Source organism: Massilia sp. DJPM01, assembly GCF_030348125.1.
In the GTDB taxonomy this organism is placed as follows: Bacteria; Pseudomonadota; Gammaproteobacteria; order Burkholderiales; family Burkholderiaceae_D; genus Telluria_A; species Telluria_A frigida.
On sequence record NZ_JAQOZV010000015.1, the window covers coordinates 1 to 115,343 of the forward strand.

At 63.9% G+C, this 115,343-nt stretch carries 103 protein-coding genes and 3 tRNA genes (1 of these 106 running past the window's edge); 66 read left to right on the forward strand and 40 right to left on the reverse strand.

Annotated features, from left to right (window positions below):
• Positions 1-145 precede the first annotated feature (145 nt).
• The 16 genes from PO883_RS11865 (at position 146) to PO883_RS11940 (ending at position 17,684) form a co-directional block, all read left to right on the forward strand.
• A complete protein-coding gene (locus PO883_RS11865) occupies positions 146-2,281 on the forward strand; it encodes a M3 family metallopeptidase (RefSeq protein ID WP_289309949.1) in 2,136 nt (711 codons plus the stop codon).
• Between the two features lie 117 nt (positions 2,282-2,398).
• Positions 2,399-4,528, forward strand: coding sequence for a M3 family metallopeptidase (locus tag PO883_RS11870; protein WP_289309950.1), 2,130 nt, complete (start codon positions 2,399-2,401; stop codon positions 4,526-4,528).
• A gap of 124 nt (positions 4,529-4,652) precedes the next feature.
• Positions 4,653-5,888, forward strand: coding sequence for a hypothetical protein (locus PO883_RS11875; protein ID WP_289309951.1), 1,236 nt, complete (start codon positions 4,653-4,655; stop codon positions 5,886-5,888).
• Between the two features lie 33 nt (positions 5,889-5,921).
• Positions 5,922-7,196, forward strand: a complete 1,275-nt coding sequence (locus PO883_RS11880) for a tetratricopeptide repeat protein (protein ID WP_289309952.1) — start codon at positions 5,922-5,924, stop codon at positions 7,194-7,196.
• 10 nt (positions 7,197-7,206) lie between these two features.
• Positions 7,207-7,785, forward strand: a complete 579-nt coding sequence (locus PO883_RS11885; protein ID WP_289309953.1) for a 2OG-Fe(II) oxygenase — start codon at positions 7,207-7,209, stop codon at positions 7,783-7,785.
• Positions 7,769-8,272 carry a hypothetical protein gene (locus PO883_RS11890; protein ID WP_289309954.1) on the forward strand — a complete coding sequence of 168 codons (504 nt, stop codon included), beginning with the start codon at positions 7,769-7,771 and terminating at the stop codon, positions 8,270-8,272. Before PO883_RS11885 ends, PO883_RS11890 begins: the two co-directional genes overlap by 17 nt.
• Positions 8,269-8,907, forward strand: a complete 639-nt coding sequence (locus PO883_RS11895) for a hypothetical protein (protein ID WP_289309955.1) — start codon at positions 8,269-8,271, stop codon at positions 8,905-8,907. The genes PO883_RS11890 and PO883_RS11895 overlap by 4 nt, the downstream gene beginning before the upstream one ends.
• A 127-nt stretch (positions 8,908-9,034) precedes the next feature.
• Positions 9,035-9,676 (forward strand): hypothetical protein, encoded by a 642-nt coding sequence (locus PO883_RS11900; RefSeq protein ID WP_289309956.1) that lies wholly within the window; start codon positions 9,035-9,037, stop codon positions 9,674-9,676.
• Between the two features lie 12 nt (positions 9,677-9,688).
• Positions 9,689-9,964, forward strand: a complete 276-nt coding sequence (locus PO883_RS11905) for a hypothetical protein (protein WP_289309957.1) — start codon at positions 9,689-9,691, stop codon at positions 9,962-9,964.
• A 108-nt stretch (positions 9,965-10,072) separates the two neighbouring features.
• A complete protein-coding gene (locus PO883_RS11910) occupies positions 10,073-10,540 on the forward strand; it encodes a hypothetical protein (RefSeq protein ID WP_289309958.1) in 468 nt (155 codons plus the stop codon).
• A 24-nt stretch (positions 10,541-10,564) separates the two neighbouring features.
• Positions 10,565-10,945 (forward strand): DUF4279 domain-containing protein, encoded by a 381-nt coding sequence (locus PO883_RS11915; RefSeq protein ID WP_289309959.1) that lies wholly within the window; start codon positions 10,565-10,567, stop codon positions 10,943-10,945.
• 103 nt (positions 10,946-11,048) lie between these two features.
• Positions 11,049-11,432, forward strand: coding sequence for an SLOG family protein (locus PO883_RS11920; RefSeq protein WP_289309960.1), 384 nt, complete (start codon positions 11,049-11,051; stop codon positions 11,430-11,432).
• A 127-nt stretch (positions 11,433-11,559) separates the two neighbouring features.
• A complete protein-coding gene (locus PO883_RS11925) occupies positions 11,560-11,772 on the forward strand; it encodes a VF530 family DNA-binding protein (RefSeq protein ID WP_167086083.1) in 213 nt (70 codons plus the stop codon).
• A 10-nt stretch (positions 11,773-11,782) separates the two neighbouring features.
• Positions 11,783-12,157, forward strand: coding sequence for a DUF4404 family protein (locus tag PO883_RS11930; protein ID WP_167086084.1), 375 nt, complete (start codon positions 11,783-11,785; stop codon positions 12,155-12,157).
• Between the two features lie 245 nt (positions 12,158-12,402).
• Entirely contained in the window at positions 12,403-14,607 is a 2,205-nt protein-coding gene (locus PO883_RS11935; RefSeq protein ID WP_289309961.1) for a YgiQ family radical SAM protein, read from the forward strand.
• A gap of 218 nt (positions 14,608-14,825) precedes the next feature.
• Entirely contained in the window at positions 14,826-17,684 is a 2,859-nt protein-coding gene (locus PO883_RS11940) for an EAL domain-containing protein (RefSeq protein WP_289309962.1), read from the forward strand.
• Here the strand turns inward: PO883_RS11940 and PO883_RS11945 are convergent.
• Together PO883_RS11945 and PO883_RS11950 are read right to left on the reverse strand one after the other, a co-directional pair.
• Positions 17,653-18,771 (reverse strand): AI-2E family transporter, encoded by a 1,119-nt coding sequence (locus tag PO883_RS11945; protein ID WP_289309963.1) that lies wholly within the window; start codon positions 18,769-18,771, stop codon positions 17,653-17,655. The genes PO883_RS11940 and PO883_RS11945 overlap by 32 nt on opposite strands.
• Positions 18,768-19,250 carry a cyclic nucleotide-binding domain-containing protein gene (locus PO883_RS11950; protein WP_054265216.1) on the reverse strand — a complete coding sequence of 161 codons (483 nt, stop codon included), beginning with the start codon at positions 19,248-19,250 and terminating at the stop codon, positions 18,768-18,770. Before PO883_RS11950 ends, PO883_RS11945 begins: the two co-directional genes overlap by 4 nt.
• 258 nt (positions 19,251-19,508) lie before the next feature.
• On the opposite strand from PO883_RS11950, the gene PO883_RS11955 reads away from it, so the two are divergent.
• Positions 19,509-20,669 carry a GGDEF domain-containing protein gene (locus PO883_RS11955; protein ID WP_289309964.1) on the forward strand — a complete coding sequence of 387 codons (1,161 nt, stop codon included), beginning with the start codon at positions 19,509-19,511 and terminating at the stop codon, positions 20,667-20,669.
• A gap of 9 nt (positions 20,670-20,678) precedes the next feature.
• Here PO883_RS11955 and PO883_RS11960 read toward each other — a convergent pair whose 3' ends face one another.
• The 5 genes from PO883_RS11960 to PO883_RS11980 form a co-directional block, all read right to left on the reverse strand.
• Entirely contained in the window at positions 20,679-21,308 is a 630-nt protein-coding gene (locus PO883_RS11960; RefSeq protein WP_289309965.1) for an ATP-binding cassette domain-containing protein, read from the reverse strand.
• The gene (locus tag PO883_RS11965; RefSeq protein ID WP_289309966.1) at positions 21,299-22,384 is read right to left on the reverse strand and encodes a hypothetical protein; all 1,086 of its coding nucleotides are present in this window, start codon (positions 22,382-22,384) and stop codon (positions 21,299-21,301) included. The genes PO883_RS11960 and PO883_RS11965 overlap by 10 nt, the downstream gene beginning before the upstream one ends.
• A 70-nt stretch (positions 22,385-22,454) precedes the next feature.
• Positions 22,455-22,531 (reverse strand) — tRNA-Asp (locus PO883_RS11970).
• A gap of 48 nt (positions 22,532-22,579) precedes the next feature.
• Positions 22,580-22,655 (reverse strand) — tRNA-Val (locus PO883_RS11975).
• A 159-nt stretch (positions 22,656-22,814) separates the two neighbouring features.
• Positions 22,815-24,947, reverse strand: a complete 2,133-nt coding sequence (locus tag PO883_RS11980; RefSeq protein WP_289309967.1) for a S9 family peptidase — start codon at positions 24,945-24,947, stop codon at positions 22,815-22,817.
• Positions 24,948-25,050: 103 nt separating this feature from the next.
• Between PO883_RS11980 and PO883_RS11985 the strand changes: the two genes are divergently transcribed.
• The 6 genes from PO883_RS11985 to PO883_RS12010 all read left to right on the forward strand — a co-directional run bounded on the left by PO883_RS11985 (position 25,051) and on the right by PO883_RS12010 (position 33,357).
• A complete protein-coding gene (locus PO883_RS11985) occupies positions 25,051-26,331 on the forward strand; it encodes a glycerate kinase (RefSeq protein ID WP_289309968.1) in 1,281 nt (426 codons plus the stop codon).
• Between the two features lie 84 nt (positions 26,332-26,415).
• On the forward strand, positions 26,416-27,252 hold the full coding sequence (locus tag PO883_RS11990; protein WP_289309969.1) for an alpha/beta fold hydrolase: 837 nt from the start codon (positions 26,416-26,418) through the stop codon (positions 27,250-27,252).
• A 185-nt stretch (positions 27,253-27,437) separates the two neighbouring features.
• On the forward strand, positions 27,438-28,313 hold the full coding sequence (locus PO883_RS11995) for a helix-turn-helix domain-containing protein (RefSeq protein WP_289309970.1): 876 nt from the start codon (positions 27,438-27,440) through the stop codon (positions 28,311-28,313).
• A gap of 208 nt (positions 28,314-28,521) precedes the next feature.
• On the forward strand, positions 28,522-30,729 hold the full coding sequence (locus PO883_RS12000) for a TonB-dependent receptor (RefSeq protein ID WP_289309971.1): 2,208 nt from the start codon (positions 28,522-28,524) through the stop codon (positions 30,727-30,729).
• A gap of 277 nt (positions 30,730-31,006) precedes the next feature.
• Positions 31,007-31,174: a hypothetical protein gene (locus PO883_RS12005; RefSeq protein WP_289309972.1), complete on the forward strand. Its 168-nt coding sequence runs from the start codon at positions 31,007-31,009 to the stop codon at positions 31,172-31,174.
• A gap of 362 nt (positions 31,175-31,536) precedes the next feature.
• Positions 31,537-33,357: a S8 family peptidase gene (locus PO883_RS12010; protein ID WP_289309973.1), complete on the forward strand. Its 1,821-nt coding sequence runs from the start codon at positions 31,537-31,539 to the stop codon at positions 33,355-33,357.
• A gap of 121 nt (positions 33,358-33,478) precedes the next feature.
• On the opposite strand, the gene PO883_RS12015 is transcribed toward PO883_RS12010, so the two are convergent.
• Together PO883_RS12015 and PO883_RS12020 are read right to left on the reverse strand one after the other, a co-directional pair.
• A complete protein-coding gene (locus tag PO883_RS12015; RefSeq protein WP_289309974.1) occupies positions 33,479-34,396 on the reverse strand; it encodes a lipase secretion chaperone in 918 nt (305 codons plus the stop codon).
• 10 nt (positions 34,397-34,406) lie between these two features.
• Positions 34,407-35,318, reverse strand: a complete 912-nt coding sequence (locus PO883_RS12020) for a triacylglycerol lipase (protein WP_289309975.1) — start codon at positions 35,316-35,318, stop codon at positions 34,407-34,409.
• Between the two features lie 408 nt (positions 35,319-35,726).
• On the opposite strand from PO883_RS12020, the gene PO883_RS12025 reads away from it, so the two are divergent.
• From PO883_RS12025 to PO883_RS12035, 3 genes are all read left to right on the forward strand, one after another.
• Complete coding sequence (locus PO883_RS12025) at positions 35,727-36,416, forward strand: TetR/AcrR family transcriptional regulator (protein WP_289309976.1); 690 nt, start codon at positions 35,727-35,729, stop codon at positions 36,414-36,416.
• Between the two features lie 125 nt (positions 36,417-36,541).
• On the forward strand, positions 36,542-37,594 hold the full coding sequence (gene dinB / locus PO883_RS12030) for a DNA polymerase IV (protein WP_289310047.1): 1,053 nt from the start codon (positions 36,542-36,544) through the stop codon (positions 37,592-37,594).
• 147 nt (positions 37,595-37,741) lie between these two features.
• Positions 37,742-38,638, forward strand: coding sequence for a recombination-associated protein RdgC (locus tag PO883_RS12035; protein WP_167086098.1), 897 nt, complete (start codon positions 37,742-37,744; stop codon positions 38,636-38,638).
• A 45-nt stretch (positions 38,639-38,683) separates the two neighbouring features.
• On the opposite strand, the gene PO883_RS12040 is transcribed toward PO883_RS12035, so the two are convergent.
• Complete coding sequence (locus PO883_RS12040; RefSeq protein WP_126074765.1) at positions 38,684-39,169, reverse strand: asparaginase domain-containing protein; 486 nt, start codon at positions 39,167-39,169, stop codon at positions 38,684-38,686.
• A gap of 151 nt (positions 39,170-39,320) precedes the next feature.
• On the opposite strand from PO883_RS12040, the gene PO883_RS12045 reads away from it, so the two are divergent.
• Positions 39,321-40,085 carry an L-asparaginase gene (locus PO883_RS12045; protein ID WP_289309977.1) on the forward strand — a complete coding sequence of 255 codons (765 nt, stop codon included), beginning with the start codon at positions 39,321-39,323 and terminating at the stop codon, positions 40,083-40,085.
• Positions 40,086-40,191: 106 nt separating this feature from the next.
• On the opposite strand, the gene PO883_RS12050 is transcribed toward PO883_RS12045, so the two are convergent.
• A complete protein-coding gene (locus PO883_RS12050; RefSeq protein WP_289309978.1) occupies positions 40,192-41,184 on the reverse strand; it encodes a D-2-hydroxyacid dehydrogenase family protein in 993 nt (330 codons plus the stop codon).
• A gap of 377 nt (positions 41,185-41,561) precedes the next feature.
• Here PO883_RS12050 and PO883_RS12055 point away from each other — a divergent pair, with 377 nt between their 5' ends.
• From PO883_RS12055 to PO883_RS12080, 7 genes are all read left to right on the forward strand, one after another.
• Positions 41,562-43,427, forward strand: coding sequence for a phosphoenolpyruvate carboxykinase (GTP) (locus tag PO883_RS12055; RefSeq protein WP_167086101.1), 1,866 nt, complete (start codon positions 41,562-41,564; stop codon positions 43,425-43,427).
• A gap of 239 nt (positions 43,428-43,666) precedes the next feature.
• On the forward strand, positions 43,667-44,896 hold the full coding sequence (locus PO883_RS12060) for a two-component regulator propeller domain-containing protein (protein WP_289309979.1): 1,230 nt from the start codon (positions 43,667-43,669) through the stop codon (positions 44,894-44,896).
• Entirely contained in the window at positions 44,832-45,194 is a 363-nt protein-coding gene (locus PO883_RS35100) for a hypothetical protein (protein ID WP_373890057.1), read from the forward strand. The genes PO883_RS12060 and PO883_RS35100 overlap by 65 nt, the downstream gene beginning before the upstream one ends.
• Positions 45,166-45,792 (forward strand): GGDEF domain-containing protein, encoded by a 627-nt coding sequence (locus PO883_RS12065; RefSeq protein ID WP_373890058.1) that lies wholly within the window; start codon positions 45,166-45,168, stop codon positions 45,790-45,792. Before PO883_RS35100 ends, PO883_RS12065 begins: the two co-directional genes overlap by 29 nt.
• Positions 45,793-45,933: 141 nt before the next feature.
• Complete coding sequence (locus PO883_RS12070; protein ID WP_289309981.1) at positions 45,934-47,610, forward strand: MFS transporter; 1,677 nt, start codon at positions 45,934-45,936, stop codon at positions 47,608-47,610.
• Between the two features lie 3 nt (positions 47,611-47,613).
• Positions 47,614-48,816, forward strand: a complete 1,203-nt coding sequence (locus PO883_RS12075) for an HlyD family secretion protein (protein WP_289309982.1) — start codon at positions 47,614-47,616, stop codon at positions 48,814-48,816.
• The gene (locus tag PO883_RS12080; protein WP_289309983.1) at positions 48,813-50,189 is read left to right on the forward strand and encodes an efflux transporter outer membrane subunit; all 1,377 of its coding nucleotides are present in this window, start codon (positions 48,813-48,815) and stop codon (positions 50,187-50,189) included. Before PO883_RS12075 ends, PO883_RS12080 begins: the two co-directional genes overlap by 4 nt.
• A 6-nt stretch (positions 50,190-50,195) precedes the next feature.
• Here the strand turns inward: PO883_RS12080 and PO883_RS12085 are convergent, their stop codons facing one another.
• Both PO883_RS12085 and uvrA read right to left on the reverse strand, forming a co-directional pair.
• Complete coding sequence (locus tag PO883_RS12085) at positions 50,196-50,681, reverse strand: hypothetical protein (protein ID WP_289309984.1); 486 nt, start codon at positions 50,679-50,681, stop codon at positions 50,196-50,198.
• Between the two features lie 9 nt (positions 50,682-50,690).
• On the reverse strand, positions 50,691-53,552 hold the full coding sequence (uvrA, locus tag PO883_RS12090) for an excinuclease ABC subunit UvrA (RefSeq protein ID WP_289309985.1): 2,862 nt from the start codon (positions 53,550-53,552) through the stop codon (positions 50,691-50,693).
• A gap of 321 nt (positions 53,553-53,873) precedes the next feature.
• On the opposite strand from uvrA, the gene ssb reads away from it, so the two are divergent.
• Positions 53,874-54,380, forward strand: a complete 507-nt coding sequence (gene ssb, locus PO883_RS12095) for a single-stranded DNA-binding protein (RefSeq protein ID WP_054265190.1) — start codon at positions 53,874-53,876, stop codon at positions 54,378-54,380.
• A 142-nt stretch (positions 54,381-54,522) separates the two neighbouring features.
• Here ssb and PO883_RS12100 read toward each other — a convergent pair whose 3' ends face one another.
• From PO883_RS12100 to PO883_RS12110, 3 genes are all read right to left on the reverse strand, one after another.
• Complete coding sequence (locus PO883_RS12100; protein ID WP_289309986.1) at positions 54,523-55,344, reverse strand: M48 family metallopeptidase; 822 nt, start codon at positions 55,342-55,344, stop codon at positions 54,523-54,525.
• A 70-nt stretch (positions 55,345-55,414) separates the two neighbouring features.
• The gene (locus PO883_RS12105) at positions 55,415-57,550 is read right to left on the reverse strand and encodes a DNRLRE domain-containing protein (protein ID WP_289309987.1); all 2,136 of its coding nucleotides are present in this window, start codon (positions 57,548-57,550) and stop codon (positions 55,415-55,417) included.
• A 141-nt stretch (positions 57,551-57,691) separates the two neighbouring features.
• Complete coding sequence (locus PO883_RS12110; RefSeq protein WP_289309988.1) at positions 57,692-58,585, reverse strand: c-type cytochrome; 894 nt, start codon at positions 58,583-58,585, stop codon at positions 57,692-57,694.
• A gap of 427 nt (positions 58,586-59,012) precedes the next feature.
• Between PO883_RS12110 and PO883_RS12115 the strand changes: the two genes are divergently transcribed.
• Together PO883_RS12115 and PO883_RS12120 are read left to right on the forward strand one after the other, a co-directional pair.
• Entirely contained in the window at positions 59,013-59,543 is a 531-nt protein-coding gene (locus PO883_RS12115; RefSeq protein ID WP_289309989.1) for a DUF6622 family protein, read from the forward strand.
• A 104-nt stretch (positions 59,544-59,647) separates the two neighbouring features.
• Positions 59,648-60,337 carry a glutathione S-transferase family protein gene (locus PO883_RS12120; RefSeq protein WP_289309990.1) on the forward strand — a complete coding sequence of 230 codons (690 nt, stop codon included), beginning with the start codon at positions 59,648-59,650 and terminating at the stop codon, positions 60,335-60,337.
• A 51-nt stretch (positions 60,338-60,388) separates the two neighbouring features.
• On the opposite strand, the gene PO883_RS12125 is transcribed toward PO883_RS12120, so the two are convergent.
• Positions 60,389-61,375, reverse strand: a complete 987-nt coding sequence (locus tag PO883_RS12125; protein ID WP_289309991.1) for a hypothetical protein — start codon at positions 61,373-61,375, stop codon at positions 60,389-60,391.
• A gap of 243 nt (positions 61,376-61,618) precedes the next feature.
• Here PO883_RS12125 and PO883_RS12130 point away from each other — a divergent pair, with 243 nt between their 5' ends.
• Positions 61,619-62,074, forward strand: a complete 456-nt coding sequence (locus PO883_RS12130; RefSeq protein WP_289309992.1) for a hypothetical protein — start codon at positions 61,619-61,621, stop codon at positions 62,072-62,074.
• A 135-nt stretch (positions 62,075-62,209) separates the two neighbouring features.
• Here the strand turns inward: PO883_RS12130 and PO883_RS12135 are convergent, their stop codons facing one another.
• Positions 62,210-63,076, reverse strand: coding sequence for a LysR family transcriptional regulator (locus tag PO883_RS12135; RefSeq protein ID WP_289309993.1), 867 nt, complete (start codon positions 63,074-63,076; stop codon positions 62,210-62,212).
• A gap of 96 nt (positions 63,077-63,172) precedes the next feature.
• Between PO883_RS12135 and PO883_RS12140 the strand changes: the two genes are divergently transcribed.
• The 3 genes from PO883_RS12140 to PO883_RS12150 are packed head-to-tail and all read left to right on the forward strand — an operon-like array spanning position 63,173 to position 65,782.
• Positions 63,173-64,048 carry a DMT family transporter gene (locus tag PO883_RS12140; RefSeq protein WP_289309994.1) on the forward strand — a complete coding sequence of 292 codons (876 nt, stop codon included), beginning with the start codon at positions 63,173-63,175 and terminating at the stop codon, positions 64,046-64,048.
• Positions 64,048-65,364 (forward strand): aminopeptidase P N-terminal domain-containing protein, encoded by a 1,317-nt coding sequence (locus tag PO883_RS12145; RefSeq protein WP_289310048.1) that lies wholly within the window; start codon positions 64,048-64,050, stop codon positions 65,362-65,364. The genes PO883_RS12140 and PO883_RS12145 overlap by 1 nt, the downstream gene beginning before the upstream one ends.
• A gap of 55 nt (positions 65,365-65,419) precedes the next feature.
• Positions 65,420-65,782, forward strand: a complete 363-nt coding sequence (locus PO883_RS12150) for a glyoxalase superfamily protein (protein WP_289309995.1) — start codon at positions 65,420-65,422, stop codon at positions 65,780-65,782.
• An 18-nt stretch (positions 65,783-65,800) separates the two neighbouring features.
• On the opposite strand, the gene PO883_RS12155 is transcribed toward PO883_RS12150, so the two are convergent.
• Together PO883_RS12155 and PO883_RS12160 are read right to left on the reverse strand one after the other, a co-directional pair.
• The gene (locus PO883_RS12155; RefSeq protein WP_289309996.1) at positions 65,801-66,571 is read right to left on the reverse strand and encodes a LytTR family DNA-binding domain-containing protein; all 771 of its coding nucleotides are present in this window, start codon (positions 66,569-66,571) and stop codon (positions 65,801-65,803) included.
• On the reverse strand, positions 66,568-67,623 hold the full coding sequence (locus PO883_RS12160) for a sensor histidine kinase (protein ID WP_289309997.1): 1,056 nt from the start codon (positions 67,621-67,623) through the stop codon (positions 66,568-66,570). The genes PO883_RS12155 and PO883_RS12160 overlap by 4 nt, the downstream gene beginning before the upstream one ends.
• A gap of 142 nt (positions 67,624-67,765) precedes the next feature.
• Here PO883_RS12160 and PO883_RS12165 point away from each other — a divergent pair, with 142 nt between their 5' ends.
• Positions 67,766-68,623 carry a DUF2306 domain-containing protein gene (locus PO883_RS12165; RefSeq protein WP_289309998.1) on the forward strand — a complete coding sequence of 286 codons (858 nt, stop codon included), beginning with the start codon at positions 67,766-67,768 and terminating at the stop codon, positions 68,621-68,623.
• 8 nt (positions 68,624-68,631) lie between these two features.
• Here PO883_RS12165 and PO883_RS12170 read toward each other — a convergent pair whose 3' ends face one another.
• Positions 68,632-69,165 (reverse strand): isochorismatase family protein, encoded by a 534-nt coding sequence (locus tag PO883_RS12170; protein WP_289309999.1) that lies wholly within the window; start codon positions 69,163-69,165, stop codon positions 68,632-68,634.
• 275 nt (positions 69,166-69,440) lie between these two features.
• Positions 69,441-72,770, reverse strand: coding sequence for a DEAD/DEAH box helicase (locus PO883_RS12175; RefSeq protein ID WP_289310000.1), 3,330 nt, complete (start codon positions 72,768-72,770; stop codon positions 69,441-69,443).
• 196 nt (positions 72,771-72,966) lie between these two features.
• Here PO883_RS12175 and PO883_RS35105 point away from each other — a divergent pair, with 196 nt between their 5' ends.
• On the forward strand, positions 72,967-73,104 hold the full coding sequence (locus PO883_RS35105; RefSeq protein ID WP_373890055.1) for a pentapeptide repeat-containing protein: 138 nt from the start codon (positions 72,967-72,969) through the stop codon (positions 73,102-73,104).
• On the opposite strand, the gene PO883_RS12180 is transcribed toward PO883_RS35105, so the two are convergent.
• Positions 73,092-74,450, reverse strand: a complete 1,359-nt coding sequence (locus PO883_RS12180) for an NAD(P)/FAD-dependent oxidoreductase (protein WP_289310001.1) — start codon at positions 74,448-74,450, stop codon at positions 73,092-73,094. The two genes, PO883_RS35105 and PO883_RS12180, sit on opposite strands and share 13 nt — an antisense overlap.
• Positions 74,451-75,232: 782 nt before the next feature.
• Here PO883_RS12180 and PO883_RS12185 point away from each other — a divergent pair.
• The 4 genes from PO883_RS12185 to PO883_RS12200 all read left to right on the forward strand — a co-directional run bounded on the left by PO883_RS12185 (position 75,233) and on the right by PO883_RS12200 (position 79,239).
• Complete coding sequence (locus PO883_RS12185; RefSeq protein WP_289310002.1) at positions 75,233-76,453, forward strand: alanine--glyoxylate aminotransferase family protein; 1,221 nt, start codon at positions 75,233-75,235, stop codon at positions 76,451-76,453.
• A gap of 211 nt (positions 76,454-76,664) precedes the next feature.
• Positions 76,665-77,294: a DUF4254 domain-containing protein gene (locus PO883_RS12190; protein ID WP_289310003.1), complete on the forward strand. Its 630-nt coding sequence runs from the start codon at positions 76,665-76,667 to the stop codon at positions 77,292-77,294.
• On the forward strand, positions 77,291-78,097 hold the full coding sequence (locus PO883_RS12195; protein WP_167086126.1) for a glycosyltransferase family 2 protein: 807 nt from the start codon (positions 77,291-77,293) through the stop codon (positions 78,095-78,097). Before PO883_RS12190 ends, PO883_RS12195 begins: the two co-directional genes overlap by 4 nt.
• A complete protein-coding gene (locus tag PO883_RS12200) occupies positions 78,094-79,239 on the forward strand; it encodes a glycosyltransferase family 9 protein (protein WP_289310004.1) in 1,146 nt (381 codons plus the stop codon). Before PO883_RS12195 ends, PO883_RS12200 begins: the two co-directional genes overlap by 4 nt.
• A 408-nt stretch (positions 79,240-79,647) precedes the next feature.
• Here PO883_RS12200 and PO883_RS12205 read toward each other — a convergent pair whose 3' ends face one another.
• A complete protein-coding gene (locus PO883_RS12205; RefSeq protein WP_289310005.1) occupies positions 79,648-80,652 on the reverse strand; it encodes a glycosyltransferase family 9 protein in 1,005 nt (334 codons plus the stop codon).
• Between the two features lie 224 nt (positions 80,653-80,876).
• On the opposite strand from PO883_RS12205, the gene nudC reads away from it, so the two are divergent.
• The gene (gene nudC / locus PO883_RS12210) at positions 80,877-81,698 is read left to right on the forward strand and encodes an NAD(+) diphosphatase (RefSeq protein ID WP_289310006.1); all 822 of its coding nucleotides are present in this window, start codon (positions 80,877-80,879) and stop codon (positions 81,696-81,698) included.
• A gap of 15 nt (positions 81,699-81,713) precedes the next feature.
• Here nudC and PO883_RS12215 read toward each other — a convergent pair whose 3' ends face one another.
• Together PO883_RS12215 and PO883_RS12220 are read right to left on the reverse strand one after the other, a co-directional pair.
• Positions 81,714-82,532: a hypothetical protein gene (locus PO883_RS12215; protein ID WP_289310007.1), complete on the reverse strand. Its 819-nt coding sequence runs from the start codon at positions 82,530-82,532 to the stop codon at positions 81,714-81,716.
• A 121-nt stretch (positions 82,533-82,653) separates the two neighbouring features.
• Positions 82,654-84,501, reverse strand: coding sequence for an AsmA family protein (locus tag PO883_RS12220; RefSeq protein WP_289310008.1), 1,848 nt, complete (start codon positions 84,499-84,501; stop codon positions 82,654-82,656).
• Positions 84,502-84,611: 110 nt separating this feature from the next.
• Between PO883_RS12220 and PO883_RS12225 the strand changes: the two genes are divergently transcribed.
• Positions 84,612-85,997, forward strand: coding sequence for a thioredoxin family protein (locus tag PO883_RS12225; protein WP_289310009.1), 1,386 nt, complete (start codon positions 84,612-84,614; stop codon positions 85,995-85,997).
• 49 nt (positions 85,998-86,046) lie between these two features.
• Positions 86,047-86,370 carry a transposase gene (locus PO883_RS12230; protein ID WP_289310010.1) on the forward strand — a complete coding sequence of 108 codons (324 nt, stop codon included), beginning with the start codon at positions 86,047-86,049 and terminating at the stop codon, positions 86,368-86,370.
• A gap of 25 nt (positions 86,371-86,395) precedes the next feature.
• Here the strand turns inward: PO883_RS12230 and PO883_RS12235 are convergent, their stop codons facing one another.
• From PO883_RS12235 to PO883_RS12265, 7 genes are all read right to left on the reverse strand, one after another.
• Positions 86,396-86,845, reverse strand: coding sequence for a hypothetical protein (locus tag PO883_RS12235; RefSeq protein ID WP_289310011.1), 450 nt, complete (start codon positions 86,843-86,845; stop codon positions 86,396-86,398).
• Positions 86,846-86,882: 37 nt separating this feature from the next.
• Complete coding sequence (locus tag PO883_RS12240; RefSeq protein WP_289310012.1) at positions 86,883-87,551, reverse strand: hypothetical protein; 669 nt, start codon at positions 87,549-87,551, stop codon at positions 86,883-86,885.
• A gap of 102 nt (positions 87,552-87,653) precedes the next feature.
• Positions 87,654-88,958, reverse strand: coding sequence for a sodium:proton antiporter (locus PO883_RS12245; RefSeq protein ID WP_289310013.1), 1,305 nt, complete (start codon positions 88,956-88,958; stop codon positions 87,654-87,656).
• A gap of 248 nt (positions 88,959-89,206) precedes the next feature.
• Positions 89,207-91,099, reverse strand: a complete 1,893-nt coding sequence (locus PO883_RS12250) for a carbohydrate-binding module family 20 domain-containing protein (RefSeq protein ID WP_289310014.1) — start codon at positions 91,097-91,099, stop codon at positions 89,207-89,209.
• A gap of 374 nt (positions 91,100-91,473) precedes the next feature.
• A complete protein-coding gene (locus PO883_RS12255; RefSeq protein ID WP_289310015.1) occupies positions 91,474-92,610 on the reverse strand; it encodes a right-handed parallel beta-helix repeat-containing protein in 1,137 nt (378 codons plus the stop codon).
• A gap of 39 nt (positions 92,611-92,649) precedes the next feature.
• Positions 92,650-92,720 (reverse strand) — tRNA-Cys (locus tag PO883_RS12260).
• 123 nt (positions 92,721-92,843) lie between these two features.
• Positions 92,844-93,431, reverse strand: coding sequence for a hypothetical protein (locus tag PO883_RS12265; RefSeq protein WP_289310016.1), 588 nt, complete (start codon positions 93,429-93,431; stop codon positions 92,844-92,846).
• A 305-nt stretch (positions 93,432-93,736) separates the two neighbouring features.
• Here PO883_RS12265 and PO883_RS12270 point away from each other — a divergent pair, with 305 nt between their 5' ends.
• The 11 genes from PO883_RS12270 (at position 93,737) to PO883_RS12320 (ending at position 104,378) form a co-directional block, all read left to right on the forward strand.
• A complete protein-coding gene (locus PO883_RS12270) occupies positions 93,737-95,755 on the forward strand; it encodes a PAS domain S-box protein (RefSeq protein WP_289310017.1) in 2,019 nt (672 codons plus the stop codon).
• A 27-nt stretch (positions 95,756-95,782) separates the two neighbouring features.
• Complete coding sequence (locus PO883_RS12275) at positions 95,783-96,169, forward strand: response regulator (protein WP_289310018.1); 387 nt, start codon at positions 95,783-95,785, stop codon at positions 96,167-96,169.
• Complete coding sequence (locus PO883_RS12280) at positions 96,166-96,507, forward strand: Hpt domain-containing protein (RefSeq protein WP_289310019.1); 342 nt, start codon at positions 96,166-96,168, stop codon at positions 96,505-96,507. Before PO883_RS12275 ends, PO883_RS12280 begins: the two co-directional genes overlap by 4 nt.
• Before the next feature lie 32 nt (positions 96,508-96,539).
• Positions 96,540-97,349, forward strand: coding sequence for a response regulator (locus PO883_RS12285; RefSeq protein WP_289310020.1), 810 nt, complete (start codon positions 96,540-96,542; stop codon positions 97,347-97,349).
• Between the two features lie 297 nt (positions 97,350-97,646).
• Complete coding sequence (locus PO883_RS12290) at positions 97,647-98,231, forward strand: DUF4142 domain-containing protein (protein WP_289310021.1); 585 nt, start codon at positions 97,647-97,649, stop codon at positions 98,229-98,231.
• A gap of 499 nt (positions 98,232-98,730) precedes the next feature.
• Entirely contained in the window at positions 98,731-101,406 is a 2,676-nt protein-coding gene (locus tag PO883_RS12295) for a type VI secretion system Vgr family protein (protein ID WP_289310022.1), read from the forward strand.
• 28 nt (positions 101,407-101,434) lie between these two features.
• Positions 101,435-101,770 (forward strand): PAAR domain-containing protein, encoded by a 336-nt coding sequence (locus PO883_RS12300; protein ID WP_167086145.1) that lies wholly within the window; start codon positions 101,435-101,437, stop codon positions 101,768-101,770.
• Positions 101,770-102,342, forward strand: coding sequence for a DUF4123 domain-containing protein (locus PO883_RS12305; RefSeq protein WP_289310023.1), 573 nt, complete (start codon positions 101,770-101,772; stop codon positions 102,340-102,342). Before PO883_RS12300 ends, PO883_RS12305 begins: the two co-directional genes overlap by 1 nt.
• Before the next feature lie 14 nt (positions 102,343-102,356).
• Positions 102,357-102,710, forward strand: coding sequence for a hypothetical protein (locus PO883_RS12310; protein WP_289310024.1), 354 nt, complete (start codon positions 102,357-102,359; stop codon positions 102,708-102,710).
• Position 102,711: 1 nt separating this feature from the next.
• A complete protein-coding gene (locus PO883_RS12315) occupies positions 102,712-103,740 on the forward strand; it encodes a pesticin C-terminus-like muramidase (RefSeq protein ID WP_289310025.1) in 1,029 nt (342 codons plus the stop codon).
• A 5-nt stretch (positions 103,741-103,745) separates the two neighbouring features.
• On the forward strand, positions 103,746-104,378 hold the full coding sequence (locus tag PO883_RS12320) for a hypothetical protein (protein WP_289310026.1): 633 nt from the start codon (positions 103,746-103,748) through the stop codon (positions 104,376-104,378).
• Positions 104,379-104,425: 47 nt separating this feature from the next.
• On the opposite strand, the gene PO883_RS12325 is transcribed toward PO883_RS12320, so the two are convergent.
• On the reverse strand, positions 104,426-105,427 hold the full coding sequence (locus PO883_RS12325) for a 2-hydroxyacid dehydrogenase (RefSeq protein WP_289310027.1): 1,002 nt from the start codon (positions 105,425-105,427) through the stop codon (positions 104,426-104,428).
• A gap of 116 nt (positions 105,428-105,543) precedes the next feature.
• Between PO883_RS12325 and PO883_RS12330 the strand changes: the two genes are divergently transcribed.
• Positions 105,544-106,785 carry a diguanylate cyclase gene (locus tag PO883_RS12330; protein ID WP_167092437.1) on the forward strand — a complete coding sequence of 414 codons (1,242 nt, stop codon included), beginning with the start codon at positions 105,544-105,546 and terminating at the stop codon, positions 106,783-106,785.
• A 119-nt stretch (positions 106,786-106,904) separates the two neighbouring features.
• On the forward strand, positions 106,905-107,321 hold the full coding sequence (locus tag PO883_RS12335; RefSeq protein ID WP_289310028.1) for a hypothetical protein: 417 nt from the start codon (positions 106,905-106,907) through the stop codon (positions 107,319-107,321).
• A gap of 37 nt (positions 107,322-107,358) precedes the next feature.
• Here the strand turns inward: PO883_RS12335 and PO883_RS12340 are convergent, their stop codons facing one another.
• Complete coding sequence (locus tag PO883_RS12340; RefSeq protein WP_289310029.1) at positions 107,359-107,844, reverse strand: phage regulatory CII family protein; 486 nt, start codon at positions 107,842-107,844, stop codon at positions 107,359-107,361.
• A 95-nt stretch (positions 107,845-107,939) separates the two neighbouring features.
• Positions 107,940-108,284 (reverse strand): hypothetical protein, encoded by a 345-nt coding sequence (locus tag PO883_RS12345; RefSeq protein WP_289310030.1) that lies wholly within the window; start codon positions 108,282-108,284, stop codon positions 107,940-107,942.
• Here PO883_RS12345 and PO883_RS12350 point away from each other — a divergent pair.
• The 3 genes from PO883_RS12350 to PO883_RS12360 are packed head-to-tail and all read left to right on the forward strand — an operon-like array spanning position 108,241 to position 110,539.
• Positions 108,241-108,939, forward strand: a complete 699-nt coding sequence (locus tag PO883_RS12350) for a hypothetical protein (RefSeq protein ID WP_289310031.1) — start codon at positions 108,241-108,243, stop codon at positions 108,937-108,939. The genes PO883_RS12345 and PO883_RS12350 overlap by 44 nt on opposite strands.
• Before the next feature lies 1 nt (position 108,940).
• Positions 108,941-109,729: a DUF2491 family protein gene (locus tag PO883_RS12355; RefSeq protein WP_167092422.1), complete on the forward strand. Its 789-nt coding sequence runs from the start codon at positions 108,941-108,943 to the stop codon at positions 109,727-109,729.
• A gap of 45 nt (positions 109,730-109,774) precedes the next feature.
• Positions 109,775-110,539 (forward strand): hypothetical protein, encoded by a 765-nt coding sequence (locus PO883_RS12360; protein ID WP_289310032.1) that lies wholly within the window; start codon positions 109,775-109,777, stop codon positions 110,537-110,539.
• A 99-nt stretch (positions 110,540-110,638) separates the two neighbouring features.
• Here the strand turns inward: PO883_RS12360 and PO883_RS12365 are convergent, their stop codons facing one another.
• The 4 genes from PO883_RS12365 to PO883_RS12380 all read right to left on the reverse strand — a co-directional run.
• Positions 110,639-111,712, reverse strand: a complete 1,074-nt coding sequence (locus PO883_RS12365; RefSeq protein WP_289310033.1) for a phospholipase A — start codon at positions 111,710-111,712, stop codon at positions 110,639-110,641.
• 91 nt (positions 111,713-111,803) lie between these two features.
• A complete protein-coding gene (locus tag PO883_RS12370) occupies positions 111,804-112,595 on the reverse strand; it encodes an HNH endonuclease (RefSeq protein ID WP_289310034.1) in 792 nt (263 codons plus the stop codon).
• Positions 112,596-112,693: 98 nt separating this feature from the next.
• Positions 112,694-114,478 carry a hypothetical protein gene (locus PO883_RS12375; protein WP_289310035.1) on the reverse strand — a complete coding sequence of 595 codons (1,785 nt, stop codon included), beginning with the start codon at positions 114,476-114,478 and terminating at the stop codon, positions 112,694-112,696.
• Between the two features lie 69 nt (positions 114,479-114,547).
• On the reverse strand, positions 114,548-115,343 hold the final stretch of the coding sequence (locus PO883_RS12380; protein WP_289310036.1) for an Hsp70 family protein. 2,042 nt of this gene lie beyond the right edge of the window; only the last 796 of its 2,838 coding nucleotides appear in the window; its start codon lies off the right edge, out of view — the gene reads right to left on this strand; it ends in the stop codon at positions 114,548-114,550.

Consider the following 115,343-nt stretch of genomic DNA (forward strand, 5'->3'; position numbering starts at 1 on the left):
GCTTGGCGCGTCCATACCTGCGCCCATACCGGCATATGCATACATCTTCACGGATGACAGGCCTGTGAGCATGCTGCTATGATCGTGCGCTCATGCGCTGCCGGCTATCCGTCGGCAGCTTCCATTAGCGCTCGTGAAAGATGCCATGACCCGTCCCCACATGCTTATCGTCGCCGCCAGCCTGGCGCTGGCCACCACCGCCTTTGCCGCCCCAGCCGCTCCCGCTGGCGCACTGGCCGCATCGAATCCGTTTGCCGAGCCCAGCACCTTGCCGTTCCAATACCCGGCCTTCGACAAGATCAAGGATCATCATTTCCGCCCCGCCTACGAGGCCGGCATGCGCGCGCAGTTGCGCGAGATCGATGCCATCGCCAACCATGCCGAGGCAGCGAGCTTCGAGAACACCGTGGTGGCGATGGAGCGTTCGGGCCAGTTGCTCACGCGCGTGGCCACCGTCTTCGCCGCCCTGCAGGGCGCCAACACCAATCCGGCGCTGGACGCCATCGACAGCGCCATGTCGCCGAAAATGGCCGCGCATAACGACGCGATCTTCCTCAACGCCAAGCTGTACCAGCGCGTCAAGGCGCTGTACGACAAGCGCGCCGAGCTGGGCCTCGATGCGGAATCGGCCTACCTGCTGGAGCGCTATCACAAGGATTTCGTGCGCGCCGGCGCCCAGTTGTCGACGGCCGAGAAGAACAAGCTGAAAAAATTCAACGGCGAAATCGCCAGCCTGCAGACCAAATTCACCCAGAACCTGCTGGCGGAAATCAACGCCTCGGCGCTGATCGTCGATACCCGTGAGGAACTGGCCGGCATGAGCGATGCGCACATCAATGGGGCGGCCGAGGCGGCCAAGAAGCGCGGCCTGAAAGGCAAGTTCCTGGTCGCGCTGGTCAACACCAGCGGCCAGCCGCCGCTGGCGGTGCTGACCAACCGCGCGGTGCGCGAGCGCCTGATGGCCGCGTCGCTGGCGCGTGGCAGCCATGGCGGCAAATTCGACAACCGCCAGGTGGTGGTCAAGCTGGCCCGCCTGCGCGCCGAACGCGCCGCCCTGCTCGGCTACCCGACCTACGCCGACTATTCGCTGGAAGACCAGACCGCCAAGACCACCGGCGTGGTCAACACCTTGCTGGCCGAACTGGCCAAGCCTGCCGTGAACAATGCGCGCAAGGAAGCCGACGATATCCAGAAAGTCATCGATGCTGAAAAAGGCGGTTTCAAGGTCGGCGCGGCCGACTGGGCCATGTACAGCGACAAGGTGCGGGCCCAGCGCTTCAACTTCGACGAGAACCAGCTCAAGCCGTATTTCGAGCTCGACAACGTGCTGGTCAACGGCGTGTTCTTCGCCGCCGGCAAGCTGTACGGCCTGACCTTCAAGGAACGCAAGGACTTGCCGGTGTATAACCCGGACGTGCGCGTGTTCGACGTGTTCGATGCCGACGGCAAGCAGCTGGCCATCTTCCTGGCCGATATGTACGCGCGCAGCAACAAGCAGGGTGGCGCATGGATGAATGCCTATGTGCCGCAGTCGGGCCTGTTGGGCACGCATCCGGTGATTGCCAACCACCTCAATATTCCCAAGCCGCCGGCCGGCGAGCCGACCTTGCTGACGGTCGATGAAGTCAAGACCGCCTTCCACGAATTCGGCCACGCGCTGCACGGCATGTTCTCGAACGTGAAATATCCGCGTTTCTCCGGTACCAACGTGCCGAGCGACTTCGTCGAGTATCCTTCGCAAGTGAACGAGATGTGGATGATCGATCCGGAAGTGCTGGCCAACTACGCCAAGCACTACAAGACCGGCGAAGCGATGCCCAAGGAATTGCTGGGCAAGTTCATCGAAGCGAAGAAATTCAACCAGGGTTTCCTGACCACCGAATACCTGGCGGCCTCGCTGGTGGACCAGCGCTGGCACCAGTTGAGCGCGGCGCAGGTTCCGACCGACGTGCTCGGCTTTGAAGCGGCCGCGCTGAAAGACGCCGGTGTCGATTTCGGGCCGGTGCCGCCGCGCTACCGCACCACCTACTTCTCGCATAGTTTCTCGGGCGGTTACTCGGCCGGTTACTACTCCTACCTGTGGAGCGAAAAGCTGGACGCCGACACGGTTGAATGGTTCAAGGAAAATGGCGGCTTGCTGCGCAAGAATGGCGACCATTTCCGCAACACCTTGCTCTCGCGCGGCGGCACGGTCGACGCACTCGACCTGTTCCGTCATTTCCGCGGCCGCGCTCCGAAGATCGAGCCCTTGCTGAACCGCCGCGGCCTGACCGTCAACTAAGACCAGGCCGCGCTGGCCAAGCCAGTGCCGTCACCGTCACACCGTCGTTCCGCGCCGTCCTGGCGCCGGAACGACGGCGCCGCACCATCCCTTCCCCTCCTCGATTCGCACACCACCATGACCCGTCCCCAACTGATGATCATCGCGGCCAGCCTGGCCGTGTCCAGCTTCGCCTTCAGCGCGCCGGCCAGCGCCGCGCTGGCCGCGTCCAACCCGCTTGCCAAAGCCAGCACCTTGCCCTTCAACTACCCGGTCTTCGACAAGATCCGGATCGAGCATTTCGCCCCGGCCTTTGCCGAAGGCATGCGCCGCGAGGCCGCCGAGGTCAACGCCATCGCCAATCACCGCAAGCCGGCCACGTTCGAGAACACCATCGTGGCCATGGAACGTTCCGGCACGCTGCTCGACCGCGTCAGCGGGGCCTTCTCCATTTTAGGGGCCGGCAACAGCAACGACGCGATCAAGGCCCTTGAGCTCACCCTGGCGCCGAAGGCGGCGGCGCACCGCGACGCCATCAGCCTGAACCAGAAACTGTTCGAGCGCATCGAAACGCTGTACGCCAAGCGCGACAAGCTCGGGCTCGACGCCGAAGCGGCGTTCCTGCTGGAGCGCTATCACAAGGATTTCATCCGTGCCGGCGCCAGGCTGAACGCGGCCGACAAGCGCAAGCTCAAGGCCTACAACGCCGAACTGGCGACCTTGCAAGCCACCTTCAGCCAGAACGTGCAGGGCGAGGCCAAGGCGGCCGCGCTGGTGGTCGACAGCCGCGCGGAACTCGATGGCATGCCGGAAGCGGCCATCGATGCGGCGGCCGCAAATGCCAGCCAGAATGGCCTGGAAGGCAAGTTCATGCTCGCGGTGACCAACACCACGGGCCAGGCCGCCATGGCGGTGCTGACCAATCGCGCCGTGCGCCAGCGCCTGCAGGAAGCGTCCATGGGGCGCGGCAGCCACGGCGGCAAGTTCGACAATACCGGCGTGGTGCTGCGCCTGGCCACACTGCGCGCCGAGCGCGCCGCCCTGCTCGGCTATCCGAACCATGCCGCCTACGTGCTGGACGACCAGACCGCCAAAGATACCGGCAGCGTCAACAAGCTGCTGGCCGAGCTGGTCAAGCCGGCGGTGGCCAATGCGCGCAAGGAAGCGGCCGACATCCAGGCCATGATCGACGCCGGCAAGGGCGGCTTCCAGCTGGCCGCCCACGACTGGGCCTTCTACAGCGACAAGGTACGCGCGCAGCGCTTCAATTTCGACCAGAGCCAGCTGCGTCCGTATTTTGAACTGAATAATGTGCTGACCAAGGGCGTGTTCTATGCCGCAGGTCAGCTGTATGGGCTCACCTTCAAGGAGCGCAAGGACTTGCCGGTGTACGACCCCGACATGCGTGTGTTCGACGTGATCGATGCCGACGGCAAGCCGCTGGCGATCTTCGTGGCCGATCTGTACGCGCGTGCGAACAAGCGCGGCGGCGCCTGGGCCAATGCCTACGTGCCGCAGTCGCACCTGATGGGTACGCGCCCGGTCATCGGCAACCACCTGAACATCCCCAAGCCGGCCGCTGGCGAACCGACCTTGCTGACCTACGACGAACTGCGCACCCTGTTCCACGAATTCGGTCATGCGCTGCACAGCATGTTTTCGGACGTGAGCTATCCGCGCTTTGCCGGCACCGCCGTGCCGCGCGACTATGTCGAATTCCCTTCGCAGGTCAACGAAATGTGGTCGCTCTGGCCCGAAGTGCTCGGCAACTACGCCAAACACTACAAGACCGGCGAGCCGATGCCAAAGGAATTGCTCGACAAGGTGATCGGGTCGAAGCAGTTCAACGAAGGCTACCGCACCACCGAGAACCTGGCTTCGTCCATTCTCGACCAGCGCTGGCACCAGCTGGATGCGGTCCACATCCCGACCGACGTGCTGGCCTTTGAAGCGGCCGCGATGAAGGACGCCGGCGTCGATTTCGCGCCGGTGCCCCCACGCTACCGCTCCACCTACTTCTCGCACGTGTTCTCGGGCGGCTATTCGGCCGGCTACTATGGTTACCTGTGGAGTGAAAAGCTGGATGCCGATACCGTCGAATGGTTCAAGGAAAACGGCGGCTTGTCGCGCAAGAATGGCGATCACTTCCGCAAGACGCTGCTGTCGAAAGGCGGCACGCTCGATGCCATGCAGATGTACCGCAACTTCCGCGGCCGCGATGCGACCATCGAACCGCTGCTGGAACGGCGCGGGCTGAACGCCAGGTAAGCCGGCCTGGACTTCTCAAAAATGCCGTTCGCCCAGGACGGCATTTTTTTCGTCCCCGGCACTTTGGCGGCCGCATGCGGCGATGCGCGATAATGGCGGCACCGATTTCCTTCATGGAGCCAGATTGACCGATATCGCGGTACTGTCAAAACACCTGCAACAGCGCCTGCAAGCGGCCTTGACACCGGACGAGCGCCTGGTCTGGGTCGGCCAGCCGATCGCCCGGCACTATATGAAGCGGGAGGCATACCAGGTCCGTGTGGTGTTTGCAGCGATGGTGGTCTGCGGGCTGCTGTGGATTGTCGGCGGCCTCGCCCGTACGCTCATCATCTACGGCCTCGACTTCGATTTCCTGCCGCTGATCGGCGTGCCGTTTCTGCTGATTGGCGTGCGTGGATTGCGCTCGCCCTCCGATCTCAAGGAACAGGCGCGCTTCGTGGTGTACGCCATCACCAGCGAGCGCGTCATCCTGTTGGGCGGCGACGATCCCGAAACGATCAGGACGTATCGTCCCGTGCAGTTGCAGCAAATCGAACGCACCGAGCATGCCGGCGGCTGGGGCGACCTGATACTGGAAACCGAACACGAATACGACGGTGACAGCTATACGACGAACCGCCACGGCATGCTCGGCATTGGCGGGGTGCGGCGCGTGCATGGACTCATCGCGGCGCTGGCGAAGACGCTGCCGCTCGCGCCCAACACACCGCATGCCAGCTTCCAGCAGTGCCTCATCACGCCCGATATCGGGCCTTTGCCGGACAAGCTGCGCCAGGCGCTGCGCGCGGAAATGGCGCCGGACGAACGGCTGGTCTGGGCCGCGCAGCCCATCCCTGGCAGTTATCTGAAAAGAGGTCTGGCGGAGCAATCCTTTTTTATCGTGTGGACGCTCTTTAGCCTGGTTCTCACCGGGTTTCTGGCCCCGGCAATGTGGGCAAGCAATCGGCCGGGAGACATCGCCCCATTGATGATGCTGTGCGTGCCGTTGATGTTTCTATCGATTGGTATTTACCACCTGTATCAGCCGTTCAAGATGCGCAAGGCTGCGCTCAGCGTGGTGCATGCCATTACCAGCGGACGGGCCCTGACGATCGACGCCAGCGGTCCGCTCGTCACGCGTACCTACGCACCGGCCGGCCTGGTGCATGCCGACTGCATCGGCGGGCGCGCCGACAGCGGCGACCTGCTGCTCGAACCCGCATCGGAGGTGATGTCCAGGAGCGGGAACTGTTTGCAGCGTTATGGTTTTTTGGGCATCGACGAGGTGCGCCATGTCGAGCGCCTCATCGGCCACCTGAAGCAAGCGCCGGTACGTCCCAGCTTCCTTGATAAAAATTGGTATAGCGACAATGCTCTATAATCAGGCACGTCCCTCTTTCCGAACGTTGCCTCTATGCTCACACCTCGCTTTCTCCCGCTCGCGTCCGTCCTGTTGTGCGCCCTTGGATTGGCTGCCTGTACCACCGCACCGGTGCGCCCACCCGAAGTACAACTGACCGAAGAGCCGGGCGAGGGCGGCCCGCGCTGTAGCGGCGCCGATTGCTGTACCGATGCCGACGCGCTCGAATTCGGGCCGCAGCGCCTGTATTGCAATGCGCTGGCGCTGGATAACGAAGGCAAGGCCCCCGCCTCGACGGCGGCCCTGCAACAAGCCATCGCCGGTGCCCGCGCCGAGAAAACCCGCACGCACGATGCTTCCGCAGTGCTGTGCCACGCGTACGGGCTCGACGCCCAGCGCGCCAGCGACAGCGGCGACCCGGTGGCCAGCCGCACCGGCTATGCCGCCGCCGTGCAAGCCTGCCGGGCCGGCTACGGCAAGGAATCGAACCAGGCCGCCCAGGCCATGCTCGACAGCGCCGAGCAGCGCATGCAGATGAAGGAATTCGGCAGCGTCCAGGCCGAGATGGCCGAGGTGCTGGCGCAGGCACGCAAGAACGCCAACCCCCAGCTCGAAGCCGATGCGGCGGACGCGCTCGGACGCATGCTGGGCCTGAAGGGCGACGTGGCCGGCGAGCGCCGCCTGTTGACCGAGGCGCTGGAGCTGCGCCGCAAGGTCCATGGCGAGGACAGCTACCAGGTCGGCATGAGCTATGTGAACCTGGGCGGCAGTTACATGCGCGAGAATGACAACCGGACCGGGCGCGAATGGTACGAGCGCGCCATCGCGGTGTACGGCACCACGCTCGGCATGGCCGACCCGGTGACGCTGGAAGTGCGCGCCGCGCATGCGATGAGCTACAGCGCGGAGCGCGGCCACAAGCGCGCCCAGGAACTGTTCGAGGCGATGCTGCCGCAGGCCGTGCAAACCTTCGGTGCGCAATCCGAGGAAACGGTCGCCATCATCAACGATATCGGCAGCATGCACGAGCATCAGGACCAGAACCCGGCGGCCTTGCTGCGCTACGAGGAGGTGCTGGCCATCCGGCGCGTCAGCATGCCCAATTCGGTCAAGCACGGCCGCTCGGCCATGCTGGCCGCCACCATCAAGCGCCGGGTTGCCGGCTGCGGCGGCGCCAGCGCGCTGGATGCGGAAGTGAGTTCCATCGCCGCATCCTTGCGCACGTCCATGCCCAAGGATGCGGATGCGCGCGATTTTCTGGTCGAGGCCTCGGTCTTCGACGACAAGTGCGCGCGTCCGGCGCCACGCGCTGCGCGCAAGAAGAGGTAAGCCGAGCCCCATGCAGGCCGTCACCCATGCGCCGGCGGTGTGGTCCATCGATGGTTTTCTCGATGTGCGCGAGTGCGGCGCGCTGATCGCGCTGGCCGAAGCGCGCGGCTTCGCGGCGGCCGCGGTCCGCACCGCGCAAGGCGCCAGGCCGATGCCGATGATCCGCAACAACGAGCGCGCCCAGTTCGACGCGCCCGACTGGATCGCCCTGCTGTGGCAGCGCCTGGCGGCGGCCGGCCTGCCCGAACTCGACGGCCAGGCGGCGCTCGGGCTGCCGCGCGAACTGCGCTTCTACAAGTATGCGGCGGGCCAGCGCTTCAAGATGCACAAGGATGGCCCGTGGAGCGAGGATGGATTGAGCAGCAAGCTGACCTTCCTCGTGTACCTGAACCAGGGCTACGAGGGCGGCGACACGGTCTTCAAGGAATTTCGCGTCACGCCGAGGACCGGGTCGGCCCTGCTGTTCGTGCACGACACCTGGCACGAGGGCGCCGCGCTGGCCGGCGGCGTCAAGTATGTGCTGCGCTCGGACGTCATGTACCGCCCGGCCAACCCGCCACAGGATAAGGAACATGCTGGAAACACCTGAATTTGCAGAACAATACACGCGCGCCGAGCGGCTGCGCCTCGCGCTGATCATCCTGCCCCCGGCGCTCGCGCTGCTGCTGGCGGCCAAGCTGTGGTTCTCTCCCTGGCTGGCGGCGTTTGCCGCGACGGCGGGGTGCCGCGACATCGGCGGCGTCAATGGCATCGTGGTGCTGAACTACGGCCTCTTCGTCGGCTTGCCGCTGCTGTTTGCGGCGCTGGCGGGCCTGGTGTTGGGCGTGCCCGGTTACCGCAGCCTGCGCAGCGGACAGTTTCCCGCCCCCGGCACCAAGGTGTTTTCGCCCAGGCGCATCGTGCGTGGATGGCGCGCCACCCTGTACGGCACGGTGCACCTGCTGCCGGCGGGGTACTTGCTGGGCGTGATGATATGGGGCTGTTTTGCAGCGGGCGAGGCGGTGGCCAAGGCGCAGGCCAGCCCCGTCGGCTGCGCTGTCCGCCTTCCTGAAACACCTCACCTGGAAGCACCATGAAAAAACCGATCGCGCACGCCGCGTGCTTGCTGGCCATGTCCGCAAGCGCGTTCGCCTGCGGCCGCGACGGCAGCACCCCGGTGCCGCTTACGCAGCTGGCGGTGCAGAAGGCGACGTTCAGCTTGTCCGAGGATGGGCGTACCGCCACCACGCTCGGTACGCTGAAGAATGCGTCCGCCGGCCGGGTCAGGGAAGTGATGTTCGAGGTGAAATACTTCGACGCCAAGCATGCGCTGGTCGATACCTTCACGCGCTGTGTCGACAACGTGATTGCGCCAGCGGCTGGCGAGGTGGCGTTCCGCATGCGCGAGCGTCTCGACAAACCGGCGGCGTCGTACGTGTCGCAGGAAGTGCGCGTGGTCTCCGCCGAGGCGATCAGTCCGCCCCTGGAAAAATCCGCGCTCAGCCCGTTCATGCAGGCATTCCTGGTCACCTGGCTACCCTTGCTGGCCTTGCTTGGCTTCTTGATCTATTTCATGAAACGCCTGATCGGCAAGCAGTCGGCGACCACCACCGCCCTGGCGCTGATGCAAACGCAGACGGCCCACCTCGGCACGCATGCACGCATGCTTGAGCGGCTGGCGCTGGTTGCCGAAGCGCAGGCACGCGGCACTGCGCAGCCGGCTGACGACTGAACCCATCCGCAAGCCTGGGAACAATGCGGCACGCTTTGTCCGCCGCTGGAGATAGCGCGGCCAAGGCGCAGGCCAGGGCCGTCAACTGCACTGTTCATCCCCTAGACACATCTCACCTCAAAGTACCATGAAAAAATTGATCGTAGGGTCGGCCTGCATGTTGGTCTTCTCGTCTTCGGCGCTTGCCTGTAGTTACCACAACGATTCCCCGGCCAGGGTCGACCAACTGGCGATCAGCAATACCTCGCTCAGCGTGTCGGATGAGCCGCGCATGGTGACGTCCCTGGCAACGCTGAAGAATGCGTCCGTCGACGGCGCCAGCGACGTCATGCTGGAAGTGAAATACTTCGACGCCAACCACGTCCTCGTCGATACCGTGACGAGGCCTGTCGATGGCCTTGTCGTGCCGGCGTCGGGTGAAATTGCGTTCCGTATTCGCGAGCTGGCCGCGCGCGCCAAAGAGGCATACGTGTCGCAGGAAATTCGGGTCGTCTCGGCCGTGGCGATCAAGGCGCACCCCGAGCCGTCAACGATGTCGGTCCTGCTTGACTATCTGTACAGCTGGGGGCCGATTCTGCTGCTGGTTGGCGTGTTCCTTTTCTTTATCAAGCGGGTGAGTGGCAAGGGTTCGCTACAAAACAGAACGATCACACTGCTGGAGTCGCAGAGCGCCCACCTCGACGCGCAGTTGCGTTTGTTGGAACGGCTGGCCGTTGCCGCCGAAGCGCAAGCAAGCCGCTCGGGCCCGCGCCCGGTTGAGCCATCCTGACGAGTGAACATCATGCAACGGCGTACTGTGCTGTTCGTCGGCCTGGCGACCGCCCATGCCTTGATCGCCTGGATCTGGGCCGGTACCAGCATTGTGGGAGCGGCCATCGCCGCCACCATCTACGGCCCCTTGTTCGTCCTTGATGCGCTCAGGCTGCCGGTGTTCGGCAATGGCGCATCCGGCGGCTGGGGCGCGCCATCCGTGCCGGGATGGGTCTGCGTGGTGCTGTTCTGGGCCGCCATCTGGTGGGGTGTGGCGGCTTTGCTGGCGCGCCTGGGTCGTCGCTGATCGCTGCGCATCCATGGTTGACCCAGCCATTCTCTCGATTTGATTAATGTTAAGATAATGCAATCAAAACATCATTGCGACAAAGGTATTATGCGCCGCCATACCAACATGCTCCTTCTTCCCCTGCTGCTGTGCGCAGCCGCGACGTCGCTGGCAAAAGGACCGCAGCTGGCGTCGATCACCGATGCCCAAGCGGCCAAGATCGATGCGGAACTGCAAGTAAAAACCACCAACAAGGCGCTGCAGCAGGCCGTCGCGGAAGCGGCACCGATCATTGCACCGTTCCTGAAGGCGAATTCCTGCCTCGGTGGTTACGACGCCAGCGCGCTCAACGTGTACGCGGCGCCGGGCAAGACCTATCCGAACAACAATTACATCGGTGGCCCGCTGCCAACCATGCGCCGCCACACCAAGGGCGAGTGCGCCACGGTGGTGCGCATCCATGGCTGGGACATGCCGGCCAAGAACGCCCTGCGCTTTGAAGTGGTGTACGTCTCCGACAGCAGCGGCGAGTCGGGCAAGTCGCGCCACGAAGTACAGCGCCAGGCCAGCGGCGAATGGCTGTTCCGTAAATAAGCTTGCCTTTGCGAGGAAACATCGATGGCCCATGTGCGCGCGTCGCTTAAGCGAAAACTGAGCCGTATCCACAAGCGCCAGGAGCGCGGCGCCATGGAGAAATGGGAGCGCCATACCTCGCGCTACTTCCGATATGACGCGGCGCTGCGCATCTTTGGGGCGGGCAAGTTGCATGACGAGATCAATGCGGTCACCGGCCTTGTGCCGACAATGCTGCGTCTGGCTGGCCAGCCGCGCTATCCTCGTTCAGAGCGCCTTAACAAGCACGATCTGTGGTTGCTCTCCTCGCCCCTGGATAGGAGCCTGCCGCTCGACGACCATGTCGACTGGCTGCTGGAAACCCTGACTCCCCACGCCGATTTCCTGCGCGGGGTGATCGCACAAGCCGACTCGGCCGATTTGTGACTGGGATGCCTTTCGGAAGTACCATACCCGATGATTGCCACCGGGAAGTCGACAACCGAGCTGATCAAGCGCTTCGATTTGAAGCTCATGTTTAACTTTACCTGTGTCTGAGCGGCCCTTCCTGCGCGTGCTGGTCACGGGTTCGACCACCTGGGACAACCCCGACACGATACGGCGCGCATTGTCGCCACTGCCGCCGCACAGCGTGATCGTCACCGGCGACACCCCGGGCGCCGATGCCTGCGCGATGGCTGTCGCCACGGAACTGGGCCTGACCGTGCAGCGTATGCAAAAGAACCGCGCCGACCAGCTGGCCTTTCCCGGCGAAGCCTGGCGTGGCCTGAACCAACGCATGCTCGACACCGGCATTGACCTGGTGCTGGCTTTCCACGCGGACTACGGCAAGCCCGGCTGCGCGCGCGGCACCGTCCACATGGTGGAGCTCGCGCAGCGGCGCTCTGCCGAGGTGCGCATTTTCCGCGAGTAATGCGCACGCGCCACGGTCCCCAGCACGCTCAAGCTGGCCGCGCTGCGCGATGGATTACGCCGCCATTTGGGTGTATAAGGACGGTATGGCCTTTCCCCCCCCCACCCCCATAGGATCAAGCGCAGCAATGAGTGTTCACGACTTACACGGTATTACCTTAGAATCACTGTTGACCCGGCTGGTCGCGCATTACGGCTGGGATGAGCTTGGCAAGCGGATCGACATCAATTGTTTCATCAGCGATCCGAGCATCAAGTCGAGCCTGAAATTCCTGCGCAAGACGCCATGGGCGCGGACCAGGGTGGAAGAACTGTATCTGGCGACCACTTTTGACAACTAACGAGGATGACATGTTGAACGACGACACAGCGAACCTGAAGTCGCACCTGAAAACCCTGCATGCCAGCCTGGCGCAGACGGATCAGGTCGATGAAGAACTGCAAGGCTTGCTGATGCAGCTCGACGGCGACATCCAGGCCCTGCTGGACAAGCGTGCTTCCGCTGCCCTGGCCGCCATCAGCGAGGATGCGCTTGCCGAGCAAGCCGAAGCGTCCGCTACGGCGCACGACCCGGCGGCTTACCTGCCAGCCGAACCGGCCGACACCACCACCTACGGGCTGGCCGAGCGCACCCAGGAAATCACTGCCAAATTCGCCGCCGAACACCCGCGCCTGGAGCCCGCCCTGCGCGAGCTGGGCCGGATGCTGTCAAACATGGGTATCTAAGTAGCCAGGCCGCGCTGCTTGCGGGCCTTGCTCCAGCCCCGGCAGCTGCCTGTAAATGTGGCACAAACGTCACAAGTTGTTGAAACATAAGACGTTTTTTCGTTGCAATCGCCCTTGAAAAAGGGCGGAGGCAAGTTGCTCCGGAAGGTTTTCCGGTACAATACCGCCCAATGAACTCCCCAACAAACCTGTTTGCGACCGTCCCGAAACGGTCTAGCCGCGCTCCCGCCGCGCCTTTTCTTCCCATGTCCCGCGCCGAAATGGACGCCCTGGGCTGGGATTCGTGCGATGTCATCCTCGTCACGGGCGACGCCTACATCGACCATCCGAGTTTCGGCATGGCCCTGGTCGGCCGCCTGCTCGAAGCGCAAGGCTTCCGGGTCGGCATCATCGCCCAGCCGGACTGGCTCTCGGCCGAAGCTTTCCGCGTGCTCGGTAAACCCAATCTGTATTTCGGCGTCACCGCCGGCAATATGGACTCGATGGTCAACCGCTACACGGCCGACCGCAAGATCCGCTCCGACGACGCCTACACGCCCAACGGCGAGCCGAACAAGCGCCCGGACCGCACCGTCACCGTGTACGCCCAGCGCGCGCGCGAAGCCTTCCCCGATGTGCCGGTCATCATCGGCTCGATCGAAGCCTCGCTGCGCCGCATCGCCCACTACGATTACTGGTCCGACAAGGTGCGGCGCTCGGTGCTGCCCGATTCCAAGGCCGACATGCTGCTGTTCGGTAACGCCGAACGCGCCCTGGTCGACCTGACCCACCGTCTGGCGGCCGGCGAACACATCAAGGATATCCGCAACCTGCGCGGCACCGCCTTCATGGTGCCGCCAGGCTGGCTGCCCGGCGACGACTGGGGCGTGCACAATTCGACCCGGGTCGACGTGCCCGGCAAGGTCGACGCCCACCACGATCCTTACGCGATGGCCCAGGAAGACAAGTCCGCCTGCGCCACCGACAATGCCCAGCCCAAGGAAGTGGTCAAGCCGATCCGCATCATGTCGCGCGAAGAACGCCTGGCCATGGCCAAGGAAAAGCACGACAAGACCGTGGTGCGCCTGCCATCCTACGACGTGGTCAAGGAAGACCCGGTGATGTACGCGCACACCTCGCGCGTGTTCCACCTCGAATCGAACCCCGGCAATGCGCGCGCGATGGTGCAGGCGCACGGCGAACGCGACGTCTGGCTCAACCCGCCGCCGCTGCCGCTGGCCATGGACGAGATGGATGGCGTGTACGACATGAATTATGCGCGCGCCCCGCACCCGAGCTACGGCAAGGCCAAGATTCCGGCCTGGGACATGATCCGCTTTTCAGTCAACATCATGCGCGGCTGCTTCGGCGGCTGCACCTTCTGCTCGATCACCGAGCACGAGGGCCGGATCATCCAGAGCCGTTCCGAGCCGTCGATCCTGCGCGAAATCGAGCATATCCGCGACAAGACCAAGGGTTTCACCGGCACCATTTCCGACATGGGTGGCCCGACCGCCAATATGTACCGGCTGGCCTGCAAGGACAAGGAAATCGAAGTGTCGTGCCGCCGCCTGTCGTGCGTGTATCCGACCATCTGCGTCAACCTCGGTACCGACCACAGCAAGCTGATTTCCCTGTACCGCAAGGCGCGTGCCATTCCTGGCATCAAGAAAGTGCTGATCAGCTCGGGCCTGCGCTACGACCTGGCCGTGCGTTCGCCGGAATACGTCAAGGAACTGGTGACCCACCACGTGGGCGGCTTGCTCAAGATTGCACCTGAGCACACCGAAGAAGGTACTTTGTCGAAAATGATGAAGCCCGGCATCGGCGCTTACGACGAATTCAAGGAAATGTTCGACCGTTTCTCGCTGGAAGCTGGCAAGAAGCAGTATCTGATTCCTTATTTCATCGCGGCTCACCCGGGCACGACGGACGAAGACATGCTCAACCTGGCGCTGTGGCTGAAGAAAAACAACTTCAAGCTCGACCAGGTGCAGACCTTCATGCCGACCCCGATGGCGATGGCCACCACCATGTACCACTCGCGCAAGAATCCGCTGAAAAAGGTGACGGCCGATTCCGAGATCGTGGAAACGGCCAAGAGCGGCAAGGTGCGCCGTGCGCACAAGGCCTTCCTGCGCTACCAGGACCCGGCCAACTGGCCGATCCTGCGCGAAACGCTGGTCAAGATGGGCCGTGGCGATTTGATCGGCAATGGCGACCGCCACCTGGTGCCGAGCTGGCAGGCGTCGGAAGACGGCGGCCTGGCGGCGGGCGAGCGCAAGCGGCAGACCTCGGGCGCCGGCACGCTCGACAAGTTTGCGGCCGCGCCCAAGCGCAAGACCGAGCGCGCGCTGGCGCCGACGCCCTTCATCGCCCCGGAATCGAAGGTGCGTCCATCGATCCTGGCGACGATCAAGACCAAGCCGAAGGCTGCGCCTGTGGCCAAGGCCGGGGCGCGCCGCAAATAACCCCCGCCGGCACCGGCAATTAACCCCCGTCGCCCCCCCTGGCGCGGGGGGCGACGGCTCTTAAGTCAAGAGCATTCGGCTTACGCAGGCCGTCGCGTTTGCAACACGGATTGTTGTGCCACGCACACAGTGCGCATTTTCCGCTGCCGCGACCGGGAAGGTCAGTACAATCGTATTCATACGTTGCTTTAGTGCACACCTAGCGGTGTGACCGACTGATGATCCGACTCCCCCTGGCCCGCCGCGCGTCGACGGCTTTCGCGTCCGCGCCGAAAGCCGTTGCGTTCGCCGTGGCGCTCGCCATGTGCATCAGCCTGCCCGCGCGGGCACTCGACAAAATCACGCTCCAGCTCAAACACACCCATCAGTTCCAGTTCGCCGGCTATTACGCCGCCCTCGAAAAAGGCTATTACCGCGACGCCGGCCTCGACGTGCACATCGCCGAAGGCAGCGATGGCAACGAGCCGGAGCGCAGTGTCAGCGCCGGCAAGGCCGAATTCGGGGTCGGCAACAGCAGCCTGCTGCTGGCGCGCCTGGCCGGCAAGCCCCTGGTGGTGCTGGGCGTGATCTTCCAGCATTCGCCCTACGTCCTGCTGGTAGGCAAGCGCAGCGGCACGCCCGATGTGCGCGATCTCAAGGGCAAGCGCGTGATGATCGGCTCGCTCATCGACGAACTCACCCAGGCTGACGAATTGATCGCTTACCTGAACAAGGAAGGCGTGCCCGTCAGCAGCCTGGTGCGTGTCGACCACAGTTTCAATCCGGACGACCTGGCCAAGGGCAAGGTCGAGGCTTACTCGGCCTACCTGACCAATGAACCCGATTACCTGGACCGCATCGGCTTTGCCTACGACGTGCACAGCCCGCGCGCGGCCGGCATCGATTTTTACGGCGACAACCTGTTCACCAATGAGCGCCAGATCGCCGCCCACCCCGGGCGCGTGCGCGCCTTCCGCGCCGCCAGCATGAAGGGCTGGGCCTATGCCATGGCCAACCAGGAAGAGATCGCGGACCTGATCCTGTCGAAGTACACGCGCCGCCACGACCGCCAGCACCTGCTGTTCGAGGCGCGCCAGATGGAACCGCTGGTGCAGCCGGTGCTGGTTGAAATCGGCTACATGAATCCGGACCGCTGGCGCCACATCGCCGATATCTACGCCGACCTGGGCATGCTGCCGCGCGGCGCCTCCTTCGACGGCTTCATGTACAGCACCGACCCCGCCGCCAGCTACCTGACCTGGCTGTACCGCGCGCTGCTGGCGGCCGGCCTGCTGCTGGTCGGCGGCGCCGCCGTGCACGTGTCGCTGCTGACGCGCGAACGGCGCCGCGCCGAGGAAGGCATCCGCCAGGGCGAACTGCGCTTTCGCACCATGTTCGAGGAAGCGCCGATGGGCATCGCCCTGATCGATTCGGCCAGCGGCCAGTTCAAGGACATCAACCCGCGCTTCGCCGAGATCACCGGGCGCTCCTCGGAAGAGCTCAAGCGCGGCCGCTGCGACGACATCACCCATCCCGACGACGTGGCCGCCGAAGCGGCGCGCATGGTGCTGCTGGGCGCCGGCAGCATCGCCGGCTTCAAGAGCGCGCGCCGCCTGCTGCGCCCCGACGGCAGCGTGGTCTGGGTCGACATGTCGATCGCCGCCATCGACACCAATGCCAGCGCCAGCGCGCACCACCTGTGCATGATCGAGGACGTGACCGAGAAGAAGACCTCGGAAGCGCTGATCTGGCAGCAGGCCAATTTCGATCCGCTCACGCGCCTGCCCAACCGGCGCATGTTCCACGACCGCCTCGAACACGACATCCTGCGCTGCCGGCGCGAGGGCACCCGCATCGCGATCCTGTTCATCGACCTCGATCAGTTCAAGGAAGTCAACGACACGCTCGGCCACCAGCAGGGCGACGTGCTGCTGGTCGAGGCCGCGCGCCGCATCAGCGCCTGCGTGCGCGATTCGGACACGGTGGCGCGCCTGGGCGGCGACGAATTCACCGTGATCCTGCCGCAACTGGGCGAAACCGGCAGCGTGGGCGTGATCGCGCAAAAGATCCTCGATGTGCTGCAGGCGCCGTTCACGCTCGGCCAGGAGCAGGCGTATATCTCGGCCAGCGTCGGCATCACCCTGTATCCGGACGACGCGCGCGATATCGACGACCTGCTCAAGCACGCCGACCAGGCCATGTACGCGGCCAAGAACGCGGGCCGCAACCGCTTCAGCTACTTCACCCCGGCCCTGCAGGTGGCGGCCATCAACCGCATGCGCATGACCAACGACTTGCGCAGTGCCCTCAAGGGCGGCCAGTTCCGCGTGTACTTCCAGCCTATCGTGCACCTGCGCACTGGCAAGATCCACAAGGCCGAGGCCCTGATCCGCTGGGAGCATCCGCAGCGCGGGCTGGTGAGCCCCCTGGAGTTCATTCCGCTGGCCGAGTCGAGTGGCCTGATTATCGAGATCGGCGAGTGGGTGTTCATGGAGTCGGCGCGCTGGGCCAGCCGCTGGCGGCGCGATCACCATCCCGAGTTCCAGGTCAGCGTGAACCAGTCGCCGCTCGAATTCCAGCGCGAAGGCAAGGGTTACGAAGGCTGGCTGGCGCACCTGCGCGAACTGGGCCTGTCCGGCCAGGCGGTGGTGGTCGAGATCACCGAAGGCTTGCTGCTCGACGCCAGCAGCGGCGTGACCGACAAGCTGCTGCAGCTGCGCGACGCCGGCATCCAGGTGGCGCTGGACGATTTCGGCACCGGCTATTCCTCGCTGTCGTACCTGAAAAAATTCGACATCGACTATCTTAAAATCGACCGCTCCTTCACCCGCAACCTGGCGCCCGAGTCGAGCGACATGGCGCTGTCGGAAGCGATCATCGTCATGGCCCACAAGCTCGGCCTGCGGGTGATCGCCGAAGGCGTCGAGACCCACGAGCAGCGCGACCTGCTGCTGGCGGCCGGTTGCGACTACGGCCAGGGCTACCTGTTCGCGCGCCCGCTCCCGGCCGCGCAATTCGACGCCATGCTCATGGCGCAAACGCGCGCCCTGGCCGCCGGCGCCGATCTTACTTCGACAGCCCCACGCTGGCCTGCCTGACGCGCAGCGCCATGGCGTTGCGGTGGCGCGCGCGCAGGCGCGCATTGGTCACCAGGCAGCCCAGCGTTTCACCGACCACCATCACCACGCCGAGCAGCGGCAGCACCAGCATCAGCCCGGCCACCCCGGCCAGCGAGCCGCCCACGAAGATCATCAGCACCGTCATCAAAGGATGGATTTGCAGGCTGCGGCCCAGGGTGAGCGGCATGAAGATGAAGTCGTCCAGCAGGCGCACCGCCACGAACACGCCGATCGCGCCGTAGCCGATCACCGCATTCGAGGGCGCGTCGGTGGCGGCCACCACCACCACCATGATGCAGCCGGCCACCGAGCCGACGAAGGGCACCCAGGCCAGCACCGCCGAAATGAGCGCCAGCGCCAGCGGCGAGGACACCCCGATCATCCACAGCCCGAGCGCCAGCATGATGGTGTCGATCACGGTCAGCTTGATCAGGCCCTGGAAGTAGCGGCGCGCGGTCTGGTCGACTTCGTGCAGCAGGAACAGGGTCTTCTCGAAAAACGCATTCGGCACCGCGCGCGCCAGGAAGCGCTTGAAGCTGGCGCCGTCGCGCAGGAAGAAAAAGGTCAGGAAGGGCGCCAGCAGCAGCGACGGCAGCCAGCCGGCGATCACCACCAGCAGCCCGGCCAGGTGCTGCTGGGCGAAATTGTCGGTGAAGGACTTGAAGCGCCGGTTCACCAGGCGCGTCAGGTGCATCTGTTCGAGCAGCGGGAATTCTTTTTCGAGCAGCTGCATCGTGTTGCGGACAAACGTCACCCCGCCTTCGAGGTAGTGCCCGAGCAGCGCCTGCCACGATTCCTCCGGCACCGCCACGTACGAGAACAGCAGCACCAGCACCAGCGAGAGCACCGCCACGAAGCCGCCGCCCACGGTCAGCGCGGCCAGGTCCTGGCCGACGCCGGCGCGGATCAGGCGCTGCATGGGCGCGAGCAGGATGTAGTACAGGACCGTGCCGAAGATGAAGGGAATGGCCAGCCACAGCGTGTGTTCGAGCAGGATCAGGAGCAGGCAGGTGACCGCGATGATCCCGCACCAGACCACGGGGCCGGCGCGGTCGCGCGAGTTCATAAGGCTTCCACCTGCGGGCTGCCGCCCATCCAGTCGCGCAGGCGCTGGCCGACCAGGCGCGCCAGGGTCAGCGAAATCTTGTAGCCGATCACGGCGTCGGTTTCCATCAGGCCCAGGAAATCGGCGCGGAAGAAGACCGCCAGCTCGCAGTTTTCCATGGCGCGCGCCTGCGCCGTGCGCGGCGAATCGTCCAGCAGCGCCATGTCGCCGAACACGCTGCCCGGCCCGAGTTCGGACACCACCATGAAGGCGCTGCCCTTGGCGCGGCTGATGGCCACCTTGCCCGACGTGACCAGGTACAGGGCCTGTCCTTCCTCGCCCTGGTCGAACACGATTTCGTCGGTCAGGTAGCGCCGCTCATGCATCAGGCCATCGACGATCTTCAGTTCGAGCGGGGTCAGGGAATTGAACAGGACCGAACTCTTGAGGCGGTGCAGGCGGGGCGACAGCGGCGGCGATTTCAGAAAACCAAAGATCAAATTAACTCCAGAGGGGGATAACACGCACGAGCTCGATTATGCGCCATGCAACTGGCGTGTGCAGCAGATTTGCCGCCGGGACTGCTGTCGTCCGTGTTTACCATAATTTTGCCACAGCAAGAACCGCAGCGATAACTAGTGTAATATGATTCCTTGCAGTAATACAACTTAACATTTCAATACGTACTCTCTGTCGTGCGGGCCTGCCGATGCGTCGCCTGCGGCGGCGGCCGTGTTTTATCCACGAGGAAAAGCGCTGTGATCGATATCAAAACCTTCACCTTGGTCATGGCCGTGGGCAATATTGCCTTCGCCATGCTGATGGCAGGTTACCTGCGTTCCGGCACGGCCCATCCAGCCATGCGCAAGTGGAAGTGGGCCAAGCTGGTGCAGGGCGTGGCCAACCTGCTGGCCTACCTGCAGACCGACGGTGCGCCGCTGTGGATGGGCATGGGCGTGTCCACGGTGCTGATGCTGGGCATAGCGGTCGAAGCGGCCGCCTATTGCGATTTCCTGGGCTACCAGCGCTGGCGGCGCCTGCTGTATCCGCTCACGATCGTCGTGCTGCTGCTGTACCACCTGGCGCCGCTGGGCGGCGCCGGCGCGCGCGAGCTGGGTGTGATGCTGTCGCTGATGATCGCCCTGTTCAGCGGGGCGATGGCGGCCGCGCTGCTGCGTCCGGGCCGCGCGGCGTCGGACCTGCAGCGCATCATCGGCGCCAACAACCTGGTGTTCTCGGTGGCGATGGCGCTGCGCGCCTGCTGCAGTTCCGCCGGCATGGTGCTCGGCGGCGGCACGCCGGGCGTGCTGCAGAGTGTCGCGTATATCGCCGGCTACCTGCTGATGATCGTGAACGGTTTCGGCTTCCTGCTGCTGTGCAAGGAGAAGGACGACCGCGCGATGACGCTGCTGGCCACCATCGACAGCCTCACGGGCCTGGTCAACCGGCGCGCGTTTTTCGAGCGGACCGAGAGCGCGCGCCTGCTCGCCGCACGCCTTCGCAGCCCGGTCGCGCTGATGATGCTCGACCTGGACCACTTCAAGAACCTGAACGACCGCTTCGGGCATGCCGCCGGCGACGACGCGCTGTGCGTGTTCAGCGCCACCGCGCAGTCGACCTTGCGCGAGCATGACATCATGGGCCGGCTCGGTGGCGAAGAGTTCGCGCTGGTGATGCCGGGGACCTGCCTGACGGGCGCCTTGCAGGCGGCCGAGCGGCTGCGCCTCGCGGTGCTCGCGGCGCGCTTGCCGGCCCTGGAAGACGCGTATGCGATGACGGTCAGTATCGGCGTGGTGGCGATCGAACAGGGCGAGCATATCAACGCGGCGCTGGCGCGCGCCGATCATGCGCTGTACGTGGCCAAGAGCGCGGGACGCAACCGGGTCGAGGCGGGGCAGCCGGTGCGGCGGTGCGCTTAGGCGCGCGGTTCAGCGATCCAGGTCCAGCATCCGCTTCACCTCCACCAGCGGCTCCAGGTGACTGGTCAGCAGCACGCACGCATCCTGCCTTGCCCCGCGTTCGCCCAGCTGCCCGCGCAAATACTCCACGGCCGCCGCATCGAGCCCGTTGAACGGCTCGTCGAGCAGCAGCAAGCGCACCGGCAAGGCCAGCGCCAGCGACAGCTGCACCTTCTTGTGCTGCCCCAGGGACAAGGTCGACAGCGCCTGTCCCAGCGTGCCCGTGACCCCGAACGCATCCAGCTGGCGCTCGACCTGGCGCGCGTCGGCATCCGGATACAGCGCCAGATGCAGGTCGAGGAATTCCTGCACGGTCAGCCACGGCAAGTCCGGCAAGTCGCCGCCGCAGTAAAACGTCGCCAGCCGGTAGGCCAGCGGCTGCGCCGCGCAATCGATGCCGCCCAGCCCGATGCTGCCGCGGTTGGGCGTGAGCGTGCCGGCCACCAGCTTGAGCAAGGTGGTCTTGCCCATGCCGTTGGCGCCGCGCAGCCAGGTGATGCCCGGCCCGATCGCCGCCGAAAAATCGCTGAACACCGGGCGCGTATCGAAATGAAAATGCAACCCCTCGATGCGCAGCACCGGCTGCTGTTCTACTCCCATAATTCGCTCCCTACCGCAGTCAATACCAGAATCTGGACCAGCACCAGGCCGACCCTCCCGCGCGCTGTAAAACGCGGGATCGCCACCAGCAGCAGCTGGGCCACGCAGCCGAGGATCAGGTAGGCGCGGCCGGCCGTCCGTCCCCACAGGCCATGCGGCGCGCCGGCGGCGAACACGATCACCAGCACCAGCAGCGCGGGCAGCAGCGCAAACGCGCGCGCCGCCAGCGCCAGCGAACGCTCTCGCAGCGGCCAGGCCGCCATGAGCGGGCGCAGCGCGGCGAGCTGCTCGCGCACGGCCTTGTCGCCACGGTCGGTGAGCAGCACCATCAGCGCGCTGGTGGCCAGCGCCAGCAGCGCGCGCACGATGCCGGGCGGCGCCTGCATCCACGGCAGCGCCGCGCCCACGGCCGCCGCCAGCAACAGGGTTTGCTGGCGCCCGACCATGTTCTCGTTGCGCCAGAAGGGCAGCCAGAACAAGCGATGCCACAGCATGAGCACGCGCGGATGCCAGTGGCGCGCTTCGTAGCGCACCGGCGGCGCTGCCAGGCGGCGCTGCCAGCGCGCGCTCGATGGGGCACGGCGCGCGCGCAGCGACAGCACCGCCACCGCGCAGGCATAGGTCAGCATCAGCGAGAACAGGGTACCGAGTACGCCGCGCACCGGCAGCAGCCAGGCGGGCCGCTGCCACAGCCAGACCGTCGCCGACACCGCGTACAGCAGCGCCAGCGGCCCGACCATCATGCCGGCCACCAGCGCGTCCGCCGCCAGTTGCGTGGCCGGCGGCACCGGCAGGCGGCGCACCCAGTACACCACGTCGAGCGGCAGCACGCGCTTGCGCAGCAGGACCGCCGGCAGGGCCATCGCCAGGCCGTGCGCAACGAGCAGGCCAAGCGCTTGCGGGGCGCTCTGGGAGGCGGCATACATGGGGGGCAGGGCGACCAGTGCCAACAGGCCGATGAGAACCTGGGCGAACACCAGCAGCATGATCTCGGCCGAGCTTTTCAGGCTGGCGGCAAAACGCTGGAACGCGTGGATGGCGAGGCGACGGCGAAACGTGACGTAGGCGTGGGCCAAGGCGGTTCCGAAGGTGACGAAGAAAGGAGAAAAGAAAAAGGGCCCGACGAATCGGGCCCTTCTTTGATGCTGGCGGAGCGGACGGGACTCGAACCCGCGACCCCCGACGTGACAGGCCGGTATTCTAACCAACTGAACTACCACTCCGTGTTACTCTGATCGGTACTGCTGATCATGATGCACCGTCTCTGATGGTGGTGGGTGCTGAGAGGCTCGAACTCCCGACCCGCGCCTTGTAAGGGCGCTGCTCTACCAACTGAGCTAAGCACCCAAAAACTCGCTTACCTCAGAGACTGCATCCGACGTTTGTCACCACGTCTGAAGAGGCACGAATCATAGCTAGAGTTCGGAAAGTGCGCAAGGGGTTTTGCGAAAAAAGTAAAAAATCCCGCAAGATCCCCGGCGCCTCGTACCCTGGTTTACGGGCCGATTACTCCTTGATGCCCCACTGCGACAGCATCCACGCCATGTTGAAGGCGCCTTCCTTGACCGCGTTGTAACGCCCGGACGCGCCACCGTGGCCGGCGCCCATGTTGGTCTTGAGCAGCAGCGCATTGGTGTCGGTCTTGTAGGCGCGCAGCTTGGCGACGTACTTGGCCGGCTCCCAGTACATCACCTGGCTGTCGTTCAGGCCCGTGGTCACCAGCATGGCCGGATAGGCCTTGCGCTCGATGTTATCGTACGGCGAATAGCTGCGCATGTAGGCGTAGGCGGCTTTCTCGGTCGGGTTGCCCCATTCGAGGTACTCGCCGGTGGTCAGGGGCAGGGTGGCGTCCATCATGGTATTCATCACGTCGACGAAGGGCACGGCCGCGTGCACGCCGTGGAACAGCTCCGGGCGCATGTTGACCACGGCGCCCATCAGCAGGCCGCCGGCGCTGCCGCCCTGGATGATCAGGTGGTTCGGGCTGGTCCATTTTTCCTTGACCAGGTAATCGGCGGCGTCGATGAAGTCGTAGAAGGTGTTCTTCTTTTTCATCAGCATGCCGTCGTCGTGCCAGGTTTCGCCCATGTCGGTGCCGCCGCGGATGTGCGCCTGCACGTAGATCACGCCGCGATCGAGCAGGCTGAGACGGTTGATCGAAAAATTCGCTTCCGTCGGAATGCCGTACGAACCGTAGGACCCCAGCAGCAGCGGTGCGCTGCCGTCGAACTTGACGCCCTTCTTGTAGACGGCCGACAGCGGCACCTTGACGCCGTCGCGCGCGGTCACCCACAGGCGTTTGCTTTCATAGAGGGTCGGATCGTAGCCGCCCACCACCTCGACGCGTTTGAGGACGGTGCGCGCGCCGCTGGCCATGTCCACATCGAGCACGGTCGGCGGCGTCACCGGCGACTGGTACGCCATGCGGTAGCTGGTGGCATCCCAGGCAGCGGTACGCGTGCGCGTGGCCATGTAGACCGGATCGTCGAACTGCACCGTCTTCCACGATTTGGTCTTGAAGCTGTAGATGCGCGCGCGGTTGAGCGCATTCGATTTTTCCATCACCACAAGGAAGTCGCGGAAAGCGTCGACTTCGCGCACCATGACCGCCTGGTCGTGCTTGACCAGCTCTTTCCAGAACCTGGGGCCAGGCGTGGCCAATGGCGCGCGCACCACGCGAAAGTTTTTGGCATCCTTGTTGGTCGAGATGAACAATTCGCCGTTGCGGTGTTCGACGCCGTAGCGATGGCCTTTTTCGCGTCCCAGCACCGAGCGCAATTCGCCTTTTGGCTGGCCGGCCGGCAGCAGGCGCACCTCGCTGGTATCGGTCGCGCCGATATCGAGCACGATGAACTTGCGGTCGCGCGAGGCTTCCACCTGCATGCTGAACTGCTCGACCGGCTCGTGGTACACCTCGACCGGCTTGCTGCCGAGCGTCATGCGGAACAGGCGGTCGGAGCGCTTGGTGGTGGCGTCTTCCTGGGTGAAAAAGATGGTCTTGTTGTCAAGCGCCCACGCGACCGAGGTCACGCGCGGCACGCTGTCGGCCAGCAGCTTGCCGGTCTTGAGGTCCTTGACATGCAGCTCGAACTGGCGGTAGCCGGTGGTGTCGGTGGTGTACACCAGCAGCGAAGCGTCCGGGCTGACAAAGCTGCCGGCAACGGCGAAGAACTTCTGGCCTTCGGCCATCTCGTTCTGGTTGAGCAGGATTTCTTCGGGCGCCTTGTCGTCGTAGGCCAGGTTGGCGCCGGCCAGGCGGCGGCAGTTGATCGGATACTGCTTGCCCGCTTCGAAGCGGTTGTAATAGTAGTATTTGCCGACGCGCGCAGGGACCGACAGGTCCACTTCCTGCATGCGGCCCTTGATCTCGGCGAACAGCTTGTCCGACAGCGGGGCGATATCGGCCGTCATCGCTTCGGTGTAGGCATTTTCGGCGTTCAGGTGGGCGATGACCTTCGGGTCTTCCTTCTTTTGCAGCCAGCGGTAGTCGTCGGTGACGACCTCGCCGTGGCGCGTTTCCTGCCACGCGGCGGTGGCTGCCACGGGTGGCGCCGGGCTGTCGGCGGCAAAGGCCGGGAGAGTACTGGTCATGGCGATCATCAGTGCGGTGAGGATGGCGGGGATTTTTTGGGAAGGCATGAACACTCCTGAAAGATATGTTTGTGTCAATATCATAGGCCGGCGGCCGCAAAAAACACAGCGATTTCGATGCGGCGTTGCGACCGGCCCACCGAGGACCTTCATGAACGATATCAAAGCCCAGCGTGGCTTGCTCCTGCACCTGTTTCATAGCGCACTGGCGGCGGTCGATCCGCTGGCCGTGCTGGCACCCCACCTGCCGCCAGCGCCCAAGGGACGCACCATCGTCATCGGCGCCGGCAAGGCTGCCGCGCGCATGGCGCAGGCGGTCGAGCAGCACTGGCAGGGCGAGATCGCCGGCCTGGTCGTCACGCGCTACGGCCACGGGGCGCCGACCAGGCATATCGAGGTGATCGAAGCGGGCCATCCGGTGCCCGACGAGGCCAGCACCACGGCCGCCCGGCGCATGCTGGCGCTGGTGCGCGGCCTGGGCCAGGACGACCTGGTGCTGTGCCTCATGTCCGGCGGCGGCTCGGCGCTGCTGTCGCTGCCGGCGCCCGGCATCACGCTCGATGACAAGCGCGAACTGACGCGCCGTTTGCTGGCCAGCGGCGCGCCGATCGGCGAGATCAATTGCGTGCGGCGCCACCTGTCCGCGATCAAGGGTGGGCGCCTGGCGCTGGCCTGCCATCCAGCGCGCGTGGTGACGCTGGTGGTGTCCGACGTGCCGGGCGACGATCCGGCGGTGGTGGCGTCCGGGCCCACCATCCCCGATGGCAGCAGCGCCGCCAATGCGCTGGCGGTGCTGGATAAATACGGCATCGCCATCCCGCCCGCGGTGCGCGCGGTGCTGGACGATGCCGCGCTGGCCGCGCCGGCAATCGACGATGCGCGCCTGCGCGGCAACCGGGCGCTCGTCATCGCCGGCGCCCAGCATGCGCTCGATGCGGCGGCCAGCGCGGCGCGCGCGGCCGGCTACACGCCGCTGATCCTGAGCGGGTGCATGGAGGGCGAGGCGCGCGAGGTGGCCATCGTCCATGCCGGCATTGCGCGCCAGGTGGCCGCGTATGGGCAGCCGCTGCCCGCGCCGTGCGTGATCCTGTCGGGCGGCGAGACCACGGTCACGCTGCGCGGCGGCGGGCGGGGAGGGCGCAATGCGGAGTTCTTGCTGGCGCTTGCAGTCGCGCTCAAAGGCATGGCGGGCGTGCATGCGATTGCGTGCGATACCGATGGCATCGACGGCACCGAAGACAACGCCGGGGCGCTGCTCGATCCGCAGTCGCTGGCGCGCGCTGCGGCGGCCGGGGTGGATGCGGGTGCGCGGCTGCTCGACAACGATGGCTATGGCTTTTTTGCGGCGCTGGGCGACCTGGTGGTGACGGGGCCGACGCGCACCAACGTGAACGATTTCCGCGCGATTCTGGTCGAGGCGCCGGCGGATTGATTACCTGGGAGGTAATCGCCAGGCCGGCGCGGGTGGCCCACAATAGTTTCAACGTATCCCGTTGCCCACCCAAGGAGACCCGCCATGACCCATTCCACCGCCCCCGGCTTTATCCGCACCACTGACGGCGTCGATCTGTTTTACCGCGACTGGGGCGTTGGCGCGCCGGTGCTGTTCGTGGGCGGCTGGTCGCTGCCGTCCGATGCATGGAACTACCAGATGATCGCGCTGTCACGGCAAGGACTGCGCTGCATTGCGTTCGACCGGCGCGGACATGGCCGTTCCAGCGATCCGGGCAAGGGCTACGACTTCGATACCCTGGCCGGCGACCTGGCCGCCGTGATCGACACGCTCGACCTGCGCGGCGTGACGCTGGTCGCGCATTCAATGGGCTGCAATGAGGTGGTGCGCTATCTGAGCCGGTTTGGCAGCGCAAGGGTGGCGCGGATTGTGTTGATGGGACCCATGACGCCGATGATCATGCGCGCTGACGATAATCCCGGGGGCCTCGATGGCGCGCTGTTCGAGCTCTTTCGCGAGCAGCAGGTGAACCGCGATTTCCCGCGCTGGATCGACGAGAACGCGGTGCCGTTCCTGACGCCGGATGCCTCGCAGGGAATGATCGGATGGCTGCGCCAGATGGCGCTGGCATGCTCGCACAAGGCGCTGCACGATTGCCACGTGGCGGTTCAGCATGCGGACATGCGCGCGGAGCTGGCGCGGGTGGAGGTACCGGCCTTGATTATCGCGGGGGCGCTTGATGTCAGTGCGCCGCTGGCGCTGACCGCGCAGCCCACTGCGGCCTTGATAAAGGGGGCGCGCCTGGCGGTGTACGATGACGCGGCGCATGGGATGTTCGTGACGCATGCGGAGCGGGTGAATGCGGATTTGATGGGGTTTATCGGTGCTGCGGGGCGCTGATTTGCTGTCCCGTAGTTCCCGCCCCCGCGCCCGCCCCCGTCGTCTCTGGCATTGCCAGAACCGACGGGGGCGGGAGGCGGGAACGACGGAGCGGGGCGGAAACGACGGAGCGGGGCGGAACGACGGAGCGGGGGGAGCGACGGTTTTTAGCGAGATATATCAATGCGGCTGAACAGGAAAGCGCCATGACAACACCAAGCCAATCGACCCCCTCGCGCGCTCAGTACTTCGGCGATTTTTCAGCAGCGCTGCGCTACTGGCGCGCCAAGCGTGGCTACAGCCAGCTGCATCTGTCCACCGTCAGCGACGTCTCGCAGCGCCACATCAGCTTCCTCGAAAGCGGGCGCGCGCATCCCAGCAAGGAACTGATCCTCAAGCTCGGCGTCGCGCTCGAGGTGCCGCTCAGGCAGCGCAACATCATGCTGCTGGCCGCCGGCTTCGCTCCCGCCTACCAGGAGCGTACGCTGTCCGACCCCGAACTGGCCCCGGTGCGGCAAGCGCTCGACTTCATGCTGGCGCAGCAGGCGCCGTATCCGGCGCTGGTGGTCGACCGCCTGTGGCATCTCCAGCTCCACAACCAACCCGCCGCCGACCTCTTCGGCTGGCTGCTCGGCCTGCCCCCCGGCCAGGCCATCCCCGGCCACGGCGCCGTCAACGTGCTCAAGCTGATGCTCGACCCGGCCGGGCTGCGCCAGTATCTGGTCAACTGGGAAGCCGTGTGCGCCGACGCGCTGCACTGGATCCAGCGCGAAGCCATGGGCGACGGCCCCGCCAGCGAAGCGGCCGCCCTGCTGGCCGAACTGGCCGCCTTGCCGGGTATCGATACCATCGGCACGGCCGCCCACGCGCCCAACCTCGACCGGCGCGCACTGCCCTTCTTGCCGCTGACAATCCGCAAGGATGACGTGCAACTGAACCTGTTTACCACCATTACCACCATGGGCACGCCGCACGATGTCACGGTGCATGAACTGCGGATCGAATCCTTCTTTCCCGCCGATGAAGCCAGCAAAGCGTGGTTTCTTGCAAAAAATGTTGCGTTAAGGTCACTCGGAACCTGAACTTCCTTGCCATTCACAGCGGTGATGACAGAAAATACCGGCTTCAGACTTACCCGGTCGGCAACATATAGACATCGACAAGATGCGGTGCCGACGGCGTCCATCGCCGCGCGCGTTTGCTGCATGCGAGAACGTCCAGAAAAAGAGTAGAGCAGGAGACAAGAATACCTTCGTCGTACGCTTCATCAACTTTTTCCAGGGAACTCGAATGATCAAGATGTCCAAGATGCACAAGCGCGTTATCGGCGCACACGGCGCCGTGCTGGCCCTGACCGCACTGCTGCCGATCGCGTCGGCCATGGCCCAGGCCCAGGCGGCTCCGGAGCTGCAAACCGTCACCGTGACCGCCCAGCGCCGTACCGAGAACATCAAGGAAGTGCCGGTCTCCGTCAGCCTGCTCAAGGATGAGAAGCTGGACGTGATCGTCTCCGGCGGACAGGACATTCGCGTGCTGGCCGGCAAAGTGCCGAGCCTGAACGTGGAATCGTCGAACGGCCGCACCTTCCCGCGCTTTTACATCCGCGGTTACGGCAATACCGACTTCAACACCTTCGCATCGCAGCCGGTGTCGCTGATCTACGACGATGTCGTGCAAGAGAATCCGATCCTGAAAGGTTTCCCGATTTTCGACCTGGCCGGCGTGGAAGTGCTGCGTGGCCCGCAGGGCACCCTGTTCGGCCGCAACACCCCGGCTGGCGTGGTCAAGTTTGAATCCGAAAAGCCGAAGCTCGATAAATTCGGCGGCTACTACAACGCGTCCGTCGCGACCCACAACACGGTCAACCTCGATGGCGCCGTGAACGTTCCGCTGAGCAAAGAATGGGCAGCGCGCTTCTCGACCCTGCGCCAGCACCGCGACGATTTCGTCGACAACACCTTTACCGGCCAGGACAAGGCGCTGGAAGGCTACAACGAGCACGCCGAACGCCTGCAAGTGCTGTACAACCCGGGCGCCGGTTTCAATGCCCTGTTCAATGTGCACCAGCGCTCGACCACGGGCAGCTCGCGCTTGTTCCGCGCCAATATCATCAAAAAAGGCACGAACCAGCTGGTCGACGGCTTCGACGCCGACCAGATCGCCAACAACGGCCTGAACTTCCAGGCCCTGCGCACCAACGGCGCCAACGTGCGCCTGTCATGGGACCTGGGCGCGCTCAAGCTGTACTCGATCACTGGCTACGAAGGGGTGGACCACTACCTGAGCCGTGGCGACATCGATGGCGGCGTGCCGGCCGGCCCGGGCATGATCCCGTTCCAGGTTGAAACCGCCGGCGGCATCGCCGACGTCAAGCAATACAGCCAGGAATTCCGGGTCGAGTCCAAGAACAGCGGCCCGATCAACTGGCAGGCTGGCGTGTACTACTACAACGAAGACGCCAACGGTTTCAGCAACAACTACAACAGCACGACCGGCGCGCAAACTTCGCACCTGGCCAGCCACCAGAAGAATACCGCCTGGGCGGCCTTCGGTTCGGTCAACTACGCCATCAGCGATGCCTTCACGGTACGCGGCGGCCTGCGCTACACCAACGACAAGAAAGATTTCAATACCGTGTCGGCGATCAATGTGGCGCAGATCGGACCGGCTGCGGTCGGCGAGAGCAGCAACAAGGCCAACTGGGACTTGAGCGGCACCTACAAGCTGAACAAGGATGTCAATGTGTACGCCCGCATGGCCACCGGTTTCCGCGCGCCGAGTATCGCAACGGCCTCGGCATCGGTGCCGATCACCGTGGCCGACGCCGAGACCATCACCTCGGTGGAAGCGGGCGTGAAAGCCGACTTGCTGAACCGGCGCGCGCGCGTGGCCTTCAGCCTGTACGACTACCGGGTCAAGAACCAGCAGCTCACTGTGGTCGGCGGCAACTCCAACGTCAACCGCCTGATCAACGCGGCCAAGACCAACGGCCGTGGCGCCGAGCTCGATTTTGAGGGCTTTGTCACCAGTAACTTCAAGGTATCGGCCGGCGGCAGCTATAACTTCACCGAAATCCGCGACGGCAGCTTGTCGGTCAACAAGTGCGCGCAGTGCACGATCACCAATCCGGTCAATGCGGCCGGGCGTGTCGTCATCGACGGCAATCCATTGCCGCAGGCACCGAAGTGGATCGTGAACGGCACCGCGCGCTACTCGATGGAAGTGGGCGAAGGCCAACTGTTCGTGTTCACCGACTGGGCGTACCGCAGCAAGATCAATTTCTTCCTGTACGAAGCGAAGGAATTCACCGGCAAGCCGCTGGTCGAAGGCGGCTTGCGCGTGGGCTATACCTGGGATGGCGGCAAGTATGAAGTGGCCGCGTATGGCCGCAATATCACCGGTACCGAGCGCATTGTCGGCGGCATCGACTTCAACAACCTGACCGGCTTTACCAACGAGCCGCGCCTGTGGGGCGTGCAGTTCAAGGGCAACTTCTAAAAGCTGCCTGGCAGTAAAAAAGCCGCGAGCGATCGCGGCTTTTTTTCGCCTGCGGCTCCCATCATGATGAGCTCGTGGGCCAGACATATGACCGCCACCTCAGACAATACTTACCTTAGATAGGATGATTTCTTGCCCAGCCGTCAGCTCGAAGGTTGAGCTGAAGTAGGCCGGTGGCAGGTCAGCATGTCGGACATGACGCCGACATGCAGGATGAGCTTGTGCGTGAACGTCCCCGTTTTTCATGCCAAGGGCTTGCCGCACGAGGGAATACAAAGTGAAAAAAACTTTGCCGCGCATGCTCGTGGCTTTTTTTCGCCTGCGCAGCGGCGCCGTGATCCCCCCCAAAACCGCATCTTGTATAGGCATCCAGCCGAACTTTCAGACGATTCCGACTGTCTACAGCATATTCACGGTAGCACAGGAAATTGTTCTGAATCATTAATGCGATCTCATCCGTTTTCCGGGAATGACAACGTTCATTGCTTGTCAAAAACTGTTCATTTTTAGACAATTTACAGTCGAATGTTCAGAAATAAACAAATATGAACAAACTTGCATTTGGAAAATCCCTAACATTGCCAAATTAACTTTGCCGCGGGAAAAATTTTTGGCTTTTTGTGTTGCGAAACAGCCGAATCCTGTTGGAAATTTCCAAAATTGGTCATGAATCGAAGTAATGTACAACGCTCGCTAACAAAGGCGGGGCTGCGTTGCAGAACAACGTGGAGACAATGGGAAGGCGACGGCTAATCGCTGCCACTTATCCCTTTATAAAATGTTCATCGGAAAACTTAAGGAACGACAATGAAGCATTCGCAATCGAAGTACCCATCCTTTTTGAAATTTTGTGTCGCCGCCGTGATCACGGCCGGCCCGGTCTTCGCGCACGCCAGCGTGGGTGATGTGGACATGACTGCCAAGGCCCAGCCTGCAGCGACGAGCACCGACCGCATGATCGTCAAGTACAAGGAAACCGGCCCTGTCGTGCCGGGCGCCGCCCTCATGGCAGGACCGAGCCAGGCCCGTCTGGCAATCGTCCAGCGTTCCGGCCAGCAGTTCGGCCTGACCATGAAGGCGCTGCACACCACCGCCAACGGCGCCCAGATTCTCAAGCTCGACAAGAAAATGGATGTGAAGGATGTGGCCGCCATCGCCAAGGACTTGATGGAGCGCGATGCCAGCATCGAATACGCTGAGCCGGACCGCATCATGCACCCCATGTTCACCCCGAACGATCCGCGTTACTCGGAGCAGTGGCACTACGGTGACAGCACCGGCGGCCTGCGCCTGCCGGCAGCCTGGGATCTGGCCACCGGCACCGGCATCGTCGTCGCCGTCATCGATACCGGCTTCCGTCCGCACGCCGACCTGGCCGGCCAGTTCGTGCAAGGCTACGACTTCATTACCGACACCGCCATCTCGAACGACGGTAACGGCCGCGACAGCGATGCCAGCGATCCGGGCGACGCCGTCGCCGCAGGCGCGTGCGGCAACGGCGAGCCGCTGCGGGCACAGACCTCGAGCTGGCACGGCACCCACGTGGCCGGCACCATCGCCGCCAAGACCAACAATGGCCTCGGCGTCGCCGGTGTCGCCTACAACGCCAAGGTACTGCCACTGCGCGTACTGGGCAAATGCGGCGGCTACACCTCCGACATCGCCGATGCGATCACCTGGGCCTCGGGCGGTACCGTCTCCGGCGTGCCGGCCAATGCCAACAAGGCGCGCGTGATCAATATGTCGCTCGGCGGCGGTGGCGCTTGCGACACCACGACCCAGAACGCCATCAACGGCGCCCGTGCGCGCGGCACCGTGGTGATCGTCGCAGCGGGTAACGACAACATGAACGTGAGTAACGCGAGCCCGGCGAACTGCTCCGGTGTGGTAGCGATTGCCGCCACCACCAAGGCGGGCGGACGTGCTTCGTACTCGAACTACGGCAACCTGATCGACGTGGCGGCTCCTGGTGGCGACACCGGCGCCCTGATCCTGTCGACCCTGAACGCCGGCAGCGGCGCGCCAGGCGCAGACAGCTATGCCGGCTACGCCGGTACCTCGATGGCGACCCCGCACGTGGCAGGTGTTGCCGCGCTGATGCTGTCGAAAAATGCGGCCCTGACCCCGGATGACATCGAAAGCAAGCTGAAGTCGACCGCACGCGCCTTCCCGGGCACCTGCAATAGCTGCGGCACGGGTATCGTCGATGCGCTGGCGGCCGTGAAGTCGGCTGGCGGCACCACGCCACCGGCAGGCACGACCATCAACGAAACCGAATCCAACAACGCGTATGGTTCGGCCAATGCGGTGACGGTCAGCGGCACTGTGGTCAAGGGCAACATGGGTTCGAGCACCGACTCCGACTACTTCGCTGTTCAATTGCCAGCCGGAAAAACGCTGTCGGCAACGATGACCATCGGCAGCCGCAGCGCCGACTACGATCTGTATGCCTACAACAGCACGGGCACGACGCAGGTGGCAATGAGCGAAAACGGCGCCGGCGTGGCCGACAGCCTGACCACCACCAACACCGGTACCACCACGCTCACCCGTTATGTGCGCGTGAAGTACTACAGCGGCGGCACGGGTGCCACCAGCGGCGCCTACACGCTGAAACTGTCGTGGTAATGTAACTGCATGCAGCGGCCTGGCCGCTGCATGAAAAAGGGGACGACTGGCTTGCCATTCGTCCCCTTTTTACATCTGTCGTCCAAGTCCAATTCCACGTCCTGCGCCTGAGGCTTCCCGCTTACTCGTACGCGCCAAGCCGGCGCTGCTCATCGGCCGAGAAATGCTGGTCGCGCACCTTTTGCAGCATCGCTTCCGGCACCGCGCCCAGTGTGGCCCGCTGCGCCAGATAGGCCTTGATGCGTCGCTTCCATGCGCCTTCCTCCCGATCGAAATCGGCCAGCCGGCCGGCCGCTTCCGGCGAAAACGCCGCCGCCCGCAGCCGGTACACCTCGTCGTCGCCGGCACCCTGCTCGCGCAGCTTCTGCACCGACGCTTCGGTCCGGATCACCTTGGTCGGCGCTTCGCGGTCTTCGCGCAGCGCGGCCGGCATGCGCTGGTCGAGCGCGGCCAGCTGCAGCTCGCGCTGGGCCGGCATCAGCGCGCCGTTCTGGTCGATGTCGAGCCGCGCCAGCGCATCGGCATCGTAGGTGTCGCCGGCGCCGAACAGGCCGGCCGCCTCGCTGGCGCTGAAAAACTGCGGGCGCAGGCGCTGCTTGAGTTCCAGCCGCGCGCGCGCCGCCTTGGCCAGGTCGGCCACCGGCGCCAGCGACTTTTCCGCGTCGGCCAGCGCGCGCTTGTAATCGAGATAGCTGGCCAGCAAGCGCTTGGCCTGGCCCGCCGGGCCGGGCGCCAGGCGCCGGTCCAGCTCGCGTTCGATTTCGGCGCGGATGGCTTGTAAATCCTTTTCGCCCAGGCCGGCCAGATAGTAGTCGAACAGATGCCCCAGTTCGGCATCGACCACCAGCTGGCCTTCGGCGCTCTGGCGCACCGCGCCGTCCGGCCTGGTGCCTTCCATCGAGCGCACGAACGCGAACGGGTCGGCGTGCGGCGCCGCCGCCGCCACGGCGGCCACTTCCGGCTTCGGATAAGCGTAGTACAGCGCGCCGGCCACCAGGGCGCCGGCGCCCAACCTTTTCCATTGCGTGCGTGCGCTCATGGCAGGCTCCTTACAGGCCGAGTGCCTGCAGGCGGTTCGCTTGCTGGCGGAACACGGTCACCGGGCTGGTTTCGAACAGGTTGACGATGCCGATGAACTGGTTCACTTCATCGAGGTGGTTCATGGCGTAGTCGTCGCGGATCACGCGTCCGAGGTGGCTCGAGCAGCTGCTGACCAGGCCGTCGTTCTTGCCGCCGAAAGCCAGTCCGGTGAGCGCCATGAACGGGTCGATCGCATCGAACATATTGGTGTAGGGCTTGGCGCCGCTCCACGAAAAGTAATACACGCCGTTGACGTGGTTGGCGCCTTCGCCGCACGCGCTGGTAGGCACGCCCTGCGGATGGCGCGTGTTAAAGGCGAGCGAGCCGGCCGTGGTGAGCGATTTGAGCGCGGCTTCGCCATCCTGCGGCAAGCCCGAGCGGCCGGACAGGAAGTCCATTACCGCGGCCACCGCGTTGGCCAGCGCATTGCCCACGTTGGGGGCGTTGCCGGTCAAGATGTCGGCGATCGCCGAGCCCTTGTTCACGCCAGCCACCGAACTGGCCGAGGCGACCAGGTTGGGCGCCACCGAGGCGACGTAACGCACGGTCGGACCGCCATGGCTATGGCCGATCAAATTGACCTTGGCGGCGCCGGTGGCGGCCATGATCTGCTTTACTTGCGAGAGCAATTGTTCGCCGCGTACTTCGGTGCTGTTGGCGCCCGAGACAGTGACGGTATAGACCTTGGCCCCGCCGCTGCGCAGCGCCGACGGGATGCCGTAGAAATATTCGATCGGCCCCAGCTTTTCAAAGCCGAACAGGCCGTGCACGAGCACGATGGGATACTTGGTTTGCGTGTAACCGGCGGCCAGGGCCTGGGTGGGAACGACGAGGATGGCGATGAGAAAAACGGACAGGCACTTCCAAAAACGATTCTTCATATTGTCTCCATAATGGTTTTTTGATTGACGGGGACCTCGACCAACCTACTGCGCGGCGCAATTTTCGTCCTGCGATGCTCACCGTACCTTCGTACGGCTGCGCTTCTCGAACGAAACTTGCGCCGCTCGCTACGGTTCTTCGAGGCCCGTAAAGTCGACTACTGGAACAGGAGTTGCACAGTGCGAGCTGGGCATTCCTCCGGCTACCGGGCACACGCTCTTGCTGCGGCTGTTGCAAGAGAAAATACGAATTAGAGCGAGCGCTCGGTTTTTTTAATGTAGCACCGGCCTTTGGATAAAGCATCGCGCAGTGCAGCATCTGGAGGGCTTGTTTTGCGCTTTGAATTGATGTGTGGTTTTAACGAGCTATAATCATTCCCGAAACCAACTCTAGCGGTAGATGCACATATGGGAACGCTGGTGTCCACCCGCTTCGACTTTGCCCAGTTTGAAAAGATGACGCCGCTCAACGGCGACACCATCTGGGCCTACATTGTTGACCACCACGCCGAGCGGATCGGCGTCAAGCGCCGCAAGCCGGCGCTGGAAAACATGGAAAAAATCTTTGCCGCAACGTTCCGCCTCGCCAACGAGGTCGGCTTTCGCGCGATGAGCTTGCGCGACCTGTGCCGCGAGACGGGCTTGTCGATGGGCGGGCTGTACGGCTACATCGAAAGCAAGGATCAGCTGGCGGAAATGATCGAGGACGTGGTGCGCCATGCCAGCCAGGAATTGCCGCGCATGTTCCAGCATGTGCAGGCGCCGCTGGAGCGGCTCGAATCGCTGGTGCGGGCGACGATTTACCTGTCCGAGATCTTGCAGCCGTGGTTTTACTTCGTGTACATGGATTCGCGCGTGCTCAGTTTCGAGCAGCGCGGCATGGCGAAAAATTCGGAGCTGTCGATCCAGGCCGAGATTGCCGAGATGATCAGCCAGCTCACACCGGTGCCGGCCGGGCGGCCGGATTTGCTGGCGGCGCATATCGTGGCCATGTTCCAGGACTGGTATATCAAGCGCTGGAAGTACCGGGCGGCCAAGGTGCATGTGGATGATTTTGCCGATAGCACGCTGGCGATGATCCGCAGCCACCTGAGTTAGCCCCCTCGCGTGCGCCTGCGCGTCCTTCCAGCTTGCAACAAATCCCATTTCAGTGAATACTGTATGCAATTACAGTAGTGGCCCTCAACCGGGCACACCAGAGCGTGAACGCCCCAGCCCGAAAAATCATCCATTGCGACTGCGACTGCTTTTACGCAGCCGTCGAAATGCGCGACAATCCCGCCCTGCGCGAGGTGCCGCTGGCCGTTGGCGGCCAGCCGGGCCAGCGCGGCGTGGTGGCCACCTGCAACTATGAAGCGCGGCGCTACGGCATCCACTCGGCCATGGCCACCGCCCAGGCCCTCAAGCTGTGCCCCGCCCTGGTGGTGATCCCGCCGGCCATGGAAAAATACCGCATCGCCTCGCGCCAGATCCTGGCCATCTACGGCGACTACACCGACCTGGTCGAGCCGCTCTCGCTCGACGAAGCCTATCTTGACGTCTCCGACTCGCCCCATTGCAAGGGCAGCGCCACCCTGATCGCGCAGGAAATCCGCAAGCGCATTGTCGAGACCGTCGGCATCACCGCCTCGGCCGGGGTGGCGCCCAACAAGTTCGTGGCCAAGATCGCCAGCGACTGGAACAAGCCCGACGGCCTGTGGCTGGTGCGCCCGGACGAGGTGGACGCCTTCGTCGCCGCCTTGCCGGTCAAAAAACTGCACGGCGTCGGCAAGGTCACCGCCGCCAAACTCAACAACTTGGGCGTGCAAACCTGCGCCGACCTGCGCAGCTGGACCCTGCTCGAACTGCAACACCATTTCGGCAGCTTCGGCACCCGGCTGCACGATTTATGCCGCGGCATCGACAACCGCGCCGTCTGCAACGAGCGCGAACGCAAGTCGGTCAGCGTCGAGGAAACCTATACCCCGGACGTGCCGGACCTGGCGGCCTGCATCGGCCTGCTGCCGGAACTGTTCGACAACCTGAACGCGCGCATTGCCCGCGCCGGGGCCCAGAAAAGCGTGCAAAAGCTGTTCGTTAAACTCAAATTCGCCGATTTTCACCAGACCACCGTGGAATGTGTTGGCACCGCGCCACACATGGGGCAATACGCCAGACTGATGGAAACCGGCTATGCGCGCGGCAAGCAGCCTGTGCGCTTGCTGGGCGTCGGGGTGCGCCTGGGCGAGGCCGAAAACCTCGAACAGTTAAGCCTGTTCGCCGATGCGGACGTGTAAAATGTCGTTCCCTTCGCACAGATGATTTGTCGCGGACGACGCAAGTCCTGCCCCCGTGGCAGGCCGTTACGCAGGAGGTGAAAGCGGCTCGCCGCGCCTTCCTGCTTCATCCCGCTGTAAATACTGACTCAAACAAGGTAAAGCACAATGTGGTTCAAGAATCTTCAGATTTACCGCCTTCCCGCACCGTGGGCATTCACTCCTGAGCAACTCGAAGCGGCGCTGGCGCCCATGAGTTTTGTTCCGGCCACCAGCAACGAATTGCTGCGCCAGGGCTGGGATTCGCCGCGCAACAACGGCATGCTGGTTCACACCGTCAACAAGCAGATGCTGATTTTGCTGGGCACCGAAAAGAAGCTGTTGCCATCGTCGGTGATCAACCAGGTGGCCAAGGCCAAGGCGGCCGAGCTGGAAGAAGCCCAGGGCTTCGCTCCGGGCAAGAAAGCCATGAAGGAACTCAAGGAACGCGTGGCCGATGAACTGTTGCCGCGCGCTTTCAGCATCCGCAGCAATACCTTCACCTGGATCGATCCGGTCAACGGTTGGCTGGTGGTCGATGCCGCCAGCCCGGCCAAGGCCGACGAAGTCATCAAGCTGCTGCTCAAGGCGGTCGACCGCATGCCGCTGGAAAGCCTGCGCGTGCAGCGCTCGCCCGTGGCCGTGATGACCGCCTGGCTGGAATCCGACGAAGCGCCGGTCGGCTTCACGATCGACCAGGATACCGAACTGCGCGCCACCGGCGAGAGCAAGGCCGCCGTGCGTTACGTGAAGCATGCGCTGGAAGTGGACGATATCCGCCGTCACATCGCAGCCGGCAAGCAGTGCACGCGCCTGGCGATGACGTGGGACGACAAGATTTCTTTCGTGCTGACCGAATCGCTGGCGATCAAGGGCATCAAGCCGCTGGACGTCATCAAGGAAAGCGACACGAGCACGCGTAACGATGAAGAGCGCTTCGACAACGACATGATGCTGATGACCGGTGAACTGGCCAAGCTGATGAGCGAAGTGGTGGAAGCGCTGGGCGGCGAAGCGAAGGCATAAGGCGCTGCTGGCGGGCCGCCCCGGCGGCCCATCCATCGGGACCGGCTACAGCGGCTGGAACACCCCGGCCGCGCGATTCTTGGTCACGTTATCCCAGGTGAAAATTTGCCCGTTCATCGCCACGTACACACCTGGCGGCAAGATTTGCGCGGCGGCACTGGCGCAGCCGAGGTTGAACAGCGCATCCGAATTCGCTATCTCGTACGGAATCATTGCGCCCGTCAAGACAATGCTCTTGCCGAGCGCGGCGGCGCCCAGCACGGCCGCCGTTTCCGGCATCGTATCGGTGCCGTGCACGATCACAATCGCCTTTTCCGGCGCCGCCTGGCAACTGGCCAGCACGCGCGCGCGGTCGGCATCCTGCATGTCGAGCGAGTCGAGCAGGGGAAGTTGCTCCAGTTCAACCGGGACCGTCATGCGCGTGCGCGCCAGGACTGCGGGCAGATGGCTTTCCGCAAAGCCGAGCTTACCCGTCAGTTCATCATAATGTTTATCGAAGGTGCCGCCGGTGGCGATGATGCGCAAGCTCATAATGATCTGGGATTCGTAAGAAGAAGGTGCCGTATGATAACGTGTAGTGTCGGCGATGTCGAAGCGCGCAAAGCGGGCGGCGCCACTTGCCGCTGCGTTAGCAGCGTTGTCTGTGCATGAGACCATTCATTTTTTTGTCCACCAAGAAGCCATGAAAGCCCTTGCTCCAGGAACTGTTATTTTCCATCGCCATCGTGGTTATGGCGTCATTACGCACGTCAACCTGCTCACCGGCTGGATCTGCGCGCGTTTCGGCAGCGAAGCACGCACGCTCGACCTGAACCTGTCCACCGACGATGTGCAGCACGCCGATGGCGAAGCGATCCTGTTCCGCCGCGCTCCGCCCGACCGCATGCCGCACGCGCGCCTGATGGCCATGGTGCGCGCCCTGCACCAGGCCGGCTACGAAAAACTCTACCTCTACTCCTGGCCCAAGCCATCGGGCCTGCACTGGCGCTGGCACTTGTTCACCGGCCAGCGCGACTGGATGCAGCGCCCCTGGCGCGAAGGCTGGTACGGCTCCGGCGCCGACTACAACGTCAACCCGGTGATGGGCTGGGGCGATTTGCCCGGCGCCACGACCGACGAACTGGTCACCGCGCTGGCGCGCTTCGACCCGCAAGGCCTGGCGCAGGCGCTCGGACACGATGAAGACCATAGCGCGTGGTTCGAGGGCGCGTGCAAGCTCTTGCTGCCAGGTTATATGTACAGCCTGAACATGGAGCGCTCCGGCGCTGGCGGCCTGCAAGATGCCCCGCCCGTGCCGGTGGTACCCGTGCGCGCCAGCCTGCCGGCCTACGAAGGCCCGGCACTGGGCTGGCCGCCCGGCTGGGCCGGCCTGTGGACGCGTGCGCATGTCATGCCAGCGCCGCCGATCGACATCACCGGCGAACGCAAGCTGCGCGAACCGTCGTAACACGGCAGGGCCGACGCAGTATGTATTGAATTTGCCCCGTCGTTCCTGGCATTGCCAGAAACGACTTCCCGCGCCAAGGCGGCACTCGGCGGGAACGGCGGCGGCATCACAATTCCCGCAACGCTTCCGGGTTCAAGATGTTAGACGGCGTGCCGTTCGCGAAGTTCAGCACATTCTCGAACGCGGTGCGGAAATACAGCTCGTAGCTATCCTTTTCCACGTAGCCGATATGCGGCGTGGCCAGCACGGTCGGAATGCGCAGCAGCGGCGCATCCGGTGCCAGCGGCTCGCTGGTGAACACGTCGATGGCCGCGTTGCCCGGGCGTCCCAGGCGCAGCGCCGCTTCCAGCGCGTCCGTTGCGACCAGCTCGGCGCGGCTGGTATTGACGAACAGCGCGTCCGGCTTCATGCGCGCCAGGTCCTCGGCGGTGACGATGCCGCGGGTCGCGTCGGCCAGCCGCAAATGCAGGCTGAGCACATCGGCGCGCTCGAACAAGGCTTCGCGCGTAGGCGCCGCCTCGACACCGTCGGCCACCGCCGCCGCGCGGCTGGCCTCGCCACCCCAGACCAGCACCTGCATCCCGAAGGCCTTGCCGTAGCCGGCGATCATGCGGCCGATTTTTCCGTAGCTCCAGATCGCCAGGGTGCGGCCCTTGAGCGTGCGGCCCACGCCATTGAGCAGCGGGTTGACCGAGGCGGTCTGCCACAGCCCGTCCTTGAGGTTGCTCGCGTAAGGCACGATCTTGCGGCTGGCCGCCATGATCAGGGCCCAGGTCAGTTCGGCCGGGGCCACCGGCGAGCCGATCCCTTCCGCGATGGCGATGCCGCCCGCCGTGGCGGCCGCCACATCGACGTGGCCGGCCAGCTTGCCGGTCTGCGAAATGAGCTTGAGATTGGGCAGTTTTTCCAGCAATGCCGCCGGAAACACGGTGCGTTCGCGGATCAGCACCAGCGCGTCGAAAGGGGCCAGGCGGATGGCCAGCTGGCCTGTACCACGGGCCGAACTGTTAAAAATTTTGACATCGTGACCGTCGAGAAGTTTGAAACAGTCGAGCTGGCGGACGGCGTCCTGGTAATCGTCAAGAATAGCTATTTTCATGGGAGATGGCAGAAGTTAAATAAATCTTCGTAGGTAAATAACACAATACAGAATATTCGGAATAGCCTACTACTTTGCTCAACTATTATTCCTACATTTTTGAGCCTGGAGCATTTAAAACAGCTAATAGCAGGTGTACAATCGCCCCCTAAATTCGGGATTTGACCCCTCCTGCGGACCGTGTTTTGACCAGTCCCGGAGCGTCTCAAGTCCCCGCACTACCGTTCCACCAACCTTGCCCTTATCGAGGTTGTCGACATGACCGCCGTATCGCCGAACCTTTCTTAGGGAATGGATTCTTGAGCGCAAGCTGAAACGCTGACGACGATCCTGCCGTGCCGGGACAAGAAAGAATTCTTATTGGCATTGGAGGTACTATGAATCAGCCCCTTATGGGTGGCGTTGCAACACTGAACGTCCCAGCTTACATCAAACATCAAAAGCTCATCAACTGGGTCAGCGAAATTGCTGCCCTGACGAAGCCGGCCCGCATCTATTGGTGCGATGGCTCGCAAGATGAGTACGACCGCCTGTGCGCCGAGATGGTGGCCGCCGGCACGATGAAAAAGCTGAACCCTGAAAAGCGCCCGAATTCCTATCTGGCCTGTTCCGATCCGTCGGACGTGGCACGCGTGGAAGACCGCACTTACATCTGCTCGGAAACCAAAGAGCAGGCCGGCCCGACCAACAACTGGATGGCCCCTGCGGAAATGCGCACCACCCTGAACGGCCTGTTCGATGGCTGCATGGCCGGGCGCACCCTGTACGTGGTGCCGTTCTCGATGGGGCCGCTCGGTTCGCCGATCGCCCACATCGGCGTCGAGCTGTCCGACTCGCCTTACGTGGCGGTCAACATGCGCATCATGACGCGCATGGGCAAGGCTGTGTACGACGTGCTGGGCACCAGCGGCGACTTCGTGCCGTGCGTGCATACCGTCGGCGCACCGCTGGCGGCTGGCCAGAAAGACGTTGCATGGCCATGCAATCCGACCAAGTACATCGTGCACTACCCTGAAACCCGCGAAATCTGGTCTTACGGTTCCGGCTACGGCGGCAACGCGCTGCTGGGCAAGAAGTGCTTCGCGCTGCGTATCGCCTCGAACATGGGCCACCAGGAAGCCCAGGCCGGCGGCACCGGCTGGCTGGCCGAACACATGCTGATCCTCGGCGTCGAATCGCCGGAAGGCAAGAAGCACTACGTCGCGGCAGCCTTCCCATCGGCTTGCGGCAAGACCAACTTCGCCATGCTGATTCCACCGGCAAGCTTCGGCGGCTGGAAAGTGACCACCATCGGCGACGATATCGCCTGGATCAAGCCGGGCGCCGATGGCCGCCTGTACGCGATCAATCCGGAAGCCGGCTACTTCGGCGTGGCGCCGGGCACCAATACCCGCACCAACTCGAACTGCATGGCCTCGATGAACGAGAACACCATCTTCACCAACGTCGCGCTGACCGACGATGGCGACGTCTGGTGGGAAGGCCTGACCAAGGAAGCGCCGTCGCACCTGATCGACTGGCAGGGCAAGGACTGGACCCCGGCGTCCGGCGCCAAGGCGGCGCATCCGAACGCGCGCTTCACGGTGGCCGCGACCCAGAACCCGGTGATCGATGCGGCCTGGGACGACCCTGCGGGCGTGCCGATTTCGGCCTTCATCTTCGGTGGCCGCCGTTCGACCACGGTGCCGCTGGTGACCGAAGCGCGCAACTGGGTGGAAGGCGTGTACATGGCCGCGACCATGGGTTCCGAAACCACCGCCGCCGCTGCCGGCCAGATGGGCATCGTGCGCCGCGATCCGTTCGCGATGCTGCCCTTCATCGGCTACAACATGAGCGACTACTTCCAGCACTGGCTCAACATGGGCAAGAAGATCGAAGCCATGAACCCGGCCGCGCTGCCGAAGATCTACTGCGTGAACTGGTTCCGTACCGATGCCGACGGCAAGTTCGTCTGGCCTGGCTTCGGCGACAATATGCGCGTCCTGAAGTGGATGCTGGAACGCATCGAAGGCAAGGCGGGCGGCACCGAGAACGTGTTCGGCACCACCCCGAACTTCGGTGACCTGAACTGGGACGGCATCGACTTCACGCAAGCGCAGTTCGATACCATCACCTCGATCGACAAGGACGCCTTCAACGAAGAGCTCAAGCTGCACGATGAGCTGTTCGAGAAGCTGGCCTATCACCTGCCGCAAGAACTGGTAGCGACCAAGGCCGAGCTGGAAAAACGCCTGTCCGCCTGAGCGCGGCCGCGTAGTCCCAAGGCGCAGGTGCCGCGCGCGTGAATCACGCGGGCGGCACCTGCGCTTTTTTTCGTCCATCGATCCGCTGCGTCGCGGCGAGGTGTTGTCGTGCGGCCTCGCGGGCCGACAAATAGGCGAAAACCGACCCGATCGGGAGTGCACTTATTTCCCGATGGAATTTTATATTTCCCTCATAGAAATACTGTCAATGCGGCATGTTTTTTCTGCCGGGACACATCATGCGATGGTTATGGAGCAGCCTGCTAGCACTGGGCTTGATCTGGACAGTACCCCGGGCCGCGGCCGGCGAGATGCCGCTGCGCCGCTTTCAATACCAAAGCTGGAGCACCGAGGCCGGCCTGCCGCAGGTCTCGGTGTACGACGTCGCGCATGACGCCGACGGTTATCTCTGGGTCGCCACCGAAAACGGCCTGGCGCGCTTCGATGGCACGCGCTTCGACAATTTCAACCGCGAAAACACCCCGGCCATGGCGAGCCGTTGGGTTAGCAAGCTCTACCGTGGGAAATCACAGCGCCTGTGGATTGCCACCCGCCGCAATCTGCTGCGCTGGGAAGCCGGGCAGTTCACCGAACAAGCCATGACCGGCGCCGCGCCGGGCCGGGTGCGCGATCTGGTGGAAGACGCCGACGGCCATTTGTGGCTGGCCGGCGACGTCTTGCTGCACGAGCGGGGCAAGGCCATGCTGCCGGTGCCCGGGTGGGCGGGCGCCGCCACCGCCCTGGCCGCGGAGGGGGACGCGCTCTGGATCGCCGGCGCCCATGGCGTGCTGGCGCGCCACAGCGGCGGCCACTTGCAGCACTTTCATTTTGCCCAGCTGGACGAGGCTGTCGTGGGCGCCATGGTCTGGGCGCGCGGTGCGCTGTGGCTGGCCAGCAGCAAGGGATTATTCCGCCTGCGCGACGGCGTGCTGGAGGCGCAGCCGCTGCAGTCCGATCCGCTGCCGCCGAACCTGACCAGCATGGCCGTCGACGCCGCCGGCGCGCTGCTGCTCGGCAGCGACAAGGCGCTGTTCAGGGTGCGCGACGGGGCGCCGGCCGAGCGCCTCGATGCCGGCACGGCGGGCGGTTTTGCGGCGATCATCAGCGTGCGCACCGGTGCCGACGGCAGCCTGTGGCTGGGCAGCCAGCAGCAGGGCTTGCGCCATATGTGGCCGGACCGGGTCGATCGCCTGTCGACCGAGGAGGGCTTGCGCGATGCGCGCGTATGGAGCCTGGCGGCCCAGGCCGATGGCGTGCTGGTCGGGCACAATGGCGGCTTCGACCACCTCGCCGGCGAAGGTTTCACCCCCCTCGCCGACGCTGCCGCCTTGCCCGATCCCAAGGGCTATGCCGGCTTTATCGACGCGCTACCGGTATCGCGTCTGCGGGCCCGATGCCGACTGGATCGATGCCGGTCAGCGTGCCACGGCGATTTATACCAACCTGCCGCCCGGCACCTGGCGCTTTGAAGTGCAGGCGCGCTACCTGTCCCAGGAGTGGGGGCCGGGTGCCAGGGCTGGAACTGACCGTGCCGCCTTACTTCAGCGAGACCTGGCTATTCAAGGTCATGCTGTTCGGCGCGGCCGGCATGCTCATCGCGGTATGGGTAAAGCGGCGCGAGCGGCGCCTGATGCGGCAAAAGGCGGCACTGAGGGCGGAGGTGGCCAAGCGCACGGCCGAACTGGCCGAGGCGAACCAGGATCTGGCGAAAAATATCCAGATCCTGGCTGCGGCCAGCGTGACCGATGCCTTGACCGGACTGCATAACCGCCGTTTCATGCAGGAGCACGTGCTGCACCTGTTTGCGGAACTGATACGCGCGCGCGAGGACGGCTCGGTCGACGCCATCCTCGGCTTCATCCTGGTCGACATCGATTTTTTCAAGGTGGTCAACGACCGCTTCGGCCACGCCGTCGGCGACGACGTGTTGTGCGCGGTGGGCCGGGCCTTGCGCGAGGCGGCGCGCGATTCCGATTACGTGCTGCGCTGGGGCGGCGAGGAATTCCTGCTGGTCGTCACGAACAGCATGCGTGGGGAACTGGTCAACATCGCCGAAAGGCTGCGCCTCAATGTTGCCAAGGTAAGGACCGGCGGCGTCGACCCGCAAGCGGTGACGGTCTCGCTCGGCTACGTCGCCTACCCGCTCGCCGGCATCGCTCTCGAACGGCATGAATGGAGCACCGCTCTGGCGGTGGCCGACAAGGCCCTGTACGGCGCCAAGGAGTCCGGCCGCAATTGTGCCGCCACGATCGTCTTCGATGGCGCCGAGCGTGCAAGCTGGGGCGACGATGAGATCCGCGCCGCGCTGGAGGCCAGCCCGATGGCCGGCGCGACGCTGGTGGTGGCGCCGCGCAGCCTCGTCTGAAGTGCTGGGCTGCGCCCAGCGGCGCACGCTTGACGGGCTGGCGCGCTACGGCGGCCGGCTATTTCTATTATAATTTTCCCATTATCAATCCCGGAGCCGAGGCGCCCGACATCGCCGGCCCGTCGCCCGGAGTCCGCCCGCATGGCAGCAGCGCCCCAGTACCTGAAACCGACTCCCGCCTGGGAAGAACACGAAAAACCCAGCATGCCGGGTTCGGCGTCGATGCCCTGGCATCCGCCCCACATCCGCTTTGCCTACGCCTGCGTGGCGCTGCTGGTCGGCATTACCGGCGGCCTGGGCAACGCGCTGGTCTCGGCCAACCTGCCGGCCATCCAGGGCACCCTGGGCCTGACCCCGGCCGAAGCGGCCTGGCTGCCGGCCGCCTACATCATGGTCAACGTCACCTCGAACCTGATGGTGTTCAAGTTCCGCCAGCAGTTCGGCCTGCGCCTGTTCGCCGAGATCGGCCTGTCGCTGTACGCCTTCGTCACCCTGCTGCACCTGCTGGTGGGCGGCTTCGAGATGGCGATCCTGGTACGCGCCGTCAGCGGCCTGGCCGGCGCCACCACCAGCACCCTGGCCATGCTCTACATGCTGCAGGCCGCGCCCAAGAAATACACCGGCAAGATGCTGGTGCTCGGGGTCGGCATCGCGCAGATCGCCACGCCGCTGGCCTGGCTGATGTCGCCGGCCTTGCTCGACATGGGCCAGTGGCACAATCTGTACCTGTTCGAGGCCGGCCTGGCGCTCTGTTCGCTGGCCGCCGTGGTGGTGCTCAAGCTGCCGCCCGGGATCCACATCAAGGTGATCGAGCCGCTCGATTTCGTCACCTTCGCGTTAATCGCTCCGGCGGTGGCGATGATCGTCGCGGTGCTGGCGCAGGGTTTCACGCGCTGGTGGTTCGACACGCCCTGGCTGGCGTACCTCCTGATCGCCGCCGTGCTGCTGACGACGATCGCGCTGTTCATCGAGCACCACCGCGCCAATCCGCTGATCCAGACGCGCTGGCTGATGATGGGGCCCACCATCCGCTTCATGATCGGCGCCTTTTTGATCCGCTTCCTGACTTCCGAGCAGACCTATGGCGCGGTCGGCCTGCTGCGCACCCTCGGCATGGGACCGGACCAGATGCAGCCGCTGTTCGCCGTCATTCTGGCCGGGACCATCTGCGGCATGGTCGCCAGTTCCGTCACCTTCAGCCCGAAGACCGTGATCCCGCAAATCCTGTTCTCGATTTTGCTGTTCGGCGTGGCCGCCTGGCTCGATTACGGCCGCACCAGCCTTGACCGCCCGCACGACTTTTTCGTCAGCCAGTTCCTGGTGGCGCTGGGCGCGGGCATGTTCATGGGACCGATGATCATGATCGGCATCATGCAGGCGCTCAAATTCGGCGCCGACCACGTGGTCACCTTCGTCGTCATGCTGGCCATGACGCAAAGCCTGGGCGGCTTCACCGGCGCCGCCGCGCTCAGTACTTACCAGCTGCACCGCGAGCATGTGCACTCGACCCAGGTCAATGCCCAGCTCAATCCCGCCGACCCGGTCGTCTCCCAGCGCCTGCGCTTGCAGCAGCAGGTCTACCAGGGCGTAAACACCGACCCGGCCCTGCGCGCCGCCCAAGGCGTGGCGCAACTGGCCCTGATCAGCCGGCGCGAGGCGAATGTCCTCGCGTTCAACGATGTCTTCGCCCTGAGCGGCGTGATCGCCATCCTGTTCCTCGGCTGGTCGCTGTTCATCGCCGTGCGCCTCGCGCGCCGGCAGAAACGCGAAGCCGCAGCCTTACTCAACCAGGCGCCCGCAGGCGCCCCCGCCAGATAAACCATGACCAATCCACTTCCTCCTTCGCGCAGCGAACCCACCGCCGACGAGGCCAACCCGCCGCTGCCGGGCGACTCCAGCAACAGCAGCGCTGCCATCCCTCCGGCCGCGGTGCCGGTGGCACCGGTAGTGACCGAAGCGCCGCCTCCCAAGTACATCAAGCCCAAGCTGTGGAGCGTGGTGCTGATGGCCGTCGTCGCCCTGGCCGGCGTCGTGCTGATCATGTGGGCGTGGCGCCTTGGGCCATTTAACAGCACCCTGGTCCAGACCGACAACAGCTACGTGCGCGGCCAGATCACGGTGCTCGCGCCGCAGGTCAATGGCTATGTGGCCGAGGTGCTGGTCAAGGACTTCCAGTTCGTCAAAGCCGGCCAGCCGCTGCTGCGCATCGACGACCGCATCTACAAGGCGCGCGTGGAACAGGCCGAGGCCCAGCGCGACGGCGCCATCGCCGCGCTGGAGAACTTCACGCAGACCCAGGCCCAGAACCGCGCCCGTGGCGGTGCCGCGCGTGCCACGCTGGTGGCGGTGCAGGCCGAGCGCAATCGGGCCGCGGCCGAACTGGGACGGGTCGAGGAACTGGCAGCCAAGGGATCGGTGTCGCTCAATGAGCGCGACCGGGTGCGCATGACGACCCAGCTGGCCGGTGCCAATGTCCTCAAGGCCAAGGCCGATATCGCCATCGCCGAAGAAACTGTCAAGGCCACCACGGTCTCGCGCGGCGGCCTGGCGGCGCAGGTCAAGACGGCCGAAGCGCAGCTGGCGCTGGCGCAAATCGACTTGTCCAATACCGTCGTCAAGGCCCCGCGCGACGGCCAGGTGAGCGAAGCGTCGGTACGTTTGGGCCAGTACGTCACGGCCGGCTCGCAATTGCTGTTCCTGGTCCCCGACACCATGTGGATCGTGGCGAACTTCAAGGAAAACCAGACCTGGAAAATGCGCATCGGCCAGCGCGCCACGTTCACGGTGGATGCGTTCAATGGCGCCGCCTTGAGCGGCCATATCGAACAGATCGCGCCGGCCACCGGCTCGGAATTTTCCGTGCTGCGCGCCGATAACGCCAGCGGCAATTTCACCAAGGTGGTCCAGCGCCTGCCGGTGCGCATCGCCATCGATCCCAGGCAGGAGCTGGCACGGCGCCTGCGGCCCGGCATGTCGGTGATCGTCAAGGTTGACACGGTCGGCGCGGCGGAGCAGCAGCCGTGAGGCGCCGTTTGTTCCTGGTTGGGGGAGCCGCCTGCGGCCTGAGTGCCTGCATGCCGGCCTTGCGTCCCGCGCCGCCGCTCGCGAAAGTCACCGCGCCCGAGACTTGGCGCAATGGCCCCGCCGGGCGAGCCGCAGTCGATGCGCAATGGTGGCGCGCTTTCGGCGACCCGACCCTTACGCGCCTTGTGGAGGCGGCCCTTGCGCACAACACCAGCGTGCTGGCCGCCGTGGCCCGGATCGAGCAGGCGCGCGCGCTCGTTAGCGTGGCCGATTCGGCTTCCCTTCCGGCCGTGAACGCCGTGCTGGGCGGCGCTTCCGCGCGCGCTCCAGCCGGCGCGGCCATGGTCCATTCGCGCTCGCTGCAACCGGAATTGCAGGCCAGCTGGGAGCTCGATCTGTTCGGCCGCCTGCGCGACCAGTCGCGCGCGGCGTCGCTTCAATACCAGGCCAGCCAGGCCGAACGCGATGGCGTGGCACTGTCGGTGGCGGCCAGCACGGCGCAGGCGTACGTGGGTTTGCTGGCGCTGGACGCCCAACTGCACATCACCAGGGCGACTGCCGCCTCGCGCGCGCAAGCGCTGCGCCTTGCGTCGGACCAGGCGCGCGTGGGCTACACCTCGCAGCTGCAACTGACGCAGGCGCAGGCCGAAAACGAAACGGTGCTGCAAGCCATTCCCGAACTCGAACTGGCCATGCGCCGCCAGGAAAACAGCTTGCGCGTGCTGACGGGCGAGCTGCCGGGCGAGGTGCTGCGCGAGCGCCGCTTCCAGGACTTGCCGGTGCTGCCGGTGCCGGCCTCGATCCCATCGGACCTGCTGGCGCGCCGGCCCGACGTGGCGCAGGGCCAGTTGCTGCTGGCGGCGAGCGACGTCAATTTGTCGGTGCGGCGCGCCGAGTTCCTGCCGCACGTGACCATCAGCGCCAAATTCGGCAGCCTGCTCACCAATGGGCGCGATTATGATCCTGTCACCTTGTGGAGTTTGGGCGGCAGCGTGCTGGCGCCCGTGTTCTCCGCCGGGCGCTTGAACGCGCAGGTGGACGCGGCAACGGCGCAGCGCGACCAGGCGGCGTTTGCCTACCGCGGCGTGGTGCTGACAGCGTTCAGTGAAGTGGAAAATGCCCTCGCTGGCGTCGTGCGCCTGCAAACGCAGATGGCGCATGCGCAAAAGCGCCGCGAGATCCTCGCGCGCACCCTGGATTTTGCGAAAGACCGCTACCAGGCCGGTTATGCATCGTATCTGGAGGTGCTCGACGCGCAGCGCAATCTGTACCAGACCGAGCTTAACGCGGTGACCCTGCGCCAGAACCAGGTGAACAATATGGTGGCCTTGTACCGCGCACTAGGCGGCGGCTGGAGCGCCGGCGCGCAGTAAGGCTTGTCAGGCGTCGTCCGATGGCGGCGCATCTTCGCGCTTGGCGCCCTGGAAGCCGTCGTACACGCGGCGGTGAAAGGCATACGAGCAGTTGTCGTCGCGCGCATCGTACTTGCCCACCCACTCCATCAGGAAGGGCAGCATGTTGTCCTGTTCTTCTTTTGACGCGTACTTGTGCGGCTCCCACGGCCGCTGCGCGTTGTTGGCCATGCAGGCATCCTTGCCCGGATTGATGAACACCAGCTGGGTGCAGAACGGCAGCGCCGCCTCGATCAAGTCGCCGTAGCAGCCTTCCACCACCCAGTCGGCATGGCCGCGCACGAAGGCGTACAGGTCGGCCAGCACTTCATAGGCCGGCCGCGCCAGCGCCACCGCTCCCGGCACCCAGTAGATGGTGTCGAGATCGAGGTGGCGCAGCTGGTGCAGCCCGGCCAGCTGGCGCGCGCGCCACGACTTGCCGGAGCCCGAATTGCCCATGATGAGAACACGCATCGCGGTTCCTTACGCCAGCAACGGCACCAGGTACTTGCCGGTGACGCTTTCCGGATTGGCCGCCACGTCTTCCGGCGTGCCACTGGCGACGATCCTGCCGCCGCCCGCGCCGCCTTCCGGACCCAGGTCGACGATCCAGTCGGCGGTCTTGACCACATCGAGATTGTGTTCGATGATGACCAGCGTGTTGCCCTGGTCGCGCAGGCGGTGGATCACCTTGAGCAGCAGGTCGATATCGTGGAAGTGCAGGCCGGTGGTCGGCTCGTCGAGGATATACAGGGTGCGCCCGGTGTCGCGCTTGGACAGTTCGAGCGACAGCTTGACGCGCTGCGCTTCGCCGCCGGACAGGGTGGTCGCGCTCTGGCCGAGGCGGATGTAGCCCAGGCCCACGTCGAGCAGGGTTTGCAGCTTGCGTGCGATCAGCGGCACCGGCTTGAAGAATTCGTGCGCCTCTTCCACCGTCATGCCCAGCACTTCGGTGATGTTCTTGCCCTTGTACTGCACTTCCAGCGTTTCGCGGTTATAGCGCTTGCCGTGGCAGACGTCGCACGGCACGTACACGTCCGGCAGGAAGTGCATCTCGACCTTGATCACGCCATCGCCCTGGCACGCTTCGCAGCGCCCGCCCTTGACGTTGAACGAGAAGCGCCCGGCGCTGTAACCGCGCTCCTTGGCCGCCGGTACGCCCGAGAACAGGTCGCGGATCGGCGTGAACAAGCCGGTGTAGGTGGCCGGGTTCGAGCGCGGCGTGCGCCCGATCGGCGCCTGGTCGACCGAAATGACCTTGTCGAAGTGTTCCAGTCCGCTGATGGAGTCGTGCGGTGCCGGTTCGGTTTGCGAGCCATACAGGTGGCGCGACAGGGCCGGGTACAGTGTGTCGTTCACCAGCGACGATTTGCCGGAACCGGAAACGCCCGTCACGCAGGTCATCAGGCCGACCGGCAGCTTGAGGGTGACCTTTTTCAGGTTGTTGCCGGTGGCGCCGGTGATCACCACCTGCTTGTTGGCGTCGGCCACGTGGCGCTTCTTGGGTACCGCGATTTTCAGCGAGCCATTCAGGTAGCGCGCGGTCAGCGATTTTTTGTTCTTGAGGATGTCCTTGAGCGTGCCTTCGGCGATGATCTCGCCGCCATGCACGCCGGCGCCCGGACCCATGTCGACGATGTAGTCGGCGGTGCGGATCGCGTCTTCATCATGCTCGACCACCAGCACGCTGTTGCCGATGTCGCGCAGGTGCTTGAGGGTTTCGATCAGGCGGTCGTTGTCGCGCTGGTGCAGGCCGATCGACGGTTCATCGAGCACGTACATCACGCCGGTCAGGCCCGAACCGATCTGCGAGGCCAGGCGGATACGCTGTGCCTCGCCGCCCGAGAGCGTATCGGCGCTGCGGTCGAGCGACAGGTAGTCCAGTCCCACATTATTGAGGAACTTCAGGCGCGAGACGATTTCCTTGACCACGCGGTCGGCGATCTCTTTCTTGGCGCCCTTGAGGGTCAGCTTCTCGAAGAACTCCAGGCATTCGCGCAGCGGTTTGCGCGCGACCTCGTAGATGGCGCGCTGCTGCTTGCCGGTGCCGACCTTGACGAAGCGCGCTTCCACGCGCAGGCGCGCGCCTTCGCACGACGGGCACTGCTTCTCGTTGATGAACTTCGCCAGTTCCTCCTTGACGGCCATCGAATCGGTTTCGCGGTAGCGCCGCTGCAGGTTGGTGACCACGCCTTCAAAGGTATGCTCGCGAATCACGGTGCGGCCACGCTCGTTCACGTAGGTGAACGGGATCGAGGTCTTGCCGGAGCCGTACAACACGGCCTGCTGCGAGGCCAGGTCGAGCTGCTCGAACGGCATGTCGATATCGAACTCGTAGTGCGCCGCCAGGTTCGACAGCATCTGGAAGTAGAACTGGTTGCGCCGGTCCCAGCCCTTCACCGCGCCCGAGGCGAGCGACAGGTTGGGGAAGGCCACGATGCGGCGCGGGTCGAAAAATTCGATGTGGCCCAAGCCATCGCATTCGGGGCAGGCGCCCATCGGATTATTGAACGAGAACAGGCGCGGTTCGAGTTCCTGCAGCGAGTAGCCGCAGGTGTTGCAGGCGAACTTGTTGGAGTAGACGTGTTCCGCCCCGCCGCCTTCCGCGGCCCGATCCATCTCGAGTACCACGGCGCGCCCGTCGGCCAGGCGCAGCGCGGTCTCGAAGCTTTCGGCCACGCGCTGCTTGATCTCCGCGTTCACCTTGACCCGGTCGATGACCACGTCGATGGTGTGCTTTTCGGTTTTCTTCAGCTTGGGCAGGTCGTCGATCTCGTAGATCTTGGCCTCGTGGGTGCCGCTCTGGATGCGGAAGCGCACGAAGCCCTGCGCCTGCATCGACGCGAACAGGTCGCCGTGTTCGCCCTTGCGGTTGGCGACAACGGGCGCCAGGATCATCAGTTTGGTATCTTCCGGCATGGCCAGCACCGCGTCGACCATCTGCGACACCGTCTGCGCGGCCAGCGCGTGGTCCGGGTGGTTGATGCAGTAGGGCGTGCCGACGCGCGCGTACAGGAGGCGCAGGTAATCGTGGATCTCGGTGACCGTGCCGACCGTGGAGCGCGGATTGTGCGAGGTGGCCTTCTGTTCGATCGAGATGGCCGGGGACAGGCCTTCGATCAGATCGACATCGGGCTTTTCCATCAACTGCAGGAACTGGCGCGCATAGGCCGACAGCGATTCGACATAGCGGCGCTGCCCTTCGGCATACAAGGTGTCGAACGCCAGCGACGATTTGCCGGAGCCGGACAGGCCGGTGATCACGATCAGCTTGTTGCGTGGCAGGTCGAGATTGATGTTCTTCAGGTTGTGCGTACGTGCGCCGCGAATGCGGATCTGTTCCATGTGTTGTGTGCCTTAAACGGGTCAGCTCATACTATAGCCGTGTTTCAGAAGCGACGTCTGCGGGGACGATTGCCGCGTCCGCAGTTGCGCGAAAAGCGTATTGACGTTGCTCAGGGATTTTGTTTATTTTCACTGTATATAATACCAGTATTTTTGCGTGTGCATGCGTATGATGGGCGCATAATATGGGGCACCATGGAGGCAGAAAGGACGCATGTAGGGCGCAGTTTCAATGCGTTGGAGACGCACGCCGGAGTATAATCCTCGTCTAGAAAAATCATCGGGTTGCGGGACGCCGCAGCAGTTCAACAGGAGTAATACATGGCATCAGTCAATAAAGTCATCATCGTCGGCAACTTGGGGCGCGATCCGGAAATCCGCTACATGCCCAGCGGTGACGCCATCGCCAACATCGCCGTCGCGACCTCGTACAAGTCGAAAGACCGCAACACCGGCGAGCAAAAAGAGCTGACCGAATGGCACCGCATCTCGTTTTTCGGCCGCCTGGCTGAAATCGTCGGCCAGTACCTGAAAAAAGGTTCCTCGGTGTATGTGGAAGGCCGCCTGCAGACCCGTAAATACACCGACAAGGATGGCGTCGAGAAGTACGCGACCGAAATCGTCGCCGAACAGATGCAGATGCTGGGCGGACGCCAGGGCATGGGCGGCGATGCCGGCGGCGGCATGGATGATGGCGGCGGCTACGATTCGCAGCCGCAGCAGAGCCGTCCGGCGCCACAGCGCCAGGCGCCACCTGCGCCTGCGGCACGTCCGGCACCGAAGCCGGCGCCGAACTTCTCGGACATGGATGACGATATTCCGTTCTAATTACCACCAACAGTCTTTTTGTTGGTAAAGGCCCGCCTCTATCCTGACGGCGGGCCTTTTTCTTACCCACACTTTATTTTGTGGAGTCAAGCCGATCCCAGTCCGTCCGCCCAAGATCTGCCCCGGGCAAATGCGAAGCAATTCAGTGCTCGGATTGCAGTCCAAGCAATTCGGCTCGCAACTGCTTCATTGCCGGGGTCTCACGTCGGGCGGCAGGGATCTGGTCGATGGACGCCAACCCCACTTGCACCGCCTCTTGCGCCGTGGATTGGCGCTCGGCAGCGAGCAGTATTTTTGCCTTGCGAAGGTACAGCTCAGGTAGACCTTGGCCTTGCATGATCATGGCATCCAGGCGTTTCAGGGCGTCGTCCCATGCTGTTGATTCGATGTCCAGGCTAATGGACTTGTTTTGCAGCACGTTCAACATCCCGAGTTTTCGCATGCCTTCATCCAGACTAGCGTGCGCTTGCGCAGTGGCGCCCGCTTTGCTCTGCGCATCGGCAAGGTGCAGGTAATGCTCAGGCGAGGGTTCAGCTGCCTGGTCCAGCGCGATGCGGAACGACGCCCCGGCGGCACGATACTGCCCCTGCGCGAGCAGAATCTGTCCGTACAGACTTTGGCCTCGCACGATTGCGCCCGGCTCACCTTTCAACATCGCCAGAAATTTTTCCGCGTACCGCCGTGCCTCGGTAAATCTCTTTTGATTGAAGGCTTGCTCGGCCAAGTAATAGTTGGCGGATCGCTCCTCAGGATTGAGCTTCAGGGCAGACAAGAAATCCTGGGTTGCGGACTTGTTATTCCCGTGTTCCATGTGAAGCCGTCCACGTTTGACAAGCAAGGGTGCACTTTTTCCCTCTCGCCGCATCGTCGCACTCAGATCCTGTATCTGGCTGTGCAAGGAGCCATGGGCCAGCGCCTGCCCAGTGAAAAAAAGCAGAGCGAATAACACCCGATTGAGCTGCATGATGGGATCCTCAACAAATAAAATGGGCGGGAGACCTTTCTCCCGCCACATTCGAGCGAATCGTTACCGATTAGTTCTGATACGTAATGCTTAGAGTCGGGCGCTGGGAGACAGTGCCATATTCGCTGGCGCGGAAGTCGACGCCGTCGCTGCTGGAGGAGCGGATGGTCAGGCCATGATTGGCGATCGTACCGTTCAACCAGCCCTGCACCACGCTGATGCCCGCCGAATTGAGGGTGATGGTTTGAAGCCCATTTGCACTCGGTACAAAGGTGCCGATCTCGGTACCCTGACTGCCGGCGATATTGGCGTTGGCCCAGGTGGCCGTGCTTTCGGCCCAGGCACTATGTCGAGCATAGAGCCGGTATGTGCCAGCGCTCGGGTTGAAGGTTTGTAGCTTCACACGAACTGACTTGACAGTGGCGGTGCTCGGGATGCCGGCCACGCTCCACTTGAGCAGGGAGACCAGTTCGCCATTGGTGCCGTCCGACCCATCAGCGCGCACGGCGGCAGAGGTGCCGAAGCTGGAGCCGGTCACACCACTGGCGACATAGGTATCCTGGGTGCCGGTGTAACCGTTCAATCCGTCGCGCAGATCGAGCGTCACCGTCGTGCTGCCGGCAGCGAGCGTCGTCGCGTTGGCCACATTGGAATAGGGGGAGTTGCCGGCACTGTTTTTGGCGCGTACCCGGTAAGAGTAGCTTGTGCTGGCGGCCAGCCCGGTGTTGCCGTACGACTGGATGTTGCTGCCGACCGCGGGCAGCGCTGCCCAGTTGACATTGTCGGTGGAACGCTCGATATCAAAGCCGGTTTCGTTATTGGCATTGTCGGTCCAGGTCACGTTAATGGCGGACGATGAAGCGGCCGTTGCCGTCAAGCCGCCAGGCGCTGCTGGAATGGCTGGCGGCGTGGTGCTTTTGCTGATGGTGAAATAATCACGCATGGTGCCGTTGTTGTTGAGATACTTGATGTCCAGGGTTTGGCTGGAAACATCAATGACCATCGAGCCCAATTCGTTCAGCGATAAAAACATGGCGGGATGATTCAACAGGCCGCCGCTGACCTGGCCGGACGCACCGACCACGGAATAGACTGCGCCCGAATGCGGCAGGCTGGCGGTTTTTGTATAGGCGCCCGTAGCATCGACGCGGCCGCTGCCGCCATTGATTTCAAACGAGCTGTTGTAGCTGCTCGAGAGACCGTAGTGGCCGTCGATGAATTTCGAGCGTTCATACGAATGGCTGTGTCCCGCAAGAACCAGGTCGACGCCATAGTTTTCCAGGATAGGCAGGAAATTCTGGCGCATCTCGATCATGTTGGTCTCGGTATCCGAATTGTGCGAACCCTTGGTGTAGGGCGGATGGTGCCAGATGGCGATCAACCAGGTCGCGGTGACATTCGCCAGATCGGCTTTCAGCCAGTTCATCATCGCGCCTGTGGTGGAGCGGCTGGTCTCGTTCGAGTCGAGCACGATGACGTGGATGTTGCCATAGTTGAACGAGTAATAGGCCTCGGTACCCGAAGCGACACCGCCGGCCTCGGCGTTTTTCGGAAAGGTGTGGATGTCATAGTAGGGCCCGCTCTGCGTCGCGGAATCGGCGCTGACGCCGTCGTGGTTGCCGATCGTGGCCCACAGCGGCGACTGGCGCATCATCTCCGGGTACACGTTGAACATCTTGGTTTGATATTCGGCATCGGTACCGCTGTTGTAGGCGTTATCGCCGAGCATCATCCAGAAGTCCGTGTACCTGCTTCCGGTGTAATTGCGGTAGGCGTTGTAGACGGCTGCCTGGCCGGCTGAACCTGTGCCTGCATCGCCGATCACCCAGATACGGGTGGGCACCGCGGTGCCGGCCGTCGGCGAGGTTTTGAAATAATACGTGGAGTCGCCTGCCTGCACGGCGCTGCCGGAGCCGACGTTGTAGAAATAGGTCGTGTTCGGGTCGAGGCCGGTCAATTTGACGACGTGTTCAGTGGTGGATGCGGCATTCGATGCGGGAGACGTCAGGCTGCCGGAACTGGTGCCATAGTGGACACGGCTATCGGTAGCGGTATCGGTACGCCAGCGCACAGTGATGCTATCGCTGCTTGCGCTTTGAAGGTAAGGCCCGCGTACGACGGTGGCTGCGAATGCAAGCGATGACGAAAACAGAACGAGGAGCGCGACGCAGGACTTCAACACACCATGCTTTCTATTATGTAGCATTTATTTTCTCCATATCCCAGGTTGGTGGAACAGCGTTGGTCATGCCCGGACGATGACGCCGTTCCTGCGCACGACAAGGTGCCGGGCAGGTGATCGTTTCGTTAGTGGCGCAGCGGCGGTCGTCATGTCGACCAATTCGGCTCACTTGCGCTCTTCGTAATGGGATCTGAGCAGCGCCAGCGACTTCAGGCGCTCACTGGAAGACCCCGGTAGTGTTTGCATCAATTCCTCATCAGGAAGCGTGGCAGCTGCCTTCAGCCACAGATCCGCGGCCGTCCGGTCAAGCTTGGCTGCGGCGGGTAATTCCATGCGTGGTCTGAGCGAAAGTACATAAAACGACACGGCCCACAATTCGTCCTCTGCCAGGGAAGAAAAGCTTGGCATTGCGGTGTTTTGAACTCCCGATTTGGCGGAGGTAAAGACGGACAACGGCGACATGGACGCCATGCGTGCCGAATCGAGAAAATTCATTGGCGTCGACGCCAGTGCCTGCGCCGCGACGCCCCGCCCATTGCCGATTGCGCCGTGGCAGGAGGCGCAGTGCGCCGTGAATAGTTGTTTTCCCTGGGTCAGGCTGGGCCAATTGCCGGGTGCTGTCGCCGTTCCGGCTGCTACGTAGATGGCATCACGCGCTTTCAATGCCTGCTTCTTGATGGCCTCGGGCTGCGCTTTTTCCTTGATCAGCTCGATGAGCCTGGCAATATCCCTGCGAATGGCAGGCTGTGAGCTGATCGCTTTTACCTGCTCACTGACTTCCAGCGCGGAACCGCTGACGACCAGTTGTTCGACGTATTCATCTTCGTCGATAATTTTTCCGTTCAATACGGCCAGCGCATAGTCGCGGGAGACATAATCGAGCATCTGCGCCACAAAATCGGCCGTGTATGCGGGCCGAATGCTTTCCTGTGCCGATGTGTTTGCCACCACGCCGAGATAGAGCAGCAATGCCGAGATCGCCATGGATGCGAGTGCGGAAGATGCCATGCCTTGCAGCGGAGATTTTCTACTGGCGGCAGCCAAATCTTGATCGATCATTGGAGTATGCGGAAAGAATACGGGAAACCACTGACAGTACCGATACAGAATGACCTCTCGATGACAACGCGAGCACGAGTGCGATGCGCGACATGGGGAGGCGTCTACATCGGCCGCACCGTCAGGTACGGGGTGACCCCATGGTATACGGACTCGAGGGCAGCGGCCAGTCCTTTGCGCACCCCGTCAACGTGGTCGGGTTGCGGATCCGATTGTTAGTCTCACTCATGCGCTGCTTTGTACCAACACTTTTTAGTTGGGCATAACCGTTCCAAGCCGAGCGCTTTGCACTGGCGTTCGGGGCCTCTGCATCTGGCGCGGTCAGGCTGCATTTCGCGCCAGTATCCGGTGCTTCGTCGCATATGTTCCTTCCGTAGGCGTGTCGCGGGCAAAGTGGCATCAACTTAACGACCTTGCGGAGCCTGCCATGCTGATTCAGATCCTGACCCACACCCCTTTCTACGTGTGGGCCATCCTCGCCTTGCTGGTGTATCGCGGCGTCGTCGCGATGCGCGACCGCGAGATGGCGGTCGGGAAGCTGTTCATCATCCCCGTCATCATGCTGGCCCTTTCCTTGCAGGACATCGTGGCAAAGTTCGGTACCGCCTTCCTTCCGCTGTCCGCCTGGGCCAGCGGCGCGGCGATGATGCTGCTGCTGGTGTGGAAGTTCAGCAGCGCAGGTGTGAGCGCTGGCGCCGCGCCCGGCAGCGTGCGCGTCCACGGCAGCTGGGTGCCGCTGGCGATGATGCTGGCGATTTTCTGCACCAGGTACGCCACGGCCGTGACGCTCGTTGTCCAGCCGCAGGCCAGCCACCATGCGCTGTTTTCGACGGTGGTGTGCTTCATGTTCGGCGTCTTCAACGGCTACTTCCTGGGAGGCCTTGCACGCAAGCTGACGTCCTGGAAGGGATCGCTGGCACCAGCCCCTGCAAGCAGCTACCCGACGACTGCGGCATGACTGCTCCAGGCGATGCCTCGCCATTGCTGACCCCAACAGCGGATTTTTGACTCGGCGCGGCATCAGGCACATACTTTCCACTTTTGGAAAGCACAGGCAAACGCATGAATATGCTCACGCTTCACTACCATCCTCTGTCGTCCTGCTGCCACAAGGTATTGATCGCGATTGATGTGCTCGGTATCGAGGTGGACAAGCGGCTGCTCAACCTGGGCGACCCCGAGGAGCGGGCCGCGCACCTGGCGCTTTGGCCTACAGGCAAGATGCCACTCTTGATGGACGGGCCGCGTCCGGTGCCCGAAACGAGCATCATCATCGAGTATCTCCAGCGTCACCATGCCAGTCCGGGCCGTACGCTCATCCCGGATGCGCCGGACGCCGCGCTCGACGTGCGTTTGTGGGACCGCCTGTTCGACCTGTATGTGATGACGCCCATGCAGGCACTGACAGCCGACCTGCTGCGGCCAGAAGGCGAGCGCGACGCACCCGCTGTGGCCAAGGCGCGGGAAAGCCTGTCGTCGGCCTACGCCTTTATCGACCGCCACCTCGAAGGGCGGACCTGGGTCGCCGGTGATGCATTCAGCATGGCCGACTGCGCCGCGGCGCCAGCCTTGTTCTATGCCATGGCTTACGTGCCGCTGCCGCCCCAGCATGGCCACCTGGCGGCCTATGTCGAGCGCTTGATGAGTCACCCATCGGTGGCGCTCACCATCGACCAGGCACGGCCCTACTTCAAGTTCTTTCCTGGCCGCAGCGGCTTGTCTCGCCGCTACTTCGACCCGGCCACGGCCTGAGGTGCATGCCGGGCGCGGGTGTTCCGCCCTGGCCTCCGGGCTGGAACACCACTATGTCTGAGCCAGCCACGCCAGCGGAAACTCGACGATCGTGTGCGGCCCGATGGCGACCAGGGTGGCGCGCGCCGCATCATGGAAACGCGGGGTAAAACCAGGCAGGCCGCTGATCTGCGCGCGCGTCGCCAGGTCCCAGACGCTCGTCCCTGTGTCGGCAGCGACGTACAGGCGCTTGCCGTCACTGAACAGGTCGAGAACGCCGATCGTTGCGTCGATGACCATGGGCCAGCGCGCCTCGGGAGACGGCGCTGCCTGCACCGTCGCATCCAGGATGCGCACGCCCGGCCCTTTACCCGATTCCTCGCATTCCTCCTCGTCCCAGTCGGCCGTGCCCCACAGCGCGACCTGGCGTTCGCTGACCCAGCAGGCAGGCGTATTCCAGTCGTCACGCATGGCCACACGCACGACCGAGGCGCCGTCTTCGCTTTCCCACGGATTCGAAGCTAGCCAGTCGGTGACGGACCAGGCCAGCGGGATCGAGACCGGCTGCCAGACCCAGCCATCATCGAACAGGCGGCTGCCGTCCGGGCTGGGCCGGACCTGTCCGTGGAAGTAGTCGTGGTAATGCTCCGGGCAATCCTTGCCCGGCTCATACGCTGCGATGTGGCGCTCGGTAAGCGACTTGCCGGTCGCCGCATCGGCAGCGTCGAGGCGGTTCCAGGCGCTGCGGTGGACGAGGACATTGCGCCCTTCATGACGGACAAAACACGCGCTGAAGGGCACTTGTTCGGCGTGATAGTCGCCGCCGTCCAGGCGCATGGTGATGGCGCCGGACTGCGTCTCCACCACCACGCCATGCTGGCCCCGGTCGACCACGATCGCGGCATGGACGCCGTCGGACGACGCGTGCAGCCGCAGGCTGGGCGCCAGGCGGTCAGCGTCCTGCGGCAGCGCGGGAAGTTCCACCCGGCACAGTTCGACACTGGCTCCGCTATCGAGGTCGACCCCGTGCAGAGCGCCGTCCTCGGTCAGGACCAGCACGTGGCCGTAGGCACCCCGGACCGGACAGGCGTCCACGATGGGAAGGCCGGGCCATGCGAGGGATCGTACCGGGTAAGCATGTCCGTTCCTCGCCTGCCATCGGCTTTTATTGATAGGAATCATTGAACCTTATATGTTGCAATAATGGAACAGGAATCCCGAGAATGCAATTTTCTAGAAGAATAGGACATTCGATATGGGATACTTGTTGCGTTTTTAACTACATCCTGTCCCTGAGTCATCATGAAGAAACCACTCATTACTTTTCTTGCCGTCTTTGCCATCGCATTCGCCATCATAGCGACCGTCAACATCAAGAAGATCGACACGAATATCGCTATTGCCCATGCGCCCGCCTTCGTGGTTGCAAAACCGGATGGCATCACCAAGAGAACCAAGAAGAGCCGTGTCACCTATCAGGTGAACTTTAGCTATTCAATCGCTGGGATCAATTACAAAATGGACTCGGACTGGCTCGACACCGTAGCGGATGCCGAGACACTGGCCAGCTCGCCCGTTCAAATAGCTTACGACAGCACGAAGCCAGAAAATGCTGTTTTCAGGAGCGACTTCGACAAACGCGACCCCAACGAAGGCACGGTAAGTGCGCTCATCAGCGCAGGCGGCTTAGGCTTGTTTTTAGCCCTGCTGGTCACGGCTGTCCTCCTCTATAAATTTCCTTCGCTGCGTAGTAGGTGATTTCTCCCGGAAGGCTTGCTCATAAAGTCCGTTCAGGCCCTAGTCAAGCTATCTCAAATACTATTCCGCCAATCTAAAAAACGACGTTTTTTAGTTGGCGCTGGGCCGGCGCTAATCCCCTGGGCGGGCGCAGCGTCAGGCCGCTGCGCGCACAGGCCGCAATGCCGCCATGATTTCGCCCGCCAGGCACTCCACCGCCGGCGAACTGCTGTTGCGTCCCCTGATCAGCACGACGTCGAGCGGCTCCACCGGCGGCAAGCCCTCCGCTTCGCCCAGCCGCACCAGGTGCGGCGGGATGCTGCATTCGGCCAGGGCCGCCACCGCCAGTCCCGCATCGACCATCGCCACGATGCCCAGCAGGCTCGGGCTGCTGTAGGTCGCGCCGTACGGCCTGCCGCACTTGTCCAGCGCGGCCAGGGTGTGCGCGCGCGCCACGCAGCCCTGGTCGAACAGCGCCACCGGCAGCGGCGATTTTTTCCACACCGCGTGCCGCTGCGAACCGACCCAGGCCATCGCTTCACGCCGGATCAGGCTGCCTTCCAGGCCGTCGTCGCGGGTCACGAACGCGAGGTCGATCTGCCCCTTTTGCAGCAGGGGTTTGAGCAGCGTGCTTTGCAGGCAGACCAGCTCGATCTCGACATTGGCGAACAGCTTGGTGAAGCGCTCCAGCACCGGCGGCAGCAGGGATGCCACGTAGTCGTCGGGCGCGCCGAGCACCACGCGCCCGACCACCTCCTGCGTGCGCAGCGCGGCCAGCGCCTGTGCCTCGAGCGCGAGCATCTGGCGCGCATACGGCAGCAGCCGTTCGCCCGCCGCCGTCAATTCGATGCGGCGCGTGTGGCGCGCGAACAGCGCCTGCCCGACCGTCTCTTCGAGCTTCATGATCTGCATGCTCACCGCCGCCTGCGACCGGTGCACCACGTCGGATGCGCCGACAAAGCTCATGTGCTCGGCCGCCGCGACAAAGGTACGCAGCTGGTTCAGGTTCAGGTCTGGTTTCATGGTTTCGATTATCGAATGAATTTCATCAAATAAATCAGCTTGTTTGATGTGTTGCGCTACCCGATGATAGCCCGAAACCCCTCACCGGAGCAGATCATGACCAATCCCGCCCTATCGTTCGCCGCCGCCATGCTCATGCTTGGCACGCTGGGTATCTTCTTCCACGAAGCCGCGCTGGCGCCCGTGATGACCGTGTTTTTCCGCTGCGCTTTCGGCGCCGCCATCTTGCTGGCGTATTGCGCGTACAAAGGCATGCTCAAGCGCAGCAACGTCTCGTTCCATAACCTGATGCTGGCGCTCGGCAGCGGCATCCTGATGTGCGGGAACTGGGTGATGTTCTTTGAAGCGATCGCCCGCGTCGGCATTTCCGTGACGACCATCGTGTACCACGTGCAACCGTTCCTGGTCCTGATCTTCGGATCGCTCCTGCTCAAGGAACGCGTCAGCGCCAACAATATCGGCTGGGTCGCGCTGGGCTTCGCCGGCCTCGTGCTGGCATGCGGACTGCGCACCGGCATGGCGCTCAGTTCCAGCTATCTGATCGGCATCGCCTGCACGCTCGGCGCGGCCGTTGCCTACGCCGGCGTCACCCTGAGCACGCGCGCCATGCGCGGCATGCCACCGCATCTGACGGCATTGACCCACTGCCTCACCGGTACCGTGCTTACGGCCGGGTTCTTCAGCATGCCCGCCAGCGGCATCGATGCGGCGCAGTGGGGCTGGCTGGCCGGCCTCGGATTGATTCCCACCGCACTTGCCTACGTGATGGTGTACGGCGCCACGCCACGCATGAACACGGCCGTCATCGCCGTGCTCACCTTTCTCTATCCGGCTGCGGCGGTGGTGGCCGACTTCCTCGTCTACGGCCACGCGATCGGCGCGCTGCAGCTGGCCGGCTTTGCGCTCGTCGCCAGCGCCACGCTCGGGGTCAACCTGCAATGGCACTTTTTCCCTTCCCTGAAAGGCGCATGATGCATCCCTATCACACCCGGCGCGCGCGCCTGATCGCGCACATGCAGAAGCACGGCGGCGGCGTCGCCATCATTCCCACGGCCTCCGAAGTCATGCGCAACAACGATGTCGAGTATCCGTTCCGGCACGACAGCTATTTTCATTACCTGTCCGGCGTGACCGAGCCGGACGCCGTGCTCGTGCTGGTGGCCGGGCCGCAATCGCGCAGCATCCTCTTTTGCCGCGACAAGGATGCCGCGCATGAAATCTGGCATGGATTCCGGCATGGTCCGGACGGCGCCTGCGCGCATTTCGGTGTCGACCAGGCGTTTTCCATCGCGGCGCTCGACCAGCACCTGCCCGGCCTGCTGGCCGACGCGCCTGCCCTGTACGCCGGCATGGGCCGCAACCCAGCCTTCGACGAGCGCCTCAACGGATCGCTGCGCGCCGTACGCGGCGCGGCGCGCTCCGGCATGCGGGCGCCGGCGCTCATCCACGACGTCCACATGCTGATCGATGAAATGCGGCTGTTCAAGGATGGCGGGGAGCTCGACCTCATGCGGCGCTCCGCCGCCGTGGCGGCCGACGCCCATCTGCGGGCCATGCGCGCAGCGCGTGCCGGGCTTGCCGAATACCAGGTCGAGGCCGAGCTGCTGTATGAATTCCAGCGCCAGGGCGCGGCCGCGCCGGCGTATCCATCCATCGTGGCGGCGGGCGCGAATGCCTGCATCCTGCACCACAACCCCGGCCGCACCCGACTGCGCGATGGCGAGCTGCTGCTGATCGATGCCGGCTGCGAGCTCGACAGTTACGCGTCGGACATCACGCGCACCTTTCCCGTCAATGGCCGTTTTTCGCCCGCGCAAAGGCGGATCTACGAGATCGTGCTCGACGCCCAGTTGGCCGCGCTCGCCGCGGTGAAGCCCGGGGCGAGCGTCCTGGCGCCGCACGAGGCGGCGGTGCGCATCCTGTCCCAGGGCATGCTCGACACGGGCTTGCTCGATGCCGACCGCGTCGGCTCGCTCGACGACGTTATCGGCAGCGGCGCCTGGCGCCAGTTCTTCATGTGCAAAACCAGCCACTGGCTCGGCATGGACGTGCACGACGTCGGCAGTTACCGCGAACCGGGCGGCGATGCCTGGCGCATCCTGCAACCGGGCATGACGCTCACCGTCGAACCGGGCCTGTACATCCGGCCGGCGCCGGGCGTGCCGGAGCAGTTCTGGCACATCGGCATCCGGATCGAGGATGACGTGGCGGTGACGCCATCGGGGCGGGACGTGTTCAGTGCCGGCGTGCCCAAGGCGATCGGCGACATCGAAGCGCTGATGCGTTGACAACGACACGCCGATGACGCACGCTGAGGGCTACAGAACCTATCAGGAGCGCAGCGTGAACCTTTCCCCGGCCATTCCCATCCTGCGCATTTTTTCGGAGCAAAAAGCCAGGGAGTTTTATCTGGATTTCCTCGGCTTCGCTTGCCAGTGGGAACACCGCTTCGAGGAGGGCATGCCCTTGTACATGGAGGTCAAGCGTGGCGACCTGGTCATCCACCTGAGCGAACACCATGGCGATGCCACGCCTGGCTCGACCATCTTTGTCCATCTCGATGACATCGACGCGCTGCATCAGGAACTGACCGCGAAAAACTATGCCTATGCGTGTCCGGGCGTCGACGACCTGGCGTGGGGCCGGGTGATGCAAGTGGCCGATCCTTTCGGCAACCGCATCCGGTTCTGCCAACCATCGACCTGACCGTTGCTGGTACGACAGCTACATCTGCCGAAAATGGTGCAGATAACTCCGGCTGACCGGCAGTACCTCCGCGCGATCGCGCAAGTGCAGGTCGGCCGTCTCGTTCACCCCGCGCACCACTTCGCTCACATAATGCAGATTGACGATTACCGAGCGGTGAATCTGCACGAAGCGCTCCGGATCTAGTTCATCGCCCAGTTCGCGGATGCTCTTGCGAATCAGCGCCTCGCCATCGTCCCACACCACCGAGGTGTACTTGCCGTCCGCGCGCATGAAGGCCACCTGCCCGACCGGAATCAGGCGCACCCGGCTGCCGACCGACGCCTTGATCCACTGCAACCAGTTGCGCGTCCCGCTGCGCTGGCGCAGTTCGCTGGCCATGCGCTCGAGCACCGCGTCGAAGGCCGCACCGGCATCCGGCGCGCGCCCCAGCCGCTCCTGCAGACGTTGCACCGTGTCGGCCAGGCGCGCCGCGTCGACCGGCTTGACCAGGTAATCGATGGCGCCCTGCTCGAAGGCCTGCACCGCATACTGCTCGTAGGCGGTGATGAACACGATCTGCGCCCGCCGCGCCAGGGCCCGTGCCGCCTCGATGCCGTTCAGGCCCGGCATGTGCACGTCCAAAAATACGATCGCCGGCTGATGCTGGTCGAACAGTTCGACCGCCTCGCTGCCGTTGCGCGCCTCGGCCACGATCTCCAGCTCCGGCCACAGCCGTGCCAGTTGCGCGCGCAGGTGCTCGCGCAGCAGCGGTTCGTCGTCGGCGATCAGGGCGGTCGGGTGCTTCATGTGGCGCTCCGTGGGAGAAAGGTCAGTTCGACGTGCAAGCCGTGCGGCGCCTGTTCGTGTAAATCCAGCTTTGCGCCAGTGCCGTAAAACGCTTGCAGGCGCGTGCGCACATTGGTCAGTCCGGTGCCCGGCTGGCTGAGCTCCGACATGCCCATGCCGGTGTCGCTGACCCACAGGCTGACGCGGCCGCTGGCGGCATCGAGCTTGCCGCCGACCTCGATGCAGCCGCCGTCGAGGCTCGGATCGATGCCATGCCGCACTGCGTTTTCCACCAGCGTCAGCAAGGCCATCGCCGGGAATGGCAAGCCGTTCAGCGCCGGTGCCGTCTCGACTTTGAATTGCAGGCGGTCGGGCATGCGCATATGCATCAGTTCCAGATAGGCGCGCACCAGTTGCAGTTCGGCGTCGAGGGTGGCGTCGGCATCGTTCAGGCGCGGCATCGCGGCCTTCAGGTAGGCGATCAGATGGCGCAGCACCGGCCCCGCATTGTCGGACTTGGCCTCGACCAGCGCCGCGATATTGGCCAGCGTATTGAACAGGAAATGCGGCTCGATCTGGGCTTGCAGCAGGCGCAAGCGGGTGTCGAGCAGCTCGCGCTCCAGCGTATGGTGCTCGCGTTCGGCCTGCAGGCGCGCGGCACGCTCGCGCGCCTTGCGTTCCAGGCGCAGCGCCACCAGCGTCACCAGCATCCCGACCACCAGCGCGACCACGGCCAGCATGATGTAGCCATACACCAGCTCGCGCTTGGCGGGCCTGTGTTCCGTCAGCCGGAAAATGGCCAGCGTGGCCAGCGGCGCCATCAGCGCCACCGCCAGCAGCCGCGCCAGGGCCGACGGCAGCAGGCGCTGGCGCAGCGCGCCGGTCGCCGTGTAGGTGAACAGCAGGGCGATGGCGATGAAACCGATGCGCAGCAGCACCGACAAAAACGGTCCCGACGACAGCGTGGCCAGCACCCACGTCAGCTGCAGCGTGACCAGCGTCACCACCAGCGACTGGCGCACGGTCGGCAGCGCCGGATGGCGCGAGGGCAGGGGAGGTGGCGGCGCGTTCATCATCCCGCCACAATAACCGTTCGCCGACCGTCGTTCAAGCCCGGAAAACCGCCGCCGGTCGCGCCGATCGGCGCGCGCCCTCGCCAGGCGGCCCGCATCCTTCTACTGTGGACACAGGCGACATCACATGAAAGGAAGTCACATGAACTTGCAAACTGCTGGGGGCAGGCCGCGCGCGGCGCCAGGAACCACGGCGGGCCCGGCCGCGTGGCACGCCAGGGTCGATGCCGCGCTGGCGTGGTCGGCGCGCTTGTGGTTCGGCGTGGCCGTGCTGGGACAACTGCTGTTCGCCTGGTATGTGGCGGTGTTTTACGGCGGTGCGCTGGCGCACGGCGACCTGGCGCAGTGGAACAAGGTCATGCCACGCGGGTATGTGGCCGGCGACACGGCCGGCAATGCCGCCATCGGCCTGCACCTGCTGGCGGCGGTCGTCATTACTATCGGCGGCGCGCTCCAGTTATTGACGCCGCTGCGCCGCCTGGCGCCCACGTTTCATCGCTGGAACGGGCGCGTGTATGTGCTGCTGGCGCTGGCGTCCAGCGTCGTCGGCCTGTACATGGTCTGGTGGCGCGGCGCGGTGGGCGGCCTGGTGCAGCACGTGGGCATCAGCGGCAACGCGGTGCTGATCGTGCTGTGCGCGGCCCTGGCCGTGCACCATGCGCGCGCCGGCCGCGTCGCCCTGCACCGGCGCTGGGCGCTGCGCCTGTTCCTGGCGGTCAGCGGCGTGTGGTTTTTCCGGATCGGCCTGATGGCCTGGATCGTCGCCAACCACGGACCGGCCGGATTCGATCCTGTGACCTTCCAGGGGCCGTTCCTGAGCTTCCTGTCGTTTGCCCAGTACCTGCTGCCGCTTGCGGTGCTGGAGCTGTATGCGCGCGCACAGGCGAGCGGGCACGTGGCGGCGCGCGGCGCCATGGCCGTCGCCATGCTGGGGCTGAGCGCGGCCACGGCCGCCGGGGTGGCTGCGGCGGCGATGATCCTGTGGCTGCCGCATCTGTGAGGTGGCGATCAGGCGGGGAAAGCCTGTGCCGTGGTGCACACGGTCAGCGAGGCGTCGGCGGGCACCGGCAACCCTGACCACACCCAGTTATGGTGCGCGATGATGGCCGGCGCGGCGAGGTGCGGACGGTCGGCGGTGGTGTGCGCATCCGACAAGGCCACCACGCGCAATCCGCGCGAGGCCGCCGCGCGCACGGCGGTGTCGACGCAAAATTCCGTGGCGAAACCGCAGACATACACGGTGGAGGTGGCGCTGGCCGCCAGCTGCGCCGCCAGGTCGGTCGCGGCGAAGGAGTCGCCGGCCAGCTTGTCCAGCGTGCCGTCGGTGGCATGCTTTTCCAGCGCCGCGATCACTTGCCAGGGCGCCGAGCCGATGCGGGCGTGCGCATCCGCATGCTGCACGAAGATCACCTTGCCGCCCTGCGCCCGGATGTGCCGGGCGGCGTGATTGATGCGTCCGACCACGCCGGCGGTGTCGAAACACGGTTGGGCGGGATTGTCCAGCCATGCGTTCTGCATGTCGATGATCAGGAGTGTGTTCATGGGTTCGGCGCGTTGTGAATGAAGAAGCGCCCAGTGTTATCGAAAACGACACCCTGATCAACCCGCATCCGGTTCGGAGATTGGTAACCAGCGCTTGCGAATCCGGACGACCGGCATTCCTACAACCGGGGTCTGACCTCTGATTAGAAACAAAGGTCTGATGAGAAACAAAAAGACGCGGCATTAGCGGCCTGACGGGCATGTCGCGCTTGTGGGAATAAAAATGTGTCACATCGGAGGTCAGACTCCGGCTCGGAAAGACACAATGATGCTAGTCAGAGGTCAGACCCCGGTTGGGGAAGCACGGGCACGGCGTCGGCCAGTTGGCGGCCGAACAGCGTACGCGACCATTGCTGGCGGTTGCCGATCACGTACAGGCGCCGCTTGGCCCTGGTCGCGGCGACGTTGATGATGTTGGGCCGGCCGGCAGCCCAGTTGCGCGCGCCGTCGGTCTTTCCACCCAGGACGAACACCACCGTTTCGCACTCTTTGCCCTGGAAGGTATGCACCGTGCCCACGTGCCCGTGCAGCCACTTGGCGATGGCTTCGTCGTCGGCGTCGCCCGCCCACTCGCCGGCGCGTGCCCGCAGCAGGCCGGTCAGCTCCTGCGCCACCGATTTGAATGGCGAGATCAGGAACAGGTCCGGCAAGCCGTGCGCCTTGCCGACCCAGCCATTGCTGGCGTAGCGCACCACGATGTCGGCCGCCAGCGCGCCTTCGCGTGCGTTGTAGTGCTCCTCGAACTCGCCCACGGCGATGTCGTGCCAGCGCGAGGGACCGAGCAGCGGCCGCAGCACGCTCGCCTGTTCTTCCTCGGCACGCGCCGGGCCGTAGACCATCTTGGCGTTGTAGGCAATCTGGTTCGACAGCGAAAACATCGGATCGGCGCAGCGCCGGTGCACCCGCAGCGGTGCGCCGACCCACAGGTCGCTGCCGTCGTACTGCACCACATGCGCGCCGAAGCGGTTGCCGCGGTCGGCCAGGTGCTGGGCCGAGTAGGCGGTCAGCTGGTGCCCGGCCGGCGCCTGGTGGTAGCTCAGGATGCCGTAGTCGAGCTTCTTGTCCATCGTGATCACCGGCTCGACCTGCAGCGGGTCGCCCACGATCAGGGCGCGCTTCGAGCGCCAGATGGCGCCCAGCGCGTGCGAGGGCACCGCCTGGCCAGCTTCGTCCACCAGCAGCAGGCCGATGTCTCCTTCGCCCAGGTCGGCGAAGCAGCGCGATACCGATGCGAATGTGCTCGACACCACCGGCACGGCGAGGAAAAAGGTGGCCCACAAGTGGCGCGCCATGGCCGGCAAGTGCGGCTGGATGTAGCCTTCCTGCGCCAGCATGGCCAGCGCCAGGCGGAAGTTGGTTTCGAATGGCTTGCCGGCATGCTTGAGGAACGCCTTGTGCAGTTGCATGGCGGCGACGAACACGGTGGCGCGCGCCGCGTGATACCTGGCGTTGCTGCGCGGCAGAGACTTCTGCTGCTGCTCGACCGGGAGCGCGGCAAACGCGGCCGGGTCGAAGGCGGCCTCGCCCAGCGTGGCGGCGAGCGCGTCGAGACGCTGGCGCACGCTGCGCAGCGCGGCGGCGCGCGTGGCGGCATCGGCCTGTGCCGCCTGCCAGTTTCCGGTGCAGGTGCCGGCCCTGGTTTGCGCTTCCAGGCGCGCCACGGTCAGGCGCGCGCGCTCGCCGCGCAGGCTGTCGTACTCGTCCGACAATGCTTGCTGGCGCGCCTGGCATGCGGCGAATGCCGCCTTGCGGAAAAAGCGTGCCAGTAACTGGCGCCAGGCGGGCCATTCGGTAGCGTGCAGTTCGCGTTCGCGCAGATTGGTGGCGATGGCCGACGCATTGCCGACGCCGCCTGCATCGAGCGCGGCCAGTGCCGCCTTGGCCTCCTCGTTGTGCCGGCGCGCCGCTGCTGCGGCGGCGTCGGCGGCCGCACACAGCTCGCGCGCCGCCTTCCATTGCGGCAGCGTGCCGTCGTAGTCCAGGATCGCAGCCTGGATCGCTTCCACCTCGGCCACGGCCGCGTTGAAGCGGGTGCGCGCCGCTTCCCAGTTGAGCGAGGCGCCGGCGCCGGCAAGCTGTTTCGCCAGGCCAGAGTCCTTGAAGGCGCCAAGGCGGTTGGCCACCAGGCTGCGGTTCGCCTTTTTGCCGAGCGGGACCGAAATCAAGCCCCAGCAGCGGATCTTGCCATGCTCGTCGCCGGCGTCGTCCCCGGGCGCACTGGCCTCGCCTTCGTCCCCCTCGCCCGGCGCTTTTTTCTTTTCTTCGTTGAGGATCGCTTCGGCGCTGGCGGCGAAATAGTCGAATGGCTGGCCGTCCACCAGCAGCGCTTGCGGCGCCACTTTCTTGATGCTGGGCAGGTCGAGCGTGATGTTCTCGACCGCCTTGTTGTTCTCGCTGGCGACCACGATGCCGGTGTCGAGCAGGCGTTCATCGAGGTGGAAGCAGGCGCCCTTGTAGGTGACACCGCTGCTGTTGGCCGGATACTCGACCTGGTGCGGCGCGCGCGCGAACGCGGTTTCGGGATTGGCGAATTGCACCAGGATCCTGGCGCGCTCGACCACGCGGGCGGCGATGATGTCCATCAGCAGGGTGGTCTTGCCGGTGCCGGGCGGGCCGTTGACCGAGAAGATGCCGCCCTCGGCCAAGGTTTCCAGGCCGATGTTGACGGCCACCTGCTGCATCAGGAACAGCGGGAACTCGGTCGGCCAGCGTCCCACCGGGAAACGGCGCGGATCGAGTGCGGCGTTGACCGCGCCGGGACGGGTGATGTCGCGTCGGGCGCCGTCGCGTCGGGCGTCGCTACGTCGGGCGCCGTCGCGTCGGGCGTCGCTACCTCGGGCGCCGTCGCGTTGGGCATCGCCACCTTCGTGACCGTCGAGGTAAGCCTGGATCTGGGCCGAGCCGGGGCCGTGTTCGGCGTCCTGCAACATGCGCTCGAGGTCGTCGAGGTAGAAGGAGTTGACCGGGTCCAGCTCCGGCTCGCGCGGAAACTTCTTGCCGCGGCGGTCGACCAGCGCCACCTCGTGCGCGCACAGTTGGGCGCGCGCGAGCAGGGTGCGCGGTTTCCAGTCCAGCTCGCTGATGAGGAAGTCGGTGACCTGCTCGAACCAGTCGGCGTCGGCAATGCCGTGGTTGCCCATGGCCAGTTCGTGCAGCTTGTTCTTCAGGCCGAACAGGGTCGCGCCATAGCCGATCCGGGTCCGGTTTTTCTTTTCCGCGAAGGCAACGGCGAACGCGGCCAGTTGCAGCGTGTCGACGCTGGGCCGGCCATCCGAGGCAATTTCGATCGCGCACAGGAAGGTGTTGCCCCTGGCCGGATGGAGGTGGTTGCCGCTGAATTTTTCTTCGGCCGCGTCGAGCGGGAACATCTCCACCAGTTCGGCCTCCAGCACGCCTTTCTCGACCAGGCCGAACCAGACGAAATACTTGTGCTGGCCATGCGGCGCGTCGTCCGCCAGCGTGCCCCGGGGCGCGGGCAGCCACGGTAACTTCTCGTCGTAGCGCCTGAAGAAGGCGGGCCGCTTGCCCGGTTTGGGAAGATCCGGATACATGAGCGCTTCGACATCGAACCAGTATCGAAGCGTGTTGACATACTGTGCAGGCATAGGATTCTTCCGGGAGTATGGCTACCCGGGGTGAGCGCGCGGGGAAGCCAGCTTGCATGACCGTGCGGGCGATCATTTGACAAGGCGGAATTGTAACTTCACCGACGCAAAAACATGGGCTGATTTCACATTGGCGCACGCTGCCGGCGGAGCAGGATCCTGGTCCGCGCCGCGCCGCGCCGCGTATCTGCGGAGGATGCGCTGCGCTGTGCGGCGCAGCGCAGCGCTCTCCGGCGGGGCGCTGTCCGGCGCAGCACTCTCCGGCGCGGTGCTATGCGGCGCGGCGTTCTCCGGCGCGGCGCTGTCCAGCGGGGCGCTATCCTACCCGGCGTAGTTGACCGGGTTGCCGGCCAGCGGCGCGTGCGCGTCGCCCGGGGCCGGGCTGGCGCTGGCCTGGTCGACCATGTGCGCGTAACCGCTGAAGTCGGCTACCTCGAAGCCGAACGGCAGGCGCGTGGCGGCCTTGTCGTAATTGGCGTGCGGGCGCACCGCCTGGCACAGGTCGTCGCGGTTCCAGCCGGTGGCGATCGCGTGGGCGATCAGGCGGCCCTGCTTCTTGGCGATCGGGGCCGGGCTGCCCCACAGCGCCGGCGCGCCGGTGAACCACAGGCCGGGGTAGCGCGCATGCAGCACGTTGCCGACCAGCTGCTGCGGCACTTCGCTGCCTTCGGCCAGGATAGCCTGGCTCTGGTAGCCGGTGCAGCAGACGATGATGTCGGCCTCGCAACTGCTGCCATCGACGAAATGGACATGGCGCTCGCTTACCTGCGCCAGCGCCGGGCGCAGCGGGACCATGCCGCTGCGTACCGGACCGAGCATGGCGTCGCTGACGGTGATGCGCTGGCGCCCCACATCGATTTCGTGGCTGGACGGGTCGACCGCATGGCCGACCGCCCCGTGCGAGCGGCAGGCTTCCCACAGCCTGGCCTGGTAGCTGTGGCGGTAGGCATCCTTGAGCGCGCGCGTGGCCACATCGATCGGGTTGCCGTGAATCATGCGCGGCACCAGCCAGGTCGGACTGCGGCCCGACAGCACCAGTTGCTGCGCCACCGGAAACAGCCTGGCCGCGCACTCCATGGCGGTATTGCCCAAACCGACGATCAGTACGCGCTGGCCGGCGAAGCGGCTGATGTCGCGCACGTCGGACGAGTGGATGATGCGGCCCGCAAAGTCGGCCGCTCCGGCGATCTCGGGCAATTGCGGCGTGTGGTACAGCCCGCCCGCGTACACCACTTGCTCGAAGTGGCGCAGCAGGGGCGCGGCGGCCTGGTCGGCGCTGGCGATCAGCAGGTCGGCCCCGCCCGCATAGAGCGATGGCGTCACGCACAGCACCTTGGTCGAGGTGAAGATGCGCGAGGCCAGGCCCTGGCGCTTGACCGTGTCGAGGCATTGTTCGGTGTAGGCGGCCCAGCTGCCCGTCTCGGGGCGCGACAGCGGCAGTTGCGCGGCCGCGTTCTGGACCAGGTCCGGGTAAATCGCCGACAGCGGGTCCTTGCCCCACAGGCCGCCCGGCTGCGAGCGCGCCTCGAACAAAACCGGGTCCAGGCCGCGCTGCAGCATCTCGGCGGCACAGGCCAGGCCGCTGCTGCCGGCGCCGATGATGGCGATGCGCGGCCGGTTCAGTGCGCCGCCGGCGACACGCGCGGCCAGGTCGGCGAAGGTAGGCAGGGCGGCGCTCACCGGCACAGCTCCGCGCGCCCGGCGCTACCCGACACAGTGCAAGGGACCGGTAACGCCAATTGCCAGGATCGGGACACCACATCAACAGATCGAATCAGGGACATCGTCTTCACCACTCGCAGGACGGATAAATGAAACGGCAGGCTTTTTTGTGCCGGCCGGAAACGCATAGTTAATGCCGGTTGGGCACTTTTGCGAAATATTGTTATTTCGTCGGGGCGATTAAAAACGATTTGGCATCAGAGTGTCAATCAATATTGCGCAGGCATTACTAATGGCAATTTACGTCGCATAAGAAAATGTCTTAAGTAATTGAATTTAAACAGGTTTGGTTTTCGCTTCTATTTCGGGGGGTGTTGTTGTTGCGCCAATTGAGATGTTGAAAATTCGATCACGATTTACTCGCCCACCGGGACCGCCGCGCCAGCCTGGTTGCATGGACGAGAAAACCCCTGATGATTAATTGAACATTAATTGTTATGGCAAAAAAACCATATTTGTCATGGTCTTGTCATATTCATTTGCCTGTTTATTAAGCTGAGTGCGCCTTAATATGCGGCATGGGAATGGCGCCCGGCGGCGCGCTATGCCAAATGGCACAGTAAAAGGTTGTATTGACACATATTCGACGACTTATTGATTTGGATCAGAGTGGCGGTAAAAAAACGCCCATCCGTATCCGGCTGCCGGAGCGTATCGGCTGGAAATGGCGGTCTGGAAACTAGTTAATCGATTGCAGGCTATGATTGACATCCGGTACACATAATTTGAGGAGTCATTGAATGGTTGAGGCAATCCGCGTTCCCGAGATAGTTCCGCTAGAACACATCCTGCCGGACGAACCCTTGTTGATGATGGGCGCGGGCCCGGTGCCGATTCCGCCCGCCGTGGCGGCCGCCAATTCGATCGTCATCAACCACCTCGGCGACACCATGAACCAGGTGATCGCGCAGGTGAAGGAGATGGGGCGCTACGTGTTCCAGACCAGTTCCTCGCACGTGATGGGGGTCGGCGGGCCTGGTTCGGCGGCGATGGAAATGGCGATCGCCAACCTGGTCCATCCGGGCGACCGGGTTTTATGCATCTGCAACGGCTATTTCAGCAAGCGCATGGCCGAGATGGTCAGCCGCGTGCGCGGCGAGCCGACCCTGCTGCACATCGACAACAATGAAAGCGCGAGCGTCGAGCTGGTGCAGCGCGAACTGGCCAAGGGCAACTATGCCGCCATTACCCTGGTGCAGGGCGAAACCTCGAACACGGTGTGCAACCACAGCCTGGGCGGGATCGCCCGCATGGCGCACGCGCACGGCTGCCTGGTGATCGTCGACGCCGTCTGCACCCTGAGCACGATGGCGCTCGACATGGATGCCTGGCAGGTCGACGCGGTGATCACGGGCGGGCAGAAAGGCTTGTCCTCGATTCCCGGCGTGTCGCTGCTGGCATTCTCGGAACATGCCTGGGCCAAAAAAATTGCCACGCGCAGCCACCAGCCCTATCACTGGTGCCTGGACGCCCAGTTGGCCGACCAGTTCTGGAACCAGAAGTCGTATCACTACACGGCGCCGGTATCGGGCATCCTGGCCCTGCACGAAGCGCTGCGCCTGGTGTGCGCCGAAACCCTGCCGCGCCGCTTCGCGCGCCACCAGCAATGCTCGGAAGCGCTGCAGGCCGGGATCGAAGCGCTGGGGCTGGAATTGCTGGTGCCCAAGCAGCACCGGCTCAATTCGGTGATCGGCATCGTCACGCCCGATCATGTTTCGTCCGACGTGGTGCGGGCGCACATGTCGCGCGTGCACAAGGTGGAAATTTCGGGCGCGTTCGGCCTGAACATCCTGCGCATCGGCCAGATGGGCGAGCAGAGCCGCGCGCACAACCTGTTCCGCACGCTGCACGCCTTCGGTTCCAGCATGCAGGCCGGCGGCGCCAGCCTCGACCTGCCGGCCGGCATGGCCGAACTGGAACGCTCGCTGTCGCGCCATGCGATCGCGCAGCCGGCCAGCTGATAGCGCGATCCGGCGCGAGCTGTCCGGCCAACCCGGGCGCCCGGGCCGCCAACGCCAGGCGGCGCCGGCGCGAAGGCAGGTGCCGCGCGCGGCGCGTTCAAGGGGCCCGGCGACACCGATTGAACGGTCACGGGAACTTCGCGCACGCTTTCGTGCTCCAAGCTGTACACGGTTGCGCTGGCAGCCGGATGCACACCCGGGGAGAGTGGCCATGCTCAAGGAGTTCAATGCCGTATCGTTGTTGCGGTGGCACGACGCGCAGCTGGACGATGCCCGCTTGCCGGCCCCGGCCGGCCACGTGGTCTGGCGCTGGGTCGAGGCCAATCACTGTCACAACCGCCTGCTGTGGGATGAAGAAGACCGCGCCCGCCGTCCTGATGCCGGCAGCGCCGCCATTGCCGCCAGCAAGCGCCTGATCGACCGCCACAACCAGCTGCGCAACGATGCCGTCGAAGCGCTCGACGAAGCGCTCGACGAAGCCCTGCTCGCGCAGCTGGCCGGCATGCCGCCCCGGCCCGGCGCGCGCCTGAGCAGCGAGACGGCGGGCGCCATGGTCGACCGCCTGTCCATCCTCGCGCTCAAGGTGTTCCACATGCGCGTGCAGGCCGGGCGCACCGAGGCCGGCGCGGAGCACGTGAACACCTGCCTGGCCAGGCTGCAGCGCCTGGTGCAGCAGCGGCACGACCTGGCCTGCTGCCTCGACCGCCTGCTGGCCGAAGTCGCCAGCGGGCAAGCCTACTTCAAGGTCTACCGCCAGTTCAAGATGTACAACGACCCCGCGCTCAATCCCTGGCTGTACGGGGCGGCGCCGGGCCGCGACTGCGGCGGGGCCGCGCCATGAGCGACGAGCGCATCGATGTCCTGATACCGACCTGCAATCGGGCGGCGGCGCTGGCCGTGACGCTGACGGCGCTGGCATCGCAAACGGCGCGCAATCTGCGCATCGTGGTGTCCGACCAGTCCGATGGCGATGGCGCCGCCGCCAGCGCCGAGGTGCGCGCCGTGCTGCGCTACCTGGCCGCGCGCGGGCTGCCGGTGGACCTGCGGCGCCATCTGCCAAGGCGCGGCATGGCCGAACAGCGCGCCTTTTTGCTGGCGCAGGCTGCGGCGCCGTGGTGCCTGTTTCTCGACGATGACGTCATCATCGAAAGCGACCTGATCGAGCGCCTGGCGCACACCCTGCGCCAGCAGCGCTGCGGCTTTGTCGGCAGCGCCCTGCACGGCCTCAGTCACCGGCATGACTGCCGGCCGCACCAGCAAGCCATCGAGTTCTGGGATGGGCAGGTCGAACCGGAACTGGTCGCGCCCGGCAGCCGCGCCTGGGAAAGGCACCACTTGCACAGCGCGGCCAATCTGTTCCACGTGCAGGCGCAACTGGGCATCGGGCGCGAGGCAACGCGGCCGTATCGGGTTGCCTGGATCGGCGGCTGCGTGCTGTTCGATACGGCCAAACTGCGCGCCGCCGGCGGCTTCGATTTCTGGACCGAGCTGCCGCCGGAGCATTGCGGCGAGGATGTGCTGGCACAACTGCGCGTGATGGCACGCTCGGGCGGCTGCGGCATCGTGCCGTCCGGCGCCTACCATATGGAATTGCCGACCACCGTGCTCTCGCGCCGGGTCGATGCGCCCAGGGTGTTGCTGTGAAGGGCGGGCAGCACGCGCGGCTGGCCCGGGTGCGCAACATCGTCGTGCTGCGTCCGAACGCGCTGGGCGATTTTCTGTTCTGCCTGCCGGCCTTGCACGCGCTCAGGCACAGTTATCCGGACGCGCAGTTGTTGTACATCGGCCTGGCGTGGCATGCGGCGTTTCTGCAAGGGCGGCCGGGGCCGGTCGATGCCGTCGCGATCATGCCGCCGTATCCCGGCATGGGCGTGGGCGGGCCGGACGATGCCGATCCGTTCGCTGTCGAAGCGTTTGTGGAAAACCTGCGCATGAGCGGGGTCGATCTTGCCATCCAGCTGTTCGGCGGCGGACGCCACGCCAACCCGTTCATCCGGCGCCTCGGTGCGCGCCTGGCGGTGGGGATGTGCGCCAGCGACGCCGAGCCGCTCGACCGTAATGTGCGCCATGAAGGCTTGGTCAACCGGCGCCTGCAATTGCTGGAAGTGGCGGCGCTGGCCGGTGCGGCGGCGTGGCCGATGCGGCGCGAGCTCGATGTCACCGGGGACGACCTGGCCCAGGCGGCGCGCCTGCTGCCGCCCGCGCGCGACCGCCCGCTGGTGTTGCTGCAACCGGGGGCGAGCGATGCGCGCCGGCGCTGGCCGGTCCGGCGTTTCGCGGCGCTGGCCGATGTGCTGGTGCGGGCAGGAGCGCGGGTGGCGGTCAACGGGACGGCGGAGGAAGCGCCGCTGGTGAGGGAGCTTATCGGGGCGATGCGCCACCCGGCGATCGATCTGAGCGGCAAGGCATCGCTGGGAGCCTTGTGCGGGATTCTGGCGGGCAGCGCGCTGGTGGTATCGAACGATACCGGCCCGCTGCACCTGGCGCTGGCGATCGGCACGCCTGCCGTGGGGATTTACTGGCTGACCAACCTGATCGAATCCGGGCCGCTGCGGCAGCATGGCCATCGCGCGGCGGTATCGCTGCGCGTGCACTGTCCGGTTTGCGGCGAGGAAAACATCCGGACGCGCTGCGCGCATGATGCGAGTTTTGTCGATGACGTAAGGCAGGATGAAGTCAATGCGCTGGCGCTGGGGCTGCTGCGAGAGGGATGCGGCGCGGGTGCGCGTGGCGTGGACTCAAGCAGCGTTGGCCGCCGGATTCAAGATTCGCATATCCGCAACTAACGCCGCTGTTCGCTACCTCGGCCTTCACCCCCCCTCCCCCCCGTCGTTCCTGCCACTGGCAGAAACGACTTCCCGCGCAGGGCTAGGCGCCCCCACGGCAACCCAAGTTTGTCGAGCCGCCAGTTACGGTACGAAATTGGGGGGGACGCATGCGTTCCCGCCTGCGCGGGAACGACGAGCTCGCGAACGGCGAGCCAGCAGGAGCTACGAGGCAGGGGCTGCCCGACGAGGCAGGGGAACGAGGAGGTAGGGGGAACGACGACGAGGCAGGGGGAACGACGAGGCAGGGGGAACGAGGAGGTAGGGGAAACGACGAGGCAGGGGGGACGAGGAAGTAGTGGGAACGAGCAGGCAGGGGCGGTACAAGCGGCGTAGCCGCAATGACGTCGATAGTGTCCGGAACGATGCTCACCGCCGCATCGCCAATGCCCTTGCCTGATCAAGCACGGTCTTCGCCTGCTCCCCGAACGGGTCCCACAGACAGCGATGCAACTGCTGGTCGAGCGGCGCCCAGCGCCGGATATCCGCCTTGCTGAAAATAACCACGCTGCGCAGCCTGAGCCCGGCCGCGATGTGCGACACGCCCGTATCGTTGCAGATCAGCAGGCGCGCGCGGCTCATCAGCGCCGCCATCGCGCCGATCGACAAGGGCCCGGCCGCATCGACCGGTGCACGCCGCATCAGGCGCGCCACGGTGGCCGTCAGCGGCACCTCGGCGGGCGAGCCGGTCAGTACCGTTTTCAGCCTCGGCCGGATCGCCAGCTGGTCCGCCACTGCCGCAAACCGCGCCGCCGGCCAGCACTTGTCGGCGCAGCGCGCGCCCGGATGAACGCACACATAGCTGCCCGGCGCCAGTCCGCGCGCCACGCCGCTCGCTTCCAGCTCGTGCTCGTCCGCAGCGGTGATGGGAAACTCCAGCTGGGGACCACGCGCCGGCGCGCCAAGGCCCGTCGCCAGTTCCAGCAGCCGCAGCGGTTCCGCCCCGGTGTCGGGAAACGGAATCAGGCATTCATCGCCGCCGCCCGGCGCGGCTCCGAACCCGCCCATCGCGCGCGCGCCGAATGCGCGCACCACCGCATTGCTGTACTGGCCGTTGCCGTGCATTTGCAGCGCCAGGTCGAAGCGGCGCGCGCGCATGCCGGCATAGAAGTCATGCAGCTGGTCGAGCCTGGCGGCCTGTTCGGGAAACGCATGGTGGCCGGGGAAGGGAATGAACTCGTCGATATAGGCGCTGAAGCGGCGGGCGAACTGGTCCGCCCAGGGCAGGCCGACCAGGCTGATGCGCGAGCCCGGCATGGCCGCGCGCAAGGCGCGCAGGGCCGGCACCGCGCACAGCATGTCCCCGAGCTGAAGCGCGCGGAAAATGACCACCTTGGCCTTGTCGTGCCGGGCTAACCAGGAGGATGTCGTCATGGGATCATGTCATTGAGGTGAGCGTCGTTGCCGCCGCCTGCGCAGTCCGGCCATGCCCGCGCGGGCACTGTGGTATGACCGGGCGGCGTCGCCTGCGTTCGATGCGGTTCGCGCCAGTTTGATCCAGATCGCATCGGGTGCCGCTTGCAGCGTCCTGGCCGGGCAATCCATGCTTGAAAAATGCGGTATGCTGCCTGCAGTCCACAACACAAAAGGCTGGCCGCATGCTTCAGATGCCCTCAACGTTTACGCCGCTGATCACGGCGCAATCCCACTCCGATCCGGTGACGTTTGTCTTCCATGGCGGCCGCCTGCTGCTGCGCGAAGCCGACCTGGGCATGCCCTCCGCGGACGCGCTTGCCCGCCTGGACATCGCGGGCACGCCGCATCCGGTCGGCATCCTGGGCGGGCGCTATTGCCAGACCCTGTGGCACGCCAGCGAGGAGCTGGCCCTGCCCGGTTACACCTGGCGCAGCGTGCGTTCCCTGTTTGGCGGTTTCGACGAGGACTTGCTCAGCGTGGCCGGGCGCGCCAGCCAGATTGCCGAGTGGGCACGCACGCACCGCTTCTGCGGCGCCTGCGCCCAGCCGATGCAGCTGAAAGCGGGCGAGCGCTGCTATGTGTGCAGCGCCTGCGGCATGATGGCGTATCCGCGCATTTCGCCGGCGATGATGGTGTTGATCCGCAAGGGCGACCATGTCTTGCTGGCGCTGCACGCCGCCTCGCCCAGCAAGCGCTTCACGCCGCTGGCGGGCTTCCTGGAAGCGGGCGAATCGGTGGAAGAAGCGGTGCACCGCGAAGTGTTCGAGGAAGTCGGCTTGCGGGTCCACAACCTGCAATATTTTTCCAGCCAGTCGTGGCCGTTTCCTCACTCCCTGATGATTGCCTTCACCGCCGATTATCTCGATGGCGAGATCCGGGTGGACCCGAGCGAAATCGTCGAAGCGCGCTGGTTCGGGCCGAACGACGTATGGCCCGAACGCATTCCGCATGTTTCCATCTCGACCGTCCTGGTCGAAGCCCACCGTCCCGACCGCGCTCGCTGACGGCGGGCGCAGGCCTCAGGGCTTGGGGCCCGTGCCGCGCACCTGGACCGTGCGCTTCATCAGGTCGAACCAGAACGGGGCGCCGAACAGCGCGGTGGAGGCGGTCAACACCCAGCCCGCGACACTGAGCGCGAACGCGCTGTTCCAGGCCGGAGGAAACTGTTCCCAGCCAACCGGCAAGGTCCACAGCATCTGCATCACTTGCGGGTTCAGGGTGGCCGGCGCCGCGCCGATGTGGGCCGCCAGCGAGGGATGCTCCCACAGGGTCCGGAACAGGTGGATGCTGTCGATGTTGAACAGCGCCGCCAGCAGCAGCGACAGCAGCACGCTGACCACCATCGAGTGCCGCTTGTAGAGGCCGGACACCCTGTCCATCGCACTGTCGAACCAGCCTTCCACCGATGCCTGGAAGCGCGCCATGTCGCCCCCGGCGCGCTGGTAAATGCCTTGCAGCGCACGCTTGATCTGCGGATCGGTCAGGGCGTCGATGTCGCGCCCGAGCTGGTCGTAGTCGCCCGGAATCGACTGGATGGCATCGATCAGGGCGATCGCGAAATGCTCGGGCTTGATGTACGAGGGCTTGGTCCCGATGTCCTCCTGCCCGGGAAGCGCCGGGTTGCCGTGCGGATTGACCAGCGCATGGGCGTACAGGGTGCGCGCCAGGGCGGTGAAATCCGGATCGTTGAGCATGCTCTTGATGCCTTCGAGCAGCCCGCGTGCGCGCAGTTTCAGCGCCGACGCCAGTGCTTCCTGTACTGTGCTGACAATCAATGCTACCGTCGCGTAGCAAAAAGTCAGGCCAACCGCCACTTCAAGGACTGTGCTGTTGAACATGGATCCTCCCGATGAGTATGCCAGGGCTTGCTATGTTTGACGCTAGCCCAAAGCCCAGCCCCATGCTGCCGGTTTGCTCAACAAGATGCGGCACTGTCGTGCGCTTGCCACGAATAGCCTGTTAGCGCGGAAACAGTCCACCGAGCACGTCCTTGACGCGGTCTTTCAGTTTTTCCTTGCCGCCAGCCGGCAAGGTAGCGCGCATCTTTTGCGCCGCTTCGGTGCCCAGTGCCGCCGCGTCGACTTGCCAGGTCATTTGCGCCAGCGGGCCGCCCAGCGCCACCGGTATCGTCAGCCCGTTCAAGGTGCCGACAGCGGGGCCATCCTGGCCGGCGAGGCTTGGCACCACGGTGCAACGCAAGCGGTAGTCGATGGTCTCGTGCGCGAGGTCGACCTGGCCTTCGCCGCCGATGCGCAACAGCGGCGTGCTTGCCGACAAATCCTTATTGTGGGCAAGGCCGCCATCGATGCGGAAGGTCGCGTTCAGTTCGCTGAAACCGGTCGAGTCGGCGCCGCTGCCCACGCCCGCGGCGGCCTTTGCTTCGCGCACCAGCCGGCCCAGGTCGATGCCACCGATGACGCCGTCGCGCAGCCGCAGCGCCGCCGTGCCGCCCAGCGCCTCGCGCAGGGCCATGCTGCTGGCGCCGCGCGTTGCCAGGGCGAGCTGGACGTCGCCGCGTCCGCTGAGCGGCGTCTTGCCGGTGGCGTCAAACAGCAGGGGGCCGAGCGAGATGCCGCGCAGGTCTTGCACCAGCGTCATGCGCGGATTGCTGGCGTCGCCCGTGAAATCGAGGCTCAGCGCGCCGTTGCCGTTGCCGCCGTATAGCGTGGCGGAGAGCGGCTTGATGCTGGTCTTGCCGGCGTCGGCCTGCAGCACCGCGTGCACATTTGCGGCGCGCAGGCCGCCCGCCGTCAGTTCGCCCACCTGCAAGGTGCCGCTGGCGCGCAGCCGGGCCAGGGCCGACAGGTCGATGGGCTGGTCCGGCGCCGGGCCGGCGTCCACCGGTGCGGCGGGCACGGCGGGCAGCGCGCGCGGAAGATAGCGCGCCACGTCGAGGCGGTCGATATCGATGTCGAGTTGCAGCATGCCGTCGCGCAATGCACCCTTGCCGCTGACCGCGCTGTCGTCGATCTTGCCTTTGAGCGCGGCTTCGATCATTTCCTTGCCGAAGTCGATCTGTAGGCTGCCTTTCAATTTGGCGCGCGATTCGATGCCGGCCCGGCTCGACAGGTCGAGATTGGCGTCGAGTTCTGTCATCGCCACCCGGCGCGTGTCGCGGTCGAGCGAAAAGCCGCTCTCGAAAATCAGCACGGTGTTGAGCGCGGGCTTGTCGACGCCGATATTGGCCGACAGCGCGACCCGGCTCGGTACGCCGTGCGCGATCGGACCGGAATCGATGTTCAGGCGGGCAATGTCGACGACGCGGCCGGCCTTGCGGTCGTCGAAGCGCAGATGGGCGTTGTCGACGCGGATGCTGTCGACCGCGAAGCGGATGCGGGCCGGTCCGGCGCCGGCGCCGGCGTTCCCGGCCGCGCCGGCACGCTCGCCGGCGCCGGTCTTGACGCGCGCGGCGGTCAGGTCGTCGATGTTCATGCTGCCGTCGGCCTGGCGCACCAGGGTGGCGCGCATGCCGCGCAGTTCGATGCGGTCGATCACCACTTCCTGGCGCAGCAGCAGCGGTACCAGCGCGAACGACAGGCGCACGCTGTCGAGCGCGGCGAATTCGCCCTTGCCGCCCAGTTCCGACAAGCTGGCCTTGCCAAGATGCACGCCGAGGCGCGGATACACGGCCAGCCGGATGTCGCCGCCGATGGCCAGGGTGCGGTGCGTTTTCTCGCGCACCCGCTCGACGATGGCGCTCTTGTAGGCGTTCGGGTCGAAGCGCGCCGCCAGGATGCCCACGGCGCTGCCCAGCACCAGCACGGTGGCGCCCAGCGCGATGACGGCGATCCTGATGCGTGCTTGCATGGCGAAACTCGGAGGCGGGAAAGGCGTCGAGTGTAGCACCGGGCAGGCCCGCCGGCATGCCCCTGTTTTGGATATACTTTGGCCACTTTCAACATTCTCGGGACAGGAATATGGCCAACGATGCCAACGCGCAGACAACCACCGGCATCGGCTGGCATCATGATCCGGACGCCGCGTTTGCCCAGGCCCGTGCCGCCGGCCAGCCGCTGTTCCTGTACTGGGGCGCCGTGTGGTGTCCGCCCTGCAACCGGCTCAAGGCGGCAGTGCTGTCGCAGCCCGGCTTTGCCGCGCTGGCGCCCGCGTTCGTGGCGCTGCACATCGATGGCGACGCCGCCGGCGCCCAGCGTGCCGCCGAGCGCCTGCACCTGCGCAGCTATCCGACCCTGGTGCTGTACCGCCCGGATGGCGCCGAGATCACGCGCCTGCCGTGCGAACTGGCGGGGCCGCGCGTTCTTCAACTGTTGCAACTGGCGCTGACGGCGCCGTTCACGGCGGCGCAAGCGCTGGGCGATGCCTTGGCGGGCCAGCGCGCCCTGTCCGCCGGCGAATGGCACTTGCTTGCTTTCTATTCCTGGGATACCGATGAAGGCCAGTTGCTGGCCGGGCGCGACCTGGCCGCCACGCTGGCCGCCTTGTGCGATGCCTGCGACGAACCCGAAGCGGCATTGCGCCTGGCCTGGCACGCGCTGCATGCCGGCGCGTCGCCGGTGCCGCAAGATGGGCTGGACCTGCTGCTGCGCACGCTGGCCGACCCGCGTGCGGTGCTGGCGCAGGCCGATCTGGTGACGAACTACGCGGTCGACCTGGTGCGCGCACTGACGGCGCCGCAGTCGGAACAGCGCATGGTCTTGAGCACGGCATGGTCCGATGCGCTGCGGCGGCTGGAGTCGTCCGACGCGCTGGACCCGGCCGACCAGTTGGCGGCCCTGCGCGTGCGGGTGCGCATGGCGCGCCTCGGCAGCCCTGTTGCCGGCCTGGACGCACTACTGCGCGAACGGGTTGCCAGTGCGCTGGCGGCCGCGCAAGAACCGGCGCTGCGCCACCATGTGATCAATAGCGCGGCCGGCGCGTTCTCCGACGCCGGCCTGCTTGACGACGCCGACGCGGTGCTGCGCGCCGCGCTGCCCGGCTCGCACGCACCGTTTTACTTCATGCACAGCCTGGCCGCCATCGCCAAACAACGTGGCGACCTGCCCGCCATGCTCGACTGGTACCAGCAAGCCTGGGAACAGGCCGCCGGCCCCGCCACGCGCCTGCAATGGGGCGCCACCTTCCTGCTGGCGCTGGTCGATGCCACGCCGGATGACGCGCAGCGCATCGGCCGACTCGCCAGCGCGCTGCGGTCCCTGGTGGACGGCATGGCCGACGCCCATTGCCGCCGCAACGGCACCCAGCTCGCGCGCATGCTGGGCAAGCTGGCCTCTGTGAATAATTCCAGCGAGCAAGTCGAAAAGCTTAAGCGGGGCTTACTGATCGAAGTCAAGGAACAAATTTAGGGAACCTGTTCCAGATCAGACCCTCAAACAAGATTTGAGGTTAACGACGATGGCACGACCCGAGTTCGCAAGCGACGTTTCGCGCGAGGAGTTTGAGGCGGTGCGCGGCATGCTGGAAGCCGCGCGCCGCAGGACACGTCCGCGCAAGCACGATCTGTACGATGTGTTTTGCGCGGTGTTATATTTTCTGGAAAGTGGCAGCGCCTGGCGCGGCGTGCCGCAGGGGTTTCCGCCGTGGCGCACGGTGCACGAATATTTCACGCAGTGGACGGCGCTGCGGCCGGGCGAACCCATGCTGCTGGAAGCGGCGCTGGAGCGCATCGGCCGGCCCGCCACCATTGCCACCCTGCACAAGGTGCTGGGCCGGCACTGAGGGCGCCCGCTCGGACGTCAGCGCCTCATGCGCCACCGCCGGCACCTGCGGTGCCTGGCGCTGGCGCGTGCGGCGCCGCAGCCTTTTCAAACGTCATGTTTTTTTCATCGAGGAAAAAGGTGCCGACCGGCTGTCCCAATGCCTTGGGTGCCGGTTCGGCCAGCAAGGCGCAGCTGAGCGTGTCGACCTGCATTACTTCCGTGCCGGAGCGCAGCGTGTACACATCGTCGCCGTTCGAGAACAGCTCGACCGACACATCGTGGAGCGGCATGCTGGACATGGGAAACACACGTTGGCATTCCGGCATGTGCGCGGCGACCAGGGTCAGGGTGATTTCTTTTTTCCAGAAGTACTCCTGCTCGGCGCGCACGGTAATGACGTGGTCGTTGCTGCCGTCATCGACGTAGTAGCTGGCCGAGCTCTTGATGCAGCCGGCCAGGAGCAGCGGCGTCAGTAAAATCCAGAACCTGCGCATGATCGCTTTCCTGTGGAGTAATGCCAGCAAGTATAGATCAGAACTCGGTGCCGATGGTCAGGGAGACGCCCCCGCGCCGCGGCCTGGGCAGCGTGCTTTTGAACGCGGACGAGCGGCGCGTGGCCCGCAGTTGCAGGAACCAGGGTCCGTGTTCGGCTGTGCGTGTGTAGGGGAAGTCGAAGCGCAGGCCGGCGCTGAGTGCATGGACGAAGGTGCGCCGGCCCTGCAGGGCGTCGTCGCTGGCGCGCCCGCCGTTCAGGAAGGCGTTTTGCGCCCGTATGCGCGTTTCCAGGCTGCCGAAGGCGGCGCACTGCAGCCAGGGCAGCATGCAGGTCGAGGTGGCGGCCGGCGTGGCGGCCAGTGCGCGCTGCGCCAGCAGGCGCGCGATTTCCACCGGCGCGGCGGGCGGCGCATCCTGCCCGAACATGAGCACGATGCCGCCCACCGAGTAATTGGTGGTGTTGCTGTTAGCCATGCCCCACCAGGCGCTGGTGCTCAGGCCCATGGCGCGGGCGAAGCCGGGAGCGGGGATGCGCGTGGCCGCGCCGGCGTAGTAGCGCGGCGGTTCCGACAGCCAGCTGCCGTCGGCCATGCCGAAGCGCGCCAGGTCGTCCGCCGGCACGCGCGGCTGCGCCAGCGCGGCGCCGCCGGAAAGGGTCAGCGCGGCTGTCAGCGCCGCGCGCGATGCACTGGAAAAAGTAGCCATGGCCGTCACCGCCTCGTGGAAAAACACTGGGGAGGAGATCGATTGTAGGCTCGGCCCGCAGGCCCGGTTTGGCTTGGCTCATGCGCGCCGCAGCGCGGCTGTTCATGTCTGTTTCCTGCGCCAGAAGCGCTCGAGCAGGGGCTTGACGCTGGTGCCGTGCACCACGATGGAGAGCATGATGACCACCACCGTAATCTGGATCAGCTGGTGCGACAGCGAGACCGGCAAGCCGTGGTTGAGGGCGTACATCAGGTAGTACAGCGAGCCGATGCCGCGCACCCCGAACCAGGCGGTGATGCCGCGGATGCGCATCGAACTGTCCGAGCCGAGCAGGCCGATCATCACGCTCAGCGGCCTTGCCACCACGAACAGGAACAGGGCTGTGCCGACGCTGCGCCAGTTCCAGTCATGCATCGACACCATGCCGCCGAGCAGCAAGACCAGGGTCAGTTCCGACAGCCTTTCCAGATGCTCCTTGAACACCAGCGATTCGGCGCTGACGGTGAGCGGCACATCGGCCGGCCGCGCGGCGGCGCCCGCTGTGTCCTTGCTGTGCTCGGGCACCAGCAAGCCCTGCCGGTCCTTGTGGGCGCCGGACAGCACCAGTTCGGTCTGGCGCAGGGCCACGCCGGCGAAAAACACGGCCAGGAAGCCCCAGGCCATGAACACCACGCTCAAGCCGTAGACGACGGCGATCAAGCCCAGGCCGACGAGGTCGTCGAGCACCTCGTGCTTGGGATCTTTGCCGCGCAGCATCCACCCGAGCCGGCCCAGCGCCGCCCCGCCCAGGGTGCCGATGGCGATCGCGGCCAAGGTGGCCCACAGCACGTCGACCAGCACCCAGCGCCAGCCCAGGTCGCCCAGTTCGTGGGCGCCGAGCAGGCCGAGGCCCAGCATCACGAAGGGAAAGGCCGAGCCATCGTTCATGCCCGCTTCGCAGGTGAGGGTAAAGCGCAGCTGGTCGCGGTCGTCGGGATGGCGCACCTGGACGTCGGTGGCCAGCACCGGGTCGGTGGGGGCGAGGATGGCGCCGAGCAGCACGCCCGCGCCCAGCGGCAAGCCCAGCGCGAAGTAGCAGAAGGCGGCGATCAAGCCCACGCTCAGGCTCATCGAGACCCAGGCCAGGCGGATGGCTGGCATCCAGCGCTGGCGCGAGATCGGCACCGGCATCTTCACGCCGGCCGAAAACAGGGACACGAGCACGGCGATTTCGGTGAGGGTTTCGAGCAGGTGCGATTGCTCGACCGGGCTGAAGGAAAAGATGCCCAGCACCATGGGGCCAAGGCCGAGGCCGACCCCCAGGTAAACGATGGCCGAGGTGAACGGCAAGCGCGAAATACTGGTCGCCATCAGGCCCCGTGCCAGCATCAGGCAGCCGATCAGGATAAACCAGTGGGTAGTCGTCATGGAGCGCATTGGCGGGTAGGGGAGTGGGGCGATTCTACAGAAGACAACTGTTTCCCTACGCGCTGTTGCCGTACGGATTGAAGCCCTGCCTTCTATCGGCGTCCCCGCCCACTACCGTCGCCCCCGGCCACTACTGTCGCCCCTGCCCACTACCGTCGCCCCCCGCCGAGTGCCGCCTTGGCGCGGGGGCGACGAGGTGTTGGATCCGGGCTCCAACCTGCGCGGGCGACGAGGCAGTGGGCCCCCAGTTAAAACGCGAAACTGCCCGCATCGAGCACCAGTGCCGCCGCCCCGCAGGCCGGACTGGTGGCCTGGCGATTGCCGCTGGCGCTCGCCTGGTTGCGTTCCCACACATCCGCCACCGCGCCATGCTTGAGGAACTTGTACTCGATCGCGGTCGATGGCGGCAACTGAACCGTGCGCGACCACGCCGCGTTGGTCCCGCTGCCCTCGATCGCCAGCTGGTTGCCATTGGTCGCGGTCCAGTTGCCGAGCTCGTTGCGGTTGCCCGTCACATGCACGTTCTGTCCCGGCACCGTATTCGCATTGGCCACGCGGAAGGTCACCGCCACAGTAGCGCAGGCTGGCGGCGTGGTCCCGCCACCGCCGCCGCTGACTTTCTGATTCACATGCAAGGCCAGCGCCGGCACGCTGGCGCCGCCATTGCCCGGAATGCTCACGCTGACCATGCCATTGCTGCCCACCGTCGCGCTGTCGCCGCTGCACCCTGTCTGCGCGGCATTGAGCTTGCCCGTCACCACATTGCAGTAGGTCCCCGCCGGCAGCAGCGTTTGCAGGGATGCATTCCACGCCGCCCCGTCATTGTTGATGGCGACAAAGCCCTTGCTGCCGCGCGCAAATGCAATCTGGTTCGGCGTGCCGTTGACGAAGTGATCGATACCCTGGCCGGCCGTGGTCGCGCGGAAGGCCACCATATTCGCAATGTCCGACCAGCGGTGGATGAAATCCCACGCTTGATTGATCAGCGGATTGCCATTCGCATCGAACGGGCTGGCCGCCGGCGGACCCTGGTCGTAGCTGTTGAAGCGAAAGCCGGAATGCACTTGCGCGTGTCCGTAGGGCCACGCCAGCATGAAGATATTGGCCAGGTCGTAGCGCTTGCTGCCCTGGGTATCGTTGACCTGCCCCGCCACGTAGTTGCTGGCCACCAGCGACGTGCCGTTGCGTTCGGTGTCCCAGTTGTTGACGAACACGGTCGCCTTGTCGCCCGGCACGAAGCCCCAGGTCCCGCCCCAGTTGCCGGGCGTGCCCATGATGCTGCGGATTTGCGCCAGATTGGCGCCGTTTTCATTGCGGAACACGGCTTTGAGCGCGTACGCGTACTGGAATTCGTTCAGGGTGCCATTGCCGAAGTAGCCCGAACGCACCACGTTGCTGTCCGGGATCACCTCCTGGGTGAGCCACAGCGTTTCGCCCGAGGTGGCGCTGCGGTTGGTGCCCGCCAGAATCGCGCCGATGTCGCCCGGCGCCATGTGCTTGGCCGCGTCGATGCGCAAGCCGTCCACGCCCATCGCCACCAGCTTGTTGAAGAAGGTGCGCACCTGGCCCTGCACATAGCTGCTCCCGGACTTGAGGTCGGGCAGGCCGCTCAGGCGGCAGTTGGTCACGCTGTTGCGGTTGCCCGGCGAGCCGTAGTCGCCGCCCTGGATGTCGCAGGCGGGATGAAAATCCTGGGCGCTGAAGTTGGGGTAGCTGAGCGTGGCCGAGTTCCAGGCCGAGCCATTGGTGGCGGTGCCGGCGCCGGCCGCCATGTGGTTGACCACCACATCCGCGTACACCCGCACTTTGGCGGCGTGGCAAGTGTTGATCATCGCCTGGAATTCGGCTTCGCTCCCCATATTGCTGCCCAGCGAAGTGAAGTTGACCGGCTGGTAGATGTCCCACCAGGTGCCCAGGCTGGCCGATGCCTGCGGCGGCGATACCTGGACCGCGCCGTAGCCCTGCGGGCCGAGCCAGTTGGTGCATTCCCGGGCGATGTCGTTCCATTTCCAGCGGAACATCTGGACCGAGGTATCCGGGGCATTGAAGCCGGCCGCGCCAGCTTGGCCGGCAGCGGCGCCGCACAGGATGCCGGCGGCGATCAGCGAGCGCAGCAGGGGCGATGTACGAAGTGATGTCATGTTGCTTCCTTATGGTTTTTGCTAGTGGAATGCACAACAGTGTGGGCACAAGCACGCTGGTCCCATCTGTCTCCATGCATGGGGTGCGGCCGCTTGAAACGAGGACGGTGGTGCGGCGCCAGGTGGGCGCCGGACGGAGGCGGCGGGCTGGGCCCTTATGTGTCTCCGGAGTGGGAATGTAGCACAACTACATAAAATGTAAACTGGGGCATGGAGAATGTATCAATTTTGCTTGGGTGTGTGTGATTTTCCGCGTCGCTTCACCTGTCGATGTAGTATCTCTACATCGTCATTGCTGCCCCAGAAAACAAAAAAGCCGGAGGAATCATCCTCCGGCCCATCCCCAAGCCCCACGCTCGTTTGCTGCGGGATGTCTAACGCTGGTAAGCCCCGATATCGATGCCGCTGGCCGGGGCGCGCGCCTTGCCGGCGATGTCGTCCGGCGCCGAGGATGCGGCGCTGCCCTTGCCGATCCCGGGCGAACTGGGGCGCAGGCGGAAATCGGGCAGGCCGTCCTTGCCGTAGCGCAGGAACTGAGGCGCTTGCGCCACCGTGCCGCTATGCAGCAAGCCATTGTTCAATTGCCAGTCGGCGACGACATTCAGGTACACCAGGTTGTTGCGATAGCTGTTGTGCAGGCCGGTCGCCCCCTGTTCCGAAATGCCGTATTTGTTGTCGTAGACGATGTTGTTATGCACGTTGGTGAAATCGTTCGGCCCCTTGATGTAGTAAGGGTCGCCGCCGCCGACCAGGATCCCTGTCATCGAGCGGGCGATCGTGTTGTGGCTCACCACCACATTGGTGGCGTCGTGCCACATCTGGATCGCCGCGCCGCCGATGGCAAACAGCACATTGTTGGTGACGCTGCCGCTGGTACTCATGTTGATGCCCTGGACGAAGCGGCAATCGGTCGGGCCGATGTCGTGCACGGTATTGCCGCTCACCGTGCCGAGCCGGCCCTTGTAGTAGCTGTCGATGCTGATGCCGGCCGCGCTGGCGCTGGTGCACGGCACGTCCTGGCCCACGTGGTGCACGTGGTTGTGGCGGATCAGCGCGCCAGAGCCGGCGTTGTAGATGCCGTAGGTCCAGCGCACGCCGCCATGGCCGTTGCGCCCGTCCACCTGGAAGCCGACGATATCGACGAAGTCGCCACGGTTTTCCCATGCCATCTTGGTGGTCGAGCCGCGCGGCGGCACCAGGCGCGCGCCGCCGCGCACGGTCGAGATGTAGGCAATGCGGCGCTCGGGCGTGCCGCTCATCATGGTGCGAAAGCCACCCGCGTAGGTGCCCGGCGCCACGTGCACGATGGTGCCGGGCAGGGCCACCCGCGAGGCGCGCTGGATGGTTTCGAAGGGCTGGGTGGCGGTGCCCGGATTGGCATCCGAACCGTCGCTCGCAACGTAGTAGTGGTAGGTGGCGGGCGCCGGGGCGGCGTGCGCCGGGAGGGATAACCCAAGGCCGGCAAGCAATGCCGCCAGCGGGAGGGGAGGGTGGGGCCTGGATGGGTTCATCAACAGTTTCCTTTTCGCCGGATCGTGCTGGAAATCATGAGGCGGATGCCGGAATCGAACCGGCTTACCCAGCGTTGCAGGCTGGTGCATTGCCATTTTGCTACTCCGCCATGGGAATAGTGTCCACCCGCGCCGCGCCATCCCATGCCGACTGGATCAAATAAACCGTTTGCGCGCCGCCCAAAGAAAAGCGGCCCGCGCGGGGCCGCTCGTACTGCCAGGGAAAGCGCTGCTTACGGGTTGACGGACTTGAGGTCGGCACCGGTCGCGCCGCCTTCGGCACGGCTGTAATTGTTAATGATATAGCGGCTGGCCAGGCTGGCCACGTGGGTCAGCATCAGGTTATCGTGCACGCCCAGGGTAAAGCCGGCCGACATGGCGTTGGCGCGCTGGAAGAACTCGGGATTGGCCACCCTGCGGCCCTTGCCATCGGTGATTTTCAGGCGCAGCAGCACGCCGGAACTGCCGGCCAGTGGCCCCAGCAGCACGCGCGTGGCGCCGCGCTTGAAGCTCATCTGCTCGATGACGGGCTGGATGATCAGGCTGCGGCCATTCGCCGGGCGCGTGTTCCATTCCAGCAGCGATGCCGACAAATCCTTCTGGAGGTTCGCTTCGATCTTGTCCAGGCCATCCCGATCGACCTTGACGTCGGACCCGAACACCACCGGCCGCACCTCGATCCGGCCAAACGCCGAAAACGCTTCGGACGGCGGCGGATTGCTGGTCGCCGACGCCTTGATCCTGGTGCCGCCGCAGCCTTGCAGCAATACCGCACCAAACAGGCACGAAGCAAGAAGCAATGCTTTGGAGGTGATGTTCATGGGGTCGTTCCTTGGTTAGTCGTTTTTGAATCGCCCGGCGGGGGCAAGCAATGCCGATATTATAGTAAATCCATCAGTATTCCCTTATAAATAACTTCCTGAAAGAAACACAACAGGGTGGGTGGCGGGGTTTGCCCGGCAGCGTTCAAGCGACACCACGGACGGGGAGAATCGGGTATATTCGATCATTACCGATAGCTATTTGCGCGGAGTGCAACGATCGCGGCGGGACCGCGCCAGATGTGAAATGAACGGCTGTGGCTTGAGTGGCCGGCGGCCGGCGCCAAACCTGGAAAGCCATTACCGTGCTTGAAGCCCCAGTACCCGCCGACGAAAGCGCGCGCATGGCCGCACTATGCGGCCTGAATATCCTCGATACCCTGCCCGAAGAGCGCTTCGACCGTATCACGCGCACCGCCCAGCGCCTGTTCGGCTGCCCGATCGCGCTGGTGACCCTGGTCGACAGCGAACGCCAGTGGTTCAAATCGCGCCTGGGCCTGGACGCGCGTGAAACGCCGCGCAATATCTCCTTTTGCGGGCACGCGATCCTGCGCAATTTCCCGTTCGTCATTCCCGATGCGGCGGCCGACCCGCGCTTTGCCGATAATCCGCTGGTGCTGGGGCCTCCGCATATCCGCTTTTATGCCGGCATTCCCCTGCGCGCCGATAACGGCGCCCTGATCGCCACCCTGTGCCTGATCGACCGCGTGCCGCGCAGTTTTTCCGACGACGAGATTGGCGCCCTGTGCGACCTGGCGCAATGGGCCGAACTCGAACTGAATGTGTACACGATCAAGCAGGCCACCCGGGTCAGCCGCGACCAGGAAGCGCGCCTGCGGGCGATTGTCGAACACGCGGGCGACGCCATCATCACCATCGACGATGGCGGCCTGGTCGAAACCTTCAATCCCGAGGCGCAGCGCCTGTTCGCTTACCAGCCGGACCAGATCATCGGCGCGCCCTTCAGCGTTCTGGTGGCACGCCATTACCGCGCCAGCGTCACCGCGTATATGGAGGAACTGGTGCGCGACGGCCTCGGCGATGGGGTGCGCCTCAACCGCCAGCTGATCGGGCAGCGCGGCGACGGCACCCGTTTTCCGGCCAACCTGGTGGTGAGCGAAATGCACATCAACGGGCGCCGCGCCTTTACCGGCCTGGTACGCGATATTTCGGCGCGGCGCCGCAATGCCGATGAAATGAAACGCCTGAACCGGCGCCTGGCGGAAACGCTCAGCCTCCAGCATGCGATCTTGAACAGCAATAACTACGCCATCATTTACGTCAATGTGCACGGCCAGGTGATCATGTTCAACGATGGCGCCCAGCGCATGCTCGGTTATTCGGAAGCCGAAATGCGCACCCAGTCCGCGCTGCTGGTGCTGCATGACCCGGTGGAGCTGGAAGCGCGGGTGCACGCGCTCAGCGTCGAACTGGGGCGCCCGATCCGGCCCGGCGCCGACATATTCATCGCCAAGGCGCGCGAGCGCCTTCCCGACGAATCCGAATGGACCTATATCCGCAAGGATGGCAGCCGGCTGCCGGTGCTGCTGTCGATTTCCGCCATCTGGGATGATGAAAACGCGCTGGCGGGCTTTGTCGGCATCGCGCAGGATATCAGCGAACGCAAGAAAATGGAGAGCATGAAGAATGACTTCATTTCCACGGTCTCGCATGAACTGAGAACCCCGATGACGTCCATCAAAGGCTCGCTCGGGCTGCTGGCGGGCGGCGCGGCCGGCGAGATTCCCCTGCGCGCCAAGGTGCTGCTCGATATCGCCAGCAAGAATTGCGACCGCCTGGTGCGCCTGATTAACGATATTCTCGACGTCGAAAAAATCGAGTCCGGCAATATGCGGTTCGAGCCCGTGGTCCAGCCCTTGCTGCCGCTGGTGGAACAGGCCATCGCCGCCACCCACGCGTTTGCCTCGCCGTACAAGGTCAGCTTCGACCTGCGCTCCGACAATGGCGACCTGATGGTGGCCGCCGATTCCGACCGGCTGATCCAGGTAATCGTCAACCTGCTCTCGAATGCGGCCAAATTCGCGCCGCCCGGCGGCGTGGTCGACGTGCGCCTGCTGCGCCAGCCGGGATATGCGCGGCTGTCGGTGACCGATCACGGCGCCGGCATTCCCGAGCAGTTCCGCGACCGCATCTTCCAGAAATTCGCCCAGGCCGATGCCTCGGACAGCCGCCCGAAAGGCGGCACCGGCCTTGGCCTGAATATCTCGAAAGCCATCATTGAAAGGCACCGCGGCCGCATCGATTTTCTCAGCGAATGCGGCGTGCGCACCGAATTCTTCTTTGAACTGCCGCTCGCGGCCTAACCGTGTTTTTTCAGGACGTCCTTATTTATGACTGCACTTTCCCTGGTCCTGTACGTGGAAGACGATCCCGATATCCAGACGGTCGCGCAGATGGCGCTCGACATGGTCGGCGGACTCACTTTGCGCACCTGCGGTTCGGGCCGCGAAGCGCTGCTGGCGGCGGCCGAATGCAAGCCGGACCTGCTCCTGCTTGACGTCATGATGCCCGGCATGGATGGCCCGATGACGCTGTCCGAATTGCGCAAGCTGCCCAATACCGCCAGCACGCCGGTCATTTTCATGACGGCCAAGGTGCAGGCCAGCGAAGTGGCGTATTACCGCTCGCTGGGCGCGCTGGGCGTGATCGCCAAACCCTTCGATCCGATGCAGTTGGCGCTGCAGGTGCGCCAGTTGTGGGACGAGGCCATGGCATGAACATGCCCACCGATCTGCAAGCCAGGGTGGCACTGCTGGCACAGGGATTCCGTACGCGCCTGCCGGCCCGTTTCGAGCAAATCAATGCGGCGTATGCGCTGTGCCGAAGCGATATGGCCGGCCGTGCGCACTGGCAGGAACTGTACCGGCTATTGCATTCGCTGGGCGGCGCGGCCGGCACGTTCGGAGCGGCCGAACTGGGGCTGGCGGCGCGCCGCATCGAAGAAAAAATCAAAACGCAGCTTGCTGAAAACGACTGGACAATCGAGAATCTGGATGACATCGGAGCCGACGTGGCCGTTCTGCGGCACATGGCCTTGCCGGTGCCGGCACCGTAAAGACACCGCCCTTCAGGCAGGAACAGGAAATCATGAATACATCGACGATCTACAGCAAAACTTCAAAGGGCATGGCGGAGCTGAAAAACGGGTGCAGGAATCTGGCCCGCGATCCGGCCCGCGTGTTATCGATGGTGAACGGACGCTCCTGCGTGCGCGATTTTCTTGCGCTGGGCGGCATGTCGATCGATAAGCTCGTCAACGAACTCGACGCGCTGACCAAACTGGGTCTGGTGCGCGTATTTGGCGGCGCGCAGCAGAGTCTGCCGGTAGCGCAGCGGCAGGTCGCGGTGCACGATGACGGACTCGAGTTTTCGGAATCCCTGCCGACCCTCGAAGTGACCGAGCTGACCCCGCAAGAAAGCGTGGAAGCCTGGGCCCATGCCCGGCGCGGTGCGACCGAACTGAAAAGCATGGGCTTTTATTCTTACGGGAACAAGGCGCAGTTGGGTGAGAGCAAACATGCCCTGACAGCCCTGGTGGTCGAAGACGACGAGGAACTGTCGGAATTGCTGGTGGTGCTGTTGAGCGAAAAGGGTTTTACCGTGCACGCGACCGGCAATATGAACGATGCGCTGGCGGTGGTGCAGACATCCATGGCGCCCGACCTGGTGCTGCTCGACATCGTCTTGCCCGGCCTGCCCGGCAAGGATGGCTTCGATCTGCTGGCCGCCATCCGCCGCAACGCAGGCTGGTCCAAGGCGCCGGTCGTGATGGTGACCTCGGAAGTGTCCGACGACCAGGTGATGAAAGGCTTAAAGTGTGGCGCCGACGCCTACATCTTCAAACCCTTCAAATGGGAAACGCTGTATTCCTGCATTCAGAGCGTGGTTGGGATCTGACGCCATCGCCTGGCGCGGCGGCGTACCGGGGCCGGTACGCCCGCGCCGGTATGCCCGCGCTGGTATGCGCCCGCCGGTAGCCCGCGCCGGCACCTTCCTTGCATTCCCGTTGTCGATCTCTCGCCTCGTTGAGCCGCCTTGGTAGCGTCGCGTATATCGCGCTCGCTGCGATTCCTCGCCAGCCAGAAAATATGCTTGTGTAAAGGCTACAGGGCGCTCGGAAAATGCCTACGCAGCTAGACTGGCTCCACGGTGCCATTGGTTTAATGACATTATTTCAAACACGAGGAGATCCACATGCTGAAATCGACTTTGATCAAATGTGTACTGGGGGCCGCTGTTGCCACCGCTTTCGCCATGCCGGTCAGCAGCTACGCCCAGGCGGGCGCGGCGACCATGAACACGCCTGCGGCGAGTGCCCTGAGCAAGGGCGACCAGAAAATCGTGGCCGACATGGCACGCGCGAACATGGCTGAAATCGAGGCCGGCAAGCTGGCGCTGGCCAACAGCCAGAACGCGGAAGTCAAAACGTTCGCGCAGCGAATGATCGACGACCACACCAAGGCGCTGGGCGACGTGACGCAACTGGCCCAGACCAAGGGTGTAACGCTTCCGACCGAGGTCGACAGCAAACACAAGGCGCTGGCCGCCAAGCTGGGCAAGCTCAACGGCGATGCCTTCGACAAGGCGTACATGGCCCAAGCCGGCGTGGGCGATCACAAGGCGGTGCACGCGGCGCTGAAAAAATTCAAAGCCAAGGCCAAGGACCCGGACGTCAAAGCCCTGGCCGCCAAGATGCTGCCGACGGTCGAACAACACCTGCATTCGGCCGCCGGCATGGCCCCTGCCAAGGGCGGCTCCAAAGGCAGCAGCCCCCGGTAACGGGCGAAGCGAACGATCACAGCTCGCCAGGCGGCGCCACGCACGGCGCTGCCCACACCACCGCGATGGCAGGCGCCAAAACACCGGCCCGGCCGCAGGTGTCAAGCCGCCCGTCGTAGGCGATGCGAACGGGCAGAACGCCGGCAAACACTAAGGGCATCGACCGCACCGGCGCAGCGCGCGCTGGTGCGGGATGGCGAGGCTGAGCACATCAGCCTCGCCATGACCCGCACGCGTCCAGTTTCTGCACGCGTCCCATACTCTGTCGTATTTATCTGACGAATCTCTCCTCTTCGACGATTGCCCGAACGTACGGCCGCCGTCATCCATATTCCTCCCGAAAATGTTGCGCACCGTCATCTGAGCGATCAGAGGCGACGCTTAAAGTCAGACATCCGCTTTCGCCAATCGTTCAATTTTTCGGGACCGATATGCCAGACGTCTTTCTTGTGACCTGCCGCAGCCTGTTCCGTGATCGACGCCCTGGGAGGATGCCGGCATGAGCGAAGCGCCGCACAGCTTGCGCGACCTGATCAGCGATCGCCAGCACGACCGCCTCCTGCGGCTGTCGTTTCCCAACGACGATAGTCCGGCCGCACAGTTGCTGGTCAATTCGCTCGACGCATCCGAAGCGCTGTCCCGGCCGTTTGAATACATCGTCGAGCTGCTCTCGGACGAGCCGAATATCCCGCTCAAAAGCTTGCAGGGAAAGATGCTGTGCGTGCAGCTGGTGCGCAAGGATGGCAGCATGCGCTATTTCACCGGTCGGGTTTTCGGCTTCAGCCTCAAGACGGTCGACGGTGGCGTGTCGTATTACGAGGCGCGGCTGGGGCCCTGGTACAACTATCTGGACCTGCGCAAGGATAACTACCTGTTTCACAACACCACGCTTTACCAGCAGACCGCCAGCATTTTCAGCGATTACAGCAACGTGGCCGACTGGGACTGGCAAGTGAGCGGCGCGGATACGGTCATGACCGACGCCTGCCAGTTCGGCGAAAGCGACAGCAATTACCTGGAGCGGCGCTGGGCATCGGCGGGCATCCTTTACTGGTTCGAGCATACGGAACATGGCCACAAACTGGTGCTCTCGGATGATTCGACCGGCGCCCCGGCGATCGATGGCGATCCCGAGGTGGCATTTCAGCGGCATGGCGGCTCGGCCGAGGAAGATGGCATCGGCGAATGGTCGCCGGGCCGTCAGATCACGCAGGGAACCGTGGCGCTGGCGTCCTATGATTTCAAGACCGGCCGTCCGGCGACGACATCGCTGCCAACGGTGCAGCAGCAGGGGGAGGTGCTCGATATCGAGTCCTATGAATATGCGGGCGCTTACGGCTTCAAGGACAGCGGCAATGCGCGCGAGGTGGCGCAGCGCCAGATCGAAGCCCTTGAAGCGGGTGGAAAGCAGTTCGATGGCAGCGGCAATAACCGCCACGCCATGCCCGGCCGCTGGTTCCGGCTATCCGGACACTTTGATGCCACGGCATCCGGCGACGATGCGCAGGCGCGCGAATTCCTGATCACCGAAGTGCGTCACAGCGCGAGCAATAACTACCATCGCCAGGCCGCCACGCCGTCGCATTACGACAACCGGCTCAAGGCGATCCGCAAGATCATTCCCTGGCGGCCGCCGCGCGGGCATAACAGCACCGATACCCGGATTCACGGTATCCAGACCGCCACGGTGGTCGGTCCCGCCGGTGAGGAGATTCACACCGACGAATATGGGCGCGTACGCGTGCAATTCCATTGGGACCGCGCCGGAATCAACGACGAGAACAGTTCCACATGGCTGCGCGTTGCAACGCCTTGGGCCGGCGCCAATTTCGGCATGTCCACCATTCCCCGCGTCGGGACCGAAGTGCTGGTGCAGTTCATGGATGGCAATCCGGATCGGCCGATCATCACCGGCATGGTTCCGAACGTGAATACCATGCCGCCCTGGACACTGCCCGATAACAAAACCCAGTCCGGCATCCTGACGCGTTCCACGCCGGGCGGGAGGTACGACAATGCGAATGCGCTGCGTTTCGAGGACAAGAAAGGCGCGGAGCAGCTCTGGCTGCACGCCGAAAAGGACCAGCTGACGGAAGTCGAGCACGATGAAGATAAATGGGTCGGCCATGACCGCCGCAAGACCATCGATCGCGACGAGACCAGTCATATCAGGCGCGACCGCACCGAGACTGTCGACCGCGATGAGACCATCACGGTCCATCACGACCGTAGCGAAACGGTTGACCATGACGAAACGATCACCGTGCATAACAACCGCAGCGAGCGGGTCGACCATAACGAAACGATCAGCATCGGCGACCATCGCGACGAGGACGTGGGCAAGAATGAAACGATCCACATTGGCCAGAACCGCACCGAGACAGTCGGGCAGAACGAGCGCATCACGATCGGGAAGAACCGCGACAAGGAAGTGCGCAATAACCGGTCCGACAAGATCGGCAAGAACTGGTCGATCAAGGTGGCGCGCCTGAAGAAGGAACATATCGGCATGGCCAATCTGGAGAATATCGGCCTGGCGCGCATGACCAATATCGGCATTGCATCCTCGCTGATCGTGGGGATGGTGCGCAGTACCGCCGTGGGCGTGGCCGACCTGCTGACGGTGGGCAAATCGCGCAAGGTGACGGTGGGCGACACGCAGGAGGTCAGCATCGGCAAAACGGAAACTAGGACCATCGGCCAGAGTCACATTACCTCGGTCGGCGAGCATCTGGAACTGGCGTGCGGAGCGGCCAAGATCGTCTTGCGCAGCGATGGCAGCATTTTTTTGCAAGGCACCCAGATTCATTTGCTGGGCAGCGCGCAGATCAATGCCGATGGCGGCCTGGTGCAGCTCAATTGCGGCGCCGCCAAAGCGCCGCCAGCTGCGCCGGAGGCAAAGAAGGAAGCGCCTCCTGACGCGGCGGCGGCGACGGGATCGTCGCTGGTCGATTGCGGTGGCCCTGGCATGGCCGGCATCGACACCGGTCTGGAAAAATTGATGAACGGGGAAATGAGTCCGCTGGCCGTATTCAAGGAACTCAAGAATCTCGCCCAGACAGCGAAAGCGGTCAAGAACGGCGACCTTGGCGCCATCGTGGGCGTGGTGGGATCGGTGGCCAGCGGCGCGGCGGCTGTGATCAATGGCAGCGGCAAGGGTAGCGGCGGCAGTTAATCGTTTTCGATTCAAGGAGGCGTCAGCAATGGGAAAACCATCGGCCAGGCAAACGGATGATGTCGCGCATCCGCGCGGAAGCGGCGCCATTCTGGAGGGCAGCGCCAATGTCATTGTGGGGAATCTGCCTGCGGCGCGCATTGGCGACAAGGTCCAGCACAACGGCGCGAGGGATACGATTGTCGAGGGCGAGAAAACGGTCCTTATTAACGGCAAGCCGGCGGCGTGCATGAGCGGCAGGGTCAGTTGCCATGGCATCGTTACCGGCGGCTGCATGACGGTGTTGTTCGGGAAGGACAAGGATGAGACCTGCCTGATCGACGCCGCCAGAGCGGGCGCGATGACAGTCCAACCCGGGAATTGATGATGAACGACGCGACCCGTCAGGCGCTTGGCCGGCTGCTCAGCGAGCACAGTGGCACGCTGTATGCCTTGTACGACGCGGCGGCGGACAACAGCCTGCTGGGCGATTTGCAGCGGGACGGCGTGACGCATGAATGCCTGTACAGCGGCACCAAGGCAATCACGCTGCGCAATGTGGCGCCTTATCTGATCCCCTGCGGGCAGTTTCAGCACGATGTGCCGGGTTTTATCGACCGGGTATGGCAGCGCGGCGTGACGATGCTCGTCGAGTCCGGGGCAGGGTGCGAGGCTCTCAAGGTGCAGCTCAAGAAAAACAGTTATGTCCGCAATAGCGAAGGGGTGGTTTGCTACTTCCGCTATTACGACGCGCGGGCATTCACGCGGTTTGTGCGGCTTGCCAGCAACGATCAGCTGAGCGATTTTTTTGGAAGCGCGTGCCGGACGATCTATTTTGATGATGGCGGCAGCGGAAAGATTATTGCGCTGACTGGGAAAAAGACGAAGTTGATCAGCCGTATTTTCGATCCGGGCGCGATGCAGTTCGATGTGCGCGATATCGGGATTCATCAATAGAGAAGAGGTCGGGCATGATCGAGTTCACAGCGGACCAGGAAAAAAAGGCCATGCGTAGGGATTGTCGGGCGTGGACAAAATTGATGGCCGAGGCGTGGTACACGAGTGATTATCCGCACGCAACGGATTATCCAGCGGCTGCATTGGTTTCGGATTTAAGGAAAGTCTATTTCGTTTGCCAGGCAAACAAGGTGAGCGACGTTGGCTCGATTTCTATCTTGGGGTTCGATATCTTGCGCGCAAACCTGCTGATGTGTTCTAAGGAAAATATGGACGCGATGATGAAGTATTTCCTCATACACGCGAAGGCTGCGAACGTAGATTACGCCCAAAATTGGATTGAAATCTACTTGGAAGAGGTCGCATAAGATGAGCAAGAAAAAACAATCTTCCTCGCTTTTAAAGCACGTATCTCTAGTGGAAGAAAATTTGCCGGACTATGACAAGGAAGAGTTGCAGAGAGAGCGTGATTTGATTGCGCAAGCGGAAGAATGTAAAGCTAGCGAAGAAGTGGCAAGAAAAGAAATACAACGGCTAAATAAAGAGAAAAAAGGATTAAGTAAAAAAGAAGATAATTATAAGGAAAAAGTAAAAAATATTGAGCAAAAAATTATGCATTTACAAGGGGTTCCCGACGCAACATGCCGCGTCCGTCATCCCGGATGCGTTGAAATGACGAGTGCTAAAAAAATTGACTTTCCAAAATCTATAGGAAATGAAATAAACAAGCGCCATGGCACTAAAATTGATTTTACTAAACTATTGGAACTAGAAGGTGGTGAGCACACTGCTGCTTACATTCCATGGTGGGCTTATGTGAAAAATGATAAGCCAGTTATTCGATTTTACCAAAACATACGTGAGCCGGATGTGCCTCGACTCGCTGGAGGGTACGGCGGAAGGCCTGACAATAAATCTGGTACAACAGTGGGAGTCGGGGTGGATTTAGGGCAGTTTTCACCGGACGCGTTTCTGCGTATGATGAAAAAAGGAAATAGCGGAGCACATCAAATTACTGATGAGGAGTTATTGGCTCTGCATGAAAAAATCACGCCTTATTTCCAGCTTATTGGTGGCGACGCTTGCAGATTTTTGCGCAAAAATCCATTAACTCTGAACGCACGGCAGACGAATTTTTTAGACAAGATATCGCAGGACGAAGCGTTGGGAAAAACTATATCGCTATATCAATATAGAATCAAAAATACCAAATATAGGAACTTCGTGGATTTGACTGCCGAGCAGCAAACGGCTTTACTATCGCATGCATATCAATACGGGACTCCGAAGAATGAATTGTTAAACGCTATTTGGCAAGGAAAAAGAAGCCTGATTCCAGATATACGCGAACGTGACTATCTTTACAAATCCATGCAGGTGGAAAACAATAAAGAGTAAAAATTGTGAAATATATCCTTCAATTTCTGTTGCTTGTAATTTTAACTTATCCATTTGATTCCAAAAATGCGAGGGCTGCCGTGAGAAAATTTGAGAATCCTGCCCTTCAGTTTGCGGGTACATGGCGTGTTGATTCATATGATTTCCATGAATTTAAAGAAGTGCCGCCGAATATTGAAAGTCAACTGATTACACATGCCGGTGCTCTTCCGATAGGCCAGAAAATTCGCATGGAATGGACTGGTCTGTCGCTCATGCCAGGAAATTACAATTCAGAAAAAATGGATTTTGACGGGCCGATTGGTGAAGTAATGAAAATGACCTTCCTCATGCCACTTGGGAAAAATTTTTGTAAAGATTATTGGGAGCACTTGTGTACGGATCGACCAATAAATTACACGGTCAGTTTCATGATTGTTGATATTGTAAAATGGAAAGGTGTTGATCGTAATAACAAGATGAGTTGGCCGGATGTCGTGCCGGTTGAGTATCGGCTGGTCGATCTCAGCAAGACGCATAACGTCGATGCTTGGGTTGCGCGAAACGGCGACCTGATATTCCCGATCTATATTGATGGAAAATCAAAAAACGGTAGCAATTTTGGCATGTTGGGCGTGCGCTTGAAACGCGAGAGGTAACGTCAGGTAACGCCAGTGTGTTCAATGCGAATCAAACGGTCGGTGCATCAAAGGACTATCTCGTTAGCACAATGCTTTCCACTGACGAAACAATCGATGTTCTCGAACGTCACCTCCGCAATTTCCCTCATCGCCTCCACGGTAAAGAACCCCTGGTGCCCGGTCACCAGCACGTTCGGAAACGTCATCAGGCGCTGGAACACATCATCCTCGATGATATCGCCCGAGCGGTCGTGGAAAAACAGTGAGCTTTCCTGCTCGTACACATCAATCGCCAGAAACCCCAACTGGCGCGATTTGAGCGCCTCGATCACGGCCGGCGTATCGATCAGCGCCCCGCGCGAGGTATTGACCAGCATCGCCCCGCGCTTCATTCCGGCCAGGCTGCGCCGGTTGATCATGTGCCGGGTGGCGTCCACCAGCGGACAGTGCAGCGATACGATGTCCGATTCCGCCAGCAAGGTCGGCAGATCCACCATGGTTCCCAGCGCGGCAAACTCAGGCGCCGGTGCCGGGTCATGTCCGAGCACCCGGCAGCCGAAGCCCTTGAGAATGCGCGCCGTCGCCAGCCCGATCTTGCCGGTGCCGACAATCCCTGCGGTTTTTCCGTGCAGATTGCTGCCCAGGAGCCCATCGAGCGCAAAATTCCCCTCGCGTACGCGCGCATACGCCCTGTGCGTGTTGCGGTTCAGCGTCAGGATCAGGGCCAGCGTGTGCTCGGCCACCGCTTCCGGCGAATAGGCGGGCACGCGCGCGACAAACAATCCCAGCCGGTGTGCTGCTTCGATGTCGACATTATTGAATCCCGCGCAGCGCATCAGCACCGCGCGCACGCCGCACTGGTGCAGCGCTTCCAGCACGGGTGCATCGAGCCGGTCGTTGACGAAGGCGCACACCGCATCGCAGCCCTGCGCCAGTGCCACGGTGTGCAAGGCCAGCGCCGCTTCCTGATACTCCAGGGCGATCTGCTGACGCGCCGGATGGACGGCGAGCGCCTCGTCCAGGAAACGCCGGTCGTAAGCCTGGGTGCTGAAAACAGCGATTTTCATGGTGTTCGGTTCCCGCATGGATGGAGAGCCACCATCATAGCCCCGCACAGGATTGCCGGCCTTGCATCTCGCGTGCGCGCCTTGTGCCGGGTCCGCGCGCAATCGACGCGCTGTGCATGAGCTTGCACGCGTATGATTGGGTGGCCGCCACCAATCCTCCCGCGCCGCCGATGCTGAAAATCGATCCAGAATTACTGAATAACGCCAGCATGTCGCCGCATCGCCGCGCATTGGAGCAGGGTTATCGCTGGCTGCGTTTCGAGGACGGGCTGGAACGCCAGTTCCAGGCGTTTTTTACACAAGGGCACCTGGTGCGCGTGCGCGTCGCCGCCTGGGTGAGCATTGTCCTGTTCATCATGTTCGTGCTCATCGACCTCACCACGCTGCCGGCCTATGTATCGGTGCGCACGGTCAGCATCCGGCTGGCCTTGATTATCCCGAGCTTCATCATCGTGCTGCTGGCCAGCTACCGGGCTGTGTGGCGCCCGTATCTCGGAACGGCGGTATTTACCGCCGCCCTGGTCACGGGACTGAGCACGGTCGCGGTGATCGGCAGTGCGCTCGATGTCGGCTATCAGATCCCGTACGAAGGCATCCTGCTGGTGGCGCTCTTTGTGTATCTGATCGCCTGCCTCGAATGGCGCCGCGCGCTGTTCGCCAATATGGTGACCTTGTGCGCCTTCGTGGTCATGGAATTCGCGCTGCAAACCAATCCCCAGGCGCGCCTGTACCAGATCGTTTTCATGTGCGCGGCCAATGGCGTGGGGGCGTACGGCGCATACTTCCTCGAACACAGCATCCGCACCACTTTTCTGGTCGACACCCTGCTGCACGAACTGGCGGCGCTCGACGGCCTCACCGGATTGTCGAACCGGCGCACGCTCAATATCCATCTGGAGCGCGTCTGGCGCCAGGCCATGCGCGACCGGCAAGCGGTGGCCATTGCGATGATCGATATCGATTATTTCAAGCGCTATAACGACCGCTACGGCCACGCCCGTGGCGACGCGGCCTTGAAAGCCGTGGCCGACGTCATCGCTGGCCAGGCGCGCCGCCCGCTTGACCTGACCGCCCGCTATGGCGGCGAAGAATTCGCCGTGGTCTGGCATAACCCGGTCCCGGGCGAATTGCAGGCGATGGGCGAGGTGCTGACCGCCGCGGTGGCGGCGCTCCACATCGAACACCTCGACAGCGACCTCGGCCGGCTGAGCGTCAGCGTCGGCGTGGCGATCGGCCTGCCATGCGCCGGCGACGATGCCGCCGCCCTGCTGCGCGCGGCCGACGAGGCGCTGTACCAGGCCAAGCACCAGGGCCGCAACCAGGTCGTGGTGACCGAACCGGTGCCGGCGCTGGTGTAGCGAAGAAAAGACACAAGCCATCCGGCAACTACTCGTTTCGCCTTCCCTGGAGCGGATATGTTTACCCGAATTACTTTTTGTTATAGTGTCGACATTATTTGAACAGCGGAGATTTGGACATGAACGGAGCAGGTGGAACCAGCGGCGGCACGGGCCAGTTTTTTCTCGGCCTGATCATGATGTGCGGCGGCTTCTATTTACTGCTTAACGGGATCGTGGTCAGTTCCAGTTTTGGATTCAGCACGCGCCTGTTCGGCATCGGTTCGGGATTTGGCGTCAGCGGCGGCATGGTGCTGATTCCGCTGATGATCGGGATCGGCATGGTTTTCTACAACTCGAAGAACTACCTTGGCTGGCTGATCACCCTGTGCTCGTTCGCGGCGCTGGTGTTCGGCGTGATTTCCTCGGTCAGCATGAGCCTGCGCACCATGACGGCCTTCGAACTCATTGCCATCCTGGTGCTGGCGATCGGCGGACTCGGTCTGTTCCTGCGTTCGCTCAAGCCGGCGCAAGCGCCGCCGCCGCAGGCGCAATAAGGCGCTGGCGCCGCGCGTCATGGCGCAGCGGCGCCATTCAGGTTCCGCCGGTACGCATGCGCAGGCGCGCGCGCCATTCGCCCAAGGCCGATAACGCAGAATGAAATTCGCGCTCGATCAGGTCCGCTTCGGCGTTGGTGACAACGCCATCCATCAGCGCGCTCGATACGGCTTCGGCCACGGCCCCGACTTCGCTCATCACCCGGCATACCGTCTGCGACAGGTCGTCGCGGCCCACCTGTTCCGGCTGCGGCACGACGAAGGCCGCCATGCCGTGCCGGTTCAGCAAGGCGTGCAGCGGCATCAGCGCTTCCTGCACGCCAGCCTTGTGGCAATGCTCGACAATGATGGAAACCTCCTCGAACGACGGGTAATGTGATGAAATGGTGGGCGAGAGCTTATTGCGCAGAACATTGGCGGAAATGCCAATCTCCTTGGCCAGCATGTCCAGGCCTCCGGGATAGCGGCGCGCCACGCTGTACAGCGCATCGTGCTGGTTCATGTCCAGATATTTACGAGTCATGGTGAATCTTGCCTATTTTTACCGGTGCATTGGCAGTATTGGTGCTGTTATGCTTCTTTCAACCTTCAACCCGGCCAAAGAAAAATGAAGTCAACTCAGATCATGTTGCTGCTGGCACTGCTGCTACCCGCCGCTGCCACAGTCACGGCCGGCGCGAAACCGGCATCCAGTTCGAGCTCGCGGTCGAGCTCAAGTTCGTACAAGAGTGGATTTTCCTCCCAAAAATCCAGTCCATCAAGTAGCAATTCGTCAACGTCGTCGAAGAACTCGTCGTTCGGCTCCTTCGGCAGCCGCTCTTCATCCTCGTCGCCGTCGGCGCCGCCGCCCCAGAAATCCGGGTCGTCGTGGTCGCAGCGCTCGCAGGACAGCGCGCCGGCGCCGCAGAAGTCGGGTTCGATGTGGTCGCCGCGCTCGCCCGATAGCAGCGCCGATGCGGGCAAGAAGGGCGGGTCCGGGGGCTTCGGTTCCTTCGGCAGCGCGCCTGCGCGGCAGGACGGCGGCGCCCAGCCGGGCTTGCAGAAGTCGGGTTCGGTGCTGTCGCAGCGCCTGAACAAGGGTAGCGCCGAGGCCAATGCCTTGCGCACGCTGGAGGCGCGCCGGGCGGCCGAGCAGGCGGCCAATGCGCCGCCCGAGATCAGGCCGGCGCCGTCGTCCCAGCCATCGGGCGGGCAATATGGATCGGGCAACGGCGGGCAGTACGGTAATAACAGTGGTGGCCAGTACAACGGCAACCGGAATGGCCAATATGGCGGCAATGGGATGCCGGCACCGATTATCGTGCCGCAGAATAATAACGGCATGGGCAATGCCATCCTCGGCTTCTTGCTGGGAAGGTCGATGTCCAACTCGCATGCGAATAGCGGTTATCAGGGCAATACGAACAATAGCGGGATGGTTGGCACCACGCCGGGCAGCGCCGGCCCGGTCGCTACGGCCCAGGTACCACAGGAAAGCTCGCTCGGTAAATCGCTGCTGCGTACCTTCGTCTGGCTGGTGATCCTGTCGGTGCTGGCCTGGGGTGCTTATCTGGGCTGGAAATTTTTAAGGCGCGGCAAGGCGCCAAGCACGGCAAACTATACTTTTGACAGGAATTGACATGGGCTGGAAGAACGCATTCGATTACATGCGCGGCATCGCCGGCAATCATGGCGCCGATGGCAAAGCCCGGCGCGAAGATGACGGTTTGCCGCTTGGCGCACGCATCGGCGGCATGCTGAAGCTGCAAATGTCGCCCCTGATCCGGGCGCAAGCCAACGGTTCGCTGATCGCCATGCCGCGCGATACGGACACGCTGATCCAGGCGGTATCGCAGATCAAGCTCAATCTGGCGGGCGGGCTGTATCGCTATTACCTGGCCAAGGGCGACGACGATGCCAAGGAAAAGTTCTTGCAGCTGTATGCCGATGACAAGGGCGCGGTCGCCGAAATCATGTATTGCACCCAGCTGGCGCGCGTGATTCCGGAAACGGAGGAAGACCAGGATGCCTACACCGGCCGCTCCGGCTTTGGCCTGGGCGACCCGACCTACACCCTGTGGCGCGAGCAGCTCGACGACGTGGGCCTGAGCGAAGATGAACTGGCCACCGTGTTCGGCGACAGCGACCGTCTCGATTATGTGCGCGACGCGGGCGAGCGCAACGCCACGTTCGTGGCCCCCTTCACGGGCACCGAAACCCGGATCGACGACGCCGCCGGAGCCCAGGGTCTGAAGCAGGAAATGTATTTCATGCCGTACGTGCGCGAATTGCCGGGCGGCGGCAGCGAATATCTGCTGATCACGACGGAGATCATCTCCAGCGTGAATGGCGATAACTCAAAACGCGGTATCCATGTCGATTTCGTCATTGGCTTACCGGTGGAGCAAGAACGGGTCGTTATCCAATAACGGTCCGGTACAGGCAGTCTTACTTAACAACGAAAGGGATTCAAGATGAGCAATGCAAGTGGATGGGGACTGACGGCGCGTTTGATTTCGAAGCACTTCGGCGTGCTGGGCGACCGTATATCGTCAGCGATCGCCAATTTTGACCCTGAAACGGCGACCGAGGCCGACCGCGACCGTCTGGCCGACACCCTGCGCGCCACCGCGCAAGTGCTGGCATCGGCACGCTCGTCCTTCGAGAAGGAACACAAGGATGTGGTCAGCCTGCGTGAACTGATCGCCAACGACGAAAAAGCCACGGAAACGCTGGCCGAACGTCTGGCCGCCGGCAAGATTTCGGAAGCCACCGTGACCATGTTCTGCGACGAACTCGAAGCGAACAAGAGCCGCCTGCCGCAAGAGATCCAGGAAGAAGCCGACGCCAAGGCTTACATGGACGAGCTGCAAAAGATCATCGACGCGCTGTCCAAGCAGCTTGCCGACTTCGATTCCCAGGCCAAGAAAGCGCTGCAGCAGCTGGCAGCGGCCCAGGCGCAGAAGGATCTGCAATCGATGCGCGCCGAGCGCCAGAGCCAGCTCGCCGGCCTGACCGGCATGAAAGGCAATTCGAGTGCGCTCAACGCCTTGACGCGCCGCGCCCAGGAAGTGAGCAACGAAGCCGAAGGCATGCGCATCGTCGCCGACATCGGCCAGAAGCCGCTCGACCAGGCTGCGGAAATCGATGCGATCCGCAAGTCGGTGCAGAACGACACCAGCGGCGAAACCGCGCTGCAACGTCTCCAGCGCCTGTCGGGCAAGCCGGCCGCCGCGTAAGTAGCGGTATCACCCGGCCGCCATGCGCATGGCGGCCGCGGCACACATGAAAACGGCCTCTTTCGAGGCCGTTTTTTTAATCCCGCGTTGGAACGCGGATCAGAAATCGACGGTAAAGCCGGCGCCGACCGAACGCTGCGAATAGTTATAGTCGATCAGGCTTTGTCCGTAGCCGGAAAACAGCTGGACATAGCCTTTCAGGTTGGTCGTGAGCGGATACGACATCGCCGCCTGGATCGCGCCATGGTCGGTCGACATATTCCGGCGCGCCATGATCGAATATTCATAGCCATCCTTGCGATAGCTGGCACGCACGTCGCCGCGCGCCAGGAAATCGGTGATGTCCGCATTATCGTTGTTCGATTTGGCGTTATCCAGGCGGCGCCATATGCGTGCGCTCATCGCAAAATTGCCGCGATCAATGCCGACTTCGGTGTACAAGCGGTTCCAGCTGCGCGACAGGGTCGAGGTTTGTCCGTTCGACTGGTGCACCAGGCCGAAATTGACAAAGCGCAGATTGACTCCGGCGAACGATTGGTTAATCGGCAGGACCGCCATGATTTCAGGCTGGTAGTTGGTTTCGCGGAACGGGCTCGATGCCGCGCGGTTGTACGCCTGCCAGAAACTCTGCTGCGTATAGCCGAGCCAGATATCGACCGGCAAACCGGCGACCTGCTCGGCGGCCTTCATTTTCAGGCTCAGCTGATAGGTCAGTTCGACGCGCTTGGTCTTCAAGCCGCCGGGAGTGAAGTCGCGGTAGGGCGCATCGTTCGACGAGGTGCTGTAGTTGGCCACCAGAAGGTAATTTTCGCGGTGCGGACGGAAGGAAAACACGCCACGGCGCGAGGCCTTGGTCAGCTCCCACAACTGTTCGGTACGCGAAATCGGCGTTTCCGGCGGTGCCGGGGTGGCCGATGCCACGGCAGGAATCGGCGTTGCCGCCCCGGCTGGATCAGTCTTCTTGGCAGCGGCAACGGTCGGGTCCGAAGCCGGATTGCCGGCGACGGTGTCGGCCGTGGCGGCCTTGGTGAGCGCGTCGAAGCAGCCGAGTCGCGCGCTTGGGTCGCCAAGCACGGAGCAGCGCACCATTTGCTGTTCGAGCTCGCCCGCCTGGGCGGCGCCAGCGGAAATGAAGAGGGTGGTCAGGAGGAGGGGCAGTCGGGCGGCGCGCATGTGGGATGTTTCTAAAATGACAAAGGGTGGTTACTGTAGCGCAAGATGAAAAAAGATGTCGCGCTGCATGTATTTATGTTGCGGGATTGCATCAGGCTTCCCTCGCATCATCGATATACGCTGCGGTGTCGTGCAGTACCGGTTCCGGGACTTCCAGCACGAGGCGGCCGATTTTTTCGTACAGCGCCAGCCGGAATTCGTCGCGGTCGAGGGACAGATGGCAGCGCCGGTGGCAATTCGGGCACAGCGCGGCGGTGTTCGATGGTTTGTCCGGGCCATGGCTGGCGAGCGGCATGATGTGGTGCACTTCCAGATACGGAAAGCCATCGGTGCCCGTGAACGGCGCCGGCATGTCGCAGCCTTCGCAGATGCCGTCGGCAACCTTCAGCACCCAGGCCTTGAGCGCCGGATCGCGTACGTAGCGCAGGGTGTGCGTCATCACTTGGGCGGGCGCGGCGGATCCGGCCGGCATGGCGCCGCCAGGCTGGCGCAGCAGCGCAGTGACCTTGTGCGCCAGTTCGCGCTCGTCCGCCGTGCGCTGGTACATCGTCAGCGTGTCCAGGCCGTTCGCCTCCAGCATCTGCTCGATGCGCAGCTTGACGCTGCTGCCCACGTTCCTGGCGGGACGGTAGCCGATAATGTGAGGCAGGCGCAAGTCGAACAAGGTCGACGAAATATTTTGCATGCGAAATTCGACGGCGGACTTGGTGCGCACTGCCAACGCCGTCTCGCGCAACTGGCGGTTCACTTCCGCCTTGTTGATGGGCTCGTCGGCCAGTTCGCTGCGCAGCATCGCCACATAGGCGCGCACGGCGGCGGACAGTTCCTCGTCGGTCCAGTCCGCACTCTTGGTCGATGCCTCGGGCGGGGAAGAAACAGGCATCTGGACGGGTGGGCGCGATCGATAAGGGAACGCGGCCAGTGTACCAGGTGTTCAATTTCTTTAATGTAAACTTTCCGTGGCTGCAACGGATGCCGGGATTATTCCCGTATGCCGTACCCGAGCGCGCGTGCCGCCTTGCGAAAGCGCGCGTCGTGCTTGACCTGCACCACCAGATGCTGCTTGCCCGCACGCATGCACAGGGGCGCCGTGTCCTTGTGCCCGGCGATCAGGTCGGCCGTGTCCGCATCGACGCATTCGATCAGCACGCTGGCGCCCAGCACGCGCATCGCCTTGCCCTGCTTGTTGCAGGTGCGAAAAAAGCCTTCTACCTGCACCGGAAGGGGCTGCTTATCGTGCGATTGCAAGAAGGCTTCCAACTGCGCTGTATCCTGGCCGCGCTCGACCGCGAGGACGGTTTTTTCGCGGTCCAGGTGCCACAGATCGGCGCTGTCGCGGCTAGCCCAATTTTCCAGCAGCAGTACGTCTTCGGCCGACAGGCTGCCCTGCGTCACGCGGATCTGCAAGCTGGCGCTGACCGAGAGAACGCACGAGGCGGCTCGTGAGGGTGGCACGTAGGTCGGGCTAAGGCCGAGACAATACGCGCCCAGGTCGGTCAGGCGAACATGCATCAGGCCGTCGTAACGCGACAGGAAGCTCATGCCCTCGCCGCCCCATAAGGCTTGAAAATGGGTGCGCGCATTGTGCGGCGACGCATAGGCGACGTCGACCATGCCCAAGGTTGCACAGTATTCGAACAGCACGCACAGCAGATAACGCTGTTCAAAGATATCCCACTCGTCGTCGGTATAAGCGAGCGCGCCGTAATTGGGGTCTTCCAGGTAGAGCGACCACGCATCCGCGGCCACGGCCAGCGGCGCGCCCTCGGCCCGCATGAAGCGACCCAATTCATCGACGTCAACCCAGCGCGCGGTCGGGCAGCGCTGCAGGAACTGGCCGATGCTCGCCCGCCGCGGCGCGACCGGCGTCAGGCGTCCCTTGGCCTTCTGGCCTTTGATCGCATCGACGCGGTTGAACTCATCGAACATGGTCGAGGTCAGCCATTTCTTCCAAATGCCGCGCAGCACGTCGGCGGGCGGCGCTTGCAAGGCCTTGATACCGGTCGGGGTCAAGCCGAGCTTGCTGCCATGCAGTTCCGCCAAGCCACTTGCCTGCAAAAGCAGCGGCCACGCAACTGGTCTGATCGCGCCGATGTGCTGGTCCGACGCGTCGCACGCGGCCATGGGGTCATAAAAATCCGCGCTGGCCAGCTTGCCTTCTATCGCACGCAAGGCAGCCGTGCCGGGCATGCGGGTTTTATCGCTGACAGTGATGAGCTTTTGATCGACCATGCGCAGCATGGCGATGACCTCGTACAGGGCATCTTGCGAGGTATTGCGCTGCGTGGTCGGCATCTCATCGTCATCCTCACCCGCTTGCCGCCCCGGCTCCGGCAAAGCAGCCAGGCTTGCCAGCGCATTCGGCGCCGGCGCCGGGCACAAGGCGGCCACGCGCAGGCGAAGCTGCGCAGGGAGCTGGTAGGTGCCGCCATGCTCGAACAGGAAAAGGTTCAGCACGTTCATTGGGCCATGGCCGTAGCCGGATCGCGCCGGATGATAAAAGCGCGGGGATTGATCGTATTTGGCGGCAAAACGCGTGGCATCGAAATGGCCGTTGGCATCGTACGCCGCTTCGCACACAGCCAGTTGCTGGCAGGGATCGAGCATCGCCCAGACACGCGGCAAGCCGGTTTCCGACATGTCGTCGAGGAGGGCCGCGACCATCATGTCCTTGCGTAAGACTTTTTTGCTGTCAGAGAAATTGGCAAGCAACTGCTTGAGTTCGGTGTTTGTGAGGCTGTTCAGCGCTTCGGGCAGTGTGTTCATCGGCGAAGAGGGCAAGTGAGCGAGCATGCGAGCATGGCAAACGATGCGCCACGCGTCAAGCCTGGCGCATCAGGCGATCAGCTTGAGCCCGGGCGGAAGCGATTCGCCCAAGATCCAGCGCTCGGTCGCCTGGTCCAGTTGCACCACCTGTTGCACCATCGTGACAGTTGCCGGCGGCGCGTTGATCGCCAGCAGCCGCTGCACGATCCGTTCGCGCAGCGCCAACGGCAGGTCGCGCGAACGGTCGTCGGTCATGCGCGCCAGGTGCACGGCGGCAAAGGCGGCCGACTCGACCCGCTTCCAGTCGAGCGCCAGGATGGCATCGAGCCAGCCTTCCACCACCTCGGTCGGCACCACGTCGTGCGTGCTGCCGTGGAAAGGCTGGCGCGCGCCGATGCGCCCCAGCGCCCACAGGTAGCGGCTGGCACCGGTAGCATCCTTGCCCGGCGTGGCAGGTGCCGTTTGGATACGCTCCAGCAGCCATCCGCCGATTTCCGCCTTGTAATCGACCGGAATGCGTTCGAGCGAGGCGCCCAGGCGCAGCATGTCTTCGTCGCTGCCGGCCACCACCGTAGGGCTGGCGTCACCGCCGTCCTTGTTGGTTTGCAGGTTGAACGCGAAATCATCGAGCAGGCGCAGTTGCTCGGTGGCGCCCAGCCCGCCAGCGACCCTGCGCCACAAGGTCCACCATTCGGCGCGCGCCTGCTTGTCGTCGGCATGGCGTACGCCGGCCTCGAACAGGGTCCACAGCTGCTCCAGGCGCCATTCGTCAAGCGCGTAGCCGAAGCCCGGGCGCAGGCAGTAGCCGGTCAGGTTCAGCCATACCCGTTCGTGCTCGGCGGAGCGGCGCCGTCCGCGCGCGCGT

Excerpts from the sequence above, each read along its gene's own strand:
- PO883_RS11865 (WP_289309949.1), top strand. The coding sequence starts at position 146 with ATGACCCGTCCCCACATGCTTATCGTCGCCGCCAGCCTGGCGCTGGCC.
- PO883_RS11870 (WP_289309950.1), top strand. The coding sequence starts at position 2,399 with ATGACCCGTCCCCAACTGATGATCATCGCGGCCAGCCTGGCCGTGTCC.
- PO883_RS11880 (WP_289309952.1), top strand. The coding sequence starts at position 5,922 with ATGCTCACACCTCGCTTTCTCCCGCTCGCGTCCGTCCTGTTGTGCGCC.
- PO883_RS11885 (WP_289309953.1), top strand. The coding sequence starts at position 7,207 with ATGCAGGCCGTCACCCATGCGCCGGCGGTGTGGTCCATCGATGGTTTT.
- PO883_RS11890 (WP_289309954.1), top strand. The coding sequence starts at position 7,769 with ATGCTGGAAACACCTGAATTTGCAGAACAATACACGCGCGCCGAGCGG.
- PO883_RS11895 (WP_289309955.1), top strand. The coding sequence starts at position 8,269 with ATGAAAAAACCGATCGCGCACGCCGCGTGCTTGCTGGCCATGTCCGCA.
- PO883_RS11900 (WP_289309956.1), top strand. The coding sequence starts at position 9,035 with ATGAAAAAATTGATCGTAGGGTCGGCCTGCATGTTGGTCTTCTCGTCT.
- PO883_RS11905 (WP_289309957.1), top strand. The coding sequence starts at position 9,689 with ATGCAACGGCGTACTGTGCTGTTCGTCGGCCTGGCGACCGCCCATGCC.
- PO883_RS11910 (WP_289309958.1), top strand. The coding sequence starts at position 10,073 with ATGCTCCTTCTTCCCCTGCTGCTGTGCGCAGCCGCGACGTCGCTGGCA.
- PO883_RS11915 (WP_289309959.1), top strand. The coding sequence starts at position 10,565 with ATGGCCCATGTGCGCGCGTCGCTTAAGCGAAAACTGAGCCGTATCCAC.
- PO883_RS11925 (WP_167086083.1), top strand. The coding sequence starts at position 11,560 with ATGAGTGTTCACGACTTACACGGTATTACCTTAGAATCACTGTTGACC.
- PO883_RS11930 (WP_167086084.1), top strand. The coding sequence starts at position 11,783 with ATGTTGAACGACGACACAGCGAACCTGAAGTCGCACCTGAAAACCCTG.
- PO883_RS11935 (WP_289309961.1), top strand. The coding sequence starts at position 12,403 with ATGTCCCGCGCCGAAATGGACGCCCTGGGCTGGGATTCGTGCGATGTC.
- PO883_RS11940 (WP_289309962.1), top strand. The coding sequence starts at position 14,826 with ATGATCCGACTCCCCCTGGCCCGCCGCGCGTCGACGGCTTTCGCGTCC.
- PO883_RS11945 (WP_289309963.1), bottom strand. The coding sequence starts at position 18,771 with ATGAACTCGCGCGACCGCGCCGGCCCCGTGGTCTGGTGCGGGATCATC.
- PO883_RS11960 (WP_289309965.1), bottom strand. The coding sequence starts at position 21,308 with ATGGGAGTAGAACAGCAGCCGGTGCTGCGCATCGAGGGGTTGCATTTT.
- PO883_RS11980 (WP_289309967.1), bottom strand. The coding sequence starts at position 24,947 with ATGCCTTCCCAAAAAATCCCCGCCATCCTCACCGCACTGATGATCGCC.
- PO883_RS11985 (WP_289309968.1), top strand. The coding sequence starts at position 25,051 with ATGAACGATATCAAAGCCCAGCGTGGCTTGCTCCTGCACCTGTTTCAT.
- PO883_RS11990 (WP_289309969.1), top strand. The coding sequence starts at position 26,416 with ATGACCCATTCCACCGCCCCCGGCTTTATCCGCACCACTGACGGCGTC.
- PO883_RS11995 (WP_289309970.1), top strand. The coding sequence starts at position 27,438 with ATGACAACACCAAGCCAATCGACCCCCTCGCGCGCTCAGTACTTCGGC.
- PO883_RS12000 (WP_289309971.1), top strand. The coding sequence starts at position 28,522 with ATGATCAAGATGTCCAAGATGCACAAGCGCGTTATCGGCGCACACGGC.
- PO883_RS12010 (WP_289309973.1), top strand. The coding sequence starts at position 31,537 with ATGAAGCATTCGCAATCGAAGTACCCATCCTTTTTGAAATTTTGTGTC.
- PO883_RS12015 (WP_289309974.1), bottom strand. The coding sequence starts at position 34,396 with ATGAGCGCACGCACGCAATGGAAAAGGTTGGGCGCCGGCGCCCTGGTG.
- PO883_RS12020 (WP_289309975.1), bottom strand. The coding sequence starts at position 35,318 with ATGAAGAATCGTTTTTGGAAGTGCCTGTCCGTTTTTCTCATCGCCATC.
- PO883_RS12025 (WP_289309976.1), top strand. The coding sequence starts at position 35,727 with ATGGGAACGCTGGTGTCCACCCGCTTCGACTTTGCCCAGTTTGAAAAG.
- PO883_RS12035 (WP_167086098.1), top strand. The coding sequence starts at position 37,742 with ATGTGGTTCAAGAATCTTCAGATTTACCGCCTTCCCGCACCGTGGGCA.
- PO883_RS12040 (WP_126074765.1), bottom strand. The coding sequence starts at position 39,169 with ATGAGCTTGCGCATCATCGCCACCGGCGGCACCTTCGATAAACATTAT.
- PO883_RS12045 (WP_289309977.1), top strand. The coding sequence starts at position 39,321 with ATGAAAGCCCTTGCTCCAGGAACTGTTATTTTCCATCGCCATCGTGGT.
- PO883_RS12050 (WP_289309978.1), bottom strand. The coding sequence starts at position 41,184 with ATGAAAATAGCTATTCTTGACGATTACCAGGACGCCGTCCGCCAGCTC.
- PO883_RS12055 (WP_167086101.1), top strand. The coding sequence starts at position 41,562 with ATGAATCAGCCCCTTATGGGTGGCGTTGCAACACTGAACGTCCCAGCT.
- PO883_RS12060 (WP_289309979.1), top strand. The coding sequence starts at position 43,667 with ATGCGATGGTTATGGAGCAGCCTGCTAGCACTGGGCTTGATCTGGACA.
- PO883_RS12070 (WP_289309981.1), top strand. The coding sequence starts at position 45,934 with ATGGCAGCAGCGCCCCAGTACCTGAAACCGACTCCCGCCTGGGAAGAA.
- PO883_RS12075 (WP_289309982.1), top strand. The coding sequence starts at position 47,614 with ATGACCAATCCACTTCCTCCTTCGCGCAGCGAACCCACCGCCGACGAG.
- PO883_RS12085 (WP_289309984.1), bottom strand. The coding sequence starts at position 50,681 with ATGCGTGTTCTCATCATGGGCAATTCGGGCTCCGGCAAGTCGTGGCGC.
- uvrA (WP_289309985.1), bottom strand. The coding sequence starts at position 53,552 with ATGGAACAGATCCGCATTCGCGGCGCACGTACGCACAACCTGAAGAAC.
- ssb (WP_054265190.1), top strand. The coding sequence starts at position 53,874 with ATGGCATCAGTCAATAAAGTCATCATCGTCGGCAACTTGGGGCGCGAT.
- PO883_RS12100 (WP_289309986.1), bottom strand. The coding sequence starts at position 55,344 with ATGCAGCTCAATCGGGTGTTATTCGCTCTGCTTTTTTTCACTGGGCAG.
- PO883_RS12105 (WP_289309987.1), bottom strand. The coding sequence starts at position 57,550 with ATGCTACATAATAGAAAGCATGGTGTGTTGAAGTCCTGCGTCGCGCTC.
- PO883_RS12110 (WP_289309988.1), bottom strand. The coding sequence starts at position 58,585 with ATGATCGATCAAGATTTGGCTGCCGCCAGTAGAAAATCTCCGCTGCAA.
- PO883_RS12115 (WP_289309989.1), top strand. The coding sequence starts at position 59,013 with ATGCTGATTCAGATCCTGACCCACACCCCTTTCTACGTGTGGGCCATC.
- PO883_RS12120 (WP_289309990.1), top strand. The coding sequence starts at position 59,648 with ATGAATATGCTCACGCTTCACTACCATCCTCTGTCGTCCTGCTGCCAC.
- PO883_RS12130 (WP_289309992.1), top strand. The coding sequence starts at position 61,619 with ATGAAGAAACCACTCATTACTTTTCTTGCCGTCTTTGCCATCGCATTC.
- PO883_RS12135 (WP_289309993.1), bottom strand. The coding sequence starts at position 63,076 with ATGAAACCAGACCTGAACCTGAACCAGCTGCGTACCTTTGTCGCGGCG.
- PO883_RS12140 (WP_289309994.1), top strand. The coding sequence starts at position 63,173 with ATGACCAATCCCGCCCTATCGTTCGCCGCCGCCATGCTCATGCTTGGC.
- PO883_RS12145 (WP_289310048.1), top strand. The coding sequence starts at position 64,048 with ATGCATCCCTATCACACCCGGCGCGCGCGCCTGATCGCGCACATGCAG.
- PO883_RS12155 (WP_289309996.1), bottom strand. The coding sequence starts at position 66,571 with ATGAAGCACCCGACCGCCCTGATCGCCGACGACGAACCGCTGCTGCGC.
- PO883_RS12160 (WP_289309997.1), bottom strand. The coding sequence starts at position 67,623 with ATGAACGCGCCGCCACCTCCCCTGCCCTCGCGCCATCCGGCGCTGCCG.
- PO883_RS12165 (WP_289309998.1), top strand. The coding sequence starts at position 67,766 with ATGAACTTGCAAACTGCTGGGGGCAGGCCGCGCGCGGCGCCAGGAACC.
- PO883_RS12170 (WP_289309999.1), bottom strand. The coding sequence starts at position 69,165 with ATGAACACACTCCTGATCATCGACATGCAGAACGCATGGCTGGACAAT.
- PO883_RS12175 (WP_289310000.1), bottom strand. The coding sequence starts at position 72,770 with ATGCCTGCACAGTATGTCAACACGCTTCGATACTGGTTCGATGTCGAA.
- PO883_RS35105 (WP_373890055.1), top strand. The coding sequence starts at position 72,967 with ATGCGCTGCGCTGTGCGGCGCAGCGCAGCGCTCTCCGGCGGGGCGCTG.
- PO883_RS12185 (WP_289310002.1), top strand. The coding sequence starts at position 75,233 with ATGGTTGAGGCAATCCGCGTTCCCGAGATAGTTCCGCTAGAACACATC.
- PO883_RS12190 (WP_289310003.1), top strand. The coding sequence starts at position 76,665 with ATGCTCAAGGAGTTCAATGCCGTATCGTTGTTGCGGTGGCACGACGCG.
- PO883_RS12195 (WP_167086126.1), top strand. The coding sequence starts at position 77,291 with ATGAGCGACGAGCGCATCGATGTCCTGATACCGACCTGCAATCGGGCG.
- PO883_RS12205 (WP_289310005.1), bottom strand. The coding sequence starts at position 80,652 with ATGACGACATCCTCCTGGTTAGCCCGGCACGACAAGGCCAAGGTGGTC.
- nudC (WP_289310006.1), top strand. The coding sequence starts at position 80,877 with ATGCTTCAGATGCCCTCAACGTTTACGCCGCTGATCACGGCGCAATCC.
- PO883_RS12215 (WP_289310007.1), bottom strand. The coding sequence starts at position 82,532 with ATGTTCAACAGCACAGTCCTTGAAGTGGCGGTTGGCCTGACTTTTTGC.
- PO883_RS12220 (WP_289310008.1), bottom strand. The coding sequence starts at position 84,501 with ATGCAAGCACGCATCAGGATCGCCGTCATCGCGCTGGGCGCCACCGTG.
- PO883_RS12225 (WP_289310009.1), top strand. The coding sequence starts at position 84,612 with ATGGCCAACGATGCCAACGCGCAGACAACCACCGGCATCGGCTGGCAT.
- PO883_RS12230 (WP_289310010.1), top strand. The coding sequence starts at position 86,047 with ATGGCACGACCCGAGTTCGCAAGCGACGTTTCGCGCGAGGAGTTTGAG.
- PO883_RS12235 (WP_289310011.1), bottom strand. The coding sequence starts at position 86,845 with ATGCGCAGGTTCTGGATTTTACTGACGCCGCTGCTCCTGGCCGGCTGC.
- PO883_RS12240 (WP_289310012.1), bottom strand. The coding sequence starts at position 87,551 with ATGGCTACTTTTTCCAGTGCATCGCGCGCGGCGCTGACAGCCGCGCTG.
- PO883_RS12245 (WP_289310013.1), bottom strand. The coding sequence starts at position 88,958 with ATGACGACTACCCACTGGTTTATCCTGATCGGCTGCCTGATGCTGGCA.
- PO883_RS12250 (WP_289310014.1), bottom strand. The coding sequence starts at position 91,099 with ATGACATCACTTCGTACATCGCCCCTGCTGCGCTCGCTGATCGCCGCC.
- PO883_RS12255 (WP_289310015.1), bottom strand. The coding sequence starts at position 92,610 with ATGAACCCATCCAGGCCCCACCCTCCCCTCCCGCTGGCGGCATTGCTT.
- PO883_RS12265 (WP_289310016.1), bottom strand. The coding sequence starts at position 93,431 with ATGAACATCACCTCCAAAGCATTGCTTCTTGCTTCGTGCCTGTTTGGT.
- PO883_RS12275 (WP_289310018.1), top strand. The coding sequence starts at position 95,783 with ATGACTGCACTTTCCCTGGTCCTGTACGTGGAAGACGATCCCGATATC.
- PO883_RS12280 (WP_289310019.1), top strand. The coding sequence starts at position 96,166 with ATGAACATGCCCACCGATCTGCAAGCCAGGGTGGCACTGCTGGCACAG.
- PO883_RS12285 (WP_289310020.1), top strand. The coding sequence starts at position 96,540 with ATGAATACATCGACGATCTACAGCAAAACTTCAAAGGGCATGGCGGAG.
- PO883_RS12290 (WP_289310021.1), top strand. The coding sequence starts at position 97,647 with ATGCTGAAATCGACTTTGATCAAATGTGTACTGGGGGCCGCTGTTGCC.
- PO883_RS12295 (WP_289310022.1), top strand. The coding sequence starts at position 98,731 with ATGAGCGAAGCGCCGCACAGCTTGCGCGACCTGATCAGCGATCGCCAG.
- PO883_RS12300 (WP_167086145.1), top strand. The coding sequence starts at position 101,435 with ATGGGAAAACCATCGGCCAGGCAAACGGATGATGTCGCGCATCCGCGC.
- PO883_RS12305 (WP_289310023.1), top strand. The coding sequence starts at position 101,770 with ATGATGAACGACGCGACCCGTCAGGCGCTTGGCCGGCTGCTCAGCGAG.
- PO883_RS12310 (WP_289310024.1), top strand. The coding sequence starts at position 102,357 with ATGATCGAGTTCACAGCGGACCAGGAAAAAAAGGCCATGCGTAGGGAT.
- PO883_RS12315 (WP_289310025.1), top strand. The coding sequence starts at position 102,712 with ATGAGCAAGAAAAAACAATCTTCCTCGCTTTTAAAGCACGTATCTCTA.
- PO883_RS12325 (WP_289310027.1), bottom strand. The coding sequence starts at position 105,427 with ATGAAAATCGCTGTTTTCAGCACCCAGGCTTACGACCGGCGTTTCCTG.
- PO883_RS12330 (WP_167092437.1), top strand. The coding sequence starts at position 105,544 with ATGAGCTTGCACGCGTATGATTGGGTGGCCGCCACCAATCCTCCCGCG.
- PO883_RS12335 (WP_289310028.1), top strand. The coding sequence starts at position 106,905 with ATGAACGGAGCAGGTGGAACCAGCGGCGGCACGGGCCAGTTTTTTCTC.
- PO883_RS12340 (WP_289310029.1), bottom strand. The coding sequence starts at position 107,844 with ATGACTCGTAAATATCTGGACATGAACCAGCACGATGCGCTGTACAGC.
- PO883_RS12350 (WP_289310031.1), top strand. The coding sequence starts at position 108,241 with ATGTGGTCGCCGCGCTCGCCCGATAGCAGCGCCGATGCGGGCAAGAAG.
- PO883_RS12355 (WP_167092422.1), top strand. The coding sequence starts at position 108,941 with ATGGGCTGGAAGAACGCATTCGATTACATGCGCGGCATCGCCGGCAAT.
- PO883_RS12360 (WP_289310032.1), top strand. The coding sequence starts at position 109,775 with ATGAGCAATGCAAGTGGATGGGGACTGACGGCGCGTTTGATTTCGAAG.
- PO883_RS12365 (WP_289310033.1), bottom strand. The coding sequence starts at position 111,712 with ATGCGCGCCGCCCGACTGCCCCTCCTCCTGACCACCCTCTTCATTTCC.
- PO883_RS12370 (WP_289310034.1), bottom strand. The coding sequence starts at position 112,595 with ATGCCTGTTTCTTCCCCGCCCGAGGCATCGACCAAGAGTGCGGACTGG.
- PO883_RS12375 (WP_289310035.1), bottom strand. The coding sequence starts at position 114,478 with ATGAACACACTGCCCGAAGCGCTGAACAGCCTCACAAACACCGAACTC.